A 114,614-nucleotide genomic window follows, 5' to 3' on the forward strand; every position below is an offset into this window, starting at 1 on the left:
ATTTCCGGTCATCGGCCTGCGTGACCAGAATGATTTGGTCGAAACTCTCGATCGGGAGCATCCATGCCCCGGTATGGGAGTACTTGCAGTCAACCTCAAACCCAGCGATTGTGAAGTCCAACACGGAACCATCTGAGATGTTGAATTCGCGCTGCAAATTTATCTCGATAAGCGTTCCGAAGTGCGTCTTTTCGGTCTTGAATAGCTGCTCTACGCTGTAGCGGCCAGTGTGCTGACCGTCATAAAGCTGGTCGAAGGTGGACCGAAAAACCTTCGCCATCCTCGATCCGTCTGGGTCGAGTCGACGAAGCTCAGCCGCCACCGCGACAACAGCAGGATCAGCAACTGCAGACGGCAGGTTGATTAGGCTCATTCGCTCCACAATACGCGGTGCTACGCCAACAGAGTCTTCGTCCCCGATCCTTCAATCCTCTGCTGCAGAGTGGGGAAACGGAACGCGTACGTCGATCCGGTCGTGTTGATCGAATTTGATTACGGGGCTGAGGCGTGGGCAGTTCCCGACCATCCGATCAGGCTCAGCTCGACCCCCGCCGAGGTCTCGACACTCCTTGGTCCACAGGCCGTCAAACAGAGGTCGCTGAGGCAAACATTAGATCCGCGAAGGCCAGCCCCGAGGCAGTAGCCGAACCGAGCCGTCGGCTGCAGCACGACGTGACCAGACTAGAAGGGAGTCGGCCGGACGGCCACGTTGTTGCGGGCGATCTTCGTTCTAATTCCGGTACGCCGTCCTTAGTGGTCCCCTCCGCGTCGTGGGTGGGCCCGATTCTGCTATGCCTATTCCAACGTAACCAGTATTCTTCAAACAACTGTCGTCTTCAGCAAGAGATCATATTTTCCCTCTCGGACGGATGACACCCCTAGCTGGCTGCATTTCCCCTCTGGGGGCCGTCCGCAAATGTAATGTGAATCGGGATCGGACTGTCAAGAATTGGGGGACTGGACCATGCGGCCGGGGGTCACAAGTGACGAATCGCCTGTTCTTGGTGTTTCTGGCTCTAATTTAGAGAGCGAAACCGCCCCTCCCGTCGCCTCCACAGCTGACACATACGAGGAGTGGCAGCAACTGCTCGCAGACGTGTTCCTACACCCGCATGAAGGCCCGACTGTATTTTTCCTAGATGACAGAGAACTTGCACGCCTGAACCGCGCCGAGGACGCCGCACGCAACCTCGCCGACGCCGTCCGGCACCACCTCCGCCTGGCAGATGGTCGATCCATGTTTAACCCGCTGCTCAAGGCCTACCAGCGCTGGCAACGCGGGCCGAAGGTCGAGGCGCCGCCCGTGCTTCCGGTGATTGCCATCTCCGTCCTGGCAGCTACGAAGATGCGATCAGACAATGTGGCGAGGTCGACGAACTACTATCTTCGCCTCGCTCAGACAATGCTTCCGGACGGCAGGGACGCCGAAATTGAAGCGCTGAGGAAAGACCTCGAAGAACGCGGGGCATTCCTCAAAGTCGTTGAGATGTGGGTTGGCCTACATCGCTGGATCGAGGATCAGCACGGCGCCGTCGGCACCTCAACGATCCCAGACGTTCCCTACCCATCGCGAATTGGCTATCCCCTCTCGCAGGCCCTTGTCCGTCAGAGCGATCGCGCATCGTTGACGCGCCTCTTCCAGGCACTCGATCTCTCTCCAGGCGATTCGCCCAGTCCGGAGACCCTCCTGTCTGCGCTCGATATCTGGGCAGAAGACTCGCGGAACCGGCTTAGTGAAGCATTTATGGGTGCGCTGACGGATTCCCAGACACGTTCGTTGCTAGGGTCGGTCGTCGCGGCCCACGCTCGAGCTTGGGATGGCAGGGTATTGACAGGCGAGGGAAAGCAGAGGATCGCGGTCAAACTCGGGATTGATCTAGACGAGTGGCAGGCTCGTTGGCTGTTCCCTGTGCCAAAGGGGCGGCCGCAGACGCTTGTCCTCTCGGGGCAGGGGGAACCGCAGGGAGTTAGCCTCAACGCGGTCGAGGGCCATGAGTACTACGTTGGACATAACGCTCCAGCAGTGACCCTTGTACGAATTCTCTCCGGTTTCCAGCTTCGGTCCGAGGAATTCGCCGCGGTGTTCCCGCCCTCGGCGGTCGTTTTCTTCTCTCCCGACCCCCAGTCGGGTGCTTGGTCCTCGGTTCCCGGTATGGTGCCCTTTGAGGAGCATGTCGTCGCGGTCACCTCTACCCACGCCACTGATTTCCGGCGCCTGCTGGAAGAAGCTGCTGCGGAGGGCTGGCGCCAGGTCCAGCAGCGGAGATCTTTCCTCCTCGAAGGATACGAACTTTTCGAGAGGGTGCGGATCTTTGATGGGCAGGCGTTCAGGGATGTGCTTTCCCGCCTACCGGGCCTCCGCGCCATAGGAGCGATCGCGGAGGTAGTTCCGCGTGCCAAGCTCGTGTACGGCTTGCCTCTCGCTTCGTCGATCTCGGCCTCCCACTACCTCTCCGGCGGTGCGCCTGACCTGCTCCTGCCATTCGGCAGTGAACTTCGCATCGCTACCGTCACTCTCGACGGGAGGAAGGACAGAGTCGCTGCCAACGGCTTTCCTCTGCCAATTCGTCGCTTCATCGACGGAACAGGCCGTCATGTTGTGCAAGCCGACGGGCAGGAGCTCGTGTTCACAACGGTGCGCGAGGGCCCTGACCCTGCCCCGCCGGCCGGTACCGCGGGTCTCGGCTGGACCAGCAGCCTGGAGATGTGCGAAATGAATAGGGCGGTCGCCGTCATTGGTGCACTTGTCCCGGGGATCGTCGACGTGGCCACGGTACTCGGGCGCCGCGGGAGGGATGAGTCCTTGCTCCTTCACGAAGACGGGCGCGCAGAGATTGTGGCAGAACCTTCACCGCCCCGGTTCCTCTCCAGCATTGACATCCAGTTCTACTCGCAAGTTTTTGAGATAAATGCACCCTCAAGCGCTCGATGGCTCGCCCAGCGCCGTGGCCTTCTCTGGCGCCTGACAGAGATCGGGCCCGCAAGCCCGAAACAATACGAAGTCGAGATCGACCTTCTGGACACTTGGAAGCGGGCATGCACTGACGCGAACGGGGCGCAGCTCTGGAAGATGCGGCTGCAGATAGCAGGGGCCGGGGCATGATTGGCGACCTTCTCCTGACCTGGATGAGCGAGACCGGCAGCGGCACGATCGCCGACCTCAGCACACGTGCCCTGTGGCTCGCTCGGACCGAAGACCTCGCTGTGTCTGACAACGTCGGCGGGAAGTGGCTGCGAGACGTCGCAACTCTGGGGCACTGCGAAGTGGACTGGAAGCACGGTAGATGGTCCGTTGCTCCGCCGGTGATCACCAGACTTCCGCTTGCCGACGGCATTGCTGTACTTATCGGCGCCCGTAGGCCCAGGCTGGTCCGTGCCATCGAGAGTGCGGGACTCTATGTCGAGCGAGCACGGCGACCGGGTCATCATGGAACACTCCCGGCACCGGCCACCATCCTGATCCCTTATGAGCAGACCCGGGAACTCGAAGACGCCGCTGGCGACATCGGAGTGGACTATGCAGGCTGTGCGGCGGTGGGCATCGCTGGGATGCTCCAGCCACCCCCTCCATTAGTCCCGAGCGCACCGCCCGCCTACGATTCTCTGTTTGAGCGGCTCGCCAGCTTCAGTCCCCAGCGCTGGACAACAACGTCTCCCAGGGACCTCGCATTGCCCGATGGCCTCTATCGCGAGCAGGTCCACGGCCGGTGGCGGTACACCCTACGCCGTGAAGGCTACTGGTACGCCGTCGAGCTGTCGCCTGGCATCTTCGCCGAGCTCGCCAGACGAGGCGAGACAGTCATTCACTGGGAGCCAGACAACAAGGATTGCAGCAGAACCGGCACCGTCGTCATCGATAGAGCTGTCCCTCTTCCGCCGCTTCATTCACGGGTGCTCGTCCTCTGCAGCGGCTTCACACCGAGATCCGACAGAGCGGCCAACACCGCACTCTACGACAACGTCCCCCGCGAGATAGCCGCGCATGTCACGTGCTCGCTGGGACAGACCCTTCAGATCAGCAGCTGAACAGGAAGACACGGTACTCATGGGAAATGCCAGCACACACCTTGACGCAATCCAGACGTTCGAGCACCTGCGCGACGCCTACTTCCGCTACTACGACACGCCCTTCGGCCTAGCGGACGTGCAACTCCAGACGGAGCGCCGGGCCCTGCTCGACCGAGACGGCGGCGTCTATCGCAAGCCCTTGCTCGAACTTCGGACTGAATACGAAAGCACCGGCCGCACCCTGGCCGAATCCGTTGCAGCAGCAGGAGCCGACGCCGATCTCGCCGACTTCGCCAAAATCGGCCTGCTCCAAGGTGTCCCTTCCCTCTACAGGCACCAAGAGGAAGCCCTCACCGCGGGTGTGCAGCAAAGCCGCCACATGGTCATCACCGCCGGTACCGGGTCGGGCAAGACCGAGTCGTTCCTCCTTCCGGTCTTGTCTTCGCTGCTCAATGAATCCCGCTCATGGGCGGGACGGGGAGCAGCACCAGTTGACTGGTGGACCGGCAGCAGCAACCCGTTTTGTGCCCAGCGAGACGGCGAACCAGGACACAAAGCCGCCGTCCGAGCGCTCGTCCTCTACCCGATGAACGCGCTCGTCGACGATCAGCTCCTCCGCCTGCGCCGCGCCCTCGACAGTGACAGTATCCGCGCATGGCTAGATGAGAACCGTAACAGGCACCGCTTCTACTTCGGCCGCTACACTGGCGCCACACCCGTCACCGGCAGCCGAGGCAACAACCTGGCGCTCGGAGAACTACGCCGCTACCTGCGGGAGACCAGTCGGCGCGGAGCCCGCGCGCGGGAAGTCGCATCGCAGAAGGCCGATGACGACCTACGCTACTTTGTGCCGCGCCTGGATGGCGCGGAGATGCGCTCACGGTGGGACATGCTCGATTACCCGCCCGACATCCTCATCACGAACTACTCCATGCTCAACGTGATGCTGCTGCGCGAGCGGGACGGGCACTTCTTCGATTCCACCCGCCAGTGGCTCGAAGACCCAGCCAACTTGTTTACTCTGGTGGTAGACGAACTCCACACCTACCGCGGTACCGCCGGTACGGAGGTGGCCTACCTCCTGCGCAGCCTTAAGCACCGCCTCGGATTGGAGGTACGCCCCGAACAGTTCCGTGTCCTCGCCGCTTCCGCCTCCCTCGACCCTAGACGCGACAGTGACTATCTGCACCAGTTCTTCGACGTCGATCGGGGAACGTTCGAATTCATCCGAGGCTCCGGCATCACTCCGCCTGCGTTCCGCACACCGCCCGCGGTCGATCCGGCCGCTCTGGCTGCGGCTGATGCGGAAACAGCAGCCGAACACGGTCGAACGGGCGGTGTTGTCAACGCTCTCAAAGGGGTCCTCCACGGCGACGGAACCGGCGCGGCTAAGACCCTCAGCCAGGTCGCTCAAGATGTCTTTCCGGACACGCCAGCAAAAGTCTCGGAAAAGGCGATCTCAAACGTTCTCGCTGGCCTCGCCCAGGACCCACAGCCCGGCGACCCGAAGTTCCGCGCCCACCTGTTCTTCCGCAACGTCGTGGGCATGTGGGCATGCTGCGACCCCGACTGCAGTGCGGTCCCCGAACCGCAGCCAGACCGGACTATTGGAAAGCTGTATGCCGAGCCTGCAACTCGATGCGAATGTGGTGGGCGGGTACTCGAGTTGTTGTACTGCCAGAACTGCGGTGACGTCATGCTCGGTGGCTTTGCTCCCGAAGGCGAACTTCAGAAGCCAGCTGTGAAGACCATGCTACTTGCTGACGTCCCCGAACTCGCCAAGCTTCCTGACCAGGTCACTCTTCAACGCACCGCCGACAACTACCTCGTTTACTGGCCCCGCGCTGAAGCCGCCCTGACGAACCTCGACTCACCATCCTGGAACCGCGACAGCAACGCCGTCGCATACGCCTTCCGTCAGAGTAAACTCAACCCCGCCTCAGGCGCGCTCAGCAACGTTGCTGACGGATTCACCGGGTGGAGCTTTCATGCCCATATCGCAAGGAACAGGACCACCGGGGAACTGCAGCGTCCGGTCGATACCGTCAGTCCCTTTCCTACGCAGTGCCCCAACTGCGGCGATGACTGGGAGATCCAGTTTGGCCGTGACGGGCGCCTCAAGCCGACCGATCCGGCCACCCAACGTTCACCGATCCGGCAGATGCGCACCGGTTTCGAGAAAATCAACCAAGTACTTACCACCGAGCTCGCCAACGATCTCGGAGATGCAGAGCGCAAGCTCATCGTCTTTACCGACAGCCGCCAGGACGCAGCCAAGCTCTCGGTAGGTTTGGGCCTCCGGCACTACCAGGACCTCCTTCGCCAGTTGCTCTACTCGCGGCTCTCCGCCTCTGGCGGCACTGCTCACGATGTCGAATTGGCCGAGGCCCACGTGCTTCGGAACGAGAAATCGCCGGAATCCTTCGCCGCCCTTGAGAGACTGAAGCAACGCGATGCTGCCACACTCGCCGAACTCCGCGAGGTGTGGGACGGCAAGCCCGGAACCGGACCGGCCGAGGCGGAACGGTTGAAAGGCAGGCTTGCAGCGCCACCCTCACTTCGTGAACTTGCCGCCGAAGTGTCTGCCGATCTCCTCAACCTTGGGATGAATCCGGGCGGCCCTCATGCCCGCCTCCGTGAGACTCAGGAAGAACCCGCAGTTCCATGGTCACAGCTGTACAACTGGCAAGTCAGCCCACCGTCGCCCAAGCCCGGCCTCACCGATCCTCAGACAGCGCTGCTTTACGACATCAGTAGCTCCCTCGAAGAGGAAGTGCTCCAAGGACTGTTCTCAGGAGGAGGACGCGACTTCGAATCCCTCGGACTCGGTTGGCTGACTCTGGCGTCGGACACCTCCCCCGCCGACGGGCCGACCGATCACGCGACGAGGCAAGCGCGTTCGGCGCTGCGAATCCTCGCCGACCAGCGCCGATTCTTCCGCCTCCGCACACCGCGCGGAGTCCCGACACCCAAACTTCGGAGGTTTTGGACGGCCGTCGCTGCCGCAGAGGCAACCAGTTTCGACAGCATCCACGACGACGCCCTAACTAGGGCAGACACCGCTATCGTGGACTTTCTGATCGATCCATCCGCCGTAGTGCTGCGTACAAGTGAAGGGCGCGCTTGGGTCTGCGCTAAATGCAGCCGCCACCACCTGACCACCGGCAATGGCTACTGCACCAAATGTGCGACCCCGTTACCCACTAGTGCCGTCCCGATCGACGTTAATCAGGACTATTATGCCTGGAAGGCCACTAGGGGCGACGGAATGTTTAGGCTCAACACCGCAGAGCTAACCGGCCAGACCGACCGAATCGATGCACAGTCCCGTCAATCACGGTTCCAGAACGTATTCCTCGGCTCTGGCGAAAACGAGCTTACCGACGCCGTCGACCTTCTTTCCGTCACTACGACGATGGAAGCCGGTGTGGACATCGGCGCCCTCTCCGCCGTCGTCCTCGGCAACATGCCACCTACTCGGTTCAATTATCAGCAGCGAGTGGGCCGCGCCGGGCGACGAAACTCCCCCATTGCGATCGCACTGACTGTATGCCGCGGCCGCAGCCACGATGAGTACTACTTCGAGCGACCTGACCGCATCACCAACGAACCCACCCCCAAGCCTTACCTTGCTCTGAACCGGCCAGAAATCTTCGCCCGCTCGCTGCGAAGCGAAGTCCTTCGGCAAGCGTCCGCCGACATCATTTCCGTAACAAACGGGGAAGACCCCAGCATCAACGTGCATGGCGCATTCGGTAAGACCGCCGACTGGCAGACGGTGCTCAGGCCCCGTTTCGAACGGTGGCTCAAGGACCACCCAGACGTGGTTCGGGACGCTGCTAGGTCCCTTGCGCGAAGCACGGTCTTCCAAGAGACAGCAAACGATGAAGCGTCAAGATGCGCTTCAACGTTTGTGTCCGAAATCGACGCAGCCGCCGCGACCCAGAAACACGAGGATCTCAGCCAGTTACTCGCTGAACGCGGTCTCCTGCCTATGTTCGGATTTCCGACCTCAGTACGCTACCTCTATCTCAACCGTCCGAGACATTCCTATCCATGGCCGCCGACCGGGGTCATCGATCGCGACTTGAACATGGCCGTCAGCCAATTCGCCCCGATGAGCGAAGTCGTCCGCGATGGCATCGTCTACCCGGTCGTCGGGATCACTGCCTTCAAGCCCACAGGCCCTCGTCCCCAGCCGGTGCCAGATCCACTCCTGCCCGAGTCACCGCTATCGGTCTGCCGCGCATGCTCCTATCTCGGCGAGCAGGAGGCCGGAGGCCAATCAACCAATACCTGTCCCCGATGCGGGGCGGGACCCATTTTCTACTCCACTGTCCCGATGCGCGAACCGCTCGGGTTCCGCAGTGCACGTGGAACCGATTTCGATGGCAACTTCTCCTGGAGCCCTCGTGCAATGGCCGCCAGGGCTATGACCGACATGGATGCCCTCACCCGCCAGACTCCCGGACAAGCCATCTTTCTCGCCGGCCCCGGTTCCCGCTACATCATCAACGACAATGGCGGGCAGTGCTTCACCCTCCGCCGGGCAACTCCTGGGGTCACGGACTGGGGCGGCTACGTCTCATCGCGCGCCGTCGAAGCAGGGCTACTCCACCCCTCCTCGGCAACCGGAGATCCGATCAGCGTTGCCCTCGGTGCCATTCAGCACACCGATTTCCTCTTCGCCGGGGCCGCCGCGCCAACGATTCCTAGTTCCGGACTCCGTCTCAATCTAGTCTCCGGCGTCCGCCAGCCATACGGCGCTCAGGAAGTCACCGATAGCCGACGCGCTGCGTGGTACTCATTCGCCTTCCTCCTTCGCACCGTCGCTTCTGCGGCGCTCGACATCCAGCCCCTCGAACTCGCCGCAGGCATCTACTCAGGCATGACCGGCGGGGCGCCGGCTACCTTCGCCTTCTTGGCCGACACCCTCGAAAACGGTGCTGGGTTCAGCACACACCTCGGCTCTTCAGGGTTCCTGCCGGAATTCCTCGATGCGATTACGAATTACCTCGCCGACTTGGAAGATCCGTCCCACGCAGTTGCCTGCCATTCCTCTTGCTACCGCTGCTTGCGTGACTACGGCAACATGGCATATCACGCACTGCTCGACTGGCGGCTTGCCAGAGACCTGTTCGGGCTTCTCCAAGGCCAGCCCCTGAGCATCGATACGTTGGCGGAGGCTGCCGCTATCGAGCGCTGGGCCCGCGCCTACAACGCGACGCCGATTAGCAGCACCGCCTCCGCAGCACGCTTCGACAGCCCAAGTGAAGGATCGTTCGCCGTAGTCGCCCGTCACCCCTTCGAAGCGTCCGAGGACACGCTTATCGCGCCGCGCCTTGCCGAGGCGATGGCCGAGATCGAAGCATCCGAAGAGGGCTTGAACGGAGTTGTCTTCGTCGATTCCTTCACCCTCGACCGCGACCCCCGTCGGGTGCTCAAACTCATCTCCGACTCCGACCTGACGGTCGTGTGAAAGGAGAAGACGAGGTGCTGCAATGGTGGTCATCCACAGCTTCCTGGCGCCTGCTGCGCTGCCCGCTCTCTGCGGTGCCCGCTTACGAGCCTGTCAGGCCACCGGCGCAGGAACTTGGCAACGCTGGCTCCATTGCGCACCTCGCGCTTCAGCAGTGGGTTGAGAACGAAGAGTGGTCATATGAGGATCCAGGCGTGCGACTGCAAGGACGTTTTGACGAGATCGTTGCAGCCAACAAGGTCGACCCTGCCCGCATGCCACAGGCCCTCATCACCCGCGCACGGCTGAAGTCACGTGGAAAGGAACTCAGCGCCATCCTCGCGGGCGCAGGATCTGTCATAAGCACTGAGATGCTGCTGACCGACAACGACAATCATCTTTTCGGCATCCTCGACGTCGCGGCTGGCGGGGCCGGAGGGCTCATCATCGATCTCAAAACCGGACGGGACGCCGCCGCGGCGTCCTCGTCAGCGATCAAGCACCAAATGACATTTTACGCCCATCTGTTTCAAGTAGCCTACGGCGCGCCTCCGAAACAGGTCATCGTCTTCAACCTGCGGCAAGGGCCCGTGGAGATCGAGATCACGCCTTTCGCGATCAAAGAACTCCTCAGTCAGATCCGCAGCGCGCAGATAATGGGACGCACCCTGGCGCGACCGCACGTAGACACATGCCGATTCTGCACGAAGCGCATGACCTGCGAACCGCACTGGAGGGCCGTGGCCGACTGGGAATCACCGGACGCCATCGAGGGGACTATCTTCGGCATTGAGCACTCAACCTCGGGAGTGGCCGCAATGCATATCGGCGGACAGTGGCTCACCGGCATAGCCCGCAGCCAGCTCCCCGAGGGGGCCATGCCTGGCCAGTTTGCTCGCGCGGTTCGTGTCCGACGGCGCAGCGACGGCACGGCGCCCGCGGAATGGGCTGCGAGCAGCATCACTGACATCCGTATCTTGCCTGCACCCTAGGCTCGTTGCTAGAACCCTGCGGACTTTCGATGCGTTTGTCCCCGGTCCAGTACATCTAGGCCAACAGAATGCTGCAATCGTACCGGTGCTGCGGGACGAGAACGCGGATCCACTCCGAGGCGGTAACGGTGTCGTGGATCAAGGCATCGAGGCTAGTTGGAGTCTCGGTTCGTCGGCGTCCCTGAGGTTGTCGATCGGCCGCATCTGGAAGGTGTTGAAAGATCCCTGTCGAGGTCGTACAGGCCTTTCTGGTACCTGACCGCGCTAGCAGGTGCCGATCGCGGCCGGCATGTCTGCCGTGGTTCGCGCGAGAGCCCATGGGTAGGTGAGCAAATGGTCTCTACCTCAGTGATGGAAGCTCCGTCTGGGCCAATCGCTTCACGGCTTCGGGAGTCGGCCGACCCCTCTGCTCGTCCAAGGCAACCCTCAATTGAGCGGCCCGGATGTTACGGCGCACGTGGAGAGCCATTTCTCTCCGTGATGCCGGATCCGTCCGGAGCTTCCCATCCGGCGATCTCAAAGTATCAAATGGCGACGGCAACCGCGGCGGCGTCAGCTTCGCCAGTCGTACCACCGCTTCCGGCGTCTTTCGTCCCTGGACCTTGTCCAGGGTAATCCGAAGTTGGGCCGCCCGGATATTGCGTCGTATCCGTAAGATAGTTTCTTCCCTGGACGCCTGGGCTTTCTCATCAGCAGCAGACATTGACTCGCCCCTCTCCGCACGATGCGGTTCATCATTCCAGAGAGGTCCATAACGACCAAGGGATTCGCGTCACGAGGGACGCGCCCGCCGCGGGAAGCGCATCTGGATGGAAGCCCGCGGTCGCCGAGGGGGACTCGCCGAAAATCGGGTGGATATGGCTGACCGGTGTTAACCCGGCTGTTCGGTCGTGTCGGGTGCTCGAGTGGAGCGTGGCGAAGTCGGTGTGAGCCTGGTCAACGGCTTCGGAGTAGGCTTGGCGTTTTTCGTGCTCGGTGAGCACCCGGTGGATGCTGGCCGTGCTGGGGTTGCGGTCTTTGCGTTTGTTTGTGGGGATGATCAGGTCGGGGCGGATGTCCTTGAGGAACTCGCCGTTCTTGCGACGGCGCAGCGCGGTGTGAAGCATGTCGTCGGTGATGACCGGTGGGCGTCCACCTTGGTCACGCGCGGATCCTTCGCCAGGCGAGGGAGTGAACCGGCCGGTGTGGTAGGTCGATGCACCGGCGCGGGACCGGCACGGCGATCCGGGTTGGACTTCGCAGCGCAGAGTGAAGAACGGGAACAGCTCGTCCCTGCCGATCTCCGGGAACCCCCGAAGCCGATCCAGCTCTTCATCTGGGAACGCCTGCGTAGCCAGGAACGGCCTCCAACGAACCCGCAAATTCCCAGATCAGAAGCCTGCCCCAAGCAATATCCGCCTGATTTCGGCGAGTACTACGGCGACCCCATTCTGCCTCGCTGCGGCGATGCAGCCGTTGACCCGCTCGACGATCAGCTAGCGCTCATACTCGGCGAGGGTGGCGAGCAGATTCAGCATCATGCGCCCAGTCGAGGTTGCTGGTTTCCGCCGAGGCGGCCGAGGGCTTCTACCGGGCCGTGGAAGCCTCCGACTAGAAGCAATCCCCGGGGATCAGCTCAAACATCCACCCCTCCGAAGCGCATAGGTTCAGGCGAAGGTATGCGCTTTCGTACCTAAAGTTCACAGGTACCGGCTGAAGACGTGTTCCTCGTTGTCGACGGCATCGGTGACGTAGTGCAGGGCTCCGCCTTCGGTCATGCCGAAGACGGCGGCCACCAGACGCGGGTCGAGTCGATGGGACAGATCCGCCAGCCGCGTCTGACGCAACACTGTGGGCCTGACGCCCGCGCCGTCGAGGATGTGGGTCATGAAGGAGGACGAGACCGGATCGTGGTGGCGGCGCGTGTACCGGGTTGTGAGTGCGTAGGGATTGGCGGTCAGGAGGGTAGAGCGGACGCTAAGAAGCTCCTTCAGTGCCCCGGCAGTGACCGGGTCAAGCGGCACGGGATGTGGGCGTCCTGCGAATCGCACCGCCGCGGCGCTGAAGTCGATATCCGCCAGGTGCAGGTGGCGAAGCTCGGTGCAGCTCGCGCCGTGGAGCAGGCTCAGCAGCCCGACGGCGCGTTCAACGGGGTTGATTTCGTGGTCACTCCAGCGGGAAATCAGCTGGCGCTGCTGGGCCAGTGTGAGGATACGTCCGGCAAAACCGCGGGGCCTCTTGCACCGGATGGTGGCGGCGGGATTGATTAGGATGAGTTTGCGGCGGCGGGCGAAAGCGAAAAAGCCGCGGCAGGTGGCCAGCCGTGATCCGGTGTTGCTCGTGATGAATTCTTCAACGTCCGTGACCGCGACCGCTGCCCAATCAGTGATCCCGCGGCCGGTGAGTTGTTCAGCGAGCATGACCAGGTCTGCGATGCGTGCCTCGATCGTGTTGTCGGTCAGCTGACCGTGGCCACGGAGTTCAGCGCGGATTTTGGAATCGAGCAGGTGCCTGGTGAAGGCTTCCACGCCGGGACGCAGTGGTAGGGGAACACGGGCCAGACGGCGGTGGCGACGACCGGCCGCGAGCCGTTTGGGCTCGTCGAGGTGCGTGCCTGTGCCTGAACGGATGAAGAATTCATCAACCAGTCTGGTGGTAGCTCCGGCCGATCGGCCCGTCGAGCACAGCGTGGCGATAATGGCGGCGGGAGCGACCACGCCAACCTGGAGCAGAGCTTCGATCTTGCGCAGGTGAGCCATGGCCACTGGTGCCGCACAGCGCTGGGCCAGGTCCTGGGCCAGCGGCCCGAACCAGACCGTTGCGTTGTCTCCGAGCCGAAGCAGCGACCCTTCGGTCCAGGTTGCGACCCTGGAGGGGTCCCTTTGGTAGCAGCGTGAACACAAGCCGAGCCCATCATGGATGGCCAGCCGTCCACAGCCGGAGCAGATCCGCGGTGTTGGCTGTTTCGGCGGCCGGGCGCGGCGGACGCACATCCCGCAGATGCCGGCCCCGCTGACCAGGACGCGGCTGAGCTTGCAGGAAGGGCAATCCTCTTTCAGGGCCTCACGTTTGGCTTTCCAGTAACAGGGTGAGCACCGGCCTCGGGCATGGAGGGCATCACTGCCGCAATCCAGGCAATTCCCGATCAGCATCTCCAGCTCAGAACGGTGGAGGCGTCCGTGCACCACCGGCACGGGCGCGCCCCTGGCCGGTCTCACCGGACGAACCGCCGGCGCTCCCGGTCGCGGTTCCCATCGCGGGCGCTTTTGCCGTTGAGGCGGGAAGGGTTGCGTCCAGTTCGAGGAGGTCGTTGGGGGTGCAGTCCAACGCGGTGCAGAGCGCGGCGAGGGTGTCGAGTTTGACCTGGACGGGCTGGTTAGTGAGAAGGGCGGAGATGGAAGCGGCAGATAGCTCCAATCCGGCTTTGTCTGCCCAGCAGACGACGCAATTGCGCTCCCGTCCAGACTTCCCGCTGGGCGGCGGCCATTCTGAGCCGCCAACGGAATACAGCCATCGTTTACTCCTCTGTGAGGTTGGTCAGGGTGGTGGAAATGGCCCGCCGGTAAGCGTCTTCGACAAAGGTCGCCGATGGGGTGACATAGCGCATCGTCGTTCCTACATTCCAGTGGCCGAGCATTTGCTGGATCGCGACCAGATCGATGCCGCGTTCGTAGTTACGCGTCGCGCAGGCGTGGCGGAGACCGTGTGGGCTGAATTGTTCATGCACGGGATGTCCTTCCTCCTGGCATAGGTGGGCCAGCCGGTTGCGGATCGATCCGGAGTTCAGCCGGCCGCCCCCTTCGTCACAGAAAAGGACCGGTCCCCGGACCTTAAACCGGGGCCGTACTTCGGCCAGATACCAGTGCAGAATCAGTGAGAGGTCATCAAGCATGGGGACCCACCGGGGCCGGGGTCCCGAGCCTTTGGCAGCCTTGCCCAGCCGGACGTGGATCTTCCCGAAGGGTCCACGGTCAAAATGCAGATCGCGGATCTCCAGACTTGCCGCCTCGGCCGAGCGCAGTCCCGCGTGATAGAGCATCCGTAGCAGGGCGTAGTCGCGGGCGGCTGGCGTCCACTTGCGGGCCCCGTCCATCCGGTGACGCAGGAAGGTAAAGAATTCGTCCATCCGGGCCGGGGTCGGAGGAGGACGAGTGGCTGGAGAATCGTTTCCAACATGGTGGCCGGAATGAAAGATATCGAGGGGATCTGAGAGTCGCACTCCGAACCGTGACTCGATCTCGGACCCGTGGCGGGCCTCCAAAAATGCGAAAAACGCCTTGAAGGTGCCGACATATCCGCGACGGGTCACCGTCCCGACCCCGCGATCAATCAAGGCCGCCATGACCAGGTCAATGTCTTCCGGCTCCAGCTCCCATGCCGGTTTGCCTGCTATCGCAAGGAACCGCTCCAACACCCCCGTGCCGTTATCGATAGTGAGCTGGCTGAATCCCCGGGCGATCTGGCTGGCGACGAACGCGTCCACACAGACCGATTGATAGTCCGCCGGGCCAATGAACTCAACCGGCATCGGCGAGAGAGCCATGCTTTGAACCGAGTGCAACCGCGGACGATCGTTCACCGCACACCTTCTGTCTAGCTTGGAAACTAAACCGCTACCTAACATTTGAGCACTCTGCCTTGTGATCTCGTGGACGCCACGCCGGACCCATAGCAGCAGGTCAGTGGCCCAAAACAGGCAAAACGCTGGAAGGAACGTGTGGGAACTGCAATAAGATTCGATGAACTCATGCCCAAAACCATCGCCACCGCGACTGTGGACCGGCTCCCGGGACACGCTCATCTCACCTATTGAGCACCCGGTCTCTGCCCTTCCAGGCTGCGCTCGGTATCGGTCACAGCGTCGACTGCCGACTGCCGCAGTAGATCGATCATCTGCAGGCGTTGATCCGCATCAGCAGATTCTCGCCAGATCAGACAGACTTCAACGAGGAGTTCGGGGTCTGCCAACAGACGAAAGGTGACTCCCGGGGTTCTATTGATGGTTGCGATGGGCGCAGGATGCACGCCCACTGCACGCGAGGTGCGAACGTGAATGGAAATCTCGTTGTAACCAGCAACCTCTTCGAGCGCGGACTTAGTAAGGCCTGCTTCAGCCATGGCTGTCTGCAGCTTCGAGTCAAGAAAGGAGTTGTCCGGCCTCGGTGAGACTAAAAGGTGTCTCTCTAGCAGATCCGAGAGACAGATTTCCCTCTGCAGCGCGAGCGGATCGTCTTCACGTATGACTGCGACAAAGGGGGTTTTGGCTAGGACGGCTTTGCCTATTCCGGGAGGAACACTCGCCTCCCAGCACAGACCGAGGTCAAGGCTGCCTTCGAGAAGGCTCTCGATCTGTTCGTGTGTGTGCAACAGCATCGGCGTCCACACAGGGTGACGTTCCTCAGGCATCCCGTCGATGAGTCCGAGTAGTTTCGGAAAAAGCCAATGCCCGAGCTCAGGCGTGTGGCCAAGCCTAAGCGACCGTTGACCAGGAGTGATGCGCTGAAATTTTGCGAAACTCAATCGGAGTTGGTCGTAGCGTGGCCTGATGTCCGTGAGGAATTCAGCACCGAACGAGGTCAGGAGAACGCGACGTGTGGTTCGAACGAAGAGCCGCTCACCGAGCTCCTTCTCAAGGCTCGTCACCTGCTCACTCACGCTCGACTGAGCCATGAAGAGCCGTTCCGCGGCACGACCAAAATGCAGTGTCTCAGCGACAACGAAGAAACATTCGAGCTGTCTGAGATTCATTCTTTGGGACTCCTCGTCGAGTGCCACCACGGTATCAGGTCACACTCGGCGTCACGAAGCGTCAGCCCACCCACCGTCGGCAACCAATATCTGCCCCACAATGAACGATGCATCGTCTGACAGAAGAAACGCTGCGACTGCAGCAATTTCGGGTGATCGGCCCAGCCGTTTCATAGGTTGCGCCTGAACGATCGCCTCGATCGCTTCTGCCGGTTGACCAGCCATCATTGGAGTATCGACGGCGCCAGGAGCGATCCCGTTGATTCGAACATTCCGGGCAATGAGCTCGCCCGCCGCGCTCGTGATGAGTCCGACGGCCGCGTGTTTGGTGGCGGAATAGTAGGCGGAGTGGGGCTGCGGACGGATCCCCGCAAGCGAACTCAAGCTGATGATCGCGCCACCGCCGGTCGTGACAAGATACGCGGCCGCGGCGCGGAGCACCAGATAGGTTCCGCGCACATTCACGGCCTCCATTCGCCGCCAGAGCGGTTCGTCGTTGTCAAGAAACGACTTCGGCTGCTGGGCGATGCCAGCGATGTGAGCTGCGGCATCGAGTCGCCCGTATTCTGCGAGAGCTCGGTTGATCATCCCGTGCACCGATTGCTCGTCGGTAACATCGGTGTGATGGAAGACCGCACGACCACCCTCGCTCACGATCTCGGCGCTGACGCGTTCACCGTCAGCGGAGTTCACATCGCCAATGACGACGGCGCAGCCCTCGGCGGCTAGGCGTCGAGCCGTTGCCTCTCCCATGCCTGATGCTCCTCCCGTGACGACTGCGACCTTGCCTTCGAATCGGCGTGGCAGGGGATGGGTCATTGCACCGCCCCGTCGGCGGCCATAGCGCTACGCATGGCGAGCATCCGGCGGTATCTATTTCGTCCCTCTTCAGTGAACTGGTCGATGCCAACAGCGAAGACAAGCAGCGCACCGCTTACGACGTTCGAATAGTACGAGTCGATGTTGAGTGCGACGATTCCGCTATCAACGACGGTCAGCAGGATGACCGCCAGCACCGTGCCGAGAATGCTGCCCTCACCGCCCGAGAATGAAACCCCGCCGAGAATGACGGCAGTCAATACGTTCAGCTCGAGGCCAGACCCGACGGTGGGTGTCGCGCCCCCGAAATTGCTGGCGGTGATCACAGCCGCGATGCCGACAATGGCGCCATTCACAGCGAAAAGTGAAAGCACCATTCTGCGAACCGGGATGCCGACGGCCTCAGCCGACTCGCGATTGCCACCCACAGCGAAGATGTTGAGTCCGCCGGTCGTGCGGGCCAGATAGACCGCGACGACGATCGCCATTAGCGCGAAGATGACAACAGGGTTTGGGATGCCCAAAATCAGCGTTCCCGCACCGAGCGTCTGAAACGACGGATCAAAATTGGTCACGCCTTGCCCTTGAGTTGCGACATTGACAACCCCTTGGTACAACGTCAGTGCACCAAGCGTGACGATAAGCGGTGATATAGGAATCCGCCAGACCAGTACCCCGTTGATGAAGCCGATCAGCGCGCCGAGTGCGATGGCGAAGATAATCGCCCAGACCAGACTGGCGCCGCTGGCAACTTCAGTCGAAAAGACGGCGACAACGGAGAAGACCGAACCGATTGACAAGTCGACATATCCGGAGACCAGCAGAAAAGTCATTCCGATTGCCGGAATACCGAGCGTTGCGACCTGCGTTGCAAGTACGCCCATGTTCGCGACGGTCACGAAATGCGGTTGGCGAATGCTGACGTAGATTCCGAGAGCCAGAATGAGGATGGCAATCCCGGCGTTTCGCGAGACGAGCGCTTTCGACAGCCACCCCCGGGGCGGTGACGTTTGGGTGTCGCCGCTTGTGGTGGTTTTCGGTGTGAGCGTTCCCGGCGGGGTCACTGTGGTTCCGTTAGCCATGGTTGAGGCCTTCCATTGCAAGACGCACTTCGTCTTTGTCGGTCTGACCGAGTGGTGAGTCGAGTACGACCCTGCCGAGCCTGAACGCGACTACCCGGTCTGCCACCTGAAAGACGTCGTCGATGCTGTGCGAGATCACCAGCGCGGCAAGACCGCGGTCGGCAACCTGTCTGATGAGCTTCAAAGTTGTTTCGCGCTGGCGCACCCCGAGGGCGGCGGTGGGCTCGTCGAAGATGACCATACGGCCGCCGCGTAAGAGCGCGCGGCCGATTGCGATCGCCTGTCGTTGACCTCCGGACATGCGTCTGATGGGGGCGTCGAAGTCGCGAAGTTGAGCGCCGACTGCTTGGAGGCTGGCGCGGGCAGCTATCTCCGCGGCCTTGCGGTCAATCCAGCCGAAACGGCCAATGTGCCATTTCAATGGGGGATCGCCGAGCACCACGTTCATTGAAGCGCTCAGATTGTCGCAGAGGGCGAGATGTTGTGGAACGACTTCAATTCCGAACTTCTGAGCGGTTCGTGGCGTGGGTTTGCGCACCAGGTCCTTGCCGTAGTACAGCTCCCCCGAATCGATCTGATCGATCCCGGCGATCATTCGGGTGAAAGTACTCTTGCCCGCGCCGTTATCGCCGACCAGCGCAAGCACTTGGCCGGCGTAGACCTCAACGCTCACGTCGGCCAGGGCGCGAATCCCGCCAAAGAACTTGTTCAGGTTGCGCGCCGAGACGACGGGGGTCGCGGTGAGAAGTTCACTCACCAGGAACCTCCCGCAGGCTCAACTTCGAGCGTCTTCAGCTTGAGCGGGTACTCCATGGCCACGCGGCGCGGGCGGTATTGCCGATCAGCAAACTTGTCATACGCCTCGAGAATCTGATCCCCGATTCTGCCGCGAATGGCGGCTTCGAGGGATGCCAGTTGCACGGTGGCCGCCGCCGCGAACCACTCGTCGAGTATCCGGATAACGCCGGCCGGGTCCCTGACCAGGCTTATGTGAGCCGAGTGCAGCACGAGGTCGGGTTCAACAACGTGATTGTTCATGTGCCGCAGAAGTTGAGCCAAGTCGACCCACGCGCCCATGCCATGATAGGTGCTTTCGGTGGCGACCAGCGCGATGCAGTTCTTACCTTTAGCCGCACCATCGTGGGCGGGCCGCGACAGCCAATCGAGCGCATTCTTGAGCGCACCCGACATCGACCGGTTGTACTCGGGTGAAGCGAAGATGAGGCCGTCAGCGGCAGTCACTGCCGCTCGCAGGGCGACAACAGACGGCGGAGCGCCTCCGCCTTCGAGTTCTTCGTTGTAGAGCGGTAGGCCCTCGAGACTGTGGAGCGTGATTCTGAGCGATTCCGGTGCAACATCTTGCAGTGCGCGAAGCAAGTTCGTATTCAGCGAGTCGCGGCGCAACGAACCCGAAATCGCGACGATGTTCAGTGGAGTGGTCATGGCGTTTCCTTACTACGGGGTTGCGGCGTCGATTTGTTCGGTGGGCAATTGGCCATATCTCAGCGTCTCGTCGACGAATGCCAACTGGTTCTTGATTCGATCGGGATAGGAGTACGGGTCGGCTTCTTCTTTTTGAACAAGAGCAACGTTTTCTGGAGTGACGAGGGTGGGGCGCATTATTGCCGTTTTGGGAATGGTCTGACCCTGCATGGCCTTTTCGAGAAGATTCGCGCCCGCGATGGCCCCGAATGGGTAGCCGAGGCTCGACCCGTACTGCAGGATCGAATTGCTCGAGATCAACTGGTAGATCTGGTCGTTGCCTTCGGCGGATGCGACCAGGAAGCTCTTCGGGTCAGTGTTGCCTGCCGCTTTGGCGGCCTGCATGAGTCCAACGGCATCGTCAGCGACCCATCCGTAGAGCACCTTGATTTCGGGATGCGCCTGCAGCAGGTTAGCTCCCAGCGCAGATGCGGCACTTGCAGTGCTCGTGTCGCTCCCTACGGTGTAGACCGTCACATTCGGCAGTTTCGAATGAACCCCGGCGATGAAACCGGTCGTGCGGGCATCCGAGGCGCCGGTTGTGTCTTTTGTCGCCCCGATGGCGGCGTTCGATTGGCCGTGAGTAATCATCCAGTCCGCGGTGGCCGTGCCAACGGTGTAGCCGAGTTGCTCTTCGGGAATGACGATGTTCAACGTAGCGCCGGTGACGGCGGAACCGCTGAAATTGATCCAGGGTACATGTTGCGCAGCGGCTTGTTGAGCAAGGCTGTCGTAGCCTTGACCGGAAATGAGGGTGGTCCAGATCCCATTGAAGCCCTGCGCCAAAAACGTTTGAACGTCAGAATGGGCCTTCTGGGTGCTCGATTGGCCATTGACCACGGTGACTTCGAGGCCAGAGCCGTTCCGGGTGACGCTGGTTTTGAGCGTGTTCGCAATCACATCGATCTGGGGTACTGGACAGCAGACTGAAACGCCAACGCGTTTGCCGGCAAGTGCGCCGACACCGGTGGCGCCCGGAGTGCTAGACGAAACACTAGTACCCGCGCAACCGGTGGCAAGTGAGCCGACGGCCAACGCGACCAAGCCGACCAGCGCCATTCGGCGAGATAGGGAGAGGAATTTCTTCTTCATTGATTCGTTCCTTCAGATGGATATTTCGGGTGGAGTAAAAAACCGTTCCCAGATCGAGAATGGCTGTCAGGGACGGCTCTCAGTATTGAGAACCCAGCCCGGCATCGCCGCGAAGTCGCGCCGAGGTGGGCTGAAGGCATCGATCAGCAGGTGGGTACCGTCACCGACCGCGCGTGTAGTGTGGATCACATTCGATGGAATTACGGTGACTGACGGGCTCAGCACCGTTCGGTGCGCGTCATCGCGCCAATCAGCGAGGCGGTTATTCCACGGCCACCTCAGATGGTGAACGAAGGCTCCATCAATAGTGATCGAGCATTGTTCGAACTCGGCATGGCTGTGGGGGGAAAGCTGGTCCGTGTCGCGTGCGCCCTCGGTGGGATACATGACGTTGACCATGATGTTCGGAGAAGAATAGATACGCCCGAACCGCCCTTCGGCTGGTGGAACGTCTAGAGCATGAACTTCGACGTGGTCGACGGTTGATTCCGCAGTAGTCTGCGGCGCTGAGAAAGAGGCGAATTGTGCTGCGTTGATTGCCTTTTCTGCCACATCACGAGTCGATGACGTGAAAAGTCTCAAAATCCGTCCCGGGCCGTCGCCAGTCAACGTGCTGGCCCCAGGAGGGACGACGACCAACGATTGGGCGGGGGCAGTGACAACGCCGTCAGCCGTCTCGATGGTGATGCCACAATCAAACGCGATGGCGATGTACTCGGACGACTGGCTGGCAGGTCTGCGTAGGCGGGCGCCTCGGCGAACCTCTGAGTACGCGATGGCGAGGTTCTGCGACCTGGCGTACCAATCAGAGCTGGCTGCTGAAGCGTCGACCATCTGCGTGGAGAATTCAACAATGCTCGCGTCCAACGGTGTGTACGCGTGCATCCCCTTTTCTGTAGCGCTCAAAGCCGCCCGTGGGTCGCTGGATTCATACATCTGAGCCACCCGGATGTTCGGAAGCCGTCGCGACAAGAGCGTTCCAGAACACGCTCAGGTCCGATCCGATCACGGTGTAATCAAAACGATCGCCGGACACCGCCATGCCGCCCAGCCGCACTCCAGTTTCCAACGCCGCATCGGCGATGTTGGCCTCGAGTTCACGCACTCGCTCGCCGTCGAACCCTGCCGAGACCGTCAAATCTACTGAGCCCACAAAGATCACGTCCGCGCCCGCAGCCGCGATATCGTGCAGTGGATCGACGGTCACCGCAGATTCGATTTGAATTATCAGCAAGGGTGGAGAGTTGTGAGAAGCCGTCACGTAGTCGGCCACGGTCGCGCGCCCGAAACCGGCGCCGCGATTTGCGGTGGAGACGGAACGCGTTCCGGCCGGCGCAAACCGAGTCGCGGCAATCAAGGCTTCGACTTGAGACACACTGACAACATTGGAGAGCTGGATGCCCCTCGCTCCTTCTTCGATCAAGCGGTTGATGAAGCCCGCGTCAACTTGAGGAAGCCGAACGATTGCGTCGATTCCGACGAGATCTGCAAACCGGACCAAGGCGAGGGCATCGGCTTCGCTCAACGACGAGTGTTCAAGATCAACGATCACGAAATCGAGTTGTGCAAGCGAGGCCATCTCGATGATGTGCGGAGCCGGAAGTTTCACGAACAGACCTCGCGAACGCTCCCCCACGGCGCTTCTCATGGGCGAACCGCCGCAGTCTGTGGCGTCCGCACCTGCACACTTTCAGCCAGCCACTTCTCGGGGATATTGGATCCCCACTCATCGACGCCGCGTGGGTCATCCATTGACCACACTTTCGGGCCATCCCAGCGAGGGTCTTTACCGATGATGATCATGCCTGAGCCGAGTTCGACCATCATGCCCGACGGGTCTTCGATGTAGGCGAACACGCTCCCGCCGGTTCCGTGACGGCCCATGCCCCACACCAGGTAGTGCGACTCGTTGACGTAGTTGTCGGCCCGCGAAACAACGTCTTCGACGTGCACGTAGTCGAAGGCGATGTGGTGAAGCTTGACTTCGGAGCTCTGCAGAATGGCCACTCCGTGGTGGCTCGCGTTTTCGACGGGGCAGTGCAGCCACGCAAGAAACGGGTCTTCTTTGCTGCGCAGCCAGTCAGATGGTCGGAGACCGAGACCTTTGATCATGAACTCCATGACAGGGGCTACCTCGGGCACTCCGATATTGAAGTGCGAGAAGTGCATGGGACGGGCGAGTTCACCGGTCGGTGGAGCCGCGACAGTCTCCATTCCGGAATAGAGCTTCACGCCGAATCCGCCGGGAATCTCGATGACCCGGGCCTCGCCGATACCGGAGTGTGTGATTGGGCCGCAGTCGCGGGCCCCCGCGGCAACGGCAGCGTCAATCGTCGCCCCCAACGTGCCGTCGGCGACTTCGAGGTTGAGATGACGAAGGGCTGTTTCGCCTGAGTCAGATTGGACGAGGATCATCTCGTGGTGACGATGCGTCGACGTGAGGTACGCCGTATTCGTATCCGTCTCGGTGACTGCAAGGCCGACTTTTCGCTCGAAGAATTCCACCGATTGGTCGAGGTCGGGAACCTCGAGAGTGACCGAACCCACACGTGTGATCATTAGATACCTTCTTTCGGGTTTTGGGTGACAGACATCGGGCTGACAATTTCTGCGGCACCCCTGAAAACGGAAACGAACTCTCTGCTGGCAAATCGCCACCCTTCCGGGGTGAAATGCAAAACATCCACGACGTCAGCGACCATGAGGGGAGGCTCTGAAAGTAAGACAGGATTGCCATCCGCTGCGTACAACACCATCGCGGCGGTGAGCCGCACCCTTTTCGGTTCAATCAATTCGAATCGGATGTTAGAAAACAAATGCCTCGACGTGCGAGCTCCGCGCGCCGCACGCTTAGCGAACGCATCTCTTAACGCATCTTGACCTGTCAGCGTCGCGCCATCGACTGTGTAACTACCATCACGAGTGAATAGTTCGTGCAGCCGCGCACCGTGTGACATGTCGAGCCGATATGAAAACTCGCTGAGCAGCTGGTGAATTTCGTAGCTGAGGGCACTCAGAGCGAGTGGGGTGAGTTGCTTATGTTCCGGCCGCGCCGCTGGCTCAGCTTGTGATCCCACAGAGAGCTCCTTTGCTCTCGATACATCAATTGCTTCGCGCCAGATTGGTCGCTGCCTCTTTAGTATGAACGGCATCTTCGAGCTGATCTACGGGAGATTTACGAAGGCACCTCATCGGGTGAACCGATCAATAACGCCTGAGGATTGGCGCCCCTCGCGTCGACCATGAATATGTCTGTCTGGTCAGAGCCCACTAGGACTGGGCGGGGGGCTCCGATCAGGTTGACACAACCACCCCCGCATAGTCGGGGCTCGGCATAGGTCTACTAGGAGGAAGCTGTTCGGCCGACAGCCAGTGCTTCATGGCCGGTGTTCTTCGGCCGCCTACCGGCGGCGGTGGAGCGTCGCTCGGCTCCAGCCGACGAGTCGGGCCGCGTCCTCAGCGGTGCGTCCCTTCGCGCCGGCGTCTTTGGCGATCGCCAGCTTGGCGGCGATGACGAGCGCGTCCGGCAAGGGTGCCGACCGAAGCGGGTGCCACCCGTTGAAGCTTTAGCAAAAGTACTCTTTACCACTCCTGAAGTTCGCGTGTGAGGCCGAAAGGCACGTCCTCGCTAAGGCCTACCGTGAAGGCGGCAGATCCATGGCGGGTTACGAGGATTCCTCGGCTTCGTTCGGCTATGGCCCGATCGAGGACGATGGTCACGGCTTCGTTAATCTGGCGGTCCATACTTTCACGGCTGTCCACTGTGATCCTGAGCATCAATTCGGCGGCTGAACTTGCCATGGTGAAGTCCTTCAATGGGTTGTCAGAGAGGGGTGGCTTAAACCATCCGGCCGGGGGGAACGGGCAACCAAGTGAGATACCGGGTATGCATCCAGGGCTCGTCCAGCCTTGATATCCAGAGCGCCCGGGGGTCTTCCTTTTTAATTCTGGCACTTCAGTGGACAGTCACGGCTGTTTCCCGGTGTGAAGATATCAGTAGGCGCAATTCATAGTCTTCTTTGCGAAGTCCAGAAAGCGACGAACCGAGGGCGTCAGATACGTCGTTGGAGGCCACGCAATACCATTGCCGACGTTTGGGCTGGCGACGCGAATTTGCAAAAGACAACTCCCGAGGGTGCGAGCATCTCAGCACGCTCGCGGTCGATCAGCCCGATCCCTTCACCTGCTTTGAGGGCAGATCGCGGGTCGAGAGGGTCATACATTGGCTCTTCCCCGGACGTCAGCTCTCGAAGTGACGAGTGCGGTAGGTTCCAGTCCCTGGATCATCTCGACGAGGTTGGTCACGGCCATGAGTTCCATGTCGTGCTCGGCCTCATCCGTATTTGCCGCCAGATGGGGCGTCGCCAACAGGTTCTCACTCTGGAACAGCGCATCACTCGTCCGAGGCGGTTCGGGATGGAAGACATCGAGTGCGGCTACTGATACGCCGCCGGCGCGAAGCGCGTCGCTGAGTGCATCCTGATCGACCAGCTCGCCTCGCGCTGTGTTTACAACAACAGCTCCGGGCTTGAGTTGTCTTAGAATCGTCTCGTCGAGGAGCGGCTTCGTTCCGGGCGAGCTCGGCGTGTGAAGAGAGACGAAGTCAGCGATCCGCAAGAGTTCTTCAAGTCCGACCATTCGCACTCTGCCACTGTCTAGTACCGTCGCGATGTCGTGGGCGACGATTTCGACCCCCCACGGTTCAAGCCGGCGGGCGACTTCCCGGGCGATTCTTCCGAATCCGATTAACCCCAGCACGCTGCCCTTAAGGATGCGCGGACGCACCGCGGGGTCGATCCACCCCCCGGCACGCATGCGCGCGGTGGAGTAGAAGTCAAGGCGTTTGACTGCAGCGAGAAGCAAGGTGATCGCGTGCTCGGCGACACTGTCGATCTCGACCGGTGAGGGGGTGTTCGTGACTTTGACCCCGAACTCGTTAGCGGCGTCGATGTCGATGACGTCGTAGCCGATTCCGATTTTCGAGACGAACTTCAACTGCGGGAGCGCCTCGAAAACACGACGAGTGTAGGTGGCGGCACTCACGCCGATCACGCCTTGATATCCCTGCGCCATGTCGATCAATTGTTCCTCGCTGATCCGGGCGTGCCTCAGGAGTGTGGCTTCGGCCCCGAACGGGAGGTCTCCCTGGAGGCCCCTAATGGCGAGCTCATCCGCGATGAATGTGCCAACTCGCAGCTTCTCGTATACGAGCACACGGTTTCCTGCGGTGCGGCCGGCTGTACTTCCGGTGGAAGAATCCACAGGAAGCACAGCCGGCGTGTTTTCGTGCGTCATTTTATGCCCCAGATCTTTTTGTACTGATCGCGATAGCCGTTGGCAGGGTCGAAGGTTCCCTTGTCGCCGCCTTCGAGATTGACATTCTCCTTCGTGACCAATCGAGGATAGGTGACGAAGCCGGACTCGGGAGCACCATTCATTGCGCGGTTGACTTCGTCAGCTATCTGCCAACCGTGTTCATTAAGCGGTTCAGCGACGGTGGCGATCTGGAATTGGCCGGAACGGATCCGATCGAATGCGGCCGGGCTGCCGTCACCGGCGGCAATCATCAGAGGAGGTCGTGACGGCTTTACCCCGACCGCTTGCAGAGCCGGAATAGCGGCATCCCAGTAGTTGTCGTTTATTGAGAGCATGTAGTTGAGTTGGCTCCCGAACTGCTGATAGTCCGCCGTGGCGATACCCGGCTCCTGCCGGTTGATGTCTTCGAACGGATAGGAGTTGTTCTTGAGCACCTTGCTTCCGAGGCTGGTCTCCATCTCCTTTTGCATCGCGTCTTGTTTGACCTTGCAAAGGACGAATTCAGATCCACATCCGGTGATTGTCACGCCGGCTTTTCCGTTGCTGGCGACGATCGCACAGTCGGCGGCGACCATCGCGATGGTGGTGGGGTCGCTGGTGATGTTGGTTGAAATGTCGGGATGAGCGGGGTTGTAGCCGGCTCCTTCTCCCGTGTGATTTCCAACCACGACGATTCCGGCAGCTTTGGCTGCTGCCAGTGTGGAGGCCGTCGATTTCGGGTCAAAACTGCTGACGGCAATCGCGTCGGGTTTAAGAGCGATGGCCTGGTTAAGCGCGTTTAGGTTTCCGCTGGCGGAGTTCTGGCCGTCGATCAGCGTTACTTTCCAACCAATGGAGCTTGCCGCTTCTTTGAAACCGTCATAAACCGCAGTGTCGCCCGTATTCGAGGCGGCTGAGACGATGAAAACCACCGATTTGTCGGCTTTGGCTTTGGGGCCAGACGTAGGCCCGTCCCACGTGGTCACTGGCAAGAGCGCCTTATTGACCACGAGTTGCGCGGCCGCGACTGCCTGATCTGACGGCGTCTGGGTGCTGCTTGCACAGTTGCCCGCCGAAGGTCCTGCCTCGCCTGTTCCGCCTGCAGACGTTGCGTCAGAGGATGTCGTACAGGCTGAGACGGCGAGGGTGGTGCCGATGGCGAGGACTGCCAGGGTCGCCAATCCAGAGTGCCTGCTGAATCTATTTCGCAGAGCTGGTGTTGTCGCGTCATTGCGGATCATGAGATGCCTTTCTGTTCGTGGTTAAATCGGGCGAACCTGCCTACTTTGAGATGCTGCCTTCCGGCGCCTCAACTTTGGCCGGCTTTATGGGGTTTGCTGGCTTGGTGACCTGGCGTCGGTTCTTGCGGATACGCCGGCTCGCGTACCCGGCCAATCCCACGCCAATGATCAATGTCACACCGTTGAAGAGGGGTTGCACGTAGTAGGATGCGCCGATCTGCTGGAGTCCGGCGATTCCGATTCCGAGCACAATGACCGCGACGACGGTACCCCAGGCGTTCGGGCGGCCGGGCTTAATGGTGGCCGAACCGAGAATCGCGCCGACGAATACCGGCAATAGATAGTCGGGGCCGGTACTCACCGATCCGATACGCAGTTGGGAGGCAATGACGATGCCGCTAAAAGCGACGATCAGGCCGGACACCACGAACACGCCGATGATGATTCGTCCGGACGAAATACCAGTTAGTTCGGCAGCTCGTCGATTTGCGCCCACCGCGTAGAGGTAGCGCCCCGTCGGGGTGTATTCCAAGATGAACCAGCTGAGTGCAGCGAGGAGCAGGACGTAGTACGCGGGGGCTGGTATGCCGAGAATTTTGGTTGAGTAGATGTCGATGAAGCCCGGGGGAAGGCTGCCGAAGAGTTGGTTGCCGTCGGTGTACCAATTGGCAACGGCAAATGCCACGGTACCGATGCCGAGGGTTGCAATGAAGGAATCGATCTTGAACACATAGACGAGCAACCCGTTCAAGAAACCGACACCAACGCCGATGGCCAGTACAAGTGCGACCGCGACACCCCAAGGCAAATCCTGCTTAACGATGAACCCGACCGTCAATATGCTCTGCAATCCGGCCATATAGCCAATGGACAAGTCGAATTCGCCGATGATGACGACGATCATTTCTGCGAGAGCGAGCATGGCAATGATGGAGGTGCTGTTCAGGATCGCCTGCACAGTGACGAGCGTCGGAAACGTGCGCGGCAGCGCCAGGCTGAAGATCACGATAAGGAGCAAAGCGATCATCGGCAGCAGGTACCGAGACAATAGATTGCGCCGCTTTGATTTGGTGGTGCCGGTGCTCATGAGATTGGGCCTTCCTGGTTGGATCCGCTGGCATTGTGCGTGAGCGAGTCCACCGTCAGGTTGCCGCCCCTGAGTTCTGCGCAGATGACTCCCTTGTCGAAAACCAATGCGCGGTCGCAAACGATGGACAGTTCTTCGAAATCACTCGAGACGACGAGAAGGGCGAGGCCTTCGTCCGCGAGGGCTTGCATCAGTGTGTAGATCTCGGCTCGGGCACCGACGTCGATGCCTATGGTTGGCTCCTCGAGGATGAGCACGTTGAGTTCGACGCTCAACCACCGTCCGAGCACCACCTTCTGTTGATTGCCACCGGAGAAGGTTGCAACGATGGCTTCCGGTTCAGCAGGGCGCAGATGCACGTCGCGGGCGAGCAACTCCGCCTCCCGTCGTTCCTTCGCCCCAGTGAGATGGGGAAAGCGGAAATCCTTGGATACACCTGGGTTGAGAAAGAAATTCTCCCTTACGGTGAGGGTCATCGCGAGAGCCTCCTGCTCCCTCCGACTGGTCGCGAACCCAATTCCGGAGGCGATCGCGGATCGGACGCTGCGTACGTCCAAAGCACTACCGTTGAGTGAGATCACGCCCTCGGCGAGTGGGGCGATTCCGGCCAGCGCGCGACCCACCTCTTCATGGCCTGCCCCCCGGAGCCCGGCAAGTCCCAGAATTTCCCCGCGGTGCAACCGCAAGTTGAAGCGACCCTTCGCTTCAGTAACTTGACCGCCGACGACCTCCAGCAACAACTCCCGATTCTCGGAATGGGGACGACGATCGTGTTTGACGAGAGTGCCACCCACAATCGCGGAGACAATCTGCTGGTCCGATATGTCGGAGATCGCTGTATCAACAATGACCCGTCCGTCACGCAGAACGGTCACCCTGTCAGCGATCTGCCTGATTTCATCGAGGCGGTGTGACACATATAAGATGCTGACTCCGCGATCCCTTAGTACATTCAGGATCGTGAACAACCTCGCAACATCAGCATCAGGAAGGCTAGCGGTTGGTTCGTCCAGAACAAGGACCCGGCAGTCCATCGAGACTCCGCGCGCAATCGCGACCAGAGACTGATCCGCCCGTGTCAGCGTGCCGACTTTCGCATCGGCGTCAATGCCACCACCGACAGCGGCCAAGGCATCAATAGCTTGCTGCTTCACCGCTCTCCACGAGATACGACCTCCGCGGCGAGGATAGCCACGAAGCAGCGCGATGTTCTCGGCCACGCTCAGATCAGAGACGAGAGCGAGATCTTGGTGGATAAATGAGACTGGGACATCACCGGAAAGTACGTCGCCGTCGATCAAGATCTGTCCGGCGTCAGCTTTGTAAAATCCGGAGAGAATTTTAATCAGAGTCGACTTTCCGGCACCGTTCGCTCCGAGGAGCGCGTGAATCGTCCCCGCCGCCACGTCGAAGCTCACGTCCAACAGCGCTACCGCACCATCGAAGGTCTTACTCACATTTTGGATCGACGCCCTCGTCGGCTCCAATGACTGTCGTTGCATCAACTCAGACTGTATCCACTTCTCGATCCTGTCAAGAGAAGCTTTTCTCGGAGTTCCGGGCAGCGGAGATAAGGCGGCGGCAAGAAGTGGGAGGTTCACTTCCGGAGACACTGGCAATCTGCCCCTGTGCTGCGGAGGAATCGGATGACTGGAGGTATGCGTTCAATCCGCGGCCTGGCCGAGGTCTCTTGCGTTCGAGCCCTGGGGTGGTGCAGAGTTGTTTCATAAGTGGATACAGTGAAGGCGATCATGGACAAGATGAAAAGTGCGAGCGTAAACGTTCCGGCGATGAACAAAATTCGACTCGGTGACAGGATGATCGACGTCCGCAACGAGCTGCGCAAGGCCATCATCAGCGGCGAGCTCGTTGCCGGATCAGTCATATCCAGCGTTCAGCTGGCGCAGAAATATGGCGTCAGTCGAACCCCTATGCGCGAGGCCTTGCGGATGTTGCAGGAGGAGGGCTTTGTGACGATTGAACGAAATCAGCGGCCCCGGGTCGCGACGTTCTCATCCGAAGAACTCGAGGCCGTGTTCGCCCAGAGAATCCTTCTCAGTGCGCTGTGCACAACGCTGACGGTTCCGATACTAACTGACCTCGATTTACACAGAATGGCGGGGATCATCGACGACCTCGCGGACGCCGAAGAACGTAATGACCACTACGGCTGGGGAGAGGTTGACGACACCTTTCACCAGTGTCATTACATGCACGCCCCAACGGCGATTCGATCCGACCTCTATCGGCTGAATGAACGTGCTCAGATGTTCCGCTACATGTGGCTGGGACAACGACACTCCACCATGGCACTCGCCATGGACGATCATCCCGCCATATACGAGGCGTGCGTCGCCCGCGACGCACGCCGGGCGGCCGCTCTTGTCGCGCACCACTTCGCCACCGTCGCGATCGCATTGCTCGCCCGCACGGACCCGTCACATGAACCGACCGCCGTGCGGGAAGCGCTCCGACTCGCGAGCAATTGGCAGTAGCAATTCCAGTTCTGACCGTTCATGGTGACCAAGAAGGGCAATGAGCATGTCAACGAAATCTGACTTGATACCCGACAGCGCACGCGGAATCTCCTTCGTCGGTCATTCCGACCAGGGCGGACGAGGGGACGGTTGCCAAGTGATGATTGCCAACGGTCACGCATACGTCGGCCACATTTTCAGCGGAGGCGTGAGCGTTATCGATGTTTCCGATCCGCGGTCGCCTCGTACCGTGAATTTCATTCCCACACCCCCGAACACCTGGTCGATTCACCTGCAGACCCACGGGGACCTCATGCTTGTCATCAATGAGTTCGACTTCTACTCGCAGTACCAGACTGAGAGCGATTACTACGGGCGGTCGATCAACGAGACCGGCGGGCGCCATTTCACCGCAGGCGTGCGTGTGTTCGACATCAGCAAGCCAGCAGAACCCCGCGAAATCGGATTCATGCCAGTCGACGGAAAGGGTATTCACCGGCTGTGGTGGGATGGCGGACGATACGCGTACGCATCGATCATGCCCTGGGGCTTCACGGATCACATTTTCGGGGTCATCGACCTCATAGACCCCACCCAACCGCTCGAGGTCGGACGATGGTGGTTTCCCGGCATGTGGACGGCCGGAGGGGAAACGCCCGCCTGGACAAATCGTTGGGCGCTGCACCACGCCGTTGTTGCCGAGAACATCGCCTACTGCGGCTGGCGTGACGGAGGACTCGTCATGCTCGACGTCAGCAATCCGACTGCGCCCGCTTTGATCTCACATCGAAACTGGGCTCCACCATTCGGCGGGGGCAGCCACTCCGGATTGCCTCTTCCCGATCGCGGTCTTTGCATCGTTCCCGACGAGGCGATCGCCGACAACTGCTCCGACGGCCTGAAGCGCACGTGGGTACTCGATGTTTCGGTCCCTACGAATCCCGTTACGATTTCAACTTTCCCAACGCCAGATGAACGCGAATACGCCGCGAAAGGCGGTCATTTCGGTCCGCACAACGTGCATGAAAATCGCGTCGGGTCATTCCAAAGTTCCGATCTAATCTTCTCTACGTACCAGAATGCCGGCGTACGCGTCTTCGACATCACCAACCAGTTCCAGCCTAAAGATGTTGCTCACTTTGTGCCGCCCGCCCCCACAAAGTGGAATGACTATCGGCCCGGGCGTCCGCAGGTGATCCATTCGACCGACATATACGTGGCTCAGGACGGACTGATGTACGTGACCGACTTTTCCGGCGCTGGCCTCTTCATTCTTCAATACGAAGGGTGCTAACGACCGCGCACCGAGAGGCGAATTTTTCGAAACTGCGGTCGACTTGACACCGGCGTGGCCGCGTGCCCGCCGCCCGTCGGCGCTCACGGGTCAGGGTATTTGCCGGACAGCGTGCCGCTGGCCTCGTCGTTTGAGGTGTTGGTCAGTTCTGGTTGGCGGCGGGAGAACAGCATTTTGGCGATGACGGTACAAGAAAGCTGGGGGCGATGACTCCGGCTCCATTCGCGGGGCGATTGGCTCGATAGACTGCCGCCAGAGGCCACGATGCCTCCGACCATGACATTGAGGCCAGCCGTGGGGACCATGGCGGCGACATCAGCCCACCACGAGGGCGCCCGGCAGCGCTGATCCTCGCAGTCAGCGTGTTGGCTGCGACGATCACTTCGTCGGCGGCCAGTTGCTCGGCGAGACGGCCTGGATCATCCGCGTATGATTTCCCAGTAGGCCCGCCTGACTGCCAATTTGGCAACGCAGGTCTTGGGACTGCGCCCCGGGACCCGAAGTACGCCCTGTCGCGATCGTCGACAATTGGGAAGATGCTACGGCCGACAGAGGCCCGCGGGCGTGCGCATGTGCGGCTTCGGTCCACGCTTCGCGGAACACGTGGATCTGTTCGGCTTGGAGCTGATGGAAGGGTAAGGCGGAGTCTTCCCCGAGCAGTGTCGAGTTCATGAGGTTCATGCCTTGCTCGGTGTCAGTGATGGTCGAAAACTGAGCCGTTTCGTGGGCTTGGCGTCCAGTGGTCGTTGCAACACCTGAGCGAATTAGGAGTTGCAATTGGCAGAGATGAAGAGACCAAGGAAGTCCCGGGGCGCCCCTCCGAAAAACGCTGCACGGGCTCACTATGATCAGCTGATGAAACAGGGAATCGGCAATTCTGAGGCCTGCCGGACTGGGAATCAGCCGTAGCTCCGGCACTCGATGGCGGCATGGCCACACGGTCGTCTTAAAGTCCGGAGACATCAAGAAGTACGCGCCGATTTCGCGGCAACGGCCTGCGGTGATCTCCGCCTGGTTTATCTCCGAGTCGGAACGAATCACGATCGCGGACCTGTTGCATGCCCGGCGCAGCATCCGTGCGATTGCCATGGAACTCGGGGGGGGGGGGGGAGCCCGTCGACTGTGAACCGTTTCAACGGCTGCTGAATTCCGCCGCCGTCACAATGGCTCAGTTTTCGACCGTCACCAACACTCGGCCGCCCAACGTGCGGTCTGCCTGGAGCCAGCGCTCCACCAGATGCGTTCCCGCATGTCAATGGTCCATAGTTTGTGCCCGGGCGGCCAGCAAATGATCGTGTCAAGTATTTCTGGCCCCGTAAGGACGGGATCACAGTCAAGCAAAAATGTCCGCTGGTGGCCATTGACATGGGTGCCCGCATCGACACACTAGCTTATGTAGATGAGCAGCGGCGGAGAGATGGCGAGCTCGGGTGTGTGGTGGATGAAATCGCCCTTCAGATCGGGTCAGACCCCGCGAATAAGGTGCAGTTCGCACCCGATCAGCCCGCGCTGAATCTTTTGAGAACTGGCCGTAGCCTGGCGAAGGTGTTGGCCCAGTTCTCGTTCCCCACTGCGGGAGCCGTTGCGCATTGGTCGATTCCGACGGGCGCTAGCCCTGAGGCGAGAGGCGTCGGTAGCTGCTTCCGAAGAACACCAGAGGGGACTGGTCGACACGCAAACCGCCTTGCTTGATCTCGAGAACAACAATGGTGTGATCCCCGGCGTCGACCTCTTGCCAGATGACGCATTCGAACCAGGCGTTACCGTCCCCGAGGAACACCGCACCGTCTGCTGTGCTGTGCCAGTCGACTCGTGAGAACCGTTCTGAGGCGCGGCCGGCAAGTGCACGACTTGTCTGCTCTTGATGCTCGCCAAGAACGCTCACACCGATTCGCGCGGATTCTCGGATGACTGGCCATGTCTCGGATGAGAGTTGGACATTCAGGGAGATAAGGGGCGGACGGAGCGACACGGATGTGAATGAACTAACTACCATTCCGACCGCTTGTCCCTCTACCTCTGCGCAGATTGCCGCAACACCGCTGGGGAATTGGGCAAACATTCGGCGCAAGTCTGTGGTGTCCAACGAACTGGAAAGTGAAGCGGTCAGCGGAGCTGGCTTCTTCGATATTGTCTCTTCAATTTTCATAGGAACGGCCGCCCGTCGATCTCGGGACCGCCTGCGCCGTGCTCCGTCAGCAGAAACGATCCGATTGTTGTGTAAGCCGTTTCGACCATATTGATGTGGTTTGCCGCGGTGTTAATGTCCCGGAAAGCCTGCTCGATGGCTCGTCCACGGAAAACGGCGCTCGATCCTGCCATTGCGAATACGAGGTCCACCGCCTCTTTTGACGCTCGGACAGCGAAGATATTGGCCTCCCTCAGACGCACCTTCAACTCTAAGGGAAGGTCATTGCCGAGCTGAGCGAGCGTAAACGCCTCCCGCACTGTCTTGTGGAGAAGCGTGCGTGCCGCACGAACCAGCACGTCGGCCTTCGCATATGCGATCCGATGCGGTTGGGAATGACCCATTGCGGCTTGACGAGTCGAACCAACCAGAGGTCCTTTTGCAACGGCGTCCGCAAAGTCGCTCATGGCCTTGCTGGCCACACCTAACGCGTGCGCACCGTGCCCCATTTCGGGTAATTCCCCAATCCGGAATACCGGGCCGTCGTACACAGGCCTGCCGGAGAACTCCGTGATCACCTGATCATCCGGAACGAACAGGTCAGATATTTCGAAGTCGCCACTACCAGTTCCTCGTAGACCGAGCCCATCCCAGGTATCGATCAGGGTGGCCTGGGCAGCGGGCCAGATTGCGATCACCGGCTCCGGCTGCCCGTCGGGGCCTAGTGACGGATTGCCGCTGTCGTCGGCGGCGACCGATATTCCGCCTAGCCAGGTCGCGTACGGTGAACCGCTGGTAAAAGGCCAGCGCCCGGATATGCGGTAGCCACCATCGACCTTCATGGCGCGCCCTGCCATTCGACCGAGGTTCAACGCGAGGATGAGGCGCCCCCCTGCAACTTCACGAAACCGAGCAAACCGAGCCGGGTCGATAGATCTGAGTCCGATACCCGACTGAATCATCGCCATCCAGCCAACCGAGCCATTTATGCGTGCTATCTCCTCGATCGTCTCCAGCCACTCGATCGGATCCGCCTCGAGACCCCCGACCTCCCGAGAAAGCAGCGCGTTGAAAAGCTGCGCGTCGTAGAGCGCGTCAACGAGTGGTTGCGGAATGCTCCGTTTGAACTCCAACGCCTCTGCAGCATTCTCGATGAGTGGCTCGATGGAGCGGACTCTTTCGAGGAGCGAAACCTTCGAATCAAAATAAAAACCGACCTGATCGGTTGTGGAGATTCGCATCAAGATCCTCCATTGCATCTGTGTCTCGCCGACCCCGGTGGTCGCCGCCTGCAGAAACTAACACAGAATGCTGTCGGTCGTCAATAATCAGACTATTTTGCTCCCCTGTCAGGGGTGGGCGGCATCATTTGTCTGAGTTGTTCTGCGGCGTCGTCTTGGAGGGATTGGTATAGCCGCCATGCAGTAGCCGCAGATCGGTCCCCCGGCCAGGCTGTTCCCAGTTGGGACGACGAAAGTCCAGGGTCTTTTTTTAGCAGCGCGAGCCACTCCGCCCCCAGAAGCGTCAACGTCGGCAGGGCCCCGAAGGGGGGAGCGTCGACGTGCTCCCACTTATCCAGGAAACGATGGTGTGAGTTGCGGAGTTCGTCGGTGTTCCATTCTCTCTCGATGAGGTCCGAAAGGCCGGTGCTTAGATGCGAAGTGCCAATGAAAATGTCGAGATTGGCATTTGCGATAAGGTCTGGATCCAGCCTGCGAGTTACCAATTCCGCCGAAAAGCTATCCAATGCCACCCACAGCCCGTCGCGGAGGGGACGAAACCCGCATTGAGTGAGATGCGTTCTCAGCCGATTACGTAAGTCGCGGCGCTCCTCCGGAACCGAAAAACTGACCAGCGTCCACACCGCAGACGCTGCCGCAAATGGTGCGCGAGCACGAACTCGTGTGCCATCTTCGCCGATGATCTGCATGCCCGCAGCCGTAATGGCGTAAGCCGCAGCACGACCGGCATTGGTCTTCGTGAGGAGCCCACGGTCAACGTGACGAGAGAGGGCCATCCGAGTCGCGTTTGCCGAGACGCCAAGTTGCGCGAGCACGTATAACGGGATCACTGCAGGAAGGTCGCGGCCGGCCATATCGCCGATGCTTGGGTCCATAAAGAGACCACAGAGGTTAGATAACAACTCGACTGCGCTGGGTCGCGCCCCGGACGAGTCGTCCGCAGCATCAATCTCATTCATATGTTCGCCAATCCTGCTTGGCCCCAAACATTACCAGCAATGGCAATAACAGCTCCGAGGAATTACGCGGCTCTTCGTGGTTGGTGGGGGTGATGGAATGGCCCGTGGCCCTGTTGGGATGAGTATGTCAGGGCATTCAATCTGCAACAGAATCACCAGCCTTGAATGAGCCTACCGGGCGGCGGGTGACGCTGCCACCCGCACCTTCAACCGCCCGACTACCGCGTCGGCTCCGTCGCTGTGTTGTCCGATGGCCGGGGCCGTATCGTTGTCGAAACCGACCAGCCACCGGGCTGTCCCACCCGTGTGGCGATGTGGCATCGCGGCGAAAGGAACAGCGTCTCCACCAGATTCGGGACATTCCGGTTGCAGGGGCCGTGGAGTGTGGGGTGCGTTGGAGGCGTCGGGGCTTGTCGTTTCATTAATCGGAGCTGCCGCACTATTCGTGACTGTGCTCTTGGCCGGAATCCAGGTCAACGCATTGTTAACCGCTCCCTCGATTCTGATCCTCGGCGCTGGGATGGGCGCCTGTTTCGGCTGCATCTATGACGTCACTATCGGAGACGTCGCCCAGGCCGAGGCTGACAGTGCCAGGGGGTCTCTCAGAGCCGTCCAGCAGCTTGCCGCCGCAATCGCTCTGCCGATCGTGTACATCCGCCGAGCAGCCAGCAACGGAGGGGTCCACGCGCTCACTGTCAGCGTCGGCGTGGTCTGCGGCATCATCGTCGTCTGTCTCGGTCTCGTCTGGCTGCTCCCAGAATCTGCCCCGCAAGTCCATCATTAAATCCATAATATGCTCCGGAGGAGTCGGCGATAACGTCAGTAGAGAGTCACCACAATTTGACTGATACCTCCCGGGCACTCGAGTCTCGCCGTCCTCCGGACGGCGATCGGGACTGTTCCGGGGCCAGCATCACTTGCGGTTGTCGAGTTGTTCGCGGACTGTCCCGGCGATGTGGGAGAGCGCAATTCCGAGGTTGCGTTGCTGCGTGATGCTAAGCGGGTCGAACACAAGCTCGCGCACACGATTCACATGACCAGGCGCGCTCGTTACCACTTTCTGCATTCCGGTTTCGGTCAGCGTGGCGAGTGTGTATCGCCCGTTGTCCGGATCAGGGCTACGGCTGACCCAGCCGCGTTGCTCAAACCGAACCATGACCTTCGATAGCCGGGGCTGGCTGCTGTCGCATTGAGCGGCCAGGTCGCTGAGGCGAAGGGTGAGGTCTGGGGCCATTGAAAGGCGGGCGAGAACGCTGTATTCGTAGTTCGTCGTCTCGGCGTCGCGTTCCAGCTGCCGATCGAGCAGCGTTGGCAGCGCGATCACGACGGTGAGCAGGTCCTGCCACACCGCCTGCTGGTACTCGTCGAGCCATCGGGGCGAATCGGTCATGACACGAAAGCATACCCCTGATTGGACGGGTTTGACTTGCCGAGGCAACTCAGGCAGAGTCTTTTCAGTTGCCTAGGCAAGTCCCGGCGCAGCATCCGGTCCTCATCACCGAAGGACCGCTAACGACAAACACCATGAGGAGAGTCCTGTGAAGGCAATTCGTTACCACCAGTTCGGCGGCACCGAGGTTCTGCGCGCAGAGGAGGTGGGACTCCCTGTGCCCGCCCCCGGCCAAGTGCTGGTGAAGGTAGCCGCGACCTCGTTCAACCCGGTGGATAACCACATCCGTCTGGGCGTGCTCGCAGAAGCCATCCCGACCCCGCTCCCGATCACGCCGGGCCTGGACGTTGCCGGCACGATCGTCGAACTGGGTGAGGGCGTCACGGGGCTCCAGATCGATGACCTCGTCATCGGGATGTTCCCGTTGAACGAGCACGGCGGTGCCGCGGAGTACGCGGTTATCGCAGCCGAGTTCGTCGCCCCCGCACCCCGCACACTGCCACTGGCCGATGCCGCGGCACTGCCGCTGACCGGGCTTGCGGCCCGGCAGGCCGTCATAGAGTTGGCCGATATCCAGGCCGGGCAGAGCGTGCTGGTCAACGGCGCAGGAGGCGCAGTGGGCAGCATCGTCGTGCAACTCGCCGTCGACGCCGGCGCGACGGTGACCGCCGTCGACGGGCCGCAGCATGCCGACCGTCTGCTCGAGAACGGCGCCTCCAAGTTCGTCGGCCCCCTGGATCTCGACGCGGGCCCATTGGCCGTGGGCGGGCCCTTCGACGTCGTGATTAACCACGTCCGCCTCGACCCGGAGGGTCTGGCGAAACTGACGGCCTACGTCGCTGACCGCGGTATTGCGGTCAGCTCGGCTGGAGCCGTGCCAGCCGACGACGAGCGCACGGTGCGGACAGCGAGTGTGTGGGTGACGCCAAACGGTTCCCACTTGTCCGACCTGGTGTCGCGCCTGGATCAGGGCCGGATCAAACTCAACATCGTCGACCGCAGGCCGCTGCAGGAACTGCGCGCCGTTCACGAAGACGCTGAAAATGGCAAGCTCCTCGGCAAGACGGTCCTGACGGTCAGCTAACCCCGATTCTTCATGACGGTGGGTGATGGTCGTTGGTTCGTGCCGGCGGTTTGGTCGGCGGCTGTTTTCTGTTTCCGGGCGGTCTGAGGTGGCCCCGTTGGTTCGCTTGGGGTTGGCGCCGGTTGCACTTTCGGTGATGGGGCTGATCGTCGGGACGGGATGTGGGTCTGATCAGCCGGGGGCAGGCAGGAGCTGATTGAGGCGCCCGGTGTTTTCCAGGAGCAGTTTCAGGAGGTCTTTCTCGGGGGCTAATTCCGGCAGGAGCAGCTGGTGGCGTCGGGCGCGGGTGATGATTTTCCCGGCTGTCGCGAAGAGCCGGTAGCGCCAGCGTTTGATGTCCCAGGCTTTGGCGTGGTGGCCGTCCGGGAGGGCGGCGAGCTGCATCCAGGAGACGAGGTTGAAGGCCAGGGCAGCGCTGTCCGCCGAGGCCTGGTTCGCGGCGAAGTCAAAGAACGGCAGCTTGCCCAGTCCGGCGTTTTTCAGGGTCTTGATCCAGTTCTCGCACCGGCCCCGGGCCCGGTGCCGGGCATCCAGGAACGGTCCCTGCCAGCGCGGTGGGTTGGTCAGGAACGCGGTGATCCGGTGCCCGTCGGTATCGAGCAGGGTCGACTGCGCCCCGGGGTTCAGCGGCTCGGCGCGCAGGAACAGGTTCGTGCCCGGCGGATAGTCCTGGAGCGGGATGATGTCGGTGGCGTTGATGACCCACGCATCGCTCCGGTCGTTTCCGGACTGGTGCAGGGCCGGTTGCCAGTACTGTTTGTCGTTGATCCAGTCGATCATGTGAGCCTTGCTGAACGGCAGGGTGTAGCTGGTGGAGAACTGCTGCCCGCGGCAGTTCTGACCAACTTCAGCGAGACTGTTATATTTGCCGCGACGATCACCCCGGAGCAGGGAGATGCAGCCGCTGTAGCTATTATATTTGGCTGTCGTTTCCGTGTTGAGGAATATGTTGAGCGTTTCAATGAGCTTTGCGGAGACTGTGCACAGCCACCGCTTACCAGGGTGACGTGCGCTGGGGATGATGACGTGGTGGTTGTGTGCAGACGGTCAAGTGGGTCCGGTCGTCCACAGGTGTGCGGGAAAGCCCGGAGGACAGCTGCCAAAAAACGGTAATACTGGAAAAGGTCTTGAGCCGGCGTGACTCAGCAAAAAACTGACGTGCCTGGCGGCACTGTCTTACCGACGATTTGTTCGCCGGCTCAAGGTCCATCAAAGGGGGTGATGTGCCAGGCGGACATGACTTCATAGGAGCCTGACACGTAGGGACCTGGCCCGCCCCCGACTCATCAGCCATCGAACTCGACTGGGGGCCTCTTCCACCTTGGCAACTGAACCAACCAACGTCATCGCCGGCATCGACACCCACTCCGACACACACCACGTGGCCGTCATCAACGAACACGGCAAGCCACTCGCGGACAGGGAATTCCTGGCCGTGGGATCCGGATACCGCAAGATCGTGGAGTTCATCACCGGCTATGGCACGGTCACGGCCGTAGGCGTCGAAGGGACAGGATCCTACGGGGCCGAAATCGCCAGGACCCTGCGTGGTGAAGGTCTTTGTGTGCTGGAGGTGAACCGTCCGAACCGGGCAGCGCGCCGGCTGAAGGGCAAGTCCGATCCGTTGGACGCCTACCAGGCCGCCCAATCGGTACTCGACGGCCGGACCAAATCGGTCCCCAAGGCCAAAGACGGCCCCGTTGAATGCCTCCGAATCCTGCGCGCCGGACGCACGTCGGCGATGAAGGCCCGAACAGCGGCCGTCAATCAGATCAAGGGTCTTCTCGTTTCAGCTCCGGACAAACTCAGGGCAAAGTACAGAGGGCTGGGCACCGCGGCAATGATCACGGCCCTGCAGCGCACCCGACCTTCAGGCCACATGGCTGACCCCGAGTACGTATGTCTGCTGACACTGAAGGCCCTGGCCAACCGATGCCATTCACTCGCGGGAGAAATCGCCACCGCTGACGCGGCGCTTCAGGAGATCCTGGACAGCTACGCGCCGATGCTCTGTGACCTTCCAGGTGTTGGAACAGAAGTAGCCAGCCAGCTCCTGGTCACCGTAGGAGACAATCCCGACCGCATAGGAAATGAGGCCCAGTTCGCTGCCCTCGTCGGGGTTGCGCCCATACCGGCATCCTCGGGCAAAACCACCCGCCACCGGCTCAGCAGAGGCGGTGACCGCAACGCCAACCATGCCTTGTATCAGGTCGTCCTGGTCCGTATGGCTTCGTGCCAACGGACCAAGAGCTACGTGGCCAAACGTACCGCGGAGGGCAAGAGCAAACGGGAAATCATGCGCTGCCTCAAACGCTACGCAGCCCGGGAAATCTACCGGCAGATTACCAACCCGCAAGCCGCTCCAGACAACACTGATCTGCGCCAACTGCGCACCACACTAGGTTGCACCATCACGACCGCAGCCCGCGAACTTGGCCAATGGCCTTCCAAAATTTCCCTCCTGGAACGAGGCCTCCTCCGCAACGACACCCTCGCCACGAACTACCGCCAATGGCTAACCGAACAAACACTCCAAAGCGCAAGTTGACGCCTAGGGCCAGGGTGCACGGAGCTCTGCGACGGCGCGCCCTGGACCCAACAGCCGGCCACGAAGCGGACGCCCGAATACTGGTTGAAGCGACCTCACGACCCGCCCCTGAGGTTAACGCCGCAATCAAGTTCCTATTGTCAGGCGTTGAGGAGGCGTAGAGTCCTCCTGACGGAACGCTGACATGGTCGATGACCTTATGGGGGCCTAGAGCAGATGAAGAAGACTGCGAGCCGGATGCTGACCCGACCAGCCTTCTGGGCAGCCACTGCGCTCCAGTTCGCAGCGATGGCCCAAGTCTGGGTCGCCGTTCAAGTCGCTTTGAATCCTGGAACATCATTCCGGGACCAGTTGTGGCCATGGGGGGTGGTCTTTTCCGTTGGGCTCACGGTATTCAATCTCCTTTCCCCGCTCTTCATGAAAGCTGTCCCCAAGGACGGGGACAAGCTCAGCGACGAGCAGACCGCCGCACTGGAGCTGGCGCTGCGCACGGGCGATCTTCCCCTCGTCAGTCTCTTTGCTGACTGGGGTCCGGCGCTTAGCAAGAGGCGGCGAGATTTGATGTCCGGCCGCTGGGTGGGACCCACTTTGGTGGCTGGTGTCATCGCCCTAAACATCTATGACTCAGTCGCTGACCCGGATGGTGCCTGGTTTTACTGGATCAGTGCGCTTTTTTATGCAGTCCTAGCGGTGACAGGTGAGGTCACCGTACGGCGGAGACTTCGGCGCGTTCGGGCACTTGAACATCAGCTTGGGGAGCTCCACGGCGGAGGTAGGCCCATCACGAACAATGGAACAGGATCCGGCGCTAACGGGGCCGGGTAGGGGTCTGACCTGCAGGGGAACAGTGGTTGGCGCTAAGGATTCTGTCCCGGTGGCACGGTTCGGGGGTTGCCGATTGGTAGGTGGCGGTAGATGGACGCGCGGGATACGCCGAGTGCTTTGGCGATCCGGGTGGGACTTTCCCCGTTGGCGTGTCTGGCCCGGGCGGCGGCGAGGGTATCGGTATCCATGACCGTTGGGCGGCCTCCGGTGCGGCCTTGAGCCCGGGCGGCCGCGAGGCCGGCCATGGTCCGTTCATGGATCATGTCGCGCTCGAGTTCGGCGAACGCCGCCATCATGACGAAGAAGAATTTCCCTTCCCCGGTCGGGTTGTAGGTCCCGGTCAGGGCTCCGGTGAGAATGCGAAGGCCTACTCCCTGGTCGTGGAGGCCGTCGGCAATGGTGAGGACTTCCTTCACCGACCGGCCGAGGCGGTCCAATTTCCACACGCACAGGGTATCTGTTGGCCGGAGGTGGTCGAGGGCTTCGGCGAGCCCGGGGCGGGCGGTGGCGCGGCTGGAGATTTTGTCTTCGAACATCCGCCCGCAGCCGGCCGCTTCAAGGGCATCTCGTTGGAGCTGGGCGTCTTGTCCGTTGGTGGAGACGCGGGTGTAGCCGATGAGATTGAAATGCCTGGTTGCCATTCGTTTACTGTCGCACAATCCGTCTCACAACACCTGCATACCCTGGCCTGTTGTGAGACGGGTTGTGGGCGGTTTTGGCTCGGCGCGTTGCCTGGGTTCGGGTTCGTCTCGGAACCGGTCGAATATGACACAGCTCTGGTATGCCTTTCAACGGTCGTTGTTGGCAGATTGCTCGGAGCGTTCAGCCGGTGAGGCTGGAGTCGGGGAGGACCGTGGTGGGGCGGATGTGCTCGTAGACGATTGAGGTCCGCACGTCGGCTACCTCCGGCTTCTCTGTCAGGCGATCGATCACGAAGGCGTAGAGGTGGTCGTTGTCGGGCACGGCGACGTGTATTAGGAAGTCTTCGCTGCCGCTGGTGACGAACACTCCCAGTACCTCGGGCAGGCTGGCTGCCCATTCGCGGAAGCCCCCGATGTTGGCCCGGGTCGGGGGGCGGACCCGGACCGCGACGAGGGCCTGGACGGGCCTGCCGATCTTGGCGAGGTCCACCTCAAGGCGCGCGCCGGTGATGATTCCGCGTTCGCGGAGTGAGCGTGTGCGATCCAACGAGGTTGTGGGTGCCACGCCGACCGCCGCGGCCACATCGCGGTTGGTGCGCCGTGCATCGTACTGAAGTTCCCGCAGGATCGCCGTATCAAGTTCATCCAGAACGGTCATGCCTCGAGCGTAGCCGGATTATATACGGATTGCAACATGTAAAGCGTGTTTGAGAATAAACTTGTTTAGTATCAACGTTATTAGTACGTCATATGAGGGTGATTTTAGGATGAGTGAACAGGTCGTAGGTTTCGCGGCGGACGAAGTCCGGACGAGCGAGTCCACCCGCTCGGCCCGGCTGAAGTGGGTCATCGTGGTTGACAGCACGCTGCCGCCTGGCCAGATCGTGAACGCCGCGGCCTGCGTCGCTGCCGCGACTGCGGCCGCCGTCCCAGGACTGCTCGCCGACGGAGGTGCCGATGCAGGCGGCACAGTCCATGCGGGGCTGCCATGGTCGGGATGCACGATCCTGGCCGCCGGGACCGATAAGCTCCGACAGGTACGCGACCAGGCCGGCGGACGTGACGATCTCCTCGTTGTCGACATGCCACGGGCGGCGCAGGAGACCCGTGTCTACGACGACTACCTCAACCGGCTCGCCACCCTTGCCGGTAGCGAGATCGACTATGCCGCCGTCAGCCTGGTCGGCCCCCGCAAGCGTGTCGATCGCATCGTCGGCGGCATGGGATTGCTGCCATGACCGCCACGATCACCCCCGCCGTAACTCCTCAGGCGCGCACCCGCGCCGGCGGAGCGGCCGCGGTGCTGGGTGCCGCGGCCCTGTGGGGCACCGTCGGCCCCGGCCAGGTACTCGCCTCCTCGGCCGCAGACCCCGGCGCCCTGGGCGTGGCGCGTCTCCTCATCGGCGGGCTTGTTCTGGCCGTGTTCTGCCCCAAGCCCGCGGCGTGGCGGCAAGTCCTACGCCGTGAGGTGATCGGCTGGGTGCTGCTGGCGGCCTTGGCCACCGGTGTCTACCAGATCACATTCATGCACGCCGTTCACCAACTCGGCGCCGCCCTGGGCACCACCATCGCCCTCGGCGTCGCACCGGCCGCCACCGGTCTGTGCGCGCGATGGGTGACTCGCGAACGGTTCACCCCCGGATGGGTGATCGGCACCCTCGCCGCCGTGATCGGATGCGCGGTGCTGCTCAATCCCTGGACAGCGACGCCGCCCAGCATCGCCGGGATCGGGATCGCCCTGGTGTCCGGCACCTGCTACGGCGTATACGCTGTCGCAGCCAAACGTTTCCTCCAGGCCGGCGTGCCCGCACTCCCGGCCACCACCACCACCCTGGTGATCGCCGGACTCGCCCTCTCGCCGCTGATGGCTCTGCACCCTGAGCACCTGACCGATCCCGGTTCGCTCCTGCTGATCGCCTGGACCGGTCTGGCCGGCACCACCGCCGCCTACGCCGCGTTCATCTATGGCCTGCACCGCACCACCGCGCAGACCGCGGGAACCCTGAGCCTGGCCGAACCACTCCTGGCTGCAGCCCTCGGAGTCCTCGTGCTCCACGAGCACCTCACGGCCTCCGCTCTCATCGGCTGTGTCATCCTCATCGCCGGTCTGGCCACCGTCACCGCAATGGACGCTCTTCACCGACCACCCACGAGGCCAGACGAGCGGGCCACTGTCGCAATGATGCGTGCAGAGTAACTTTTGTGACGTGCGCGACGTGGATCTAGCCGGATGGATGTCGACGCGCCTATGAAGCAATGGCTTATGGCGCCCTGCCCCTCGACTCGACACAAGAGCGATCAACGTCACTAACAGATTTCGTTTCGAGTCTAACTATCGGCATCAGCTAAAACCGCCAAACGAACCTGCGAAAAAGCCGCCAAACGAACCTGCGAAAAAGCCGCCAAACGAACCTGCGAAAAAGCCGCCAAACGAAGTTAACAGTCACACATGGACGGTCGTCCACGGCTCACACATCGCCGTTCGCGAGAACTGCACTTGAGTTCGTCGTCGGCGCAGCCCTGCGTTCGCCCTGACCGAGGGTACGGCAGGTGCCGCCTTACTCACTCCATTGCGGCGACGCCTCCGTTGCCGTCTCGAAGCGTTCGGCCCAGAGACCGTCGAGTGCTGCAATCGTCGCGTCGTCGAGCTGCACTTCACCGACGGCGACGTTCTCGGCCAAGTGTTCGGCACTGCTCGTGCCGGGGATGAGTAGCACGTTCGGCGCATGCCGCAAGAGCCACGCGAGGCCCACCTGCGACGATGACGCGCCTAGCCGCACCGCTGCATCTTGAACCTCGGGTTGCTCGACTACCTTCGGCAGGCCGGCGAACGAGGAGCCGAGCGGGAAGAACGGGACCCATGCGATGCCCTCCGCGATGCTGAGATCGAGCATCGGCTCGAACCGCCGGGCGACGGGGCCGTATGCATTTTGTACTGCTACGACGCCGGCCGGCAATGCTCGCCGCAGGCCGTCGATCGTGACGGCGCTGATGCCGATCGCGCCGATGAGGCCCTCCTCGCGCATGGCCGTCATCTCGGCGAGCTGGTCGTCGAGGTTGACCACTTGGTCACCTTCGGCGGTGATGCCCGGGCCTACGTCGAGACGCCGAAGGTACACGATGTCGAGACGCGTGCGACCGAGGGTGCGGAGGTTGTCTTCGATCGCCGCGCGCAGCTCGGCCGGTTTTTGGGCGGGCCGGAGGGGGATCGCGCCGCCGGGGTTATTCACGGCGCCCACCTTCGTGGCGATGACGACATCGCTTTCGGGACCGATCGCCCGGCGGATGATGTCGTTGGCGAGGCTGTTGCCGTAGAAGTCGGCGGTGTCGATGTGGTCGACCCCGAGGTCGACGGCCGTCTCCAGGAACCGCACTCCGGCATCCGGGTCGCGGCCGAAGCGCTCGAGTGCCATGGCGCCGTAGCCGATGCGGGAGACGGTGTGGCGGCCGAGGCCAAAGGTTCCGCCGGGTCGGGCTACCTGTGTAGTCATGGGACTTCTCTCGTATACTCAGATATAAACGGAGGATCCTCCGCTATGTGCCACTATATGGAGGTGCCTCCGCTTTGACAACTCAGCCCGTCGCTTCCGCGTCTGCCAGCACCTCTGCTGCCGCCTCTACTCGCGGCCGTGCGCCGCGAGCGGACGCGGCCCGCAACCGCGCTGCCCTGCTGGAAGCGGCGCGATCGGCCTTCTCCACGACCGGCGAAGACGCCTCCCTCGAGGCCATCGCCCGCACGGCCGGGGTCGGGATCGGCACCCTCTATCGCAACTTCTCCACCCGCGAAGACCTGACGGCCGCGGTTTACTCCTCAGAGCTCGATGCGCTCTTCGAGACCGCCGAGCAGCTGCTATCGACCCTGCCAGCGGATGAGGCCCTCCGCACATGGGTAGACCGCTACGCTCTGTTCGTCGCCGCCAAGCGAGGTATGGCAGAGACGCTTCGCGCCAGCGGCCTCAGCGCCGCCACCGCGCGCACGCGTGACCGCATCAACGAGGCCATCGACCTCTTTCTCCGCGCAGGGGCTGACTCCGGCATCCTGCGCGCCGACGTGCCGGCCGACGACGTCACCACCACCCTCGTTGGCATCTTCCTCGCCACCCGCGACTCCACCGACCTCGCCCAGCGCACCCGCCTCCTCGACTTCCTCACGGAAGGCCTGCGTGCGCGCGCCTGAGTCAGCTGCGGTGGGTCGTGGAATGGAGAACCACGCGTTGTGGACGGCAATAATGCATTGGTACAGCAGAGTGCCGCCTCGCTCTTGTGCTGGGCCAACGTTCAGTACCGCCACTGCAAGCGATGCGCTCCTCATCGGCCACGTAGCGCTGTGCAAACCGGCCATTTACTGTTGCGGTTCACAAATCCGCATTCCCACAGACGAAGCACGCCCACTCAACGAGAAGTCTCGCATCTCACGGCTTGCAAGACGACTGAATCGGGCGGATTCATACCAGGGATGGCGGCATGGACGTCTGTGGTTCGGACGGCGGGTCGGGAACCGTTCAGCTGGCAATCAACGGTATCTTTACGCCCCCGGACAACGAGCCAGAGCCGTTAGCGCCGGATCCTGTTCCATTGTTCGTGACGGGCCAGGTACTTGAGCGTACTTTTAGGCAGCCGCCGATTGACGATCACCCATCTTTCGCCAGCGCACGGCTCACGCTCATCCGGCAACAGCCATAATCCCGATTTGACGCCTATAGGAGCATCGGTAGACACACCAAGGTTCAGGGGGTCCGGAGCTCAGCTAGGGCCGCCATGGACCCCACAGCCGGCCGCGCAGTGGACGCCTCATCACCTGGTTGCAGCGCAGCGGAAACCAAGTGATTGATACGGTGGAAATGTCCCGCCAGTCGAAGCAAAACATTGGGGTGGCTGGAAGGGCGCTTTCCCAAGACCAGGGGGCAACGCAATGGGGTTAAGAGGCTTGTTCTTGAGAAGCCGGACCAAGGCAGACGAGGGTCTGCCCGCTGCCAGGCGGATCGGTAGACGGTGCCGACCAGCCACGAATTTAGGAGTCCGGATCGGAGCACAGCGGCTCTAGGACGGGTTATGCCCACTGGAGGTCAGGTGGAGCCCTCCGCGCAGCTCAAAGCTGTCCCCACTGGGTACAACCCGTTCCTGACCTACTCAGCCTCATCCGGCGAAGCGGCGGCGCTTCTTCCGGACGGCGCTGTGGTGATGACCGGTAAAGGCGCAGTGTCGAAGAACCGGTATTCCCTCACAGGAAGGTGGATTGGTTTTCCGGCGGCCTCTGCTTTTTCCCGGATAAAACCGTGGTCTTCCGCGGAAAGTACGACCTGCCCGTGCCGGTCACACGCCATGTCTGTGCGTGCGTCTTTGGTGATCTTGGCCGACATGGCGGGTGGCAGTAGCAGACATGCGGGATTTTCCAGAAGCCAGGTCCGGGTCCCGGAATCGAGTCGGTCCCACTCGTCTTTGAGGCTCATGCTGGTGAATGCCGCCTTTCCTGTCCGGGGCCCTTCCTGATGTGAAGTCCGTCCAGAGTACGCCTGACCTCACGCGGACGTAGGACGCCCCTGCACATTCCCGGCGTGCGTTGTTATCGTTGGAAGGTCCCGTCTGGTCCCCCATCAGATGGGACCTTTCGTTCCTTGGAGCCGTTCCGCTGCCAAAGGACCAGTGCAACGAAGTCCCTCCAGGAGGATCTGCATGTGCGGTCGCTACTCAAACGTCAAGACCATGAACCAGCTGGGCATCGAATTCGGCGCGCAGCTGGGCGCCGGGGTCCGGGAGTCCGCGCCGAATCTGGACGTGCGCCCGACGACGCCGGTGCCTTTTCTGCAGGGCCGGTTGGGTGAGGACGGGCACCTCACAACGCGCCTGAGCAGGCTGTTCAGCACCCGGGCAGCACGACTCGGAACACTCCACGAACTCACCAAACTCGCACCCGTGGCCATCATTGCCGAAACCCTCGGCTACTCCCCCACCACCATCGAACGCCACGCCACCGACTCAGCATCTGCCTACGCCCAATACATCGCAGCGGCAAAGACTTTCAAAGACAGCCATTAGAGCCGTCATCAAGGTCGAGTGGCCCAAGACGCCATCAACTTGCGCTGCACCGACCTCAGGATCTTCACCGTTTCGCAATCGTCCATGCCCGTGGTGATCGACCAGTCGATTCCAGAACCTAAAACGTCGCTGGCGAAGACGACCTCGGTGGCCAGCAGCGCGCGGCGCCAGTCGAACTTTGTCAGGGCTCGCCCCGCTCGGAGATCATCGGCAATCCGATTGCCCTCGTCCAACAAGTCCGCGACGCCACGAAAACCCATCGCGATGGCCATTGCCTCGGTGCATTGCGCTGGCCCGCCCCACTCCAGGATGCCCCGCCAAAGGAGCTTCCGCTCCTCGTCAGCCAGGTCCACTTCGACTTTGGCTTTCGTATTCATAGTCACTCTCCGCGGGTTAGTTCCTGGGACAAATACGTTGCTTCTCCCCACCAAGGCTCCGTCACTACGACCTCGACACCGGGGCCCAAATCGGTGCGCAACTCGTGCAGCAGAACCACACCCTTGGCGATCCACTCCGCATTTCCCGGACCATCGAGCGGAATTCTCTCCTCTTCATACTGCGAGTTCCACAACCTGACCCGTTCAGTAAGTTCGGGCGAAATACCGAGCGATCCCAGATCGACAGGCTTCCCCTCGTTAGTCCACAAAGGTCCGGAACCATAGTCCGGCCAGAACTCCAATCGCGTCATGATCCGAGTATCTCCCGATAACTGGCCCAGAAGGCTACCCAGTCATGCTGCAAACGATGCAATTATCCCTGGCTACTCTCGCCCAGTTAAACCACGGGCGCGTAGGTGGGATGCGAGAGCTTCAAATCCTGATGGATAGCAGAACCCTCCGATGAGGAGTCACTCCATTGTTGCTGGCGGATCGCGGATCTGAGCTGAGCTTGTCGGTAAAGGTGCGCCTGGCCGTGAAGTCGACTTTCCAAGAGTCCAGTTCGAACAATTCATCATTCTGGTCAACGTTCAAAATCACTACAACGGGAGCCCCGTCAGCGTCCTTAAACCAAGCCTCACACGGCGTTTGTCCATACTGCGGATCCGAGCTGGCAGATGCAAAACGCAGGCTCCCCATGCCTCCGTCGTCCATGTCAGCGACCCTTAGGGAGGGAACATCGACTACTAGCCCCTTGACTGCCCGCCGGAGTAGTTCTTGGAGCAGTAAGACTTCTCCGTTCTTGAGGTGTCGGTAATGCACGTCCTTACCAGGATTCATTACGCCAGCTTCTCACGGCGGCCCAACACCCCAAACGGTCAACTGGGCACCCCAGCTACTCCCGGCCCATGAATACCCGACCATGCCAGTTAAGTAGGACGAGTTCAATCAGATGAGAGAACCCGTCCATGGGCGTTTTGCTGTGTTTTTGTCCTGTCTCACGTATTACGAGGCATTCTCACGTTAGTTGAGGCATTTGTCCGCGTGTCTCATCCAAGTTGGGGCATTCCGGGTTTCTGTCTCACTACAGTTGGGGCACGGAACGCGCACCCCTCGCGCGCGTTGGGACCGTGCTCTACGACAGCTACTCCGGATTGCTCTATGACTGGTGCAAGGGAACGAATACGGTCCCCCCTTTCGATTTGAACGCTGCGTTCACGCAGCTTCTCGATGTCGTTCTGGCTGGGCTTCGCACCATTTGATCCCGATAAAGGCCGAGGCGAGGGCGGCGCCAGGTGTCGCTTCTGGTCACGATGCCACGCTGTTGTTGAGCCGGTTGAAGCAGCGTTCAACGACATTCCAGCCTTGCATAGGCCCTCTTTGTCGAAGGCTCGAGGGCGTCCACCTTTGGAACCGTGCCGGGCCCGTCCTGCGATCTGATCTGACCGCCCGGGTATCGTGACTTTGATTTCCCCCGGCCGGTCAGGTAGCCGCGGTTGGCGCTGGGGGTGTAGGCCTTCTCTGCCAGCACCCTGGCGGGCTCATTGCGTGGCCGTCCCTTGGGGCTGCCGGCGACCGAAATGCTCTCCGGCACGGTTTGGAAGAATGAGGTTCGGCGGCCGGGCCGGCGGTGAGGGCAAGCCCCCGCGGCCCTCCCTTGCCGTCCGTCGCAGTGGATTTTGCGCATCATTCCACCGCTGGACTACGTCCGCTGAGAGGGTCCAGTCAATGTCACTGGTGCGCTGACCTGCTGCCTCCACGGGGGGCGGACACTGGCCCCTGCCTACGGCCTATGGACCCCGGTCCGCGAAGCGCCCATAGACAGAATCCCAGTGCCTGAACCTCTCGGCACATGACGCCAGGGCGCCGGCGCGGAACCGCCGGCCGATGCCCTCGACTGTTCACCGCATGTCCATGATCGGACGTCCGTTCCCCTTCCAAACCGGCAAATGCGGTGCCGTTACGGTCCGTGTCTTGTCGGAAATTTCCTGCCTCACTGCCATGCAACAAGCCTGACGGAGATCAACCTTCAAAGGGGTTCAGCAACATATCCTAGTCCCCTGAAAGCAATCACCCGACATTCTCTTTCGGTGAGGCCCTTGACACATGCATCACCGACCGACAACATTTGCATTGGAGTGTAAATTATTCCCTCAACGAGGAGGAGAACATGAGTTCTATAAACAACATTCGTTATCCAGCACTGGGGGCGATGCTCGCAGTTACAACGCTCGTCGTAGCCGGCTGCTCGAGCTCTGACGCTAGCCCCAATAGCGGCGGAAGTTCGTCGGCCTCAAGCATCAACGTCGCACAGGCGAAGACGGATCTTGACGCTGTCATCAACGAATCACCCACGATCGTCGTACCAGCGGTCGGCGCATCGATTCCGAAGAACAAGACAATCGACTACCTCACCTGCGCTCTGGCGGTCTGCGCGGATGTGGGCGCCGGTGTTCAGGATGCAGCAACGGCTTTGGGGTGGAAAGTCAACGTCGTTACAAGTGACTCGACACCTTCCGGATATCAGGCGGCCTGGAACCAGATTGCTCAGAACCCGGGTGACGGTGTCGTGAACGCGAGTCCGATCCTGCCTTATTCAGCGATATCCAGCCAGACCGACAAGGCCAACGTGCCTATCGTCTCGTCTACCTCTCCTGACCCTGTTGGAGGCCATTTGATCGCAGTGGTTTCGAGCAGCCAAGACATCCAGCGTCAAGGCAGCACCGAAGCCAACTGGGTGATTCAGGACGCAGGCGCCCCAGTCAAGTCAGTGTTCGTCTACGACCCGTCGATCCCCGCGCTCAAAAGCGCTCTGCCTGGCTATCAAGACGCGATGAAAAAGAACTGCCCGGCATGTTCGGTAGATGTTCTACAGGTGAGCGCGGCACAAATCGGGCCGGCCTTGGCTCAACAGGTCGTCAGCTACCTGCAATCGAATCCGGGCACGAAATACGTGGCGTTCGGGCTGGGTGACCTCGCGACGGGAGTGCCGGCCGCGGTCAAGACTTCCGGGCTTCAGGATCAGGTCAAGCTCACCACGCGTGCGGCGACCCCCACGAACCTGGCCGACGTACAAAGCGGTGGTATGGCTTCGGCGTCTACCGCAGAACTCTACGAGGCCGGCTGGCGTTCGGTTGACAAGCTCGTGCGGTCGCTATCGGGCACGCCGATAGGTGAACCATACCCATACGGACTCTCTCGACTGATCACAAAAGACAACCTGCCTTCGGATATCACCGTTCCGTTCAGCGTTCCTCACTACCAGGCACCGTTCAAGACGGCCTGGGGCGTCAATTGACTTTGTCACAGCCGCCGCGGTTGGTCGTGGAAGGTCTCTCTAAGACCTTCCCCGGCCAGCGTGCACTCGATAGCGCCTCGTTGACGGTGGCGACTGGTGAAGTGCATGCGTTGCTCGGTCAAAACGGTTCAGGTAAATCGACCCTGATCAAAATCCTCGCAGGCTATCACCAGCCCGATCCCGGTGCCTCCGCATCCAAAGACGGGCAGCCATTCGAGCTAGGCAATGCGGCGGCGGCGCATGCCGCTGGAATCCGCTTCATTCACCAAGACTTGGCGCTGATCCCAGACCTTAACGTCACAGACAACCTCGCGCTCGGCGGGGGTTACCGGTCGAACACGTGGATCAGCGATCGGGGTGAAGCCTCGGCAGCGCAAGATCTCTTGGATGAATGGGGCCTGAAAGTCGACGCTAGGGCACCGCTTCGTACTCTGGGACAGGCCGATCGCACGATGGTTGCAATCGTCCGAGCGGTGCGTGATGGGGTGCGAGGCAGCGGCATGTTGGTGTTGGATGAGCCTACTGCTGCGCTGCCAAGTCATGAGGTCGAACACGTGTCTGCCTTGGTGCGCCAGCTCCGAGACCGCGGCACCTCCATCCTCTATGTCACGCATAGATTGAGCGAGGTATTTCAGATAGCCGACACCGTCACCGTTCTCCGGGATGGACGAGTCACGGGCTCGCGCACGGTGGCAGGGATGGATCACGACGATCTGGTTGCGATGATCATCGGCCGGTCGCTCGGCAACATCTACCCAGATATCCCGCAACCCTTGGACAATCCTGTGCTGACGGTTGAGGACGTTCGTGGTGGCTCCGTGCAGACTTTGTCACTGCAGCTACGGGAGCGCGAAATCGTCGGCATCGCGGGGTTGACCGGGTCAGGCCGTGAGGCGGTCACGGACTTGCTATTCGGCACCTCCGCCCGCGACAGCGGAACTGTGCGCATCGGGGGGAAAGAGGTGAGGGCTCTCAGTCCGAAGGACTCGATCGCAAATGGTCTGGCGTTGCTGCCCGCAGATCGGAAAGGGGTCGGCTCGATTCCTGAGCTGACAGTAAGAGAGAACGTGACCCTCCCCGCGATCAGCACCGGGCGAGGATATTGGCTGAGCACGCGAGCGGAGCATCGTGATGTCGATGGGTGGCTCAAGCGGCTTGACGTCGTGCCAGGTGACCCCGAACGGCCGTTGGCAACGCTCAGCGGTGGAAACCAGCAGCGGGCGTTGATGACTCGATGGCTGCGCTGCAAAGCAAAAGTGTTCCTGATGGATGAGCCCACCCAAGGTGTTGACATCCAAGCAAAGGTCGCGATTTATAGCGCGATTCGAGATGCCGCAAACCACGGCGGCAGTGTGCTCGTAGCCTCGACGGACAACGACGAGCTCGCGGCGATATGCGACCGGGTGATTGTGATGCGCGACGGTAAAGCGGCGATCTCGCTCACCGGCGAGCGTCTCACCTCCGAGGCAATCCTCGAACACAGCATTGACGCGCCCTAACTAAGGAGAGCAAATAATGAACCGGCTTGTTGGACGTCTTGGACTCGAGCGTTACAGCGGACTCTACGTCCTCGCGCTCTTCATCATTGTGTATTCGGTCTGGCTGCCACGCACCTTCCCCACAGGCACGACCGCTCAGAACATCGCGAGCAATCAAGCGATCACGGGCGTAGCCGCGCTCGGCCTGGTCTGCGCCCTCGCAGTCGGTGCATTCGATCTTTCGATCGCTGCGGTGCTCGGTCTGAGCTCGACCGTTGCGGCGGCCTTGATGGTTCGCTTCGACGTCTCCCCAACACTGGCGATCGTGATCGTGCTCGGCATGGGGGTGGTCATTGGCCTCGTCAACGGCCTACTCGTCGTGCGCTTCCTCATCCCGAGCGTCGTAGCGACGCTCGGGATGAGTTCGATACTTGGGGCGTTTGACCTCTTCATTACCAATGGTCAATTCATCACGCCGCTTCCAGCTTCGTTCACCCAGCTCACCACAGGAACTCCCGCCGGGATCCCGATCCCATTCGTCGTGCTGATCGTCGTTGCTCTGATCACCTGGTACATCCTTGAGCACACGCCCCTTGGTCGTCGCATGACGGCCACCGGAGCGGGCGCCGACGCCGCCCGCCTGGCCGGAACGAACACGGGGCAGGCAGTCGTAGTGGGCCTCGTCATCTCCAGCGCCCTTGGAAGCCTCGCGGGCCTGATACTCGTTTCCACCGTCGGATCTGCGGCGCCTAACTCGGGTCCGTCGTACCTGCTCCCGTTGTTCGCCGCGGTCTACCTCGGTTCCACCCAGATCAAGCCTGGCCGTTTCAACATCTGGGGGACGATTGTCGCCCTCTTTGTGCTGGCGACCGGCGTCAAGGGGCTGCAGCTGGTCGGGGGCCAGCTGTGGGTCGCATATCTTTTCAACGGCGCTGCGCTGATCCTTGCTGTCGGTGTCGCAATCTCGGCCCAGAGCCGGCGTCGCCCAAGAGCTGGGCGGCAAGGATTCCGCCGGCGCGGAACAGGTGTCAAGGTGAGCACGGCCGCCACAGAACTCGAGCCCGTGACCGAAGAGGAAACGACATATGTCCCTATCACCCACGCTTGATGCGCTCCTAGCGGACGCGGTTGCGAAGCAGGACCTACCGTTCGTGGTGGCGATGGTCGCGAATAGCGGAGGTGTGCTGTGGCAGGGCAGCGCGGGGCAGGCGTCTGAATCATCGACCGTTCGAGTAGATGCAGTGTTCCGCATCTACTCGCAGACCAAGGCGATCGGTGCGACCGCGGCGATGATCCTGATAGATCGTGGACTGCTCTCGCTGGATACGCCGGTGGCCTCAGTGCTTCCGGAGTTCGCTCAGGTTCAGCTCCTGGAGTCAATAGGCCCGGAGGGTCCAGTGCTGCGCGCGCCTCGTGAGACCTGCACGTTACGACATTTGCTCACGCAAACGTCAGGACTGCAGTACGAGGGAATGGATGAACGGATGACTGACTACAGAACCTTCACTGGAGGCCCAGTAGTCGCTGTCGCATCGATGGAGATTCTGCTCAGTTACCCCCTGATGTTCGAGCCGGGCAGCGGTTTCGCCTACGGCGTCGGCCTCGATTGGGTCGGCCTCATGATTCAGCGGATCGACGGTAGGACGATCGACCGCTTCTGCCGCGAGGAAATCTTCGAGCCGCTCAGCATGCGCGACACGGTCTTCGAGCCAGACGACCATCGAGACAGGATCCCGCCGCTGAAGTGGCGGACTGCCGAAGGTGGCTTCGTAGAGGCAGACCTGGCACCGCCGCCGCATCCGGAATTCTATGGTCTCGGCATCTGCCTCTACAGTACGGCTCCTGACTACCTGCGCTTTTTGCGGATGGTGCTGAACCGGGGCGAGCTCGATGGTCGGCGCATCCTGAGCGAGCGGGCGATCGATTTGATGATGCTCAACCAGATGCCAGACGGTGCGCACATGGCCCCGATTGTCTCGAGAGATCACCGGTGGTCGGCCGATGTCGACTTCTTTCCGGGAACCCGCAAGACCTGGACCGCCGGCTTCATGCGCAATGAGCAGGCCATCCCCGGCATGCGCGCTGCCGGCTCGCTGGCCTGGGCAGGTATTTTCAACAGCCACTACTGGCTCGACCCAACCAACGACATCGCCTCGGTCTACATGACTCAGTCTTTGCCATTCGTTGAACCGCGCGTCATGGCGCGTTTCGGGGAGTTTGAACGCGAGGTCTACAAACAGTTCCTCGGCAGCGGCCTGACTCGAACGTCTCGCTTGACACATGTTCTCCGCGAGACCCTCCCTTAGCCTCGCGGTGTCACGCATCGATTCCGATGATCACCATGGTCCTGTCGCCTTTCCTTCTACGGGTCGGGGTGCAGGACCGGCCGGTCGGCATATCCCAGTCAGGGGCGATGCCACGCTCCTCTCAAGCCGGACCGGCCGGTCCCTCGGCGCCAGCCGGCCGCACTACAGACATTAGCCACGGAGGCGAAAAACGATGGAGTGAACCAACCGGCACACCAAAATAGTGTCACTGGGAATAACGGTGGATTCAGACACTCCCACCGCTTCACCAAGAGCACTTCCGCCATACGAGAGCATCCTCACCGCTAATTGTTAAGAGCTTCCGAACCTCTGATCACGACGACAAAAGATTTGAGAAACTCAGAGGAGAGCAATGTCTAGCCTGACTTATCGGGCCTATCAGGTGGCTGCACCAAAGCTAGCCGCCGAGGTTGTGGCCCTGACCGAGACCGACCTGCCCGAGGGTGATCTGACGGTGCGAGTAAAGCACTCCTCCCTGGCTCTCTGCTGGAGAAGAAGTCGTCCTCACCGGTGCCAACCTTTCGGAGACTCGCCCTGGCGGGTATTCCGGCTATCAGCGGATTGAGGCAGGACTCGTTGTCAAGGCTCCCGAGGGACTCGGCACATGGGGTGCGATGGCAGTCGGTGCGGCCGGCCTCACGGCCATGCTGTGCATCCTGCGCCTGCGCGCCGCCGGTGTGAAGCCGGGTTTGGGTCCCGTGCTGGTTACGGGTGCAACAGGTGGCGTGGTCAGCTTCGCCGTTGGCGTTTTGTCCCGTTTGGGCTACGAGGTCCACGCCGCCACGGGCAAGGTGACGGAAGAGTTGTACCTCAAGGAGCTGGGCGCGAGCGAAATCATCCCGCGTGAGGCACTGGCAGGAGAGGCCAGTGCCCTAGCCCTGGGCAGGCACCGCTGGATTGGATGTGTCGACAGCGTCGGCGGGAAAACCCTTGCGAATGTGCTGAACCAGATCAAGTACTCCGGCGCGGTAGCGGCGTGTGGCCTCGCCGGGGGCCATGGGCTACCTGTCATAGTGATGCCGTTTATCTTGCGCAACGTCGCACTTCTGGGCGTGGACTCGGTGAACGCGCCGCTGGAACTGCGCCGCGAGGCCTTGTCACAGCTTGACGCTCTCTTTACGCCTGACGACCTGCGCGAGATTGCAGTTGATGCCGGCTGGGAACAGATCCCGGATCTGAGTCAGAAGATCCTGGCGGGTGCCATCCGTGGCCAGGTCGTCGTAGACCTTGCGAGCATGGCGGACTGAGGTTTGTCCATGACTTCCATCAACAGGACGGCAGCCTAGACACTATCGGCACTGTGTTCTGGCGTCCTACCGAGGATACTTTACGTTCCCTAACCGGTTCGCCGAAGACCTTAGTCCACTACTCCACCTACGAGGAGCTAGGCGACAGCCGGAGGCACTTCGGGTGACCCGGCGCGCCTTGGTTCGGCCGCAGCGCCTGGCATTCAATGGGTTCTCGTGGAGGACAATCGTCCGTCGTCGAGTCATTACAGAGTCAAGGTGAACCCGCTACTCTAAGCCTCTGGCAGGCGAGGAAGATCCCGCCATGAACATCCGCGCAGCGGTATCACGGGGGCAACATTTCAGCATCGGTAGTGCAACCCACCAGTAACTATCCTCCATGCCGTCTGGATGCTGTGAAGGTTCAAATCGGTCGACGAGTAGCGCACCTCCGCACATTAGGTTCTTCCAAAACACCGCTGAGAGAATGTGTTTTACAATTGATTGCTTGAAGCAACTTCCGGCTGCTTTCAGCCGTTCTTGTCGATTACGTGCACTGAATCGACGTCGTCAAAGTGGAACATTTTCCGCTCGTTCAGGTCATTCCTTACCCAGATAATCAGACTGTCATTTTTCCGGTCTCCACTGTTCCTACGAGCTTCTGTTTGTCCGGACCATTAAGAGAAACGATGTCTCCGGGGCTTAGGCTGGTCCAAATCTGCCGCGAGTGCTTCTCCCCCAAGGCACGGTTCAATATCGCCCTCTCGAAGCTGCCCGCATCCGGAGGAGACATTGGCTGTCCCTTCGTTGCCTAGTGAACCCGCCGGGGTCGACCGGGCCCATTGTTTCTGTCGAATATGTGTCACGCCTCCGGAGCAGGCATTCCTGCTCGGCCTACCTGTCGGGGCCATCCTGCCTGGCTGACCACCGATAGCGGACAGCCCAGCGGGGTGGCTGCGACATGTGCGAAGCGGGGCAAGAGAACTTCTACTACTCCTTCCCGACCCTGACCTACGGCGGCACCGACCGGCCGGACGGGTCGACCACACTCTAAGGGACAACCTCACAGCCCAGGACTTCCAGGCAGCGGAGGAGTTTATCGATGCCCCTCGAGATGAGCTGGTCAATGCAGACCCGACTAGCGTAAATTACAGTATGGTGTAATTTTCGGGCATCGTGCGCACCACGCTATCCCTTTTTGGAAAGGAGGTGGGATGTGTCAGGTCGAGAGAACAATAACCATCACGCCCGGTTCGTTTGCCAAGTTCCACGAAGCACTGAAGAGGGAAAGAGACCATGCGGTGGCGTCGAGTCACTCCCAAAGCAAAGCACGGCGGTATTGTGTCTCATGGCCGGATCAGGCTCTCTACCGAGAGACAGGGACCCCGCTCCGAGCGTACGAAATTGATGAATTCAATGCTTCCCCTTGGGCTGGCCTTCACTACCGACACGAGTTCTTGCTTCACCACCGACACGAACTGTTGGAGCGAGAACAAAGACATAGGGATTCCGACGCCGTCCACTTTGGAGACGGCAGATCAGACTGAGGTACCGCTGGTTTGGAGAAGTTGCCATCTCGGTGTGTGAACTTTTCGGCATATGGAGCTTGAGCAACGCCGGGGTTATGGAAAGATATGGGAGTTCCTCACCGGGGGATCCTCGCCGTGTCACCCCTCCGCCACGAAGCTGCGGGCAAATGGCCGGAGTTTTTTGAAGCCCCTGGATAGCGACCGTCTGCTGTGCATCAGTCCTTGGATCCGGCCATGACACTAGGAATGGAGTGTCAGTCACTGTGTCTGCACCTGGGCCCTTGGAGCGCGTCTCGGATTACTGCATACCCGTCATGGCGGCGGGTCCACAAGGAAGTGTGACAACAAATGTCGGAAATCAAAACTAATGGATAACGCGAACAAACCGCCGGAGTCGCTCACGGAGCAGCGCGGTGTGGCGTCGCAGCATAGCGTCCGGGCTCATCCCTGCCCGAGCAACCCCGACCTGCACAAGGCGTTTTTAGCTCCTGCTGATGCCTTGGACGCAAGCCTAAGCTGCGCGGTCAAGCGCAACGAGGTTCCAGGAATGGTCGCGCTCGTCACTAACCGTGACCGTGTCCTTTACCAGAGCGTGTTCGGCGTGGCGGACGTCGCAACTCGGCGCGCACTTACCATGAATTCGATGTTTCGGATCGCCTCAATGACCAAGCCGGTCACGTCGGTGGCGCTTATGCAGCTCGTCGAGCAGGGCCGCGTCGGTCTCGATAATGCGGTCGAGGATTATTTAGCCGAGTATGCGGGGCTGAAAGTCTTATCCTCCCTCGACCCCGCGACGGGGGCTTATCAACTTCGTCCGGCCGCGGGGCCCGTGACGATCGAACACCTCCTCACGCACACGTCCGGGCTGGGCTACCCCTTCACCAGTGCCACTTGTCGTGACTTTAGGCCGAATAGCGGTGAAATATCATTTCTCGGCGGGCCGCTCTTATTCGATCCGGGTGAACGCTGGCTTTATGGCACTAGTACTGACCTGGCAGGCAAACTGGTCGAGGAGATCTCTGGTCAAAAGCTCGAGGAGTACTTCCGCCAGCACATCTTCACTCCCCTCAAGATGTACGATACGTCCTACAATGTGCCCGAACGGAAAAGGCTGCGCCTTGTAGCCCAACAACAGCGCGCCGGCGCTCGCATGGATGGTGCGATCGAACGGCATGAGCCGCAGCCGCAATCCATGCTTTCGGTCCCGTCCCCGAACGGCGGCGGAGGCCTCGCCTCGACCGCGAGCGACTATGGGCGCTTCATGCGTATGTTACTCAACAACGGCGTGCTTGAGGGCGTCCGAGTGCTTCAAGCCGATACCGTCGCGCTCATGGGTCAAAACCATATTGGGGCAATTTCCGTTCCAGCGCTCAAGAGTGCACTACCGTTCAGCGCCGATTTCACATTTGTAGCCGACGGCCGCGACAAATGGGGGCTCGGCTTTCTCATCACCACGGATCAGGTCCCCGGTAAGCGCTCCCCCGGCAGCCTGAGTTGGTGCGGTCTTAACAACACATATTTTTGGATCGATCCCGCTTGCGGCATCGGAGGCGTCATCATGATGCAGTTTCGGCCGTTCGCCGATGAAAAGGCACTAGGGGTTCTGGATGTTTTCGAGCGCGGCGCCTATCAGCTATTGAGCACCGCATAGGCTTCAATTCCTGGAGAGCTCAAGGGGACATCTAATCTGCAGTTAAGAGGGCCCAAGGTGGAACTGTTGGGATTGAGCCAGTGATCCCGGATGGAAGCTAGCCGCCGAGACGCTCCGCTTGGCGTAGCAGTGCTGCTTGGGAGCTTTTGTTCGCCAGATGGTTCCGAGGGTGGTACGCCGTAGGGCCCATGCCGCGGCTCCATGCCCAAGCTCAGGGGCCGGACAGGTGCATGTCGGGCGGTGTAAAAGCCAAGATTACGCAGATCGCCCCCACCATAACTGTCATTAGCGGGGCCCGAGGGGGTGTCACTGAGTAAGGGCTGTGAAGGCGACCGAGATACCATGTCGGGCAACTATGCTGTCTACCGCCCAGCGGGCACGTCCGTCCGCGCGTCGTTTGAGCTTCTCACGCGCCCGCCCCCGCGTTCATCAACTTTCGAGCTGGTAAACCCACGAAGCTCCCATTCTCCGCTTAGTCACCCCACTGTCGGCGGCCGACAGTACCCCTTCGCATTCTCTAGAAATGAGATTCGTCACGCTATTGTGTGGGTTGCATCATGCGCCTATGCTGACTGACATAGATTATGTTGCTCAACGAGGAGTGTGCGGTGTCGACAATAAATAGCTTTCAGGCTCAGGGGCTGGTTGCCCTTGGGGTCGGATGCCATGCTTGGGTCGAGCTTCCCGGCACGTGGGGGATGAGTAACGCCGGGGTCGTGGAAAGTGATGGCGAGATCCTCATCGTTGATACCCGCAATGACGTTCCCCGCGCCAGGCAATTGAAAGAAGATGCCTTGGCTGCATCTTCCGGGTCGAGGATAACGACCGTTGTGAACACGCATGCCGACGGAGATCACTGGTTCGGAAACGTGGCCTTCGAGGGCGCGACCATCATTGCCACGGAGGCCGCCGCGAGGGGTATGCGTGAGATCGAGATGGATCCTCGGGAGCTGTCTGAGATGGGGAAACCCGGCAGCGCATTTCGGCGTTGGACCCGTTGGCGCTCGGAGTTCTACGACTACCGAGGCTGGCGTCCCGTTTATCCGACAGAGACGTTCACGGGCCGTAAGCAAATTACGGTCGGGGGCCTAGACGTGGAGCTCATAGAAGTCGGTCCGGCTCATACTCTCGGCGACGCGATCATTCACATTCCTGAAGCCAGCGTGACCTTCGCCGGTGACATCGTTTTCAACCTCTCAACTCCCATGGTTTGGTCTGGACCAGTGACCAGGTTCGTGGCAGCTATGGAATTGATCCTCAGTCTTGAATCAGATGTCATTGTCCCTGGCCACGGGCCCCTCGCTTCACCTGCGGACGTTCGTCTGGCCCGGGACTACTTGAGTTACGTGCTGGAGCACACTGTGTTCAATTTCGAGGCTGGCGCGTCCTTTGAAGAGACATATCTCCGATTCGACACTCCTGCGGCCTACAGGCACTGGCCGCATTTCTCGCGGGTCTACCAAACGATTAGCTCCATTTACCGTGAGCTGGATCCCGCTCAGCCTCGACAGAGCAGACGAGAGAATCTCGACCGGATGCTGGCGGACGACGGCTGGAAGTCGAAATACCCAACTTCCGAGTAGATCCGCCAACGTGCGGCGCCAGGTGCATTGACGCGCCACTTACACAGAGAATGCGAAGGTGTGAAAACGAATGTATAAAAGAATTGTAAAGCGATTACTTACGCTCGTGGGGACCGTAACCACGGTTGCTATTTTGGGAGCGTGCACGACGGCGCCGGCTGGCTCGGGTGGGGCACCTGAGACGAGTTCCGTCGTCAAGGATGCGATCTTGCGAGTGGGAGTCGATCTCACGAGCGGCGGAGGACCGACGTTTGATGCGGCCCAGCCGTTAGTGGTGGTCCCCGGGCAGGACATGTGGCGCGACCTTATGTTTGACAGGCTCGTCTATCGTGACGAGTCGGATAAACTCACGCCCGGGCTACTCGAGTCGTGGAAGATCGTCGATCCGTTGACTCTAGAAATTACTGTTCGAAAGGATGTGAAGTTTCAGGACGAGACAACTCTCGACGCCGAGGCATTGAAGTGGAACTGGGATCGCTTGCTCGCCACCCCGACTGTCACAGTTCCTCCCGACTTCCGAGCGCTGAAAAGGATGGATGTCGTCTCGCCGCTGGTATTGCGCTTGACATACTCAAAGCCGGTTGCGAACTACGCGCTCAGTGTGACAATGTCACGCTCCTTGCAGTACGGCACGATCATCTCGCCGACGGCTTCGAAGAACCTGGGCAAGGGATTCGATGCTGCCCCTGTTGGCGCGGGACCCTACAAGTTCAGCCAGTACAAGCAGGGCGAGATTCTCTCCTTGCGTCGCTTCGACCACTATTGGGATGCCGCCGACAGCCAGAAGCTGGGAGGGGTTGACTTTGTTCAGCTACAGGCGGGCTCAGCGGCGGTGTCTGCGCTGGCGTCTGACCGTGTAGATTTGGCGCCAATTCCAGCAGAATCGATATCAGCTGTGAAAAACCGCCCGGGACTTGGTGTTGTCACGAAGGTATCCGATCAGCTGATGCTGCTGGTACTGAATGTCAAGAAGGCGCCCTTCGATAATCCCCTCGTAAGGCAAGCACTCGCGCTTGCCATCGATCGGGACGCGATCAACGAGGCTGCGTTTTCGGGTCAGGGCAAGCCGACCCCCTTCCTCTACTTCGACGGGTCCCCTCAGAAACCAAAGGGTCTGGAGAATAAGTACGGGCACGACCCGAAGCGCGCCAAAGAGCTTTTGGCGCAAGCCGGTATCGCCCCAGGAACCGCCCTCCAGCTCTTCATCCAGGTGAGGCCAGACTCGCAGGGGGCCGCCGAGGTCCTGCAGGCACAACTGAAGGAGGTCGGTATTGATGTGAAAATCGAGGTGCAACAGAACTGGATCCCCGCGATCTTGACGCTCCCGCAGTCCTACGTGGTTACGATCACCAATTTCCTGGTTCCGCAGCAGATTCTCACGAGCAACCCGATTGTCGCGATGGGTTATGCAAATCAGAAGTTTGATGCATTGGCAGATGCGGTACGAGGTGCGACAACTGACCAAGAGCTGGCCGAGGCCAACCTCGGGCTCCAGAGAATGATTCATGCGGATGTGCCAATTATTCCGCTCGTTGAGTCCCCACTGAATTTAGGTGTAAGGGCCACCGTGCAAGGCCTTGGCGCCTCCCGGTATAGCGCGATTCAGCTCAGGGACGTGTGGATCGCCAAGTGAAATGAGCGGGCTGCGCCTGACCATCCTGTCGGGTGCAGCCGACCCGCTCACAACATCACATAGATCCTCACCCAGACAGGGACCTCTCATGAAACTATTCTTGCTACGTAGGCTTCTAACGGTACCTCCAACCCTATTGTTGGTTACTTTCGGTGTTTTCCTGCTCGGCAAATTGGTTCCCGGGGACGTAGCGATCACCTTGGCTGGCGGAGCGGACGCCTCGCCGGAGGCGATAAAGGCCATCCGGCAGGAGCTTCGCCTCGATGATCCACTCATCGTCCAATACTTGTCTTGGTTGGGGGGTGCCGTCAGGTTCGACTTCGGTAACTCACTGTTTAGCGGGACCCCGGTAGCTGCATCCATCGCCGACAGGCTTCCGATCACCATGGGACTAGTAGCCTGTGCCCTGACCGTTGCGATCGTGATAGGTGTTCCCCTTGGTGCCGCAGCGGGCATCAAACCTGGTGGGTTTCTGGATCGTGTTGGGCGGATTATTTCTAGTCTCGCCGTCGGTGTGCCGAACTTCGTCGTCGCTGCCTTGCTCATCGTCGTTTTCGCGGTGACATTGCCGTGGCTACCACCATCAGGGTACGTGTCCTTCTCGGATTCTTCCTCAGGATGGCTGCGTCACATGATCCTGCCCGCCCTCGCCATGGGAATCTTCCTCTCCGCCGAGCTTAATCGGCAGATTCGCACGGGCCTCGTTCGCGAACTGGACAAGAATTACATCCGAACACTCTGGTCTAAGGGCGCCGGGAAGGCCCGGGTGATCGGGCTTCATGGCATGAGGAACGCCATTTCGCCGGCACTCACCGTTCTCGGCGTTCAAGTCGGGACGCTGCTCGGCGGATCCGTCATCATCGAACAGGTGTTCTCAATCCCAGGGCTCGGTACGTACCTGCTGCAGGGCATTATCGGCCGTGATGTTCCTGTTGTACTGGGCGTCGTCACAATTTTTGTGCTCATCCAAATGTCGATGAGTTTGCTCGTCGACATCCTCTACGGAATGTTGAATCCACGAATTAGGGCGTCCTGACATGGCCATTGAAATCTCCCGCGTTACCGGCGACGCTGTGCTCCCCAAGCCCGGTCGCATCGCCAAGGCCGTGCTCGGCTATTTTGGAGCTGGCGAGTGGATTGCAGTCGGCCTGTTGGCCGTTGTAGTCATCAGTTCGACCCTTGCCCCCTTTCTCGCCCCATACGATCCCTCCGCGCAGGACACTACCAACGCGTTCGAGCCGCCGAGCGGTCAGCATTGGCTGGGAACCGACAACCTTGGCCGCGACACCCTCAGTCGGCTCATGTTCGCTGGACAGTTGTCGATGTCAGTAGGCTTCGGCACCGTTCTTCTCGCGCTCGCTATGGCCCTGCCTCTGGGGCTTATCGCTGGCTATGCCGGTAGCTGGATCGACGTCGTGCTCATGCGCATCACCGACGCCGGGCTCAGCTTCCCGCCCATCGTCCTCGCCATGGCCGTTGCCGGCTCCTTGGGAGCAAGTACAGGCAACATGATCCTCGCGCTATCTTTCGTCTTTGCCCCGAGCCTGGCGCGACTGATCAGGAGTCAAGCACTCGCTATCCGGGAAGAGACCTTTATCAGCGCCTCACAAGTCATCGGTACGCGCCCGTACCTCATCGTCCTGCGCCGTGTTTTACCCAATCTTCGTGGTCCACTTCTCGTCTCCCTGTCATTCACGCTAGCGCACGCTCTTCTGGCCGAGGCAAGCCTCAGCTACCTCGGTCTCGGAGCCCAACCTCCCGCGGCAAGCTGGGGCAACATGTTGAGGGAGGCGTACGACACGTCACTGTATACCCAGCCGCAAAGGCTGGTATGGCCAGCGCTCGCTCTCGCCATGGCAGTTCTATCACTTAGCACTTTGGCTGATTCACTGAAGAGGGGACTCGGCGACGAGGCAAGAACCACACGAATTACGAGCCGCGGCATCACCGACATCGTCAAATCAGTAGTCGGACGCCGTAAAACACCGCAAACTGGATCAGTCCTGGATGTCGGCAATCTCGGAGTCAGCTTCACTAAACCGTCAGGCGGGACTGTTCAAGTGCTCGACGACTTGGACTTCAGACTCCGGGCCGGCGAGGTGCTTGGAATCGTGGGGGAGAGTGGGTCAGGCAAGTCGGTGACATCTTTGTCGATCACGAAGTTAATTCCGTCGCCGCCGGGTAGCATCACGTCCGGATCCATTCTGCTCGACGACGTGGAACTGATGACGATGTCCCTCGACGAGCTCCGCGGCGTGCGCGGTTCACAAGTAGCGATGGTGTTTCAAGACCCCATGACGAGTTTGGATCCGGCATTCACCGTCGGGCATCAACTCATCGAGGCAATACGCCTTCATGCCGACCTATCGCAGCGGGAGGCCACCAAGCGCGCGGTATCACTTCTGGAACAGGTCGGCATTCCCCACCCGGCGGACAGGATCAACGAATATCCACATCAGTTCTCTGGTGGAATGCGGCAGCGAGTCATGATAGCAATAGCGCTCGCCAGCAAACCAAAGGTGCTGATCGCCGACGAACCGACTACGGGCCTCGATGTCACGATCCAGGAACAGGTGCTGTCACTCTTCAAGGATTTGCGGGAAGAGTTGAACCTATCGATCATCTTCGTTACTCACGACCTCGGCGTGGTGTCACAGATATGCCACCGTGCAATCGTCATGTATGCAGGGCAGATCGTGGAGGAAGGTCCCGTCAGCGATCTTTTCTCTACCCCGCTGCACCCATATACCGAAGGGCTGCTGGGCGCCATGCCTGATGTCGCTGATCATGGCGGGCGGCTCAAAGTGATCCCAGGCGTGGTGCCATCGCTCGAAAACCTTCCGACTGGCTGCCGGTTCAGTGCTCGATGCGACTACGCCGCCGACATCTGCCGGACGCCGGTACCCCTTGTCTCGGTCGAAGACCAAGGCCGGCGAGTACGGTGCCATCGGTTTGCCGAGTTGAGTTTGCAAGGAGCGAAATGATGAACGAAAAGTCAACGTGCGTGGTGCTGCTTCATGACGTCAGCAAAGAGTTTACTCTCAAGGGCAACCGGAGCCGTGGTCGTCGGCGCACATTGCGTGCCGTTGACAATGCCGGCTTCGAGATCCAGGAAGGGACGACGACCGGGCTCGTAGGGGAGTCGGGATCCGGCAAAAGTACTCTCGGGCGGCTTATCTCCGGGCTCGAACGACCTACATCGGGATCAATCTCAGTCCTCGGAGAGGCCCTGAGCTTTCCGCTGCGCGGCAACCAATGGCGCATCCTTCGCAGGAATCTGCAGATGGTTTTCCAGGATCCTTATTCTTCCTTCGACCCCTCTTCCCGGATCGGCACTAGCATCGCCGAACCCCTTCGCGCGCATACCAACGCGGACCGGGCAAGCCGTCGGGCTGCGGTCACAGAATCACTCCGAACGGTCGGTCTCGATGCGGAGTTTGCCGACCGGCTCCCCAAGCAAATGTCAGGCGGGCAACTCCAACGTGCCGCCATCGCTCGAGCACTTATTCTAAAACCGGGCGTAATCGTTCTCGATGAAGCCGTAAGCGCCCTGGACGTATCTACGCAAGCCCAAGTAGTAAATCTCTTACGTGACATCCAGTCCCAGGTGAATGTCGCTTACCTCTTCATCTCACATGACTTGGCTGTCGTGCGCCACGTCTCCGACCGGATCGCAGTGATGTATCTCGGGCAAATTGTCGAGGAAGGTCTGGCCGCTGCTGTCTATGACGAACCGAAACACCCGTACACAGCCGCGCTCTTAGCTGCTGTGCCAAGAATCAATGAGAGCGACCGGACAGAGCAGACTTTCTTGCTTAAGGGTGAAGCGCCTTCCCCTACCAACCTGCCTTCGGGCTGCAGGTTCCGGACCCGTTGCCCATTCGCGATGCCGATTTGCGCCGAGGTGGACCCGCCTGCATTCCCCACAGAGGGCGGAGGAACCGTTCGTTGTCATCTTCACACCGAGGGCCCGCAGCTCAAGGGCCGTTCAGTGCGTCAGTTCGCCGACCCAAGTAGAGCGACGGAATCGGTACTCTAGGGGATCCCCCTCCCCAATCCATATTTTGGTTGCCAGCACGACGCAGCCACAAACACTAGGAGGAAATATGAAATTTGTCCGATACGAACAAGTCAATTCTCCAGGGCAGATTCGAGTAGGAGTGCTACGCGATGAGGAGATCAAAGGAGCGCACGAGGGTCTTACCATTGAGGAACTGCTGCAGGATGGGCCTGATCGGTTGCTTGAAGCTGGACAGGAGATCTGGGAGTCGCGCTCCGCCGAGCATGTCGGCTTGAATGACGTCCGACTGAAAATCCCCGTGCAGCCCCCGCAGATCCGCGACTGCCTTTCATTCCTCGATCATGCACGGAATGCCCGCCGCTCTCGCGGGGTGTCGACCGAACTCGAGCCGGAATGGATGGAAATGCCTCCGTTCTACTTCTCCAGCGTCGTCGACCTGCTTGATTCGACGTCACCGGTGGCCCGACCCAGCCGCAGCGTGGCGTTCGACTACGAGGTCGAGATGGCTGCAGTGATTTGCGGCGGCGGGAAGAACATCCCAGCCGCCGACGCAGAGTCCGTCATCGCCGGCTACGTTCTGTTCTGCGACTGGTCCGCCCGCGATTTCCAGGCCAAGGAGCGCGTGATGCGCATTGGCCAAGGAAAGTCCAAAGACATGGGAACCACTCTGGGCCCGGTCCTGGTGACGGCTGATGAGGTGGACTCCCTCGCCACCACCGACGGGTTCAGTCTGGAAGCGACGGTTCGAATCAACGGTGAGCACGTCTCTCGCGGCACGTTCGAGGGGATGAACTGGTCCTATGGACAGCTAATCGAGCATGTCTCTAGAAGTTCCCGGCTCGTTCCTGGAGACCTCGTGGCGGCGGGAACCATCCCGATGGGCTGCCTTCTGGAGATCTCAGGTTCGGATTCCTTTAGAGGCTGGCTGAAACCAGGAGATGTCGTCGAGATCGACGCTGGACTGCTCGGTCGCGTGGACGCCCGCATCACACAGGAGGCCTGAACGATGAGAACTGAGTACGAAGTGCGTCCCACAAGTCCCCAAACAACCTGGAGGTAGACATGCCATCGCTGAGAAATGAACGTAGCGAGCAGACCCGCGATCGCATCATCACCGCAGCAATCGAGCTCATCGCGGAAGAAAGTTATCGATCGATTTCCATGTTGGACATAGAAGCCCGGTCGAGCGTCAGTCGAGGGTCGATCCCATGGCATTTTGGGAACAAGGACGGCTTACTGCAGGCCATTGTCGAACGGTTGCGTGATGAGGGCGTCGAGCGTTTTGCAGTCGAGGTTCCGTCGGGTGCTGCCGGCTCCGCCTTTCTGGCATCTCGTGCGTCGCTGGCCATCCAAGGTCCGCAGGGACGAGCACGCCTAAGCCTTCTGTTCGAGGCAATCGACGTTAACTCTCCCATCCATGATTCGTTCCCAGAGATCCAGAGCAATGCCCGGGCCTTTTATCGGCGGTGGTTGGACCGGCCTGAGGTGGCCGAGGGACTACCCCCGGGCATCGATCTCGACTCGTTGTCAGCCGCCATTTTCGGGGGCATCATGGGCATCAATCTCCAATGGGCGCTCACGCCTGACATTATTGACCTCACAGGCGCCCATCTGACACTGTTCCGCGTGCTCTTCCCCTATCTCAATTGGGAGGACAATACCCCGCTGACCCAAGATCGGCTCCCCTCGGGTCGAGGCGCGCAATGAGTGATGGGAAAAACCTGCACCCGGCCACAGTCCCACCCCCAGCGCGTCGGCGTGATCTGGTGCAGGGCCACACATTCGAGGTCACCTGCAGGGATCTTCCCCAGGTGCGTGATGCAATTCAATTGATTCCCCCGGGTACCCGGGTCAACCTGACTGCTTTGGGGCGTGAGTCAAACGCGGAAAGAATCACGGCGATATCAGACCTGATTGATCTCGGTCTCCAGCCTGTTCCCCATATCGCAGCGCGTCGGGTGACTTCCACCAGGCAAATTTCGCAGTTCATGACCAGCCTGGCCGAGATGGGAGCGAGCGAAGAAATTTTTGTCATTGGAGGTGACGCAGCCGACGCAGAAGGTCCGTATGTCAACGCACTTAGCCTCATCGACAGCGGACTGTTTTCGAACTTCGGAGTTCGACGTGTGGGGATAGCACTCTACCCCGAAGGACATCCGTCCATCAGCGATCAACTACTGAAGGAAGATTTTTCCAACAAGTGTCGCGTACTGAGCGACCAGGGTCTCGAAACATACACGATTAGTCAGTTCTGCTTCGACGCGCAGACAGTGAGCCGATCCATAGCCTCGGTCCTCCCGAAGGCAATTCTCTCTGAAATCCGAATCGGAGTGCCGGGGCCGACCACAGTTAAGAGACTGTTGCGCTATGCGAGCCAGTTCGGAGTCAAGTCCTCCACTGGAATCGTGCGGAAGTACGGCTTCTCGCTGACCAATCTGATGTCGACGGCGAAGCCGACAAGGTTTATCGACGACCTCGCACAGAGCCTCCCGCAAACGGGCGGGACGCCGACTTTCCTGCATTTCTATCCGTTCGGAGCGGTCGAGGATACCCTCAGCTGGATCAACGAACTCACACGGAAAGGAAACTGACGTGGTATCCACAGGTTCGCTGTCCGAACCCGAATTGGCGAGCTTGGTCGTGCATGGCGATGATCGTCCAGGCATTGTGGCCGGAGTCGCATCAGTGCTGAACAAATATGGAGCGAACATCGTGTCGCTTCATCAGCATAGTGACAACCCCGAAGGTGGGGCATTTTTTCAGCGACTCACTTTTCACGCCCGCGACCTATCCGCCCTTCTCCCCGACCTCAGATCAGAGATCGACGTCGTCGTGGGACAGGAGCTCGGCCTGACATGGGGCCTGCGGAATCTGGCCGACCCGCTTCGTGTGGCGATTCTCGTTTCGAAGGATGACCACTGCCTGCTCGATCTCCTCTGGCGCCATAGGCGCAAGGAGCTCCCAGTCGATATTTCGATGGTCATCTCCAACCACCCTGACAAAGCCGAGGAGGTGAGGAGATTCAACGTACCCTTCTTCCACGTTCCGTCGCAGTCGGGGACCGACAAGTCGGCGTCTGAACGGCGCATCGCCGATCTGGTGAAATCGAACGTCGATCTCGTCGTTCTTGCTCGATATATGCAGATTCTGTCTGGAGGGTTCATTACAGACATCGGAGTCCCCATCATCAACATTCACCACTCGTTCCTCCCGGCCTTCATCGGGGCGGGACCTTATCGCAAAGCGAAAGAACGAGGTGTGAAGCTCGTTGGTGCGACGGCGCACTACGTTACCGAAGACCTTGACGAAGGACCGATCATCGACCAGGACGTCGTCCGGGTATCCCATTCGGACACAATCGAGGAGCTCGTTCGTCTCGGTGCGGACATCGAAAGGCAAGTTCTGTCGCGGGCGGTTCTCTGGCACGCGCAGGACCGGGTCATTCGCGACGGTAACCGCACCATCGTTTTCTGATCAGTTCACACCACCGCCGCCGGATGTCAACGAGAACAGACCGTGCTCATCACCTCAACGAAAGGGACTTGGCTTTGCGCAGTCTTCAGGATCTTCTCGACTCAATTCCCGACCCAATAGCATACTTCCATAACGACACTGAACCGAAGAACTTTCGGCTTAGTACCGCGGGCGCTGCTCTGTTTCCACCCGAATACACGACTTGGAGTGACGAGCAGCGTGCATGGCGAGACTCGGCCGTGCTGTTCGACCAAAGCCCAATCATGCCCGAGCTCTACGTCACGGGTCCAGACAGCCTGAAGCTCCTCACCAAGGTTGCCGTGAACAACCTCTCAAATTGGACACAGGACCGTGCCAAACAAATTGTTGCTTGTGCCCCCAACGGGTACCTGATCGGCGACTGCATCGCTTATCGATTGGGTGACGCTGAGTTTGAGCTAGTGTCAGGAGCGCCGCTTCAAAACTGGGTGGCTTATCAGGCCGAGGTAGGTGGCTACGACGTCGAGGTCCATTCGGACCCACTCCCCCTCGGGAACCCGCTGGCTCGGCGGGTCAGGTACCGCTATCAGGTTCTAGGCCCAGCGACGGTGGCGATACTTGACAAAGTCATTGAGGGCGGTTTGCCCGAGGTTCCCTTTTTCCGGACTGCCAACGTCCGCATCGCGGGTTGCGAAGTCCTCATACTTCGGCATGGCATGGCGGGGAGTTATGGGGCGGAGCTTTCAGGCACCTTCGACGATAAAGAACGCGTTCTTGACGCTCTTCTGGCCGCGGGTAGCGCCTACGACCTGAAAAGGGGCGGCAGCCTCGCCTACTACAGCACGTTGTTTGAGAGCGGGTGGATGGCGTATCCCATGCCAGCGATCTACACCGACCCGGAACTCGAAAATTATCGGTCTTGGTTGCCAGCCACTGGCTGGGAAGCAAACATGGCGCCTGGGGGCAGCTTCCGCGCTAAGTCGCTGAGGGACTACTACAGAACTCCCTGGGAGCTTGGATACGGACACATCATCAATTTGGACCATGACTTTATCGGTCGAGACGCCGTTCTTGGGATGCGCGATCTCAACCACCGCCAGAAGGTGACTTTGGTGTGGGATGCAAAGGATGTAGCTCGTGTGTTGGCGTCTGACCGCGGCGACGGCCCGCACTACAAGTCCATGGACATGCCGGTGGTGTACTTCGGGTCTCCGCAGGTGGATGAAGTTCGTTCGACTAGCGGAGAGGTCGTAGGGGTCTCGAGCCATTGCGGCTTCAGCAGCAACATCGGGGCGATGCTTTCCCTTGCACTGCTGAGCGAGGAATCTGCAACTCCCGGAACTGAGGTGATTCTTACGTGGGGTGAACCGGGTGGAGGCTCCCGTAAGTCGCGGGTGGAGCAGCATGAGCAGACGTATATCCGAGCGACGGTTGCCGCGGTCCCCTACCCTCAAAGTCGTGAGGATATCAAGCACCCCGACCTACCATGATCTTGTCCAGGCGGGGCTTGTTTCCGACGGGCCGAGGCCTCTGTATTGGGAGCGGGTGAAGTTTTTGCGTCGGTCATGGGACCAAGGCGAAGTAATGAAGCGAGTTCCAGTACGCACGCGTCGTAGACCAGTTCACTGTCAAGTCGATATCAGAAGGACGGTATAGTTGCACACCGGAATCGTGGTCCGTACAGAGGCCAGTACATTTGAAGAAGTGTGGTCCCTGTCGGCAACCGAGCATGCGGACAACAAGTTTTTAATCTTTCGCGACGCCGACGGAGGTGTGACGTCTTGGACGTACGCTGAGTTTGAATCACTCGTGTCGCAGACCGCCGGCTTCATTGCCTCCCGGGGAGTTGTTCGCGGAGACTCAATTCATCTTGCCCTCAGGAATTCACCGGCGTTCCTGCTCCTCTGGCTTGCGGCCTCAAGGTTGGGCGCATGGATTGTGTCAGTGGATCCAGCCTCGCCTGCCAAGGACATAGCCCAGCAGCTTCGCCGGACGTCCCCCAAAATTGGCTTCTGCGCTAGGAGCAGGCAGTCAATCTACAGGGACGGAGCTTCTGGGCTGCTTGAGGACATCGTGGAGCTCAGCGAGACCGCTGTGGATGCCGCAGCTTCGTCGCCTTTGTTGGGCCCACCAGCCAGCTACTCCCCTGCCGAGCCTACTGACAGACTCGCGGTGATGTTCACATCGGGTACGACTTCGGATCCCAAAGGCGTTCTGCTCACCCAAGCGAACTATTTGCATGTGGCGCGCAGCATGTCCGAAATCATCGATCTTCAGGCGAAAGATCGTTGGTTTGTCACATTGCCTCTATTCCATGCCAATGCTCAGTTTTATTGCTTCGCACCAGCAATCGCGGTCGGAGGAAGCGTTGCACTGACGGCGGCGTTCTCTGCGTCAAGGTGGCTCGGGCAGGCAGCGCAGCTCGAAGTGACCCACGCAAGTCTGTTCGCTGCGCCCATTCGAATGATTCTGGCACGGCATCCGGATCTTGCGCCAAGACTTAGCCTGAAACACCTTTGGTACGCGCAGAGCCTTGGGGAAGACCACTACAACGAATTTTCCGAACTGATTGGTTGTCGTCCCCGCCAGCTCTACGGGATGACCGAAACAACGGCTGTCGTCACCGCTGACATGAGCGCGCCTCCAACGCATAACGTAATCGGCACGCCGGCGCTGGGACGCCAGATCCGACTGCAAGACGAGCACCTCGGCGGTGACGTACCAGTTGGTGAGCCAGGAGTGATCCTGGTCCGGGGAACGCCAGGGGCGGATCTGTTCGGTGGTTATCTTAACGATCCGGAAACAACGGCCAGGTCCTTTACGGATGGCAGTGATGGCACCTGGTTCAACACCGGTGATATGGCCTCCGTCGATGAAAATGGCGTCTTCCGGTTCGCGGGACGCATCGACGAAGTCATCAAGGTCGCGGGCGAAAATGTCAGTCTGACGGAAGTAGAGGCCGCCCTGGCTCAGGCACCGGGCCTTCTGGAAGTAGCGGTCTTGGCGCGACCAGATCCTATTCGCGATCAGGTACCGGTGGCATTCGTAGTGCCTAGGGATCCTGCAGATCCGCCTACGGTTGAGGCGCTGCACGCTTGGGCGGAGCTGCATCTTCCGCCACAATGCCGGCCCCGCGAGTGGACAATCATGGAGGAACTCCCCCGCACAAGCGTCGGAAAAATTCGCCGGTTTCAACTGAAGGCACAAAGCGGCCAAGGGACTGGTCTGTGAGGTCCAAACACGACCGCGAGCTCCTCAAGGACCTCAATGTAGAGCAGTTTTATGAATGACCCCTCACAGCCGTTACCCGAAACGAACAGGCAGATTTCAGCAGAAGCAGATGTCTGGCTAAACGAGATCTGAAAATTCTCCCCACACCGATAGAGGCTCCTTTATGCAAGCAATGACCATTAAATCCGCTGGACGTTCGACTGTGCTGGAAATGCGCGAGCTAAACCGACCGACCTTATCCGAGGGACAAGTACGAATTGAAGTGCACGCAGCTTCTGTAAATAGAGCCGATCTGCTCCAACGGGCGGGAGCCCACGGCCCGGCCGCGTCTGATTCTGATGCGCCGTTGGTCATCGGGCTGGACGCAGCGGGAGTAATCACAGAAGTCGCTGACGATGTCCACGGTATCGGTATTGGGGACCGTGTCATGGCATTGGCTGCAGGTGGACTGACGGAAGAGGTCGTAGTCCACGCAGGACTCACCCTGCCGATCCCGCGCAGCTGGTCGTTCGCCGAGGGTGCTGCGGCAATGTTGGGACTGCTTACCGAGCACAACGCACTCCGCACGGCAGGAAGACTTCTGCCGGGAGAATCCGTACTCATTCACGCTGCAACTTCGGGAGTAGGCCTCCAAGGAGTGCAGCTTGCCAAACACTTCGGGGCCAAGAAAATCATTGCAACTGCTCGCTCGACCAAAGGTAATGAGCTTCTTCGGCAGCTCGGCGCAACAGACGTAATCAATGTGCACAACGGCCAATTTGCGGAAAGTGTAATGGAGGGTACCGACGGCCTGGGCGCAGACGTTGTGGTGGACCACGTTGGCGGTTCCTACCTAGCAGAAAACGTCAAAAGCCTCGCGGTCAAAGGTCGTCTCATAGGCGTCGGACGCCTGGGAGGATCTCAAGGTGTCCTCGACATGGACATGTTGGCAGTGAAGCGCCTTGAGCTCATCGGCGTCACGTTTCGAACTAGAAGCTTGCAGGAAAAGATCGCCGTCGTGAATGCGGTCCGGTCAGATCTCGACTTCACCGGCGCTCTAGACGATATCCGCCCGACAATCTATCGGCGTATGGACTGGCGGAAGGCGGACGAAGCTCATCAAATCATGGAGACAAACTCCCACCTTGGAAAAATTGCATTGCTGGTGAAGGCGGACACCGAGTGATGTTCCGTAAGTTTGAATACGACTCCATTAGCCGCGTCCATGGATGAAAGCAGTGATATACGAAGCGAGTCCGCCGCGGCGTTCCTTGCTCGAGTGTGGCACTCCGATGTTGCTGCGGTTGAGCTGCCACTTCACTGTAGGCCCCGCGATTTGGAAGAAGCGTGGGCTACCCAGCGGAGGCTGGATGCTCATATGGGCCAGTCCATAGGATGGAAAATCGCCGGGACGAGCCGGGCGGGCCAACTCCATATCGGAGCAAACGGGCCAATATTGGGCCGACTCTACGCATCAATGCTTGTTGACTCAGGGGGCGCAGCTACCGCTAGGCATACGCAACGCATGGCTTCGGCGGAGGCCGAGTTTGTCTTTACCCTTAACCAAGATCTCTTGGGCTCTGCTGGAAGAGCAATAAGCCGGGAACAAACGATCAACTCCGTTGCCGAACTACGCCTCGCCATCGAATTGCCAAACTCGAGATACCGCGACTTTTCGAACGTAGGGCTCCCAAGCCTGGTGGCGGACGCGATGTGCGGCGGGGAACTTGTGCTAAGTGAGCCCATCCTGGACTGGGATGCGGAGCGTCTGCCGGAGAGCAAGGTTTCGTTATGGGCTGACGGCCTCGAAGTGTCCCGCGGAACGGGGCGTAATGTTCTGGGCGACCCTGTTGAAGCGTTGGTGTGGGCGGCCAACTATCTCTCTCGGCGGGGGATCCCGCTGCGCGCAAGGGAATTGGTGTCCACCGGGGCTGCGACGACTCCGGTTGTCGTGTCTTCCGGCTCTCACTTAGTCGCCCGCTTTGGGGGATTGGGTACTGTCACTGTCACGACAGCCGGCGCGGCTGCGTCCTGACCCCCGGTCCCGGACACAACCGGCAGGTGGCAACTGACGGGCCCGCGAAGACAAGGCACAAGCCGCTCGCTCGCACTACCGCCTGTGGTGGAGAAAGCAGATTCTCACATCGTGTGAGTACTAAACAGGAAAGGTCACTATGCAGCGCCGAACTCTTGGAGGCGAGGGTCTCACGACATCAGCCATAGGCTACGGTGCCATGGGCATATCACTTGCATATGGACCAAGCGATGAACAGGAAGGCATCGACACGATCCGGCGGGCCTTCGACCTAGGTATCACCTTCTTTGACACCGCCGAAAGGTATGGCTGGGGAGAAAACGAGCGGATCGTTGGTGAAGCTCTTGCGCCGTTCCGGGAGCGGGTTGTGATCGCCACGAAGTTTGGTATAACGCCGAGCGCCGGACAAGACAGCCGTCCGGAGCAGATCCGCGAAGTCGTCGAGAACAGCTTACGGTTGCTCAAAACAGATTACATCGACGTCCTCTACCAGCACCGCGTCGATCCGAAGATTCCCATGGAAGACGTGGCGGACACGGTGGGCAGCCTGATCCGCGCAGGCAAAGTCAAGTATTTTGGTCTCAGCGAGGCAGGGCCGGAGAGCATTCGGCGGGCTCACGCAGTCCAACCCGTATCCGTCCTTCAAACCGAGTACTCGCTCTTTGAACGTGAGGTTGAGGATCTCTTCCCACTCCTCACCGAGCTCAACATCGGTCTCGTCCCGTACTCTCCGCTCGGCCGCGGTTTCCTCTCGGGAGCCGCCAAACCGGCCGGGCAGTACGACAAGGACGACATGCGCAACAGTCATCCCCGCTGGCAGCCGGGCAACTACGAAAAGAACCTCGAGGCTATCCAACAGCTGAATGCCCTCGCAAAATCCAAGGACGCGACCCTCGCCCAAATATCCCTCGCCTGGCTGCTGGCTCAAGGGGAGAACATCGCCCCGATCCCAGGCACGCGCAATGCCCGGCGGCTAGAAGAAAACGCCAAAGCCGTGGACATCCGCCTAACACTCACCGAGATAAAAGACATCCGAGGAATCCTCCCGTTCGGAGGGCATGGTGCCCGCTATCCCGATCAGCAAATGCCGATATGGCGGTAGCTCTTGCAGCAGGCCAAGAAGCCAAACCAGCTAGTAGAGAAACGAGGGGTCCAGCTTCGGCCGCGAGGTGGTGCGAACAGTACCCGTAGGCAACGCGAGTCTTGAGTGTCTCATTGTGGAGCCGTCGATGTGTTCGGGCACGACTGGCCGGTCGCTGACCGCAATCGGAAGTTGCCAATCAACTACAAGCGTGACCACAGCCCAGGATAATCTTGCCGATGTGGTCTTTGGTTTCGAAGGATGCATGCGCGGAGGCCACCTCCGACAGTGGGTACACCCTTTCCGTAACGGTCCTGATCGAGGCCGATTCCAGAAGGGGCAGGACAAGTCGCTTGACTTCCGCCATGATCTGGGTCTTCTGTTCCGTGGGGCGGTCGCGCAAGAGGGTACCTGAGACGGAAGCCTTTTTCTTCATGAGCGTTGCGAAATTCAGAGCGCCCTCCGCGCCGCCCTGCATCCCGATGGTCACGATCCGGCCGTAGGGCGCAAGGGCCTGAACGTTTCCTTCCAGGTAGGATCCACCAACCGTATCAAGGATGATGTCAGCCCCGCCCTCAGCGGTCATCCTTGCTGCGAAGTCCTCTTCAATATAGTTGATGAGTACATCCGCTCCCAGTCCTCGAGCGATCTCGAGCTTGGCACTGGTCGATGCGGTGACAGCCACCCGTCCGCCGAGCGCCTTGATGAGCTGGATGCCGAAAACGCCGATGCCGCCTGTGGCTCCATGGATGAGAACAGTCTCGCCTGCTGTGAAACAGCCCGTGCCCCATACATTTGAAACGATCGTAGCTGCGACCTCAGGTATCCCCCCGGCTTCGAGCAGATCGATTCCCTCCGGTATCGCCAGAACATGCCCCGCATCAACCGCAACGAATTCTGCGTATCCCCCTGATGCTAGGAGTGCCATAACCCTGTCACCTGGCGCGAAATTAGTCACTTCGTGGCCCAGCTCTGCAATGGTTCCCGAAACCTCCATTCCGAAAATCTGTGAGGCACCTGGTGGCAGGTTGTATCTGCCCCTGCGCTGGAGTGAGTCGGCGCGGTTAAGTCCTGCTCCCGCCACCCGGATAAGAATCTCTTTCGGTTCGGGCTTTGGACAGGGAAGTTCTTCCACCGCGAGTGTTTCGGGACCTCCGGCCGTTCTGAAGCGTACTGCTTTCATCGCAGATGTCCCTGAGGTTCGCGAAAGCCCAGGTACTCCTCGCCGGCCGATGGAAAGACACAGGTGTAACCGAGGGGCCCGGCATAATGCGGAACATTTGATGGAGTACGAAGGAATCTCGGCACCGTGAGGTCCAATGCTTCACCGCCGAGCCGGTCAACGGCCTTGACTTGCCCATCCCACCGGATCGTAGTTTGTGGAGATCCTGCCGTTACTTGCTCCAGTAGGTAAAGATTGGAGCCCATGGCCGGCGTGCCATTACCCGCGGTTGCAGTGCTCTTGAACATGTATTTCTTCCACTTCGTGAGGCGGATTGGCAATGCACGATCAAAGCTGGGTGGGAGTGCCACTGGGAAAATGCCCCCTTTCCATTACATGGAATAAAAAGCCATTCTATGCTGACCGACATAGAATATGTTACTCAATTTGTAGTGCGTATGTCGAGGGTAAGTCACTACGGCTAGGTACGCCCGAAACGGTTCCATCGACCTGCCTTCTTTCGACGGATGGAGCGGACGGATGCCCGTCCTAATACCAGCGGCCGACCCCCACTACGTAGGTTGTGTGCTGCTCGACAAGCCTTCACCTGACTGGTCTCTACGAAGGTTGTGCATTCGCAGTTGCATATCGCAGCAGGGGTCCGCTGATTGGCCTCGAGATGAGTTAGGGCACCGTGACTTCAAGCAGGTTAGTTAGTTCTAGATTGGAGTGGCCGAGTCTCGGGTGATCAGTCGGCGATTCTGTTGAGTTCGGTAAGGTCCTCGTCGGATAGGTGGATGCCGGCGCCGGCGACGTTCTCTCGGAGATGCGCAACTGAGGACGTCCCTGCGATGAGGAGAATGTTCGGGGACCGCTGAAGGAGCCACGCCAGGGCGACGGACATAGGCGTAGCATCCAGTCGGGCCGCGACACTTGCAAGGGTGTCAGACTGCAGCGGTGTGAATCCGCCGAGGGGGAAGAACGGCACGTAGGCGATGTTTTCGGCTGCGAGCTGATCGATGAGATCGTCGTCCTGCCGGTAGGCCAGATTGTACATGTTCTGTACGCTCACGATGGGCGCGATGGTTTGCGCTTCGGTTACCTGGTCCGACGTGGCGTTACTGACCCCGAGGTGACGGATGAGGCCTTCCTCCTGGAGGTCGACGAGGACCTGAAAGGCATCACTGACGCGTTCTTGGACCGGGCCGTTGGCGTCTCCTAGTCGCAGGTTAACCAAGTCCAGCGCATCGACGCCTAGGTCGGTGAGGTTTTCGTCGATTTGTTTGCGCAGCTGGTCGGGCTGGCGGGCGGTCGGCCAGCCGCCCTGCGCGTCTCGTTCCGCGCCGACCTTTGTTGCTATCTGGAGGGCGTTCGAGTAGGGGTGCAGTGCTTCTTTGATCAGTTGATTCGTGACGTGGGGTCCGTACGCACTTGATGTGTCGATGTGCGTGATCCCGAGTTCGGCTGCTTCGCGGAGGACCGCGATAGCACCATCATGGTCTGCTGGAGGTCCCATGACCCATGGTCCGGCGAGTTGCATGGCGCCGTACCCGAAGCGGGTGACCGTAAGGTCACCGAGTGTCCAGGTACCGCCGGGAAGCACAAGAGTGGTGGGTGTCATTCATCGATCCTTTTCTGGAGGCTTGTGTCGTTGTCGGCACTCCTCCACTATTGAGGAAGTAGGTTCCTCTGGGGAAGTAGTTACCTAGAAGTACGTTGGTATCCGAAAGGTGCAAAGACGATGGCGACCATGACTTCTGCTGCGAAGCGGGCTGAGGCGAAAACGAAGTACAACGCGTTCCTGGCCGCATGTCCGAGTCAGCAGCTGCTCGGTCGTGTCTCCGATAAATGGGTGGTGCTTATCCTGTCCGCCCTTGGAAGTGGACCCACATGCGACGGTGCACCTCAAATGATGAGGTACTCAGAGATGGCTCGTGTACTTGCCGGGGTGAGTCCGAAGATGCTCTCCCAGACGCTGAGGTCGCTTGAGCGAGACGGGCTGGTGACCCGGACGGCGACCCCAACAGTCCCCGTGACCGTGACGTACGAGCTGACCGAACTGGGGCAGTCGTTGCACGACACGATTTGCCAAATCAAAAAGTGGGCCGAAGCACACATGGACGACGTCGTCGCCAACCGAGACGACTACGACAACGCAGAGCGGTCCTAGTCGCCATCAACATAGATCACTCCAGCGCGCAACCCGTTATCCTGCGGAACCCCTTTGTCCGAAATCACCGATGCTCAAGAAATAGTTGGATCTACGTTCCGTTTCTCCGGTGCAAAGATGAAGCAGTCCATCCCATCGGGATGTCCACTGACAGGCAATCTGTTCCGCGTTTCCGGCAGAATCATCGGCCGCCGCGGCGATATGCTGGCCTGCGCATCCGTGCATGTTCGCTCCCTTTTTGTCTCACGTCCCACCACTCCCCCCGAAACTACAACGGGTCGAACCCGTCCAATGTATACAAAAGTAGTCTTTTTCGCGTTTCTATTGCTTGGAATGCTTTCAATGTATACATTGGCAGCATGTGCGCCGACGAACGGACTTCCAAGGAGAGATCCTCGAGTTGCGTCTCCTGCCGGGACGGTTCTGGCCGACGTCGAGCAATCTGAACGGCTTGGAATGTCCCGAACGCCGCCACGGGAAGCGCTTGGCCGATCGATTTGTTCCGGACAGTGTCATCCACAAGATGCCAGAATTTTTGATAAGGCAAGCGTAGAAGGCTTCTCCCCCCACACAAGGGGGCAGCTCAAATCTAGGCAATGTCGAGGGGGGTGGCGCCTTCGTGCAGATGGACTCGTTGAGGTCCGCAACCCCGTGGTGCCCAACGCTCCGTTCGTTCCGGTATCGGGCCCGGTCTTTGTGTGCCACCAGCGGGTCGGTAGCCGCTGCACCTGCCTTGGCCGACTAGCGGCGCGCGGTCGCAACCGCAACTACAGAAAGCACTACACCACGGGAGAATCTCACTGGGGTCTGACCTTCAGGTCACATTTCTACCCTCAGCAGCTGGTGGGCACCTGGTCCGCCATCTTCTCCAACCCGCCCGGCAGTAGGCGTGCCGCGACAGAAGCTTCACAGACTCAAAAGGAGAGCAATGTCTAGCCTGACTTATCGCGCCTATCAGGTGGCTGCACCAAAGCTAGCCGCCGAAGTTGTGGCCCTGACCGAGACCGATCTGCCGGAGGGTGATCTGACGGTGCGAGTAACGCACTCCTCCCTGAACTACAAGGACGGCCTGGCGATGACGGGCAGGCCGGGCGTCGTCCGTACGTTTCCCCTATCCTGCGGAATTGACCTGGCCGGCACCGTCGTTGAAGGCGGTGGCGGGTACTCTGCTGGAGAAGAAGTCGTCCTCACCGGTGCCAACCTTTCGGAGACTCGCCCTGGCGGGTATTCCGGCTATCAGCGGATTGAGGCAGGACTCGTTGTCAAGGCTCCCGAGGGACTCGGCACATGGGGTGCGATGGCAGTCGGTGCGGCCGGCCTCACGGCCATGCTGTGCATCCTGCGCCTGCGCGCCGCCGGTGTGAAGCCGGGTTTGGGTCCCGTGCTGGTTACGGGTGCAACAGGTGGCGTGGTCAGCTTCGCCGTTGGCGTTTTGTCCCGTTTGGGCTACGAGGTCCACGCCGCCACGGGCAAGGTGACGGAAGAGTTGTACCTCAAGGAGCTGGGCGCGAGCGAAATCATCCCGCGTGAGGCACTGGCAGGAGAGGCCAGTGCCCTAGCCCTGGGCAGGCACCGCTGGATTGGATGTGTCGACAGCGTCGGCGGGAAAACCCTTGCGAATGTGCTGAACCAGATCAAGTACTCCGGCGCGGTAGCGGCGTGTGGCCTCGCCGGGGGCCATGGGCTACCTGTCATAGTGATGCCGTTTATCTTGCGCAACGTCGCACTTCTGGGCGTGGACTCGGTGAACGCGCCGCTGGAACTGCGCCGCGAGGCCTGGTCACAGCTTGACGCTCTCTTTACGCCTGACGACCTGCGCGAGATTGCAGTTGATGCCGGCTGGGAACAGATCCCGGATCTGAGTCAGAAGATCCTGGCGGGTGCCATCCGTGGCCAGGTCGTCGTAGACCTTGCGAGCATGGCGGACTGAGGTTTGTCCATGACTTCCATCAACAGGACGGCAGCCTAGACACTATCGGCACTGTGTTCTGGCGTCCTACCGAGGATACTTTACGTTCCCTAACCGGTTCGCCGAAGACCTTAGTCCACTACTCCACCTACGAGGAGCTAGGCGACAGCCGGAGGCACTTCGGGTGACCCGGCGCGCCTTGGTTCGGCCGCAGCGCCTGGCATTCAATGGGTTCTCGTGGAGGACAATCGTCCGTCGTCGAGTCATTACAGAGTCAAGGTGAACCCGCTACTCTAAGCCTCTGGCAGGCGAGGAAGATCCCGCCATGAACATCCGCGCAGCGGTATCACAGGGGCAACATTTCAGTTCGATCAATGTCGCGGGAGGCGGGCGTACCGGTGCTATAGCGGTGGTGTGGCTGCTTCTGCGATTAGTGCAACCGATCAGTATCTCCGCTCCATTCCCTCTGGTTGCTGCGTCCACATAGCCTCTGGATGTCGTCTTGGGTGGAGTCAACGTGCTCGACGGGGCCGACAAAAACACGCACAGGAAGCTCGAGTGCCGAAATTTACATTTTGGTGTAAATTGTAGGCACGGCGCCGCACCCGCGTTTGCCTGATGGAGCGGAGGTTGGATATGTCGGTACTCGAGACAACAAGCCGGACGGTGTTAGTGTGTGGCGTCGGTGGCATTACGGGCGACGCCGTCGCATCCACCTTAGTAGCTCGAGGATTCCGCGTCCGCGCTCTCGTGCATCGTGCCGAACGTACGTCGGCCGCGCTACGCCTAGGCGTTGAGAGCGTTGCTGTCGCCGACTATGACGACCCTGTTGCTCTTGCCGCCGCCCTGAACGGCATAGGGTCCGTGTTCTTCGTGGCTCCCTCGTACCAGGAAAATGAAACACTTTGGGTCATTGCGACCCTTCGAGCGGCCGAGGCCGCTGGCGTGGACCGTTTCGTTTATCAATCGGTGCTGCACCCCTTTACCCCGTCAATGCCCCACCACGTGCGGAAAGCGCATGCCGAGGTCGCTGTGCGCGAATCGCGGCTTCGCTGGACGATCCTGCAGCCCGCCATGTACGCACAGACCGTCCTGCGTATTCGCGAACGGTCCACCGAGGGCCGGATTGACGCGCCATATGACCCCGATGCGCGCTTCGCAGTGATCGACGTTCGCGACCTGGCGGCCTGCGTCGCTGTAGCGCTCGAAGATGACCGTCACGTATATGCCGGCCACGAAATTGTCGGCGCTGAGACGCAGAGCCTGCGTGAAATGGCGGCCACCATGAATCGGATCTTCAATGAGGAGCGGTCGCTGGTTCGGGTTGAACCCGAGTCCCTCCCGCTACCTCCCTCCTGGGGTCCGAGCCAACGCAAGGAGTACGCGCTGATGTGCCATGAGTACGGCGCCCACGGCCTGTTGGGCTCCTCGGGAGCAACCTCGGCACTACTCGGCCGGCGGCCAGCAACATTCGCAGATGTGGTCGCGCGCGAATCATCGCTCGCCTCCGCTGAACATGCTGGATGACGAGTTCTCGATAGCCGGAAACCCTTGACAGGATGAGCCCATCTGTCAATAATTACATTGCAGTGTAATTAAGGCGATCAATGGAGAAGGGCTGTTCATGAAGCTAGTTAGAGTCCAGGAGCGGGATGCCGCACCAGCGGACAGTACTGTTACCCGATATGGGTTGCTGAACGACGACGGACTTCACCTCCTTCCGGAGAGCTTTTCGATCACGGACGCACTTGGTGCTCTGTCCGGTCGCAGCAACATGACGGAAGAGGAGACCGTATCTGTGGCGGATTGGCGCCTGCTCGCTCCGATACCGAGTCCGGCGAGTCTTCGTGACTGCGTCGGCTTTTTCGACCACATCCGCAATACCCGGCGAAGCCGGGGTGAGCTCGTCCCACTTTTGCCGGTATGGCACGAACGCCCGGGCTTCTACTTTGGCAATCCTCATTCGTTGAGGTCCGCTACCGATCCAATTGCGGTGCCCGCCGGCAGCCAAGCCTTTGACTTCGAACTCGAGATCGCCGCTGTCATAGGCGCCGCCGGGCGAGATTTGACGGTCGCGGATGCTGGCGAAGCGATCGCGGGATACGTGCTCTACTGCGACTGGAGTGCCCGCGACATCCAAGCTGAGGAACGAACGATGCAGATCGGGCTCGGCAAAGGCAAGGACGCCGCCATCTCGCTCGGACCCTGGATTCTGTCTGCGGATGCGGCGCGCTCGTACCGACGCGTAGACGGACTCAATATCCCCGTTAGTGCTCACGTGAACGGCGAGCTAGTTACGGATCCCGCAGCACGCTACATCGGTATGGACTGGACATTCGAGGAAATTGTCGCCTACGCGTCGGTCGGTGTAGATCTCGTCCCAGGCGATGTCATCGCCGCGGGTACGGTGCCTACTGGGTGCCTGCTTGAACGCAGCGCCGACGCTGACTTCCGCGGGTGGCTGACCGCCGGAGATGAGCTACGCATTTCTGCCGGACCGCTAGGCGACATTGCCGCCCCTATCCTGCCCGGATCATTGGTCTCCAACTGGCGCCGTGCATGACGGGCATCGATTACACCACCAATGAAATAACTCTTAACTGCGAAAGGACTTCATGAGCGACAACGGTAGTGTCGGCGCGCATTGCGACCCGGAGAACTCTAATGCTGAACCGCTGGGTCCCAGCTCGTTTGTCGAGGTGGCGGAGGGCGTTTATGCTTTCATCCAACCGGATGGCACCTGGTGGATCAACAACGCGGGTCTTGTCGTCGGTGAGGAATCCGCTTTCCTAGTTGACACCTGCACGACTCAAAACCGCACCGAAGAGCTGCTCGCCTCCGTCGAGCGCGTTAGCGACGGTCGGCCGCTGCGGTATGCCCTTAATACGCATCATCACGGCGACCACACATTCGGCAACTCCCTCCTCCCTTCGGGGACCACACTTATCGGTCATCATCGGATGCGGGAGGGTCTTATCGCGGAGCAGACGCTGGAGCGCTTTCCGCCCTATTGGGAACCGAAACCTGAATTCGGGAATGTGAGCAAGCGGCCACCAAGCCTAGCCATCGACACCGGCGCCTCCGTGCACCTTGGCGGTCGTCACGTAGAGCTTGCGCATCCTGGATATGTAGCGCACACAGCCGGCGACCTAGTCGCTTGGGTGCCGGACGTCCGAGCCCTGTTCGTAGGAGATCTTCTCTTCCCAGGCCATACACCCATGATCCTGGCCGGAGCGCCGAGTGGCGCTATCCGCGTTCTGGACTGGATGAGATCGTTTGAGGCAGAAATCATCATTCCGGGGCACGGCGATGTCATAGAACGGAGCCGCATTGATGAGGTCCTCGACGAGCATCGTCGGTACTACGAGTTCATCCTGTCTGAGGCTGCGCGGGGCGTTGCGGCGGGTATGACTCCTCTGGAGGTGGCGCAGACGACCGAGCTCGGGGAGTTTGGCGAGTTACTCGATCCGGAGCGGTTCGTGCTGAACGTACACAGCGCCTACGCCGAGGCGGACGGCGGCCGGGCGGACCGCGCCGCCGCCTTCACGGACGCCATGACCTGGCTCGGATCTGCAATCCATACGAGGGTCTGATGGTCCAGGGGATAAAGCGGCCCGGCGGCAAAATCCGGGAATCGGTGACCGCGCAACTCCAGGAGGTGCTTAAGGATGGAGTATCCATCGCGGTAGGTGGGTTCGGACTCAGTGGTTCCCCGTTCGGGCTTATTGAAGCAATCCACGAGGCTGGAGTTGGGCATCTGACGGTTATCGCGAACAATGTCGGGACAGAGGGCAAGGGGCTCAGTCTTCTGATCGAGAGCGGTCAGGTCGTCAAGATGATCGCATCTTACGTAGGAGAGAACAGAATCGTCGCGCAGAAGTATCTCAGCGGGGAACTGGAAATTGAGTTCGTCCCGCAGGGTACACTCGCGGAGCGCCTGCGGGCGGGAGGCGCCGGGATTGCCGGCTTCTACACCCGCACCGGCGTAGGCACCGTTGTCGCCGAGGGCAAGCCCCACAACGAGTTCGAGGGCCAAACATACCTCTTGGAGCGTGGAATCGTCGCCGACATCGCCCTCGTCAAAGCGCACCGCGCCGACCCGGCAGGTAACCTCATTTACCGCAAGACGGCCCGCAATTTCAACCCGCTTGTGGCAACAGCCGGTCGGGTCACGTTCGCCGAGGTGGATACATACGAAACCTTATATCTCGACCCAGACGCCGTAGGGACGCCAGGAATCTTCGTCGACCATGTGGTCAAGGCAGCAACACGTCCGCCTGAGATTGAACAGCGCACTGTTCGCGTGCGCCCAGCAGCAAAGGCAGGCATTTAATGTGGACGCGCGATGAAATGGCCGCCCGGGCTGCAAATGAACTCTTCGACGGTGCCTACGTCAATCTCGGGATAGGAATTCCGACTCTAGTCGTCGATCACATTCCCGCCGGGGTCGAGGTTACGCTACACAGCGAAAACGGGCTACTAGGAATGGGTCCCTTTCCATGGGAGGGCGAGGAAGATGCCGATCTCATCAACGCGGGCAAGCAGACGATCACCGAGGCACCTGGGGCAAGCTTTTTCGACTCCGCGACCTCGTTTGGCATGATTCGCGGAGGCCACATCGACATTGCGATACTCGGTGCCATGCAGGTATCCTCCGACGGCGATCTGGCCAACTGGACGATCCCGGGAAAGCTCGTAAAAGGAATGGGTGGAGCGATGGACCTCGTTGTCGGTGCACGCCGGCTGCTGGTTCTGACCGACCTCATCGCCAAGGACGGCACACCCAAGATCGTTGCCGAATGCACGCTTCCGCTCACCGGACGACGCGTGATTGACCGCATCATCACCGGCCACGCGGACTTCACTGTCGATAATGGCGGGTTAATCCTCACCGAGCTCGCTCCCGATGTAACCATCGAGATGGTCAAGCATCTCACCGCAGCGCCTTTCCGAGTGGCGTTGAGCGGCAGAACTGAGCAGGGAACGGAACAAGATGGCAACTGAGCCGACCACCTCCACGCACGAGACGCTGATCACGTCAGCGATGAACGAGCGAGAGATTTACCGTCTTCTGACTGGGATCGTCGTACCCCGCCCCATCGCCTGGATCACCACACGAAGCGAGACCGGCGGCGTCAACCTCGCCCCGTTCAGCGCGTTCGTGATCCTGGCGAACGATCCTCCAACGATAGGCGTCTCGATCGGCCGTAAGGGTTCCGACTTGAAGGACACGAGCCGGAACATCCGCCGCACCGGCCAATTTGTAGTCAATTCCCCCCACGTCAGTCAAGCCGAGCTAGTCCATCACAGCGCGGAAGAGCTGCCGCAGGATGTGAGCGAAGTCGAGAGGCTCGGTCTGCGAACCGTGGCGAGCGATTCCATCGACGTCCCGCGTCTGGCCGACGTCGCGACAGCAATGGAATGTGAATTCGTCCAAGCCATCGAATTCGGCAGGACCAAGACCGAGCTGCTCGTCGGCCAAGTCAACGTTGTCCACATCCGACGAGGGCTCCTCGACAATGGAAAGATCGACACGGCCACCCTTGATCCTTTAGGTCGCGTAGCCGGGCCGCGCTATGCCGGCATCGGCCCGGTAACTACGTTCCGCGGTCTACAACACACTCTTTATTCTGAGCGCGAGGGACAATGACTGTCCGTCGCGAGCGGCCGCGACCGCTTGGCAGTGGTCAGGACCCTACGGTACGGCAGGGATTTCAGCGACGCGTAGGCAACAACGGCGGTCACCGCTTGGTGGCCGCGATGGCGCGCGTAACAGCGATTACGCGACACTGGTGGTCGCATGGCTGATTACGGCGTCATCGCCTTGAGGCAGGGGCATATTGGTCGGATCCTGCTCGATCGGCCCCGCGCACTCAACGCGCTCAACAGGACAATGGTCGGGTTCATCCGTGATGCGCTGGAGAGTTGGACGTCTGAGGGGCTGCGCGCGGTGACCATCGAGAGTTCCACGCCAGGCATGTTCTGCGCGGGGGGCGATATTCGGCAGATACGGCAGAACACGCTCGACCGGGACTTCGCGGCAAGTGATGAGTTTTTTGGCACGGAATATCGAGTGAATCAACTACTCGCCACATACCCGGTCCCTATCGTTGCGCTCATCGACGGGATCTGCATGGGCGGCGGACTCGGTCTTTCCGTCCATAGTTCGTTCCGCGTCATCAGTGAACGGGCCGTACTGGCAATGCCCGAGACTGCCATTGGATTCTTTCCCGATGTCGGAGCCTCCCACTTTCTTTCCAGACTTGCCGGAGAGGTGGGGATGTATGCGGCTCTCACCGGTGCCCGCCTTAACCCGATCGACTCCTTAGATATAGGCCTCGCCACGCACTACGTTTCCGCGGACACGTTCAGCACTGTCGTAGCGGCGCTGACGGAGGACTCCCGTCCGGTTGACGCGATCCTCCGTGACCTGGTGTCCGCGCCGGCGGGCATATCCCCCGTTCACGAGCATCGCGATCGGATCGACTCGGTGTTCTCTGCCCCGGGCGTCAGTGAAATTGTTCGGCGCCTTGAAAGGGATGACAGCATGTGGGCGGCGGAAACGCGCGCCACTCTGGCGAAATTGTCCCAGCAGAGTCTCGACCTCACTTTCGATCTGATGGTCTGGGGCAGGCAACGCTCGCTGTCTGAGTGCCTATCGGCCGATCGCGACGCCGCGAAGCACGTCGTCCGCAGTCCTGATTTCATTGAGGGCGTCCGCGCAGCGCTGGTAGACAAGGATCGGACTCCGGCGTGGAGCTCCTCGCTCTATGCCGGCATGTCTTCTTGCGGCGAAGTCCTCTGGGCCCCCGCCTAGGTGTGTACTGAGCCAGGACGTTGGTTACATCGTAAATGGGTGAAGACCTCTTAGGTTGGTGGTTACCAGACACAGCCAACGACTTATGAGTTCTTTATGTCCCAGCGTAAGCGCGCCGGTAGGCGGATCATCATCGAGCGGGTTTTGTCCGGGCGGCCCGTCGCGCACGTGACCAAGGAAATGGAGATCTCCCGGACCTGCGCGCACCGCAGGCTCAAGCGAATACCGGGATGCCGGCCGGGCAGGGCTACAAGAATGGAGCTCGCGTCCGCCGTCCTGCCCGCACGCCACCCCTGCCGCCGATGTCTTTACCGCGCGGGTTAAATACCGCGAAGGCGCCGTTGGAGCTGGGAGGTATCCAGGATCCTCGCCCGCTGCGGCATGCCGCGTTTTGTGGGGACTGGACCCTGTTAGAGGGACCCGGATCCGGCCCTGCCGCAGCGCGGACCGCCGCATCGGACAGCTTTTGTGATGGATCTCCGCAGCGCCAGCAGCGGCGCTCCGAAGAACGTCGTCTGGTATGCCTGTCGGCGCTTGGATGGCACTTGACCACAAACCGTACGGGTGGCCGCGGCTCAGGAAGCGGAGCGAGCGTGTTCCTCATGCATCATGCGCTTAGCGGCCACAGTGTTCGCGAGGACGGTCGCGAACGTCATGGGTCCGACGCCGCCTGGGACGGGAGTAAGCCAGCCTGCGACCTCGCTGACCTCATCGAAGCGAGTATCGCCAACCAGACCTCGCTCAGTGCGGTGAATGCCGACATCGATGACGAGAGCGCCGGGCTTCACGTGCTCGCGCGCGATCATCCCGGGGACACCGGCAGCAGCGATTAACACATCGGCGGTCGCGGTGATTGCTGCGAGGCCACGAGTGTGCGGTGGTGACGGTTGCGTTACGCTCGAGCAGAAGCTGACTCATGGGTCGACCGACCAGCTCGGAGCGGCCGACGACGACCGCGTGGGCACCGTCAAGGGCGAAGCCAGTGGAATCAATCAGGGTTATCACCCCGCTCGGAGTACAGGGACGTAAGCCCGCGCTGCCGCGCGCTAGGAGTCCTGCGCTCACGGTGGTAAGCCCGTCGACATCCTTGCCCGCTGGAATAAGGTCTATGAGGGAGCGTCTGTCCAGGTGCTCCGGTAGTGGTAGCTGCAGTAGAATTCCCGAGACCTCAGGGTTGAGTGCGAGTTCACGGATCACCTCGGCAACGCTCGACTGATCGGCGTCGACGGCGAGGCGGCGGTGCAAATCGGCAATTCCCGTCTCGACAGCGAATCGGCGCTTGCTGCGAACGTATACCTTGCTGGCGGGATCGTCTCCAACTAAGACGGTCGCGAGTCCCGGAGGCGTACCCGTGGCTTCATGCAGCTCTTGCACGTCTACTGCAACCTGAGCCCGCATTTCCCGCGCGATTCGGGTGCCGTCGATGAGTCGTGCGCTCACTGGAAGACCACGGTCGTGTTGCCGTCGCGTACGACGCGGTCCTCGCAGTGCCAATGCACGGCACGTGCCAGCACCTGCCGCTCCACATTCGCCCCATACCGGGCAAAGTCGGCTGCCGATTCAGCGTGTGTCACACGCACAACGTCTTGCTCGATAATGGGACCTTCGTCAAGGTCCTTCGTAACGTAGTGCGCCGTCGCCCCGATGAGTTTGACGCCGCGCTCCTTGGCTTTGAGATACGGGCCAGCACCGATGAATGCAGGAAGGAAGGAGTGATGAATATTGATTACAGGCGCACCGACCCGCTGCAGGAAGTCATCCGAGATGATCTGCATGTAGCGCGCGAGCACGACAAGGTCCACGTTGCCCTGCAAGAGGCCCAGATGTTTCGCTTCAGCTTCCGTCTTATCGCCGCTGACCGGAACGTGAAAGAAGGGGATGCCGAATCTGCGGGCGTCGTCGGCCAGATCGGGGTGGTTGGAGACGACCATGGCGATGTCGACGTCCAGCTCCCCGCGTCGATGTCGCCAGAGCAGTTCCAAGAGGCAGTGGTCGGACTTCGAGACGAAGATGGCCACCCGCTTGCGTTGCATGCTCGGGGTGAGTGTCCAGGTCAGGCCGAGTTCTTCGCCGAATCTCTTGATGAAGACTGCCTTGAGGGCGGGTTGTTGAGCGCGGAGGTTGGGGAGATTGAATACCGTGCGCTGGAAGAAGCGTCCCCCTTCGGCGTCGGTGGAGTGCTGATCGAGCGACACAATGTTTGCTCCCGCTTCGTGCAAGATTGACGACACCGCTGCAACGATGCCTGGACGATCCGTGCCGTGGACGAGGAGCACGGCACGATCGGCGCTCACTGTGCGGCCTCGTAGTCGCGGATCCATTTCGACGTGGCAATCAGGTCGCCGAATGTGTAGAAGTGCAGTTTCACGACACCGTGCTCCTCGAGGGTGAGTTGTCGGGCGAGAGAAGTGATGAACTTGTCGGGTCCAGCGGTGCCCATCAGATTCGTGAGTGATAAGCCGTATTTTTTAGCGATGCCAGCGCTGGATGAGACGCCGAAGCGTGCCGCGAAGGAGAGGAGTCGCTTGATGCCGGCTGGGCCGGGGACGCCGACGCGGATCTCGTAATCAATCCCCTCTGCGCGGACTTTTTCTATCCAAGCGATGACCGGATCTGTCTCGAAGCCGAACTGGGTCAGAATCGTTCCGGTAAGCCCCAGGTCCTGAAGCGCCCGGTGTTTTTCCGTGATCGCGGTCCAGAGTCGATCAACTGGAATCTTGGGGTGTCCTTCCGGATATCCCGCGATCGAGATGTTTTTTGCCCCGCAGTTCTCCAATAGGCCGGTTTGGATTATGTCCAAAGATTCGGTGTACGGACCTTCCGGTGTCTCAGGGTCACCACCGACGGCGAAGAGGTTGTCGGAAGTAGCCTGCCCCTGGAGGCCTTCCAGGAATTCCTCCAGTTGCGTCTGCGATGCGAGGCGGCGTACTGCGATATGGGGCACGGGAACAAAACCGCTGTCGCGCACAGCTCGCGAGGCCGCGAGTCGCATCTCGAGGGTTTCGTTGCCCAGGTAAGTCACATTGATCCTCGTCCCGTCCGGAATTAACGGGGTGGCCGCGACCAGGTCACCGATGTCCTTTCCAGTCATCTCCAGCGAGTAATCATTCAGTAACCGGGCAGGCGTGTATTTCGTCATCAGCTGGCTCCTTGTCCAAACGTTCGCTCACACGGGCGGCCGGGTCGACACAGTCGCCCGAACTGTCGTTTGGACGTGCGGGACGGTGAACGGATTTGACGCGCCGCCATCCTTCTGTCCCCAAACGACAGTTAGTTCGGTCCCGTCGATCGCGGACTCCTGATCGAGCATCGCCAGCGAAATGAAGTTTCCTATGTTGACCGTGTACATCACGTACATCGACAGGCCCACGAGTGCTTCATCTCTATCGAGAACCATGTCGTAGTGGTAGTTGCGGTAGCTCATCGGGAGGTCGATGATCCGCGGGCGACGATCCTCTCCGCCAAAGAGAGAGTCCCGCATGACGCGGAGGACGTCCTCTTGGTTCCACCTCAGCCAGACTTTCTGACGCTTTGGCTGATCCTGGAGTCTGAGAAGGGCTTCGCGTCCGACGAAATCGTGGTCATGCTTGATGAACCGCCCATACCCGAGAGCCCATGGCATTGTGTAGTAATCCGTGATGTCGTCGGATTCGAAGCTGCCCTGCATCGATGGGTTCAACTGGACGTCGGTGTCTGCCAACCATTCCCTGTAGGAGCGCATCGCTTCGCCGGAATAGATGGCCGGGACTGGGCGCGCAATCCATCCGGATTCGGCTGCCGAGGTCGGATAGGCGCGAGACCCGCCAATACGCAGCGCAAACTCTTCTCCCGCAGCAGTTAGGGCGGCCCAGACCTCAGGACCGTGCTGCGCAGGGCCGAATAGTTCAAGCCCGTTGAGCTCACCCGACATCGAGTGACTGAGAGCCTGGACACGATGCCCAGCGATTGTCATTTCTCCTATTTGGAAGAATCGGATGGGTTCGATGGGGCCGCCAGCTGCCTTCTCAACGATGCTTTGAGTAAGCGGGCCGTTCATCTGATACCGAAACACGGCCCGGTCGCTCAATCGAGGCGAGGCGGGGTCAAGCGTTGTGGTCACATCGTAGTCGCCGGTCTCTATTTGGAACCTTAGCCATTTGGAAACATGGCCGTCGGCGTTGCCGACCAGGTTGTACCGGTCGTCCTCGAGCCCGAAAAGCACCCCATCGCCGATCACCATCCCGTCTGGGTTGCAAGCCACATACTGCTTGGCCCGATTCTTGCCGAACTTCTCGAAACTGTTGATGCCGAAGTCGCTAAACAGGCGTTTGACGTCGGGGCCTTCGAAGTAGACATCCGACATGATGTGCGACTGATCGAAGAGCGTCGCCGTGCTACGCCATGCACGTTGCTCATCAGGCCACCCTGTGTAGTCAGGGGGGAAGGGGAAGGGTGTCCGCTGAAACGGGCGATTGCGATAAAGCTGGGCAGGGTTTCCCAGTTCGCGAAGCTTGTCTTCCATACTGCGTCGTTGCATTGGATGGTGCTCCTGTCGTGCTGATGGCCACGTCAGTGGCGCGGGCGGTTCAATCACAAATTATACTACAGTGTACTTTTGCGGTTGGAACCCATAGCATTTGGATCATGAACGCAAATCAAGATATGAAATCCGCTCTCATAGTCGGCGCGTCTCGGGGACTGGGCTACGCGATGGCTGCTGAGTTCTTTCAGCGGGGATGGGGCGTCATCGGCACCGTACGTGATGCTGGCCTCCGCACACCGTTACATGACCTTGCCGAACGATCAGACGGAGCGGTCTCGATCGAGGCTCTTGACATTACCAAGCCTGAGCAACTCGTCGAGCTTCACCGCCGGCTCTCCGATCGGCGCGTGGATCTGCTTTTCGTCAACTCAGGCATAACGAGAAACCGACTTACGCCAATCGGCTCCGTTTCAACGGCCGACTTCATCGAAGTGATGCTCACCAACGCCCTCGGCCCGATGCGCGTCATCGAGTCATTCGAACACCTGGTGCACCCGAGCGGCCTCATAGGTGTGATGTCTTCAGGAATGGGGAGCATCTCAAAGAACGAGACGGGATCCGAGGAGGTCTATCGAGGAAGCAAGGCGGCACTGAACATGTTCATGCGTAGCTACTCAATCCGCCACGCGAAGAGCCGGCGGGCTTTGATTCTGATGACTCCCGGTTGGGTACAGACAGATTTGGGAGGACCGGAAGCGGTGCTCACCGTCGAGGACAGCATCCCGCGGGTGGTCGACGTTCTCGTCTCCCGGCTTGGTAACCCGGGACTCGAATATGTTGACTACCTTGGGCGCCCCGTTCCCTGGTGAGGCCCCTCTCGCATGCGCGGCGTGCCGCCGCGAGGCTGGCCGCCGCTTCACAGACCGGGGTGCCTTCATCGCCCGGGAGCAGTACTCGATCTGCCCAATGGCTTCCTTAGCGACTGGCATCAGGCGACCTGCCCGTCATCCGGGACAACCCCGAACGCCCGGTCGTAATCCGCCAGGTCTCGCAGCCCGGTTGTTTCGCCAACCGGTTGAGGGGTTTGAAAGGCCTTCCGCAGTTCCCTCGCTGCCTCAAGATGGTCCGGGTCGGTGATGGTCAGACCGGTGCCCCAGGACCGGGAGTGGGTCACGACGGATCTGCCGTCCAGGCTGATCGTACGGTTCCGAGGTCTGCCGTGACGTCGACGAACCGGCCGATGGCCTGCGGGTGGACGGAGTTAGTCGTTAGACCCCGTCGGACGTAGTAGTCCCTCGGGAGCCGGACCCGCGCGGTGAAGCCGGTGACCGGTGGAACCGGTGGCAGCGCCAGCATCGCCGCCTTGTCCGTAGCGAGCAGATCCACCGGACGGGCGCCGGTGCGCCTGGCGAGCCGGGCATTGGCCTTCGGCAGCCAATGTCCGAGCTCGTTGTTGAAGTCCTCATGGGAGGTGAAGACCCGGCTGGCGGGAAGGAGGTCTCCAGGAATTGGTTGGCCGGCTCCACCCCGCCTTTGCTCTCCGGGTCGTAGGGTTTGACCTGCACGATCCGGGCGGCCAAGACCCCGCGAAGCTGTTCCGCCGGCCGATGCCGGTTGTCCCAGATCAGCTGGCGTGGAACAGCGCCCAGGGATCCCGAGCAGCTCCCACATTCCGACCAGCAGATCCCTGGTCATCCGGGACGGGATCATCCGGGCCATGATGAACCTTGAACGCGATGACACCGAGCACCGGCACCACCCATGCTTTACCGGCACCGACGGGTATCCGCACCTCCGGGAACCACAGATCGTACTGCGCCAATCCCCGGGTTCGTAAGAGAAGCATGATCCTGATCATGTCAAGCGATAACAACAGGTCGGATGACTTCTTCCACCGGCATTGTGGACCCGGGCGCCCGGATTCTTGCGCATATTAGGGGGACATTCCGGCGATATGCGAAGCCGGGTCCCTCCTAGGGCTGGGGGAACTTCAACAGTCCTACTAGCCGACCCGAACACCTACCTGGCCGCCATATTTATTATTCAGTCTCTGCCCTACGTCGAAGCGGGACTATGGCGGGTGTGCGGGGTTCAAGCTGCCTGTCTACGACTGCTTCCGTCCGTGTCCATAGGTCTGATGGGACAAGCCCGCGAGGATGCCCCGGTTTCTGGGAGCGACTACCCATCAACATTCGGGCAGTTTCAAGACTGGTTTGCTACCGATGAAGCCTGCCTGGAGTACCTGGCGAAGCTGAGTTGGCCGGACGGATTTGTGTGCCCGCGGTGCGATGGATCGGAGTTCTGGGCCACCGGGGCCGGGCTGTGGATGTGCCGGGGCTGTTCGAGGCGGACGTCGGTAACGGCGGGTACGATTTTCGACCGCACGCGGACTCCGATGCGTACTTGGTTCGCCGCCATTTGGTTTGTCACCTCGCAGAAAAACGGAGTGTCGGCACTTGGTCTGCAGCGGGTGCTGGGACTCGGCTCATATGAAACCGCCTGGGCGTGGATGCACAAGCTTCGCCGGGCCATGGTCCGCCCCGAGAGGGAGCTTCTGTCCGGGGTCGTGGAAATAGATGAAAGCTATATTGGCGGCGTCAGCAAAGGGCGGGCAGGTCCACCAACAAGATCCCGGTCATGATCGCCGCCGAAAGTCTTGGCCGGAACAGGATAGGCAGGATCCGCATGGAACCCACGCCTCCGGGAAATTTGGTTGTTGTCGACTTTGCTCAACGCGTCGCGGCGCCCGGATCCCTCATCAAGACGGGTGGTGCACAGGAACTTCGGCGTATCGGAAATCTCGGCTACGAGCACCAGTACTTCACTCAGCTTGGCTCCAGCACTCCGGCCCATATCGACCTCCCAGCGGTGCACATGGTGGCCTCCCAGCTCAAACGATGGATGGTCGGGACCATGCACTACGGGGCATCAAGCGAACAGTTCGCCTACTACCTTGACGAGTTCACTTTCCGCTTCAACCGCCGGACATCCAAGAGCCGTGGACTCCTTTTCTACCGACTACTTCACCAGGCCGTAAACACAGGCCCACGACCTCTCAAAACACTGGTTATCCCCGAAACCAGAAGAACTTCAGCTAAGCAGATACCCAATAGGTGAGTACTACGCGATCATGCGACGACGAGTTTGAAAACTGCCTGTAGGCGTCGACGACCCGTTCAACCGGGAAGACTGCCCCGACGCGAGGGCTCATCACCCCCGACTCGGCCATCCGGAGCACTGTTTCCAGATCAGCTTTATCCGGCGTTACCCCCAACCGGATGGAGGTAATGTCGCGGACCGAGTCGAAGGGCCTGGTCAGGGAGATGGCAGTACCGCCGCTCTTCACTGCATTTAGCAAGCCCTGAACGACTGGTTGGCAGTTCACGACGGCATCGGCGCATCCGGGCGGAAGGCGTGAGACGCCATCTGTCCGCCCTATCGGGACGACCCTCAGTCCGCGTTCGGCGGCCAGTTCAGTGACGAAGCCGCCGACGGCGCCGCTCGCACCAGCAACTATCACAGTGCCGCCTTCCGGAACGTGCGCGGCATCCAATGCCTGCAGCGCAGTCAATCCGTTGAGGCCAAACGTCGTCATCTCTGGGGAGGCGAGAATGTTCGACGCAACTGCAATGTTCTCGAAGGGGAGCACCACCTGGGAGGCGTGCGTTCCAGTGCCTGTCCGAAACCATTGAGAAAAGCCGAGCACCCGCTTTCCTATCAGCGAGCCGTCGAGGCCCTTGCCAACCTTCGTCACGGTGCCGGCGAGATCCCAACCCGGAGTCCACGGTCCAGGACCCGGCATCCGCTCGGCCGCACCACCCTTCACCGCGATCAGGTCGACGGGATTAATCGTCGAGGCCTCCACAGACACCAGTACGTCACTCTCGCCGACGGCCTGTACGGCCCGCTCGATGACAGTCAGTTCTTGGATTCCGGTCGTACGTGAAAAGCTGACGGCCTTCGTCACGATCAGACCGCCTCGAGGACACTGACATAGTTGGCGACCGCCAGGCCTCCCATGTTGTGAACGGCCGCACGTCGAGCACCCTCAAGCTGCATCTCCCCTGCTGTGCCGGTGAGTTGCATCGCTGCCATGACGTGTTGTGAGACTCCGGTAGCGCCGACCGGGTGTCCCTTTGACTTCAGACCGCCGGACAGGTTTATCGGCAGCTTGCCGTCGCGGTAAACCCACCCTTCGCTGAGCGCCCGAGCGCCCTCTCCGCGTGACGTAAGACCCATAACTTCGTACATAATCAGCTCGGCGATAGTGAAGCAGTCGTGCACCTCCACCAGATCGAGGTCCTCGTTGGCTGCCCCAGCCATCGCCAGCGCTCTATGCCAAGCCCTCTCGCTTCCGGCGAACGCTATGGGATCGCGCTTTGACGCCGGGAGAAAGTCATTTGACTGGGCAAATCCCGTCAACCGGACGGGGTCGGTCGCTGATGCGCTGTTCCGCTCAACCGAAAGAATCACGGCAGCCGCACCATCCGACACGGGCGAGCAGTCGGTTCGCCGCAGCGGTACAGCGACTAGCGGATTGCGCTCCGAGACGGTCCGGCAGAACTCGACGCTGAGATCCTTGTGCAATTGCGCATAGGGATTGGCCATGCCGTTGTGGTGGTTCTTAGACGCGATGGATCCCAGAGTATCCGAGACCGGGCCGTACCTGTGCTCGTATTTCTGAGCTGTGGATGCGAACAGGCCGGCGAACCCAGTGACGGACTCTCGTCCCGCCATCTCATAATCACCGCCCAACAATGCCGCACCTACAACTGATGGAGGTGCGTGCGTCATCTTCTCCGCGCCGATTACCAGTACAGTCCGCGCAGTGCCCGCGAGTAAGGATTTGATGCCCTGCTGCAGCGCGGCTGATCCTGAGGCGCAGGCGTTTTCGATCCGTGTTGCAGGCACTCCCGCAAGATCGTCAGACACACCCAGGGCGAGCGATGATGCAAAGCCAAGCGGCACCAAACCGGAGTTGAACTGCCCTAGGTAGATTTCGTCGATATCGGCGGGTGCCACTCCGCTCGAGGCGATGGCATCTCGTGCGGCACGGACTATGAGCGACTCCAGCGTCTCTGCCTCCAATTTGCCGAATCGAGTATGACCCCAGCCTGTAATGAGCACGTCAGTTCCGAATTGGCTAAGAACGGTCATTCCACCACAACCTTTCACGCACCCGGCCGCTCGCCGCCAAGACGGGCAGCCCATGGAGTGCTCGTATAATTTGTATACTCTAGTGTATTTTTGGGGCAATATAGTAATGCGTAAATGCAACGGCGTACACCACGAGGCCCTAGCGATCCCTAGAAAACAAAAATACTCAGGCTATGGAGGGTTGGATCCGACCTGCTCAAGGGACGTTCCGTGGCAGCCGCCGTGAGTTGGGGATACCCCTCTACCTCAGGGGTATCAAATCGAGGAGCCTTTTCGCTGGCGCCGATACAGTCAAGCAGTGGAAGGGGCGCGAGGAACCCAGGGCGTCCTTTCACGGACGTTGGACCGAGATCGGGGCAGCAATAGGGAACATAGAGGGTCTCCTCGTCGGAGACGGAACCTGAGGAGCTCCACTCCGACGAAGGACGGCCCTCTTCAGACGGCCAACAACGTTACAACTGCGCGGGCGCGCCGGGATGGCGCTTTTGGCGGAAGTGCTGAATAGCGACGACGAGCGAGATCAGTGCGATCACGACGTTCATGATGACTACCAGGACGATCGACCCGGTTTGGGCAACGATTATCGCCGCAACCAGTGGCACGAATCCTGCGATGCAGTACGCAAGTGCATACGCCGTTGAGACGCCGGTGAGCGCGACTTCCGTGGGGAACATCTCAGCCAGTACCGAACCTGTGGTTGCCTGGTAGGCGGCAGACATGCTGAATCCGACGATGAGCCCGATCAGCGCTCCGGGAAGGCCGCCGATCGACAGGAGGGGAAAGAATACGACGGCACCTGGGACCAAGAGGGCCACAATAGTCACCACGGCCCGACGCCTTCTCGACCCGTCAATCAGCCTTCCGGTCAGCACCATTGCGCCGAGTCCGGCGAGAGCGCCGACAGCGGTGGCCATCAACATTGTGTTTTGGGAGTAACCCTGTGTCTGCACGGCCCAGCCGATGGCGTATGGGCTTACCGTGTACCCGAAGGTGGCGACAGCGAGGATGTACAGAACGCCGCGGAGGAGAGCTCCCGGATGACGGGCAATAAGCATTGCGAACGGGACACGCGGAGGTTCACGCTCGAGGGCCTTCATGAACAAAGGACTTTCCGTCAGTCGACGCCGCACGAAGAGGCCGAAAACCACGAGGACTGCACTGAGGCCGAAGGCAATACGCCACCCGAAGTCGACGAATGTCTGCGGTGCGGCGTAGGAAACGATCAGCATCACCGTGACGGCTAGGAATATGCCTCCGGTGGTTCCCAACGCGGGAGCGGTGCCGTAGAGCCCACGTTTGTGAGCCGGCGCGTGCTCGACGGCCATGAGGGCCGCCCCTCCCCATTCTGCTCCTGCTGCGAGTCCTTGGACCATCCGCAGCAAAACCAAAAGGGCAGGTGACGTAAGGCCGATCGATGCATAGGTCGGCAGAAAGGCCATGGCCACTGTCGCCAGTCCCATGCTCAAGAAGGTTCCGATCAGAACCCGTTTACGCCCGAAGCGGTCGCCGATGTGCCCTCCGATGATGGCCCCCAAGGGCCGCATGATAAATCCGACGGCGAACGTGGCAAGGGCGCCTAGCTGACCCGCCACAGGATCGCTACTCGGGAAGAATTGCGGTCCGAAGACGAGGACGGCAGCGAAACCGTACAACGTGAAGTCGTAAAATTCGATCGTGGTACCGACGACGCTGGCGCGCATTACGTTCCGAGCCTCGGCGGCTGATTCCGGTGTTTTGAAAGCATCCCGGGGCGGCGCGGCAGAGCTCGTGATTACAGGATTTGCATCCCTGACGGGATCAGTCATGAGTATTCCTTTTTTCGATCTTCGTTGATAGAGGAGGAATGCATCGCTGCGCCCTTGGGCGCAGCGCCTCAGAACGGCGGCCCAGCCGGTACGCCTTTTGGCAGACCGCAGACTTCCCGCATTGACCGAAGTGATCGAGAAATAACGCTTAGTCTCAGGTGCGCTCTTAGATCTCTATTTACACTGGAGAGTAAATCTATTGCAATGTAAATCTTCGGGCTTGCGTGCGCCCGTGTCAAGGGCGGCCCTGCCAGTTAACGAAGGACATTTCGTCGGGGTCGGGACATCAGCTGCTGCCTAGGTCGCGAACTGGGTCCCTGATCGGCGAGTGGGAGATATTATCTACTAGGGTGTAATTGCAGGCCATGGGTTGTGGTCGGCCACTCTGGAAAGGAAATGCCATGACAGCGGTTGATGCACCGGAGCGTCGCCAGCGACGCTGGCACGAAGCACACGACCGACTATACGAAGCAGCATGCGCACTGTTTGTCGAGTCTGGCTATGTGGGGACGTCGATGGAAGAGATCGCCGACCGGGCCGGCGTCGTCCGCAAGACAGCTTTCAATCACTTTCCCCGAAAGCGCGACTTCATCAACGAGTGGGGATACCGTCGCCGACAACAAGTCCTAGCGGCCTTGACGCCGGCTCTTATGGCCAATGCGAAGATCGAAGTTGTCCTCCGCCACTACTTCACCGAGTTGGCCACGATCAATCTGGAGCAGCGCGCGCTTACCATCTGCATGTCCGCAGGATGGCGCGAGCAAGGCGGGCCGTTCGATGCCGATCCGCACAAACTTCTTGACGTGTTGCACGGGTTCATCAGTGACGCGGTATCACGAGGTGAAATTACAGCGTCAATCGACGTCGCGCAGGTGAGCACCGTGCTCTATAGCAGCTATTTCGGCATCCTTTACGACTGGTGCAAGGGATCAGTGGCATCGCCTCCATTCAGCCTGGATGCCGCATTCGCACAGCTTCTGGACATCGTCTGGGGCGGGCTGCGCGCTCGACGGGCCGTTCAATGCGAGGCAAGCCACAGGCTCGGCTGACTGAAAATGAGTCGAGGTGTGATCTCGCCACGGTGCCGCACGGGCGATCTCCTGGAACGAAGGTCGGACTTGCCGGCAGTTTAGACAACCTCCAAACGATCCTCGCATGGAGGGCCAGTGGTATGGCCGTCGGTGAGCGTGGTGATCGCAAACAACCACCACGCTCACTAATTAATTGGTTTCTGCGCGTCAACGACACTGAAGTGAAGCACCGCCGCCCGGCGTGGGATGCTCGTCCGCTGGGAGTCGCATTCGATTATCGGGTGTCGCCTCGACCATGACGACTGTACCGTCCATCATGCCGTAGTGATTACCCTCAAGACTCCAGTTACCGAGTCAAACAAGAAGAACCGGAATCCCTTCCCATCGCCCTCATAGGATCGAAGAAGTTGCTGCGAGTCAACCTGCAATCTCAAGGTAGGGGTGAGTGGCAGCGAGTTCAAAGAGTGCAGCCAGCGCTGCGCGTGTACGGGCCAGCCGTTTAAGTTCACGGGGCACTGCCATCCAGTACGTTCTTTGAATATGCACCGCCTCAGGCAGGAGTCTGACGAGACGATTGTCCGTTTCTCCAATGAACAGAGGCAAGACGGCGACCCCGAGACCGGCTCCTGCTGCCATCCATTGACCCGTGATGTTGTTGGTTTGTATCGCGGGACGAAGTCCTGGAAGTACCTCGTCTAAAAATCTGAGCTCCGGTATGTCGAGGAGTGAATTCACGTAGCCGATGATCGAGTGCTCTCTAAGGTCGGCGACCTGGGTGATGTTTTTGGAGCCCTCGGTGTAGCTCGGCGATGCATAGAGCCCCAGAGGATAGCGAGCAATCTTTGTCGATTCCACACCCCTGATCGTCGGCACTGCCAAGGAAATCCCCACATCGAATTCCTTGGTCGCCAGCATGTTCAATCGGGTCGCCGTTACGATCTCAATACTCAAGTCGGGATGCTTGGCGCGCAGGCCACCCAGACCAGGACTCAACACGAAAGCGCCAAAGCCGTCAGGTGTGGCAATCCGTATAGTCCCAGACAGACGTCCAGGGACTGAGCCCAGCTCCTCCGCAGCGGCAAGCAGCGATGACTCGATGGATTCGGCGTGCACTGAGAGTCGCTCACCGGCTTCCGTCAATTCCCATGCACCTGAGGAGCGGACAAACAACCGGGCACCTGTTGTCCGTTCCAAGTGCGATATACGGCGTCCGACGGTGGTGTGGTCGACGCCCAATCCTTGGGCGGCTGATGCAAGCTTGCCTGTTCGCCTTACTTCGAGAAAGAACCGAAGGTCATCGGGAGAAATCATCTCTTCAGCTTAGCGTGCATTTATGCACTGCTAACGGCATTTTTGACCATTGCTTTGGGCGTGGGACGCAGCAAAACTTGAAGAAAATACTCCCGTCACCTCTCGTGCAAAGTTCGTCGCGGGTGGTCCAAAAAAGGTGTGCCATGGTTGCGAGTATCGCCCTGCCGAAAATCCTGAAGATTGGTGGGGGTGCAGTTCAACAAACGGGCGTTGTGGTCCAGGAGCTTGGCGGTAACCGGCCCCTGATCGTGACTGATGCATTCATGATGTCTACGGGTGTGGTGGACCTCATTTTAGAGTCAGTGTGCAGCGTTGGGCTGGGAGCGGTCTTTTCGGGAGCCATTCCGGATCCGACCACGAATTCACTCGAGGAGGGCCTAGCTGCGCTTCGGTCGCACCAAGCGGATATCATTATTGGTCTTGGCGGCGGTAGTGCGATCGACACAGCCAAAGCCCTAGGGCTCCTAGGTTTACAAGGCGGACGGATGAGGGACTACAAAGCTCCTCGCAACAACAACGGTCCGTCATTACCTGTCGTCGCGATACCCACTACCGCAGGTAGCGGATCGGAAGCCACACAGTTCACTATCATCAGTGACTCGGAAACGCACGAGAAGATGTTATGTGCAGGGATTGCTTTTCTGCCCAATGCTGCCATCATCGACTACGAGCTCACCTTGTCCATGCCTCCGAGACTAACGGCAGACACGGGCATTGACGCTTTAACGCACGCAATTGAGGCCTATGTCAGCCGGAAAGCGAACCCGTTCTCGGATGCTTTCGCGCTTTCCGCAATACGCAGCATCGGAGCAAACCTTCGCCGCGTCTACGTCGACGGTAGTGACAGAAGGGCCAGGGAAGCCCTAATGCTGGCAGCAACCCAGGCCGGCATTGCTTTCTCAAACTCCAGCGTCGCTCTAGTCCACGGGATGAGCCGACCTATCGGTGCTCACTTTCACGTGGCTCATGGATTAGCGAATGCAATGCTGTTCCCAGCCGTGACCCAGTTCTCGGCCCCTTCCGCAGAGCAGCGCTACGCTGATTGTGCCAGGGCTCTCGGAATCGCTAGCGCCGCCAAGTCGGATGCTCACGCCGCAGAAGCACTTGTTACGGAACTTCACGCGATCAATCGTGACCTTGCGGTGCCCACGCCCCAAGGTTTCGGCATTTCCAAGGAAGCGTGGGAGGAAAAGATCCCGCTCATGACCGAGCAGGCGTTGTCGTCCGGTTCGCCCGCCAATAACCCTGTCGTCCCGGACGCGGAACAGATTCAGGAGCTCTACACGGCGATATACGCGTGAGCTGCTGCTCAGCGTTTTGCACCAAAGCCAGCCCCGACAGCGCATAGAGCTGGGCCAATTCCATACCCACAACCCCAGATCAGGAAAGTAATGACGACAACCATCAACCATTTCATTAACGGGTCCGAGACCGCCGGTGGCGGTGAACGCACGCAGCCAGTGTACAACCCGGCCACGGGTCAGATCACTGGCTTGCTGCAACTTGCAAGCCGTGAAGATCTCGACACGACGGTAGCTATCGCTAAGAAGGCGGCCGAGTCATGGGGTGACATCTCGCTGGCCAAGCGCACCGCCGTATTGTTCAGGTTCAGAGAACTCGTTGCATCCCATGTAGATGAGCTGGCGGCGCTTATCACGGCCGAGCATGGCAAGGTCCTCTCCGATGCCAAGGGCGAAATCGGGCGCGGCCTGGAGGTGATTGAGTTCGCCTGTGGTATTCCGCAGCTGCTCAAGGGTGACTACTCAGACCAGGTTTCCACCGGCATCGATGTCTTCTCCTTCCGCGAGCCCTTGGGCGTGGTGGCTGGTATTACCCCTTTCAACTTCCCGGTCATGGTGCCGCTTTGGATGGCACCGATGGCTATAGCCACCGGAAATGCGTTCATTTTAAAGCCCTCGGGTAGGGTTCCCTCGGCAGCCATGCTGCTGGCTAGTCTGTTTAAACGTGCCGGCTTGCCCAACGGCGTGTTCCAAGTCCTGCATGGCGACCGCGAGGTAATCTCAAACCTGCTGACGCACGCGGATGTAAACGGCATCTCCTTCGTGGGCTCGACCCCAGTAGCCAAGCACGTCACGGAAGTAGCCACGGCTCACGGCAAGCGAGTCCAGGCGCTGGGTGGGGCCAAAAACCACGCCATTGTGTTGCCCGACGCGGACCTCGACAACGCAGCCGACCATGTAGCTGCCGCTGCTTTCGGCTCCGCCGGCCAGCGCTGTATGGCGATCTCCGTTGCGGTTGCTGTCGGCGACGCTGCAGACCTGCTCGTCAGGAAGGTGGAAGAACGCGCCCTTGCCATCCAGGTCAAGAACGGCACTGAGTCTGACGCCGACATGGGTCCCGTTATTAGCCCCGAGTCTCGGGAATTCATTATCAAAACGGTGAGCGAGGCGGAAGCGGCCGGAGCCGTAATGGTGGTTGATGGGCGAGACCTGGTCGTCCCCGGTCATGAGAAGGGCTTTTGGGTAGGCCCCACAATCATCGACCACGTCAAAACCGAAATGACCGCGTACACCGAAGAGATTTTCGGCCCCGTCCTTATTGTCGTACGTGTGGAGGACCTGGACGAGGGAATCAAACTCATCAACGCCAACCCCTACGGCAATGGAACCGCGATTTTCACTTCATCGGGGGCAGCAGCACGGAAGTTCCAGCGCTCTGTAGATGTCGGCATGATCGGCATCAACGTTCCCCTTCCTGTACCAGTTGGTTACTACTCCTTTGGTGGCTGGAAGGCCTCGCTCTTCGGCGACAAGCACATCTACGGACCCGAAGGGGTTTCCTTCTACACCCGCGGTAAGGTCATCACCTCGCGCTGGCCCGAAGCCACCCAATCCTCCGGCGCTTCCTACAACTTCCCCTGCAACTAATGTTGGCAGCCGCTGTCGATGGTCGTCTTGGCGGGGTCGTTGGCAGCGGTTGGGGATCACCAGCTGATTGGGATCGTCCTCTGTCTAACCGCAATCTGTATCCATCTGGAATTGTCCCGACTGAATAGGTACAAACTCAGCCCCGACGTCCCGTTCAGCCTCACGCGTGAACAATAGCCCCTGGCCGGATCCGTCATCGTCGAGGCGGGGTTACAGGGCAGCACCTTGATCGTGGCCAACAGCTCCGACTCGGGCGCCACATGGACGACAACGTGCGCTGCCGGGAAGACCGGCTGCACCACGCTCACCACCCGGCACACCACCGCCGACGGCGCGGCCAACTGGACTCCAGCACCATAAGCGCACCGAATCCCAAAGGCTGCTGCTGGCGATACCGAAACCGCCATTCCCAAGTGTGAATTAACCGGGGCCTGTTCCTGACGTCAGGTTGGGGTATGCCGAAACTTGGCGGCTCACGACACCTTCAGGAGTCCCGGGCCTAATCGGCGAGAGCCCCGGAAGCCTGGGCATTCTTATCCCGGGATTGAACCGCCTGACGAATGACGTCAAATGCACCTGCAAGGCGATCCTTTACCAGCTCAAATGCTGTGCCCCAGTCGAGGATCGTGTCCGGGAGCCCTAGTCGTCGTTGTGCCTTGATTGCTGCCGCCCTCGTGTCGTGCCGTTAATGTGCCTGGCTGACTCTGATTTTTCGTACCGACCTAATGACTTGAAGAGCGTTTTCTGACCGTTCGAAGCCTGGCTCGTCGAGGTTGGCCTTCAGCCAGCACTCGAAGTAGTTCAGGCTCCCCGTTGCCGCGTCCCCGCCAAACCTCGCCTTCAAGTCGTCGTCGGAACATTCAGGCACTCTGAACTCACCAAGCACGTTCCATATCCCGTTCAGATGCGACTCAAATTCAGCCGCCGTAACGACGGTGGCACCCAGAGACAGGGCAGACCGAAGATCGAGGGCTTCCACGAGCCGTCGTCCAAACGCTCGGTCCGCGGCGAGAACATACGTCAGGTAGTCCAAGGTCTCGACTAAAGGAAGCGCTGAATGATGCCAGTCACGGAACTCTGATGCCACCGAGTCAGCCACTATGAGATCAAGGTAGGCAGCCGTATTAGACACGGTCAGGGACTCCCGAAGGCTTGCCCCGTAGAGGGACGCGGTGAACTGACCATTGGTCGAATACGCATTTACCGCGACAAACTCTCTGCTCAACAGTTCGCAGATCAGCAACCCAGGCACCACGAAAGGCTTATCCCGTGAGGGTTCGAGGAACCACTTCAGGTCATTCTGAAGATTCACAGCAGAAGTTGGAACGACATGAGGCTGGGGCTCGAAATCCTCCTCGTACTGAGCCAGGCTGCGAATTACACTCACGAGCTCGTTGGCGACGTCGGCGCACACGCCGTTATCGGAGCCGAGTTGGGCAAGTCCTGCGATAGTCAGACCGACTGGATCAGTGGGGTTAGGCGGCTGGGTGGCCTGAGTCTGATACCAGACCAGGGAATAGGGTGCCACGGGCTGCGGCTGGGCAGGCCTAGACACGGAAGGCAAGGACGCCAGGACGTCTTTCACGTCGGATATTGACGCCGAAACATTTTTTCCACGTAGAACCAGAATGGCCATCCGAGCCCATCCATGTTCTTGGATCCGCGCACAAGATAGTCCCAAAGGATCTGAAGAAAGTCCTTCTCTTCGGGCTGCAACGGACGCATAAGTGGATTGGGAAGTCCATCGTCCAGCTGAAAGTCTTCTCGTGGAATGCTCACTGGCTCATTATCCATTCGGGCCCATGGAACCTTGCGATTTCTTATGCTGTACGGTGTTCGAGCCGAACAGCGGTACTGCTGAGAACATCTTCTCTACATCGATGCCCGCATACGGGGACTCTCCAGCTGAACCACGGTGACCGATCATGGCCCTGGAACCAAAGTGCAGCGCATTGAGGACGGACCGATAGTGCGCCTCGCCCAGCTCTTTGCCAAGATTCTAGACCAGGCGCTGCGTGAGCCTGGTCGATATGGGCAATCCGGTATCGACAGGAGCTCCCGCCCCCCCGAGAGGACCGCTACGCGTCCTTCAGCCACTATCTCCCAACAATTCATTGTTCAAGTCACTCCGACGAACCCCCGAGACTGAGCTTCCCGCAACCCGAAACCTGCTATGCCTGCCTTGCGCCGCGAGGATTATCGCGGTCGGCCACCCCAAAGAGAACCGGCGAGTGTCAAAGTTGACTCGCGTTTGTCTAAGTTCGAGCGGAATCAATACGATTCAGATGTACTGAAACCGGTGAACATGAAATGAATCGCAGAAGGCTTGAAAACCTCCTAATTTCAGAAGGCATAAATCCCGACGCATATAGTTTGACGGGAGAGGTTCCCGACGAATGCCTTTGGGTCTTGCCCGAGTTGGGTGGATGGTCCGTTTTCTATTCGGAGCGCGGTGGGCGTACCGGCCATACACGCTTTGAAGCCGAAGACGAAGCTTGCGACTTCGTGGCACTCCGGTTGTTGGCAGATCCTGGAAATCGGTTGGATAAATGACCACAGGCAGCACTTCCGAAACGCTCCGAGATTACCGGGAAGGAGTCTTGGCTTGGGATCTTCTTGGCCTGGACAACGTCTCGAAGGCCAACGCGCTGTCCGACCGTCTGCATAGGCTTGCGAAGCGTCTCCGGGAGACATCCGACGGACGCGCAGGCTTGGAAGGTCTTATGCGCGACGAACAGATAGGCGTTAGGTTGCTTGCGGCGACCGAATGCCTGACGTGGGCTGCCGATCTGGCCGTGCCTGTATTGGAAGAGATCGAAGGGACCGCGGGACCTCAAGCCTTCAGCGCAAAGTACACGCTCAAGCAATTCAGAGCCGGAACCTGGAAATTGGATTGGTAGCCGGTCACTCCGCTAACGATCGTCTAACCCTTATCCGCCTTAGACGGAAGCTTCACTAGCAGGAGCATCATCGCGGTGTAAACCGTACAAATCCTCCAGATACTGGTCATTCGGAACAAGGCGGTCGTACCCCGCATCCAGTTCGTCGATGGCGTTGTCATCATCGGGGTCCGTCCTCGCGGCCCTGGCAATCAAAAGGGCAAGCCTGTCTGCACCAAAGTACTGGAATCCTCGAACCGCCGAATCCAAATCGGATGAGCCGAGGACTTGCGGGTCCAGTGCGTGAGAGAAGCCTCCGCTCATCACCATGTTGTGTACGCGAAGGACTGCTTCTAGCGCATCGTCGGGCGTCCGGAAAGAGGGACCCAATTCATCACTCATACGACAATCATCCACGACGGAGGACGCTAAGTAAGGAGACGCACCAGCCCCTTGATTGGGACAGGGTTGGGCGGCCCCGCTAGGACGGTTATCGCTGGCCCCACTTCGTGACTCGCCGGGCATTCTGAATAATGGTGAAGGATCGGTGGTCAAGGTCCGGGTCTCCGGGTCTCCGGGTCTCGCCGATCAACTCATGCGGCTCGCCAAGCTCGACGGTATCGGACCAGCACGCTACGTTGACGAGCACCAACTCGACCAACTCAACCGTGGTCGGTAAAGGCGTGAAATTAGGGATGGCGAGGCTTGGCTGCCAGCTGGAGGAATCTGCGGTCGCCTAAGAATCGTCGGCATACCCGGCAGCGCCATGAGCACCGGGCGGGAAACCCGGCGTTCAGGAACCGGCGGCGCGTGTCGCGAGGAATCGTTGCCCATCGCCGTCGATCAGTGACTTCATTAGCAAGCGTTGACCGGCCTCGGTCGCGAGACCATCAAAGGACGTCCCTGCCTCGATCAATGGTTCAAGCTGGACCGCGAGAACGCCCAGCAGTTCGGTCCGTCGCTCTTCGTCATCGACTACTTGATCAAGGTCGAGCAAGGCCTCCAGATTCCGGCGGTGATCTGCTGGGACCAATGCCTCGAGACGACTCTGAACGTGACAGTGGGTCGGCTTGGGGTTTGTTGCGGCGCCGAGACCCAAGAACCAAAGGCCGACGTTGAGGTAATAGCGCGGACCGTACTGGGACTTCTGGAGGTTCAGAACGGCGATGGCGTCAGGTCCGGTGACATACCACGATCCGGACTTCTTCGATCCGCCCAGAGACCTGCCGAATTCGTCGAAGGTCCTCTGGATGACGTTGCGCATGCTCATGGGCTGTAGGTTACCGCGCTTCAGTCCGGGCATGGCTCGGGGACGGCTCGTTGAGTTTGGCCAGGTTGCCCCTGGCCCCGTCGATTACCCGCGGTTCGGCGCAATTTACTCGGCTTCATCCTTGGCAGCTTGGAGGATGGCGCGGACCAGGCGAGGACTACCTGCAACGGGCGGATTTCCTCGAGATCGTTCAGTCCGCCAAAGCCGAGGCAGAAGAATCTGCACAGAAGAGCCGAACGTCCCGCCGCTGAGCGTTAGCCTGCGGTTTGTTGGGCGATGGTGTGGGCGAGCGTGTCTAGATGACGTGGTTGAGGTACAACGCGATCAGGAGGAATTCGGCGATGAGCACCCATACCGGTGCCAGGCCCCTGCGCGGGGCGACTTTCCTGATGATGGTTGTCCGGCCGATGACATAGACCGTGGGCAGGAAGGCCCAGATCCAATGGAAAGGCCGTACGACCCCGACGCCGCGCAGCTTCCGCCAGTCCAGGTAGCCCAGAACACCGGTGGCACAAAGGGACATCACGGCAGAGAAAAGAACCATAGTGGCCGGTGTGACCGAGCCGGCGTGGAGGATCGCCGCTACCATGCGCACGACGTCGCCGCGGGCAGCCAGGACAGGCACGGCAAGGAGCATCCAGATGTAAGGGGTGTACACGGGCACGTGGGCTCCGAGCATAGGCCGGGGAAGCCGTAGTCCGGGGATCCGTGCGGCCAGCGGGCTCTGGGTGCCGGTATCCCCTTCGGCTTGTCCGGCGCTGTCTCCCCATTTGGAGGTTCCGGACCCGTAGGGATCCGCAGACCAGCCTCCCGGTGGGAGTCCTGGTTTCTGACCCGTTGGATCCATCAGTCATCCTTTCCATTCCGGACGCTCGTTCAAGCGCTACGCCGTGATCAATTCTCCGATGCCTTCCCTTCACTGAGTGCCCCCGGCACGCCAGGCCACGGGCTTTTTCGTGGCGCGGGGAGAGACCACGTAGCGTCCACACATGAGCCATTCTCCCGTGTCCGGTTTCGGCGTCCATGGCCGGGAGACCTGCTGGCGTTCGAAGGGCCTCCATGGTTAGAGCTGCCTTCCCCTGCGATCCCACTCTTCCCTGCGGGCTTCTTCTTCGTTCCAGAAGGGGGTGTCGTTGCGGCGGACACGGAGCAGGTGGCCGAGAAATATCATATTGACTGATAAGAGTGCGGCAGCGATGAAGAAAGCTACAGGCTCCCACTCCCTGCCCGGCACGATGCCGACATTCAGCACCATAAGGATGACGCTGAGAATGATTTGGACCATCACGGCCCAGTAAGTAAATCTAAAGCTGCCGCGCGTCATTTTTGGCTCCAGCCGCTTGCGGCCTTCTGTCTCCGCCATGCTCGGAGCCTACAACCACCGGCCGTGCCCGGAGTAGGGTCCCAATACAACGGCGGCCAGGCTCGGTCGCGTTATCCGTGCCTATGACGGTGGCTATTTGGAGGAAACCTACACGGAGGTCCACCAACAGACTCCACCAAGTTGCATCTGATGCAGGATCGACCCTCCGCTCGGCCTTGCCGGTATCCGCCGGAGGAGCAGCGCTAAGGGTCCGCGCCGACTGTGCCGGCAGAATCTGAGATGGCGCGGGAACAGAAGGCTAGTATTCGAAAATGACCATAGAAATACGCAAGCCGTCGCCAAAGGGGAAGTGGGAAAAGGTGCTGGATTCATCCCCGTGCTGGCTGCTTCCCATCGCGGTGGGCATCGCAGATCTCCCTTCGGAACACGCTTAGCTTCTGGCTGTCGCTGCTGGTCGCTGTCGGCGCGTGATGGGGGGAGGAACATTCTTCCTTCGGCTACGGCTGAGATTATCAGTCTGCGCCAACGTCGGTCTCAGGCGAAGCTTCGTTGGAGCTCGCGGTAGACCGTCGGCCGAGAAACCTGAAACAGCTCCGCCAGTTCGGCCTGCGTATGCTCGCCAGCACATGCGGCGTCAGAAGATGCTTCCGCTGCGTCTTGGACAATTGCGGCGGCTTGCCTTTCAGCCGCCCTTTCGCCTTTGCGAGGTCCATGCCCTCCCGGGTGCGCATCCGGATCAGATCAGCCTCGAACTCGGCCACCATTCCCAGGACGTTGAACAGCAGCCGGCCCACCGGATCGGTCGGGTCGTAGGTACTTCCGCCAAGACTGAGCGCTACCCCTTTGGCCGTCAGCTCGTCGGCAATGTCCCTGGCATCGGCTAGGGGTCGTGCCAGCTGTCGAGTTTAGTCATCACGAGTGTGTCGCCGCCTCGGCAGGCCGCCATTGCTTCACGAAGGCCGGGGCGTGCCCGGTTCGCTCCGGTAAGGCCGCGGTCGACGAAGATCTGCTTTTCCTCCACGCCTGGGGCAACGAGAGCGTTTCGTTGGGCGGTGAGGTCCTGAGCGTTCGTCGAGACTCGGGCGCATAGCCGATCTACATTCCAGTCATGAGGAACATGGTTGCAGTAATCCCCCCGTCACCGTGCATTTGATCGTGCGGGTCTTACGTACATGGTCGTGATCAGCAATTCCGCGGGCTGGTGTCATTTTCAGTTCACGATTGCACAAATGTCAGTTCACATCCGCACAAGTCGAATTTACGGTGCCGGATGGTCGAGCCGTCTATCACCCGAACCCGTATGCGGTGGTAGATGATCACGGGAACCCCAGCCGGCGCACCTACGGCAGCAGAACGGCTGACCCGCGCTCGAGTTTTTCAGTTCTGCTCGAGCGCAGTGCCGCGGCGCCAGATCCGGCGGATGTTGAGTGTGTCGGTAATGTTCGCGGTTGGGTCACCGTCGACGAGGAGCAGGTCGGCTCGCAAGCCTTCCTGGATTCGTCCACGATCGGTGAGACCGAAGCGGCGGGCGGGTGTTGCGGTGGCTGCGCAGAGCGCTTCCAATGGGCTAAGGCCGGCTCGGACGAGCAGCTGCAGTTCGTGATGGACGCTCGCGCCGTGCGCCATGCCGCCGAGGAGGGGTAGTGGGAACGAGACATCGGTGCCGACGAGGATGTCTACACCGGCAGCGTGGAGTGCCTGGACCGACGCGAACACGTCGTCGAGGTTGCCTTGGGGGTACCGGTCGTAGCTGCTGTTCATGGTCGCTATCCAGGATTCGTCGAGCTTGGAGCTCACGCGGGGGTCTGCGACGAGTTCGGCCGCAGTGATGCCCATCATCGATGAGTTCAACACGATGCATGGGACTACGAACGCGCCGGAGGCTGCGACCTGGTCGATGATCGCGTGGGTGTGGGGCTGGTCCATGAACAGGTGCACCAACCCGTCGATACCGGCATTCACGGCCGTCAGTGTGGCATCGACGGTGAGGGTGTGCGCGACCGTTAGGAGTTGGAGTCGGTGCGCCTCGGCAACGCCCGCTATGACGACGTCATCTGCGAGCAGGGGAAGTCCCGGCGCCCCCTCGACGGTTCCGTCATCGATCATGAACTTGATGTAGTCCGACCCGGTTTCGGCGAGTTGGGGAATGAACGCGACCGCCTCTTCGGGAGTCGTCGAGAACGGCATCACAATGTTTTGCCAGAAGCTCGTGTCCTCGTCGCCGTCGGCATCTTCCCAAGGGGCCTCGTCCTTGTCGTCTTCGTGGTCGCCGCCCATGAGTTCACTGGGGTGGCCACCGGGCGGAGTGATACCGAATCCTGCAGAGCGGACGTCGGCGAGACGGTCATTGTCTGTGATCTGATCGCGCTTGTTCCGAGTGAACATGCCCTGCATCTCCAGCTCCGTGGTCACGCCGAACGTCAGCGCGAGTTCGAGCGCTTCGAGCGAGGTGTGAACGTGCGAGTCGATAAGCCCGGGAAGTAGAGTGCCACCGCTTGCATCGACGATTCGTGCGTCGCTCGGGATGTGTCCGCCGATGGCGACGATGCTTGCTCCTTCGATCACGACGGTGGTTGCATCGAGCACTCTCTCGCCGTCGAAAATTCGGGCATTGATGATTG

General features: G+C 60.2%; 99 protein-coding genes and 7 pseudogenes (2 of these 106 only partly in view). 52 read left to right on the plus strand and 54 right to left on the minus strand.

What is annotated here, in order from left to right:
• Positions 1-373: the 5' end (the start) of a NaeI family type II restriction endonuclease gene (locus AC3ANQ_RS21060; RefSeq protein WP_488302831.1), read on the minus strand. Its footprint begins 545 nt before the window's first position; 373 of the gene's 918 nt are visible here — the first part of the coding sequence; its start codon is at positions 371-373; the stop codon falls past the left edge of the window.
• A gap of 864 nt (positions 374-1,237) precedes the next feature.
• On the opposite strand from AC3ANQ_RS21060, the gene AC3ANQ_RS21065 reads away from it, so the two are divergent.
• From AC3ANQ_RS21065 to AC3ANQ_RS21080, 4 genes are read left to right on the plus strand one after another with little or no spacing between them, the layout of a single operon-like run.
• Positions 1,238-3,103, plus strand: a complete 1,866-nt coding sequence (locus tag AC3ANQ_RS21065) for a hypothetical protein (RefSeq protein ID WP_488302832.1) — start codon at positions 1,238-1,240, stop codon at positions 3,101-3,103.
• On the plus strand, positions 3,100-4,026 hold the full coding sequence (locus AC3ANQ_RS21070) for a hypothetical protein (protein ID WP_488302833.1): 927 nt from the start codon (positions 3,100-3,102) through the stop codon (positions 4,024-4,026). The genes AC3ANQ_RS21065 and AC3ANQ_RS21070 overlap by 4 nt, the downstream gene beginning before the upstream one ends.
• 19 nt (positions 4,027-4,045) lie before the next feature.
• Positions 4,046-9,487 (plus strand): DEAD/DEAH box helicase, encoded by a 5,442-nt coding sequence (locus tag AC3ANQ_RS21075; protein ID WP_488302834.1) that lies wholly within the window; start codon positions 4,046-4,048, stop codon positions 9,485-9,487.
• Between the two features lie 14 nt (positions 9,488-9,501).
• Positions 9,502-10,458: a PD-(D/E)XK nuclease family protein gene (locus AC3ANQ_RS21080; protein ID WP_488302835.1), complete on the plus strand. Its 957-nt coding sequence runs from the start codon at positions 9,502-9,504 to the stop codon at positions 10,456-10,458.
• A gap of 734 nt (positions 10,459-11,192) precedes the next feature.
• On the opposite strand, the gene AC3ANQ_RS21085 is transcribed toward AC3ANQ_RS21080, so the two are convergent.
• From AC3ANQ_RS21085 to AC3ANQ_RS21185, 21 genes and pseudogenes are all read right to left on the minus strand, one after another.
• Positions 11,193-11,819 carry a hypothetical protein gene (locus AC3ANQ_RS21085; protein WP_488302836.1) on the minus strand — a complete coding sequence of 209 codons (627 nt, stop codon included), beginning with the start codon at positions 11,817-11,819 and terminating at the stop codon, positions 11,193-11,195.
• A gap of 117 nt (positions 11,820-11,936) precedes the next feature.
• A pseudogene (locus AC3ANQ_RS21090) lies at positions 11,937-11,999 on the minus strand (recombinase family protein); the annotation flags it as partial.
• Positions 12,000-12,137: 138 nt separating this feature from the next.
• The gene (locus AC3ANQ_RS21095) at positions 12,138-13,340 is read right to left on the minus strand and encodes a hypothetical protein (RefSeq protein ID WP_488302837.1); all 1,203 of its coding nucleotides are present in this window, start codon (positions 13,338-13,340) and stop codon (positions 12,138-12,140) included.
• 256 nt (positions 13,341-13,596) lie between these two features.
• Positions 13,597-13,854, minus strand: a complete 258-nt coding sequence (locus AC3ANQ_RS21100; protein ID WP_488302838.1) for a helix-turn-helix domain-containing protein — start codon at positions 13,852-13,854, stop codon at positions 13,597-13,599.
• A 100-nt stretch (positions 13,855-13,954) separates the two neighbouring features.
• On the minus strand, positions 13,955-14,980 hold the full coding sequence (locus tag AC3ANQ_RS21105; protein ID WP_488302839.1) for a tyrosine-type recombinase/integrase: 1,026 nt from the start codon (positions 14,978-14,980) through the stop codon (positions 13,955-13,957).
• Positions 14,981-15,243: 263 nt separating this feature from the next.
• Positions 15,244-16,185: a LysR family transcriptional regulator gene (locus AC3ANQ_RS21110; protein ID WP_488302840.1), complete on the minus strand. Its 942-nt coding sequence runs from the start codon at positions 16,183-16,185 to the stop codon at positions 15,244-15,246.
• Between the two features lie 51 nt (positions 16,186-16,236).
• A complete protein-coding gene (locus tag AC3ANQ_RS21115; protein ID WP_488302841.1) occupies positions 16,237-17,004 on the minus strand; it encodes an SDR family NAD(P)-dependent oxidoreductase in 768 nt (255 codons plus the stop codon).
• The gene (locus tag AC3ANQ_RS21120) at positions 17,001-18,086 is read right to left on the minus strand and encodes an ABC transporter permease (RefSeq protein WP_488302842.1); all 1,086 of its coding nucleotides are present in this window, start codon (positions 18,084-18,086) and stop codon (positions 17,001-17,003) included. The genes AC3ANQ_RS21115 and AC3ANQ_RS21120 overlap by 4 nt, the downstream gene beginning before the upstream one ends.
• The gene (locus AC3ANQ_RS21125) at positions 18,079-18,843 is read right to left on the minus strand and encodes an ATP-binding cassette domain-containing protein (RefSeq protein ID WP_488302843.1); all 765 of its coding nucleotides are present in this window, start codon (positions 18,841-18,843) and stop codon (positions 18,079-18,081) included. Before AC3ANQ_RS21125 ends, AC3ANQ_RS21120 begins: the two co-directional genes overlap by 8 nt.
• The gene (locus AC3ANQ_RS21130; protein WP_488302844.1) at positions 18,840-19,529 is read right to left on the minus strand and encodes an NADPH-dependent FMN reductase; all 690 of its coding nucleotides are present in this window, start codon (positions 19,527-19,529) and stop codon (positions 18,840-18,842) included. The genes AC3ANQ_RS21125 and AC3ANQ_RS21130 overlap by 4 nt, the downstream gene beginning before the upstream one ends.
• Positions 19,530-19,541: 12 nt before the next feature.
• Positions 19,542-20,660 (minus strand): sugar ABC transporter substrate-binding protein, encoded by a 1,119-nt coding sequence (locus tag AC3ANQ_RS21135; RefSeq protein ID WP_488302845.1) that lies wholly within the window; start codon positions 20,658-20,660, stop codon positions 19,542-19,544.
• A 66-nt stretch (positions 20,661-20,726) separates the two neighbouring features.
• Positions 20,727-21,596 (minus strand): cupin domain-containing protein, encoded by an 870-nt coding sequence (locus AC3ANQ_RS21140; RefSeq protein WP_488302846.1) that lies wholly within the window; start codon positions 21,594-21,596, stop codon positions 20,727-20,729.
• Entirely contained in the window at positions 21,589-22,308 is a 720-nt protein-coding gene (locus AC3ANQ_RS21145; RefSeq protein WP_488302847.1) for an HpcH/HpaI aldolase family protein, read from the minus strand. The genes AC3ANQ_RS21140 and AC3ANQ_RS21145 overlap by 8 nt, the downstream gene beginning before the upstream one ends.
• Positions 22,305-23,219, minus strand: a complete 915-nt coding sequence (locus tag AC3ANQ_RS21150; RefSeq protein ID WP_488302848.1) for a VOC family protein — start codon at positions 23,217-23,219, stop codon at positions 22,305-22,307. The genes AC3ANQ_RS21145 and AC3ANQ_RS21150 overlap by 4 nt, the downstream gene beginning before the upstream one ends.
• Positions 23,219-23,737: a nuclear transport factor 2 family protein gene (locus AC3ANQ_RS21155; RefSeq protein WP_488302849.1), complete on the minus strand. Its 519-nt coding sequence runs from the start codon at positions 23,735-23,737 to the stop codon at positions 23,219-23,221. The genes AC3ANQ_RS21150 and AC3ANQ_RS21155 overlap by 1 nt, the downstream gene beginning before the upstream one ends.
• A 324-nt stretch (positions 23,738-24,061) precedes the next feature.
• Positions 24,062-24,225 (minus strand): annotated as a pseudogene (locus AC3ANQ_RS21160) (recombinase family protein); the annotation flags it as partial.
• Positions 24,226-24,242: 17 nt separating this feature from the next.
• A complete protein-coding gene (locus AC3ANQ_RS21165) occupies positions 24,243-24,461 on the minus strand; it encodes a hypothetical protein (RefSeq protein WP_488302850.1) in 219 nt (72 codons plus the stop codon).
• Between the two features lie 414 nt (positions 24,462-24,875).
• Positions 24,876-25,955: an NAD(P)-dependent oxidoreductase gene (locus AC3ANQ_RS21170; RefSeq protein WP_488302851.1), complete on the minus strand. Its 1,080-nt coding sequence runs from the start codon at positions 25,953-25,955 to the stop codon at positions 24,876-24,878.
• The gene (locus tag AC3ANQ_RS21175; protein ID WP_488302852.1) at positions 25,952-27,196 is read right to left on the minus strand and encodes a substrate-binding domain-containing protein; all 1,245 of its coding nucleotides are present in this window, start codon (positions 27,194-27,196) and stop codon (positions 25,952-25,954) included. The genes AC3ANQ_RS21170 and AC3ANQ_RS21175 overlap by 4 nt, the downstream gene beginning before the upstream one ends.
• A 40-nt stretch (positions 27,197-27,236) precedes the next feature.
• Positions 27,237-28,283 carry an ABC transporter permease gene (locus tag AC3ANQ_RS21180; RefSeq protein ID WP_488302853.1) on the minus strand — a complete coding sequence of 349 codons (1,047 nt, stop codon included), beginning with the start codon at positions 28,281-28,283 and terminating at the stop codon, positions 27,237-27,239.
• The gene (locus AC3ANQ_RS21185) at positions 28,280-29,740 is read right to left on the minus strand and encodes a sugar ABC transporter ATP-binding protein (RefSeq protein WP_488302854.1); all 1,461 of its coding nucleotides are present in this window, start codon (positions 29,738-29,740) and stop codon (positions 28,280-28,282) included. The genes AC3ANQ_RS21180 and AC3ANQ_RS21185 overlap by 4 nt, the downstream gene beginning before the upstream one ends.
• A gap of 273 nt (positions 29,741-30,013) precedes the next feature.
• Here AC3ANQ_RS21185 and AC3ANQ_RS21190 point away from each other — a divergent pair, with 273 nt between their 5' ends.
• From AC3ANQ_RS21190 to AC3ANQ_RS21200, 3 genes and pseudogenes are all read left to right on the plus strand, one after another.
• The gene (locus AC3ANQ_RS21190; protein ID WP_488302855.1) at positions 30,014-30,778 is read left to right on the plus strand and encodes a GntR family transcriptional regulator; all 765 of its coding nucleotides are present in this window, start codon (positions 30,014-30,016) and stop codon (positions 30,776-30,778) included.
• A gap of 46 nt (positions 30,779-30,824) precedes the next feature.
• Positions 30,825-32,054, plus strand: coding sequence for an LVIVD repeat-containing protein (locus AC3ANQ_RS21195; RefSeq protein ID WP_488302856.1), 1,230 nt, complete (start codon positions 30,825-30,827; stop codon positions 32,052-32,054).
• An 855-nt stretch (positions 32,055-32,909) separates the two neighbouring features.
• Positions 32,910-33,153: pseudogene (locus AC3ANQ_RS21200) on the plus strand (IS30 family transposase); the annotation flags it as partial.
• Between the two features lie 510 nt (positions 33,154-33,663).
• On the opposite strand, the gene AC3ANQ_RS21205 reads toward AC3ANQ_RS21200, so the two are convergent.
• The 3 genes from AC3ANQ_RS21205 to AC3ANQ_RS21215 all read right to left on the minus strand — a co-directional run bounded on the left by AC3ANQ_RS21205 (position 33,664) and on the right by AC3ANQ_RS21215 (position 36,382).
• Entirely contained in the window at positions 33,664-34,203 is a 540-nt protein-coding gene (locus AC3ANQ_RS21205) for a flavin reductase family protein (RefSeq protein ID WP_488302857.1), read from the minus strand.
• Positions 34,200-35,423 (minus strand): acyl-CoA dehydrogenase family protein, encoded by a 1,224-nt coding sequence (locus tag AC3ANQ_RS21210; protein ID WP_488302858.1) that lies wholly within the window; start codon positions 35,421-35,423, stop codon positions 34,200-34,202. Before AC3ANQ_RS21210 ends, AC3ANQ_RS21205 begins: the two co-directional genes overlap by 4 nt.
• A gap of 92 nt (positions 35,424-35,515) precedes the next feature.
• Complete coding sequence (locus AC3ANQ_RS21215) at positions 35,516-36,382, minus strand: PaaX family transcriptional regulator C-terminal domain-containing protein (protein ID WP_488302859.1); 867 nt, start codon at positions 36,380-36,382, stop codon at positions 35,516-35,518.
• Positions 36,383-36,827: 445 nt separating this feature from the next.
• Here AC3ANQ_RS21215 and AC3ANQ_RS21220 point away from each other — a divergent pair, with 445 nt between their 5' ends.
• Positions 36,828-37,166, plus strand: coding sequence for a hypothetical protein (locus tag AC3ANQ_RS21220; RefSeq protein WP_488302860.1), 339 nt, complete (start codon positions 36,828-36,830; stop codon positions 37,164-37,166).
• A gap of 129 nt (positions 37,167-37,295) precedes the next feature.
• Here AC3ANQ_RS21220 and AC3ANQ_RS21225 read toward each other — a convergent pair whose 3' ends face one another.
• Entirely contained in the window at positions 37,296-37,772 is a 477-nt protein-coding gene (locus AC3ANQ_RS21225; RefSeq protein ID WP_488302861.1) for a MarR family winged helix-turn-helix transcriptional regulator, read from the minus strand.
• A 148-nt stretch (positions 37,773-37,920) separates the two neighbouring features.
• On the opposite strand from AC3ANQ_RS21225, the gene AC3ANQ_RS21230 reads away from it, so the two are divergent.
• Entirely contained in the window at positions 37,921-38,856 is a 936-nt protein-coding gene (locus AC3ANQ_RS21230; RefSeq protein ID WP_488302862.1) for an NADP-dependent oxidoreductase, read from the plus strand.
• 171 nt (positions 38,857-39,027) lie between these two features.
• On the opposite strand, the pseudogene AC3ANQ_RS21235 reads toward AC3ANQ_RS21230, so the two are convergent.
• Positions 39,028-39,684 (minus strand): annotated as a pseudogene (locus AC3ANQ_RS21235) (transposase); the annotation flags it as partial.
• Positions 39,685-40,177: 493 nt separating this feature from the next.
• Between AC3ANQ_RS21235 and AC3ANQ_RS21240 the strand changes: the two are divergent.
• Both AC3ANQ_RS21240 and AC3ANQ_RS21245 read left to right on the plus strand, forming a co-directional pair.
• Complete coding sequence (locus AC3ANQ_RS21240; RefSeq protein ID WP_488302863.1) at positions 40,178-41,404, plus strand: IS110 family RNA-guided transposase; 1,227 nt, start codon at positions 40,178-40,180, stop codon at positions 41,402-41,404.
• 216 nt (positions 41,405-41,620) lie between these two features.
• A complete protein-coding gene (locus AC3ANQ_RS21245) occupies positions 41,621-42,229 on the plus strand; it encodes a hypothetical protein (RefSeq protein WP_488302864.1) in 609 nt (202 codons plus the stop codon).
• Between the two features lie 32 nt (positions 42,230-42,261).
• On the opposite strand, the gene AC3ANQ_RS21250 is transcribed toward AC3ANQ_RS21245, so the two are convergent.
• Both AC3ANQ_RS21250 and AC3ANQ_RS21255 read right to left on the minus strand, forming a co-directional pair.
• The gene (locus AC3ANQ_RS21250) at positions 42,262-42,870 is read right to left on the minus strand and encodes a recombinase family protein (protein WP_488302865.1); all 609 of its coding nucleotides are present in this window, start codon (positions 42,868-42,870) and stop codon (positions 42,262-42,264) included.
• A 181-nt stretch (positions 42,871-43,051) separates the two neighbouring features.
• Positions 43,052-43,528 carry an Lrp/AsnC family transcriptional regulator gene (locus AC3ANQ_RS21255; protein WP_488302866.1) on the minus strand — a complete coding sequence of 159 codons (477 nt, stop codon included), beginning with the start codon at positions 43,526-43,528 and terminating at the stop codon, positions 43,052-43,054.
• A 109-nt stretch (positions 43,529-43,637) separates the two neighbouring features.
• Here AC3ANQ_RS21255 and AC3ANQ_RS21260 point away from each other — a divergent pair, with 109 nt between their 5' ends.
• The gene (locus AC3ANQ_RS21260; protein WP_488302867.1) at positions 43,638-44,108 is read left to right on the plus strand and encodes a DUF2000 domain-containing protein; all 471 of its coding nucleotides are present in this window, start codon (positions 43,638-43,640) and stop codon (positions 44,106-44,108) included.
• A complete protein-coding gene (locus AC3ANQ_RS21265) occupies positions 44,105-45,067 on the plus strand; it encodes a DMT family transporter (RefSeq protein WP_488302868.1) in 963 nt (320 codons plus the stop codon). The genes AC3ANQ_RS21260 and AC3ANQ_RS21265 overlap by 4 nt, the downstream gene beginning before the upstream one ends.
• A gap of 361 nt (positions 45,068-45,428) precedes the next feature.
• On the opposite strand, the gene AC3ANQ_RS21270 is transcribed toward AC3ANQ_RS21265, so the two are convergent.
• Complete coding sequence (locus AC3ANQ_RS21270; RefSeq protein ID WP_488302869.1) at positions 45,429-46,361, minus strand: aldo/keto reductase; 933 nt, start codon at positions 46,359-46,361, stop codon at positions 45,429-45,431.
• Positions 46,362-46,435: 74 nt separating this feature from the next.
• On the opposite strand from AC3ANQ_RS21270, the gene AC3ANQ_RS21275 reads away from it, so the two are divergent.
• A complete protein-coding gene (locus AC3ANQ_RS21275; RefSeq protein ID WP_488302870.1) occupies positions 46,436-47,047 on the plus strand; it encodes a TetR/AcrR family transcriptional regulator in 612 nt (203 codons plus the stop codon).
• A gap of 949 nt (positions 47,048-47,996) precedes the next feature.
• Here AC3ANQ_RS21275 and AC3ANQ_RS21280 read toward each other — a convergent pair.
• Complete coding sequence (locus tag AC3ANQ_RS21280) at positions 47,997-48,320, minus strand: hypothetical protein (RefSeq protein WP_488302871.1); 324 nt, start codon at positions 48,318-48,320, stop codon at positions 47,997-47,999.
• Between the two features lie 223 nt (positions 48,321-48,543).
• On the opposite strand from AC3ANQ_RS21280, the gene AC3ANQ_RS21285 reads away from it, so the two are divergent.
• On the plus strand, positions 48,544-48,906 hold the full coding sequence (locus AC3ANQ_RS21285; protein ID WP_488302872.1) for a hypothetical protein: 363 nt from the start codon (positions 48,544-48,546) through the stop codon (positions 48,904-48,906).
• 8 nt (positions 48,907-48,914) lie between these two features.
• Here the strand turns inward: AC3ANQ_RS21285 and AC3ANQ_RS21290 are convergent, their stop codons facing one another.
• The 3 genes from AC3ANQ_RS21290 to AC3ANQ_RS21300 all read right to left on the minus strand — a co-directional run bounded on the left by AC3ANQ_RS21290 (position 48,915) and on the right by AC3ANQ_RS21300 (position 50,123).
• Positions 48,915-49,283: a hypothetical protein gene (locus AC3ANQ_RS21290; RefSeq protein WP_488302873.1), complete on the minus strand. Its 369-nt coding sequence runs from the start codon at positions 49,281-49,283 to the stop codon at positions 48,915-48,917.
• Between the two features lie 2 nt (positions 49,284-49,285).
• Entirely contained in the window at positions 49,286-49,594 is a 309-nt protein-coding gene (locus tag AC3ANQ_RS21295; protein WP_488302874.1) for a hypothetical protein, read from the minus strand.
• 121 nt (positions 49,595-49,715) lie between these two features.
• Positions 49,716-50,123: a DUF6984 family protein gene (locus AC3ANQ_RS21300; RefSeq protein WP_488302875.1), complete on the minus strand. Its 408-nt coding sequence runs from the start codon at positions 50,121-50,123 to the stop codon at positions 49,716-49,718.
• A gap of 1,330 nt (positions 50,124-51,453) precedes the next feature.
• Between AC3ANQ_RS21300 and AC3ANQ_RS21305 the strand changes: the two genes are divergently transcribed.
• From AC3ANQ_RS21305 to AC3ANQ_RS21390, 18 genes are all read left to right on the plus strand, one after another.
• Positions 51,454-52,581: a sugar ABC transporter substrate-binding protein gene (locus AC3ANQ_RS21305; RefSeq protein WP_488302876.1), complete on the plus strand. Its 1,128-nt coding sequence runs from the start codon at positions 51,454-51,456 to the stop codon at positions 52,579-52,581.
• A complete protein-coding gene (locus AC3ANQ_RS21310) occupies positions 52,578-54,080 on the plus strand; it encodes a sugar ABC transporter ATP-binding protein (RefSeq protein ID WP_488302877.1) in 1,503 nt (500 codons plus the stop codon). The genes AC3ANQ_RS21305 and AC3ANQ_RS21310 overlap by 4 nt, the downstream gene beginning before the upstream one ends.
• 16 nt (positions 54,081-54,096) lie before the next feature.
• A complete protein-coding gene (locus AC3ANQ_RS21315) occupies positions 54,097-55,167 on the plus strand; it encodes an ABC transporter permease (protein ID WP_488302878.1) in 1,071 nt (356 codons plus the stop codon).
• Positions 55,145-56,365, plus strand: coding sequence for a serine hydrolase domain-containing protein (locus AC3ANQ_RS21320; RefSeq protein ID WP_488302879.1), 1,221 nt, complete (start codon positions 55,145-55,147; stop codon positions 56,363-56,365). The genes AC3ANQ_RS21315 and AC3ANQ_RS21320 overlap by 23 nt, the downstream gene beginning before the upstream one ends.
• A gap of 635 nt (positions 56,366-57,000) precedes the next feature.
• Positions 57,001-57,633, plus strand: a complete 633-nt coding sequence (locus tag AC3ANQ_RS21325) for a zinc-binding dehydrogenase (protein WP_488302880.1) — start codon at positions 57,001-57,003, stop codon at positions 57,631-57,633.
• Positions 57,634-59,508: 1,875 nt separating this feature from the next.
• Positions 59,509-60,792 carry a serine hydrolase domain-containing protein gene (locus tag AC3ANQ_RS21330; RefSeq protein ID WP_488302881.1) on the plus strand — a complete coding sequence of 428 codons (1,284 nt, stop codon included), beginning with the start codon at positions 59,509-59,511 and terminating at the stop codon, positions 60,790-60,792.
• Positions 60,793-61,376: 584 nt separating this feature from the next.
• Positions 61,377-62,375, plus strand: a complete 999-nt coding sequence (locus AC3ANQ_RS21335; protein WP_488302882.1) for an MBL fold metallo-hydrolase — start codon at positions 61,377-61,379, stop codon at positions 62,373-62,375.
• A 214-nt stretch (positions 62,376-62,589) separates the two neighbouring features.
• Entirely contained in the window at positions 62,590-64,008 is a 1,419-nt protein-coding gene (locus AC3ANQ_RS21340) for an ABC transporter substrate-binding protein (RefSeq protein ID WP_488302883.1), read from the plus strand.
• A gap of 1 nt (position 64,009) precedes the next feature.
• Entirely contained in the window at positions 64,010-65,044 is a 1,035-nt protein-coding gene (locus AC3ANQ_RS21345) for an ABC transporter permease (RefSeq protein ID WP_488302884.1), read from the plus strand.
• Between the two features lies 1 nt (position 65,045).
• Positions 65,046-66,992, plus strand: coding sequence for a dipeptide/oligopeptide/nickel ABC transporter permease/ATP-binding protein (locus tag AC3ANQ_RS21350; protein ID WP_488302885.1), 1,947 nt, complete (start codon positions 65,046-65,048; stop codon positions 66,990-66,992).
• Positions 66,989-68,047: an ABC transporter ATP-binding protein gene (locus AC3ANQ_RS21355; RefSeq protein ID WP_488302886.1), complete on the plus strand. Its 1,059-nt coding sequence runs from the start codon at positions 66,989-66,991 to the stop codon at positions 68,045-68,047. Before AC3ANQ_RS21350 ends, AC3ANQ_RS21355 begins: the two co-directional genes overlap by 4 nt.
• 67 nt (positions 68,048-68,114) lie before the next feature.
• The gene (locus AC3ANQ_RS21360; RefSeq protein WP_488302887.1) at positions 68,115-69,032 is read left to right on the plus strand and encodes a fumarylacetoacetate hydrolase family protein; all 918 of its coding nucleotides are present in this window, start codon (positions 68,115-68,117) and stop codon (positions 69,030-69,032) included.
• Between the two features lie 59 nt (positions 69,033-69,091).
• Positions 69,092-69,736 (plus strand): TetR/AcrR family transcriptional regulator, encoded by a 645-nt coding sequence (locus AC3ANQ_RS21365; RefSeq protein ID WP_488302888.1) that lies wholly within the window; start codon positions 69,092-69,094, stop codon positions 69,734-69,736.
• Positions 69,733-70,620 carry a methylenetetrahydrofolate reductase gene (locus AC3ANQ_RS21370; protein WP_488302889.1) on the plus strand — a complete coding sequence of 296 codons (888 nt, stop codon included), beginning with the start codon at positions 69,733-69,735 and terminating at the stop codon, positions 70,618-70,620. Before AC3ANQ_RS21365 ends, AC3ANQ_RS21370 begins: the two co-directional genes overlap by 4 nt.
• 34 nt (positions 70,621-70,654) lie before the next feature.
• A complete protein-coding gene (gene purU, locus AC3ANQ_RS21375) occupies positions 70,655-71,503 on the plus strand; it encodes a formyltetrahydrofolate deformylase (protein WP_488302890.1) in 849 nt (282 codons plus the stop codon).
• A 23-nt stretch (positions 71,504-71,526) separates the two neighbouring features.
• Positions 71,527-72,972 carry an aminomethyl transferase family protein gene (locus tag AC3ANQ_RS21380; protein ID WP_488302891.1) on the plus strand — a complete coding sequence of 482 codons (1,446 nt, stop codon included), beginning with the start codon at positions 71,527-71,529 and terminating at the stop codon, positions 72,970-72,972.
• A gap of 214 nt (positions 72,973-73,186) precedes the next feature.
• Positions 73,187-74,713 (plus strand): class I adenylate-forming enzyme family protein, encoded by a 1,527-nt coding sequence (locus AC3ANQ_RS21385; protein ID WP_488305389.1) that lies wholly within the window; start codon positions 73,187-73,189, stop codon positions 74,711-74,713.
• A 163-nt stretch (positions 74,714-74,876) separates the two neighbouring features.
• Positions 74,877-75,878: a zinc-binding dehydrogenase gene (locus AC3ANQ_RS21390; RefSeq protein WP_488302892.1), complete on the plus strand. Its 1,002-nt coding sequence runs from the start codon at positions 74,877-74,879 to the stop codon at positions 75,876-75,878.
• A 27-nt stretch (positions 75,879-75,905) separates the two neighbouring features.
• On the opposite strand, the gene AC3ANQ_RS21395 is transcribed toward AC3ANQ_RS21390, so the two are convergent.
• Positions 75,906-76,070: a hypothetical protein gene (locus tag AC3ANQ_RS21395; RefSeq protein ID WP_488302893.1), complete on the minus strand. Its 165-nt coding sequence runs from the start codon at positions 76,068-76,070 to the stop codon at positions 75,906-75,908.
• A gap of 99 nt (positions 76,071-76,169) precedes the next feature.
• Here AC3ANQ_RS21395 and AC3ANQ_RS21400 point away from each other — a divergent pair, with 99 nt between their 5' ends.
• Together AC3ANQ_RS21400 and AC3ANQ_RS21405 are read left to right on the plus strand one after the other, a co-directional pair.
• Positions 76,170-76,727 carry a 2-keto-4-pentenoate hydratase gene (locus AC3ANQ_RS21400; RefSeq protein WP_488302894.1) on the plus strand — a complete coding sequence of 186 codons (558 nt, stop codon included), beginning with the start codon at positions 76,170-76,172 and terminating at the stop codon, positions 76,725-76,727.
• 139 nt (positions 76,728-76,866) lie between these two features.
• Positions 76,867-77,829, plus strand: a complete 963-nt coding sequence (locus tag AC3ANQ_RS21405; protein WP_488302895.1) for an aldo/keto reductase — start codon at positions 76,867-76,869, stop codon at positions 77,827-77,829.
• A gap of 178 nt (positions 77,830-78,007) precedes the next feature.
• Here the strand turns inward: AC3ANQ_RS21405 and AC3ANQ_RS21410 are convergent, their stop codons facing one another.
• Entirely contained in the window at positions 78,008-78,991 is a 984-nt protein-coding gene (locus tag AC3ANQ_RS21410; protein WP_488302896.1) for an NAD(P)H-quinone oxidoreductase, read from the minus strand.
• A gap of 727 nt (positions 78,992-79,718) precedes the next feature.
• On the minus strand, positions 79,719-80,591 hold the full coding sequence (locus AC3ANQ_RS21415) for an oxidoreductase (RefSeq protein ID WP_488302897.1): 873 nt from the start codon (positions 80,589-80,591) through the stop codon (positions 79,719-79,721).
• A gap of 129 nt (positions 80,592-80,720) precedes the next feature.
• Here AC3ANQ_RS21415 and AC3ANQ_RS21420 point away from each other — a divergent pair, with 129 nt between their 5' ends.
• From AC3ANQ_RS21420 to AC3ANQ_RS21460, 9 genes are all read left to right on the plus strand, one after another.
• Positions 80,721-81,140 (plus strand): winged helix-turn-helix transcriptional regulator, encoded by a 420-nt coding sequence (locus tag AC3ANQ_RS21420; protein ID WP_488302898.1) that lies wholly within the window; start codon positions 80,721-80,723, stop codon positions 81,138-81,140.
• Between the two features lie 928 nt (positions 81,141-82,068).
• Positions 82,069-83,070, plus strand: a complete 1,002-nt coding sequence (locus AC3ANQ_RS21425) for an MDR family oxidoreductase (RefSeq protein WP_488302899.1) — start codon at positions 82,069-82,071, stop codon at positions 83,068-83,070.
• Between the two features lie 615 nt (positions 83,071-83,685).
• Positions 83,686-84,576, plus strand: a complete 891-nt coding sequence (locus AC3ANQ_RS21430; protein ID WP_488305390.1) for an SDR family oxidoreductase — start codon at positions 83,686-83,688, stop codon at positions 84,574-84,576.
• A gap of 97 nt (positions 84,577-84,673) precedes the next feature.
• Positions 84,674-85,612 carry a fumarylacetoacetate hydrolase family protein gene (locus tag AC3ANQ_RS21435; protein WP_488302900.1) on the plus strand — a complete coding sequence of 313 codons (939 nt, stop codon included), beginning with the start codon at positions 84,674-84,676 and terminating at the stop codon, positions 85,610-85,612.
• A 52-nt stretch (positions 85,613-85,664) separates the two neighbouring features.
• Positions 85,665-86,642, plus strand: coding sequence for an MBL fold metallo-hydrolase (locus AC3ANQ_RS21440; RefSeq protein ID WP_488302901.1), 978 nt, complete (start codon positions 85,665-85,667; stop codon positions 86,640-86,642).
• Positions 86,642-87,382 (plus strand): CoA transferase subunit A, encoded by a 741-nt coding sequence (locus AC3ANQ_RS21445; protein ID WP_488302902.1) that lies wholly within the window; start codon positions 86,642-86,644, stop codon positions 87,380-87,382. The genes AC3ANQ_RS21440 and AC3ANQ_RS21445 overlap by 1 nt, the downstream gene beginning before the upstream one ends.
• Positions 87,382-88,053, plus strand: a complete 672-nt coding sequence (locus AC3ANQ_RS21450; RefSeq protein ID WP_488302903.1) for a CoA transferase subunit B — start codon at positions 87,382-87,384, stop codon at positions 88,051-88,053. The genes AC3ANQ_RS21445 and AC3ANQ_RS21450 overlap by 1 nt, the downstream gene beginning before the upstream one ends.
• On the plus strand, positions 88,043-88,699 hold the full coding sequence (locus AC3ANQ_RS21455) for a flavin reductase family protein (protein ID WP_488302904.1): 657 nt from the start codon (positions 88,043-88,045) through the stop codon (positions 88,697-88,699). The genes AC3ANQ_RS21450 and AC3ANQ_RS21455 overlap by 11 nt, the downstream gene beginning before the upstream one ends.
• 150 nt (positions 88,700-88,849) lie before the next feature.
• The gene (locus tag AC3ANQ_RS21460) at positions 88,850-89,866 is read left to right on the plus strand and encodes an enoyl-CoA hydratase/isomerase family protein (protein WP_488302905.1); all 1,017 of its coding nucleotides are present in this window, start codon (positions 88,850-88,852) and stop codon (positions 89,864-89,866) included.
• Positions 89,867-90,441: 575 nt separating this feature from the next.
• Here AC3ANQ_RS21460 and AC3ANQ_RS21465 read toward each other — a convergent pair.
• From AC3ANQ_RS21465 to AC3ANQ_RS21480, 4 genes and pseudogenes are all read right to left on the minus strand, one after another.
• A pseudogene (locus AC3ANQ_RS21465) lies at positions 90,442-91,306 on the minus strand (bifunctional 5,10-methylenetetrahydrofolate dehydrogenase/5,10-methenyltetrahydrofolate cyclohydrolase).
• Entirely contained in the window at positions 91,303-92,187 is an 885-nt protein-coding gene (gene purU, locus AC3ANQ_RS21470; RefSeq protein WP_488302906.1) for a formyltetrahydrofolate deformylase, read from the minus strand. Before purU (AC3ANQ_RS21470) ends, AC3ANQ_RS21465 begins: the two are co-directional and overlap by 4 nt.
• The gene (locus AC3ANQ_RS21475; RefSeq protein WP_488302907.1) at positions 92,157-93,005 is read right to left on the minus strand and encodes a methylenetetrahydrofolate reductase; all 849 of its coding nucleotides are present in this window, start codon (positions 93,003-93,005) and stop codon (positions 92,157-92,159) included. The genes purU (AC3ANQ_RS21470) and AC3ANQ_RS21475 overlap by 31 nt, the downstream gene beginning before the upstream one ends.
• A gap of 27 nt (positions 93,006-93,032) precedes the next feature.
• On the minus strand, positions 93,033-94,382 hold the full coding sequence (locus AC3ANQ_RS21480) for an aminomethyl transferase family protein (RefSeq protein ID WP_488302908.1): 1,350 nt from the start codon (positions 94,380-94,382) through the stop codon (positions 93,033-93,035).
• Positions 94,383-94,489: 107 nt separating this feature from the next.
• On the opposite strand from AC3ANQ_RS21480, the gene AC3ANQ_RS21485 reads away from it, so the two are divergent.
• Positions 94,490-95,197 (plus strand): SDR family NAD(P)-dependent oxidoreductase, encoded by a 708-nt coding sequence (locus tag AC3ANQ_RS21485; RefSeq protein WP_488302909.1) that lies wholly within the window; start codon positions 94,490-94,492, stop codon positions 95,195-95,197.
• 119 nt (positions 95,198-95,316) lie between these two features.
• Here AC3ANQ_RS21485 and AC3ANQ_RS21490 read toward each other — a convergent pair whose 3' ends face one another.
• Together AC3ANQ_RS21490 and AC3ANQ_RS21495 are read right to left on the minus strand one after the other, a co-directional pair.
• Entirely contained in the window at positions 95,317-95,502 is a 186-nt protein-coding gene (locus AC3ANQ_RS21490; RefSeq protein ID WP_488302910.1) for a hypothetical protein, read from the minus strand.
• On the minus strand, positions 95,499-96,047 hold the full coding sequence (locus AC3ANQ_RS21495) for a Mu transposase domain-containing protein (protein WP_488302911.1): 549 nt from the start codon (positions 96,045-96,047) through the stop codon (positions 95,499-95,501). The genes AC3ANQ_RS21490 and AC3ANQ_RS21495 overlap by 4 nt, the downstream gene beginning before the upstream one ends.
• Before the next feature lie 418 nt (positions 96,048-96,465).
• Between AC3ANQ_RS21495 and AC3ANQ_RS21500 the strand changes: the two are divergent.
• Positions 96,466-97,445, plus strand: a pseudogene (locus AC3ANQ_RS21500) (IS1595 family transposase).
• Here the strand turns inward: AC3ANQ_RS21500 and AC3ANQ_RS21505 are convergent.
• From AC3ANQ_RS21505 to AC3ANQ_RS21515, 3 genes are all read right to left on the minus strand, one after another.
• A complete protein-coding gene (locus AC3ANQ_RS21505; RefSeq protein WP_488302912.1) occupies positions 97,423-98,295 on the minus strand; it encodes an alcohol dehydrogenase catalytic domain-containing protein in 873 nt (290 codons plus the stop codon). The pseudogene AC3ANQ_RS21500 and the gene AC3ANQ_RS21505 sit on opposite strands and share 23 nt — an antisense overlap.
• Positions 98,296-98,297: 2 nt before the next feature.
• Complete coding sequence (locus AC3ANQ_RS21510) at positions 98,298-99,485, minus strand: acetyl-CoA acetyltransferase (RefSeq protein ID WP_488302913.1); 1,188 nt, start codon at positions 99,483-99,485, stop codon at positions 98,298-98,300.
• Positions 99,486-99,937: 452 nt separating this feature from the next.
• Positions 99,938-101,290: an MFS transporter gene (locus tag AC3ANQ_RS21515; RefSeq protein WP_488302914.1), complete on the minus strand. Its 1,353-nt coding sequence runs from the start codon at positions 101,288-101,290 to the stop codon at positions 99,938-99,940.
• A gap of 401 nt (positions 101,291-101,691) precedes the next feature.
• On the opposite strand from AC3ANQ_RS21515, the gene AC3ANQ_RS21520 reads away from it, so the two are divergent.
• Positions 101,692-102,339: a TetR/AcrR family transcriptional regulator gene (locus AC3ANQ_RS21520; protein WP_488302915.1), complete on the plus strand. Its 648-nt coding sequence runs from the start codon at positions 101,692-101,694 to the stop codon at positions 102,337-102,339.
• Positions 102,340-102,738: 399 nt separating this feature from the next.
• Here AC3ANQ_RS21520 and AC3ANQ_RS21525 read toward each other — a convergent pair whose 3' ends face one another.
• Positions 102,739-103,632: a LysR family transcriptional regulator gene (locus tag AC3ANQ_RS21525; protein WP_488302916.1), complete on the minus strand. Its 894-nt coding sequence runs from the start codon at positions 103,630-103,632 to the stop codon at positions 102,739-102,741.
• Positions 103,633-103,775: 143 nt separating this feature from the next.
• Here AC3ANQ_RS21525 and AC3ANQ_RS21530 point away from each other — a divergent pair, with 143 nt between their 5' ends.
• The gene (locus tag AC3ANQ_RS21530; RefSeq protein WP_488302917.1) at positions 103,776-104,933 is read left to right on the plus strand and encodes an iron-containing alcohol dehydrogenase; all 1,158 of its coding nucleotides are present in this window, start codon (positions 103,776-103,778) and stop codon (positions 104,931-104,933) included.
• A gap of 90 nt (positions 104,934-105,023) precedes the next feature.
• On the plus strand, positions 105,024-106,520 hold the full coding sequence (locus tag AC3ANQ_RS21535) for a CoA-acylating methylmalonate-semialdehyde dehydrogenase (RefSeq protein WP_488302918.1): 1,497 nt from the start codon (positions 105,024-105,026) through the stop codon (positions 106,518-106,520).
• Positions 106,521-107,205: 685 nt separating this feature from the next.
• Here the strand turns inward: AC3ANQ_RS21535 and AC3ANQ_RS21540 are convergent.
• Positions 107,206-108,156 carry a hypothetical protein gene (locus AC3ANQ_RS21540; protein ID WP_488302919.1) on the minus strand — a complete coding sequence of 317 codons (951 nt, stop codon included), beginning with the start codon at positions 108,154-108,156 and terminating at the stop codon, positions 107,206-107,208.
• 913 nt (positions 108,157-109,069) lie between these two features.
• Here AC3ANQ_RS21540 and AC3ANQ_RS21545 point away from each other — a divergent pair.
• Positions 109,070-109,420 carry a hypothetical protein gene (locus AC3ANQ_RS21545; RefSeq protein WP_488302920.1) on the plus strand — a complete coding sequence of 117 codons (351 nt, stop codon included), beginning with the start codon at positions 109,070-109,072 and terminating at the stop codon, positions 109,418-109,420.
• A 39-nt stretch (positions 109,421-109,459) separates the two neighbouring features.
• Here AC3ANQ_RS21545 and AC3ANQ_RS21550 read toward each other — a convergent pair whose 3' ends face one another.
• Complete coding sequence (locus tag AC3ANQ_RS21550; RefSeq protein WP_488302921.1) at positions 109,460-109,801, minus strand: DMP19 family protein; 342 nt, start codon at positions 109,799-109,801, stop codon at positions 109,460-109,462.
• 145 nt (positions 109,802-109,946) lie between these two features.
• On the opposite strand from AC3ANQ_RS21550, the gene AC3ANQ_RS21555 reads away from it, so the two are divergent.
• The gene (locus AC3ANQ_RS21555; RefSeq protein WP_488302922.1) at positions 109,947-110,078 is read left to right on the plus strand and encodes a hypothetical protein; all 132 of its coding nucleotides are present in this window, start codon (positions 109,947-109,949) and stop codon (positions 110,076-110,078) included.
• A 114-nt stretch (positions 110,079-110,192) separates the two neighbouring features.
• Here the strand turns inward: AC3ANQ_RS21555 and AC3ANQ_RS21560 are convergent, their stop codons facing one another.
• From AC3ANQ_RS21560 to AC3ANQ_RS21570, 3 genes are all read right to left on the minus strand, one after another.
• Entirely contained in the window at positions 110,193-110,669 is a 477-nt protein-coding gene (locus AC3ANQ_RS21560; protein ID WP_488302923.1) for a DUF4304 domain-containing protein, read from the minus strand.
• A gap of 295 nt (positions 110,670-110,964) precedes the next feature.
• Complete coding sequence (locus tag AC3ANQ_RS21565) at positions 110,965-111,516, minus strand: hypothetical protein (RefSeq protein ID WP_488302924.1); 552 nt, start codon at positions 111,514-111,516, stop codon at positions 110,965-110,967.
• A 216-nt stretch (positions 111,517-111,732) separates the two neighbouring features.
• Complete coding sequence (locus AC3ANQ_RS21570) at positions 111,733-112,032, minus strand: hypothetical protein (protein WP_488302925.1); 300 nt, start codon at positions 112,030-112,032, stop codon at positions 111,733-111,735.
• Positions 112,033-112,304: 272 nt separating this feature from the next.
• Between AC3ANQ_RS21570 and AC3ANQ_RS21575 the strand changes: the two genes are divergently transcribed.
• A complete protein-coding gene (locus AC3ANQ_RS21575; RefSeq protein ID WP_488302926.1) occupies positions 112,305-112,427 on the plus strand; it encodes a hypothetical protein in 123 nt (40 codons plus the stop codon).
• A 100-nt stretch (positions 112,428-112,527) separates the two neighbouring features.
• Here the strand turns inward: AC3ANQ_RS21575 and AC3ANQ_RS21580 are convergent.
• Both AC3ANQ_RS21580 and AC3ANQ_RS21585 read right to left on the minus strand, forming a co-directional pair.
• Positions 112,528-113,077, minus strand: a pseudogene (locus AC3ANQ_RS21580) (recombinase family protein); the annotation flags it as partial.
• Positions 113,078-113,370: 293 nt separating this feature from the next.
• Positions 113,371-114,614, minus strand: the 3' portion of a protein-coding gene (locus AC3ANQ_RS21585) for an amidohydrolase family protein (protein ID WP_488302927.1). 13 nt of this gene lie beyond the right edge of the window; the window shows 1,244 of its 1,257 coding nt (coding positions 14-1,257); its start codon lies off the right edge, out of view; its stop codon occupies positions 113,371-113,373.

This window comes from Arthrobacter sp. DMZ02-1R (genome assembly GCF_057747935.1).

Excerpts from the sequence above, each read along its gene's own strand:
- AC3ANQ_RS21065 (WP_488302832.1), top strand. The coding sequence starts at position 1,238 with ATGTTTAACCCGCTGCTCAAGGCCTACCAGCGCTGGCAACGCGGGCCG.
- AC3ANQ_RS21070 (WP_488302833.1), top strand. The coding sequence starts at position 3,100 with ATGATTGGCGACCTTCTCCTGACCTGGATGAGCGAGACCGGCAGCGGC.
- AC3ANQ_RS21075 (WP_488302834.1), top strand. The coding sequence starts at position 4,046 with ATGGGAAATGCCAGCACACACCTTGACGCAATCCAGACGTTCGAGCAC.
- AC3ANQ_RS21105 (WP_488302839.1), bottom strand. The coding sequence starts at position 14,980 with ATGGCTCTCTCGCCGATGCCGGTTGAGTTCATTGGCCCGGCGGACTAT.
- AC3ANQ_RS21110 (WP_488302840.1), bottom strand. The coding sequence starts at position 16,185 with ATGAATCTCAGACAGCTCGAATGTTTCTTCGTTGTCGCTGAGACACTG.
- AC3ANQ_RS21115 (WP_488302841.1), bottom strand. The coding sequence starts at position 17,004 with ATGACCCATCCCCTGCCACGCCGATTCGAAGGCAAGGTCGCAGTCGTC.
- AC3ANQ_RS21120 (WP_488302842.1), bottom strand. The coding sequence starts at position 18,086 with ATGGCTAACGGAACCACAGTGACCCCGCCGGGAACGCTCACACCGAAA.
- AC3ANQ_RS21130 (WP_488302844.1), bottom strand. The coding sequence starts at position 19,529 with ATGACCACTCCACTGAACATCGTCGCGATTTCGGGTTCGTTGCGCCGC.
- AC3ANQ_RS21135 (WP_488302845.1), bottom strand. The coding sequence starts at position 20,660 with ATGAAGAAGAAATTCCTCTCCCTATCTCGCCGAATGGCGCTGGTCGGC.
- AC3ANQ_RS21140 (WP_488302846.1), bottom strand. The coding sequence starts at position 21,596 with ATGTATGAATCCAGCGACCCACGGGCGGCTTTGAGCGCTACAGAAAAG.
- AC3ANQ_RS21145 (WP_488302847.1), bottom strand. The coding sequence starts at position 22,308 with ATGAGAAGCGCCGTGGGGGAGCGTTCGCGAGGTCTGTTCGTGAAACTT.
- AC3ANQ_RS21150 (WP_488302848.1), bottom strand. The coding sequence starts at position 23,219 with ATGATCACACGTGTGGGTTCGGTCACTCTCGAGGTTCCCGACCTCGAC.
- AC3ANQ_RS21165 (WP_488302850.1), bottom strand. The coding sequence starts at position 24,461 with ATGGCAAGTTCAGCCGCCGAATTGATGCTCAGGATCACAGTGGACAGC.
- AC3ANQ_RS21170 (WP_488302851.1), bottom strand. The coding sequence starts at position 25,955 with ATGACGCACGAAAACACGCCGGCTGTGCTTCCTGTGGATTCTTCCACC.
- AC3ANQ_RS21175 (WP_488302852.1), bottom strand. The coding sequence starts at position 27,196 with ATGATCCGCAATGACGCGACAACACCAGCTCTGCGAAATAGATTCAGC.
- AC3ANQ_RS21180 (WP_488302853.1), bottom strand. The coding sequence starts at position 28,283 with ATGAGCACCGGCACCACCAAATCAAAGCGGCGCAATCTATTGTCTCGG.
- AC3ANQ_RS21195 (WP_488302856.1), top strand. The coding sequence starts at position 30,825 with ATGTCAACGAAATCTGACTTGATACCCGACAGCGCACGCGGAATCTCC.
- AC3ANQ_RS21205 (WP_488302857.1), bottom strand. The coding sequence starts at position 34,203 with ATGAAAATTGAAGAGACAATATCGAAGAAGCCAGCTCCGCTGACCGCT.
- AC3ANQ_RS21210 (WP_488302858.1), bottom strand. The coding sequence starts at position 35,423 with ATGCGAATCTCCACAACCGATCAGGTCGGTTTTTATTTTGATTCGAAG.
- AC3ANQ_RS21215 (WP_488302859.1), bottom strand. The coding sequence starts at position 36,382 with ATGAATGAGATTGATGCTGCGGACGACTCGTCCGGGGCGCGACCCAGC.
- AC3ANQ_RS21225 (WP_488302861.1), bottom strand. The coding sequence starts at position 37,772 with ATGACCGATTCGCCCCGATGGCTCGACGAGTACCAGCAGGCGGTGTGG.
- AC3ANQ_RS21245 (WP_488302864.1), top strand. The coding sequence starts at position 41,621 with ATGAAGAAGACTGCGAGCCGGATGCTGACCCGACCAGCCTTCTGGGCA.
- AC3ANQ_RS21250 (WP_488302865.1), bottom strand. The coding sequence starts at position 42,870 with ATGGCAACCAGGCATTTCAATCTCATCGGCTACACCCGCGTCTCCACC.
- AC3ANQ_RS21255 (WP_488302866.1), bottom strand. The coding sequence starts at position 43,528 with ATGACCGTTCTGGATGAACTTGATACGGCGATCCTGCGGGAACTTCAG.
- AC3ANQ_RS21260 (WP_488302867.1), top strand. The coding sequence starts at position 43,638 with ATGAGTGAACAGGTCGTAGGTTTCGCGGCGGACGAAGTCCGGACGAGC.
- AC3ANQ_RS21265 (WP_488302868.1), top strand. The coding sequence starts at position 44,105 with ATGACCGCCACGATCACCCCCGCCGTAACTCCTCAGGCGCGCACCCGC.
- AC3ANQ_RS21270 (WP_488302869.1), bottom strand. The coding sequence starts at position 46,361 with ATGACTACACAGGTAGCCCGACCCGGCGGAACCTTTGGCCTCGGCCGC.
- AC3ANQ_RS21280 (WP_488302871.1), bottom strand. The coding sequence starts at position 48,320 with ATGAGCCTCAAAGACGAGTGGGACCGACTCGATTCCGGGACCCGGACC.
- AC3ANQ_RS21285 (WP_488302872.1), top strand. The coding sequence starts at position 48,544 with ATGTGCGGTCGCTACTCAAACGTCAAGACCATGAACCAGCTGGGCATC.
- AC3ANQ_RS21290 (WP_488302873.1), bottom strand. The coding sequence starts at position 49,283 with ATGAATACGAAAGCCAAAGTCGAAGTGGACCTGGCTGACGAGGAGCGG.
- AC3ANQ_RS21295 (WP_488302874.1), bottom strand. The coding sequence starts at position 49,594 with ATGACGCGATTGGAGTTCTGGCCGGACTATGGTTCCGGACCTTTGTGG.
- AC3ANQ_RS21300 (WP_488302875.1), bottom strand. The coding sequence starts at position 50,123 with ATGAATCCTGGTAAGGACGTGCATTACCGACACCTCAAGAACGGAGAA.
- AC3ANQ_RS21305 (WP_488302876.1), top strand. The coding sequence starts at position 51,454 with ATGAGTTCTATAAACAACATTCGTTATCCAGCACTGGGGGCGATGCTC.
- AC3ANQ_RS21315 (WP_488302878.1), top strand. The coding sequence starts at position 54,097 with ATGAACCGGCTTGTTGGACGTCTTGGACTCGAGCGTTACAGCGGACTC.
- AC3ANQ_RS21320 (WP_488302879.1), top strand. The coding sequence starts at position 55,145 with ATGTCCCTATCACCCACGCTTGATGCGCTCCTAGCGGACGCGGTTGCG.
- AC3ANQ_RS21325 (WP_488302880.1), top strand. The coding sequence starts at position 57,001 with ATGGCAGTCGGTGCGGCCGGCCTCACGGCCATGCTGTGCATCCTGCGC.
- AC3ANQ_RS21330 (WP_488302881.1), top strand. The coding sequence starts at position 59,509 with ATGGATAACGCGAACAAACCGCCGGAGTCGCTCACGGAGCAGCGCGGT.
- AC3ANQ_RS21335 (WP_488302882.1), top strand. The coding sequence starts at position 61,377 with ATGTTGCTCAACGAGGAGTGTGCGGTGTCGACAATAAATAGCTTTCAG.
- AC3ANQ_RS21345 (WP_488302884.1), top strand. The coding sequence starts at position 64,010 with ATGAGCGGGCTGCGCCTGACCATCCTGTCGGGTGCAGCCGACCCGCTC.
- AC3ANQ_RS21350 (WP_488302885.1), top strand. The coding sequence starts at position 65,046 with ATGGCCATTGAAATCTCCCGCGTTACCGGCGACGCTGTGCTCCCCAAG.
- AC3ANQ_RS21355 (WP_488302886.1), top strand. The coding sequence starts at position 66,989 with ATGATGAACGAAAAGTCAACGTGCGTGGTGCTGCTTCATGACGTCAGC.
- AC3ANQ_RS21360 (WP_488302887.1), top strand. The coding sequence starts at position 68,115 with ATGAAATTTGTCCGATACGAACAAGTCAATTCTCCAGGGCAGATTCGA.
- AC3ANQ_RS21365 (WP_488302888.1), top strand. The coding sequence starts at position 69,092 with ATGCCATCGCTGAGAAATGAACGTAGCGAGCAGACCCGCGATCGCATC.
- AC3ANQ_RS21370 (WP_488302889.1), top strand. The coding sequence starts at position 69,733 with ATGAGTGATGGGAAAAACCTGCACCCGGCCACAGTCCCACCCCCAGCG.
- AC3ANQ_RS21380 (WP_488302891.1), top strand. The coding sequence starts at position 71,527 with ATGTCAACGAGAACAGACCGTGCTCATCACCTCAACGAAAGGGACTTG.
- AC3ANQ_RS21390 (WP_488302892.1), top strand. The coding sequence starts at position 74,877 with ATGCAAGCAATGACCATTAAATCCGCTGGACGTTCGACTGTGCTGGAA.
- AC3ANQ_RS21395 (WP_488302893.1), bottom strand. The coding sequence starts at position 76,070 with ATGAGCATCCAGCCTCCGCTGGGTAGCCCACGCTTCTTCCAAATCGCG.
- AC3ANQ_RS21400 (WP_488302894.1), top strand. The coding sequence starts at position 76,170 with ATGCTTGTTGACTCAGGGGGCGCAGCTACCGCTAGGCATACGCAACGC.
- AC3ANQ_RS21405 (WP_488302895.1), top strand. The coding sequence starts at position 76,867 with ATGCAGCGCCGAACTCTTGGAGGCGAGGGTCTCACGACATCAGCCATA.
- AC3ANQ_RS21410 (WP_488302896.1), bottom strand. The coding sequence starts at position 78,991 with ATGAAAGCAGTACGCTTCAGAACGGCCGGAGGTCCCGAAACACTCGCG.
- AC3ANQ_RS21415 (WP_488302897.1), bottom strand. The coding sequence starts at position 80,591 with ATGACACCCACCACTCTTGTGCTTCCCGGCGGTACCTGGACACTCGGT.
- AC3ANQ_RS21420 (WP_488302898.1), top strand. The coding sequence starts at position 80,721 with ATGACTTCTGCTGCGAAGCGGGCTGAGGCGAAAACGAAGTACAACGCG.
- AC3ANQ_RS21425 (WP_488302899.1), top strand. The coding sequence starts at position 82,069 with ATGTCTAGCCTGACTTATCGCGCCTATCAGGTGGCTGCACCAAAGCTA.
- AC3ANQ_RS21430 (WP_488305390.1), top strand. The coding sequence starts at position 83,686 with ATGTCGGTACTCGAGACAACAAGCCGGACGGTGTTAGTGTGTGGCGTC.
- AC3ANQ_RS21435 (WP_488302900.1), top strand. The coding sequence starts at position 84,674 with ATGAAGCTAGTTAGAGTCCAGGAGCGGGATGCCGCACCAGCGGACAGT.
- AC3ANQ_RS21440 (WP_488302901.1), top strand. The coding sequence starts at position 85,665 with ATGAGCGACAACGGTAGTGTCGGCGCGCATTGCGACCCGGAGAACTCT.
- AC3ANQ_RS21445 (WP_488302902.1), top strand. The coding sequence starts at position 86,642 with ATGGTCCAGGGGATAAAGCGGCCCGGCGGCAAAATCCGGGAATCGGTG.
- AC3ANQ_RS21450 (WP_488302903.1), top strand. The coding sequence starts at position 87,382 with ATGTGGACGCGCGATGAAATGGCCGCCCGGGCTGCAAATGAACTCTTC.
- AC3ANQ_RS21455 (WP_488302904.1), top strand. The coding sequence starts at position 88,043 with ATGGCAACTGAGCCGACCACCTCCACGCACGAGACGCTGATCACGTCA.
- AC3ANQ_RS21460 (WP_488302905.1), top strand. The coding sequence starts at position 88,850 with ATGGCTGATTACGGCGTCATCGCCTTGAGGCAGGGGCATATTGGTCGG.
- purU (WP_488302906.1), bottom strand. The coding sequence starts at position 92,187 with ATGGATCCGCGACTACGAGGCCGCACAGTGAGCGCCGATCGTGCCGTG.
- AC3ANQ_RS21475 (WP_488302907.1), bottom strand. The coding sequence starts at position 93,005 with ATGACGAAATACACGCCTGCCCGGTTACTGAATGATTACTCGCTGGAG.
- AC3ANQ_RS21480 (WP_488302908.1), bottom strand. The coding sequence starts at position 94,382 with ATGCAACGACGCAGTATGGAAGACAAGCTTCGCGAACTGGGAAACCCT.
- AC3ANQ_RS21485 (WP_488302909.1), top strand. The coding sequence starts at position 94,490 with ATGAACGCAAATCAAGATATGAAATCCGCTCTCATAGTCGGCGCGTCT.
- AC3ANQ_RS21495 (WP_488302911.1), bottom strand. The coding sequence starts at position 96,047 with ATGGCCCGGATGATCCCGTCCCGGATGACCAGGGATCTGCTGGTCGGA.
- AC3ANQ_RS21510 (WP_488302913.1), bottom strand. The coding sequence starts at position 99,485 with ATGACCGTTCTTAGCCAATTCGGAACTGACGTGCTCATTACAGGCTGG.
- AC3ANQ_RS21515 (WP_488302914.1), bottom strand. The coding sequence starts at position 101,290 with ATGACTGATCCCGTCAGGGATGCAAATCCTGTAATCACGAGCTCTGCC.
- AC3ANQ_RS21520 (WP_488302915.1), top strand. The coding sequence starts at position 101,692 with ATGACAGCGGTTGATGCACCGGAGCGTCGCCAGCGACGCTGGCACGAA.
- AC3ANQ_RS21525 (WP_488302916.1), bottom strand. The coding sequence starts at position 103,632 with ATGATTTCTCCCGATGACCTTCGGTTCTTTCTCGAAGTAAGGCGAACA.
- AC3ANQ_RS21530 (WP_488302917.1), top strand. The coding sequence starts at position 103,776 with ATGGTTGCGAGTATCGCCCTGCCGAAAATCCTGAAGATTGGTGGGGGT.
- AC3ANQ_RS21535 (WP_488302918.1), top strand. The coding sequence starts at position 105,024 with ATGACGACAACCATCAACCATTTCATTAACGGGTCCGAGACCGCCGGT.
- AC3ANQ_RS21540 (WP_488302919.1), bottom strand. The coding sequence starts at position 108,156 with ATGGCCATTCTGGTTCTACGTGGAAAAAATGTTTCGGCGTCAATATCC.
- AC3ANQ_RS21545 (WP_488302920.1), top strand. The coding sequence starts at position 109,070 with ATGACCACAGGCAGCACTTCCGAAACGCTCCGAGATTACCGGGAAGGA.
- AC3ANQ_RS21550 (WP_488302921.1), bottom strand. The coding sequence starts at position 109,801 with ATGAGTGATGAATTGGGTCCCTCTTTCCGGACGCCCGACGATGCGCTA.
- AC3ANQ_RS21560 (WP_488302923.1), bottom strand. The coding sequence starts at position 110,669 with ATGAGCATGCGCAACGTCATCCAGAGGACCTTCGACGAATTCGGCAGG.
- AC3ANQ_RS21565 (WP_488302924.1), bottom strand. The coding sequence starts at position 111,516 with ATGGATCCAACGGGTCAGAAACCAGGACTCCCACCGGGAGGCTGGTCT.
- AC3ANQ_RS21570 (WP_488302925.1), bottom strand. The coding sequence starts at position 112,032 with ATGGCGGAGACAGAAGGCCGCAAGCGGCTGGAGCCAAAAATGACGCGC.
- AC3ANQ_RS21575 (WP_488302926.1), top strand. The coding sequence starts at position 112,305 with ATGACCATAGAAATACGCAAGCCGTCGCCAAAGGGGAAGTGGGAAAAG.